At 65.2% G+C, this 112,314-nt stretch carries 106 protein-coding genes and 3 tRNA genes (1 of these 109 cut by a window edge); 50 read left to right on the top strand and 59 right to left on the bottom strand.

The features are described from left to right. From WBP06_RS00800 to WBP06_RS00810, 3 genes are all read right to left on the bottom strand, one after another. Positions 1-12, bottom strand: the 5' portion of a protein-coding gene (locus WBP06_RS00800; RefSeq protein ID WP_395330884.1) for a ParD-like family protein. 225 nt of this gene lie to the left of the window's left edge; only the first 12 of its 237 coding nucleotides appear in the window; the start codon lies at positions 10-12; its stop codon lies beyond the left edge, outside the window. Positions 13-90: 78 nt separating this feature from the next. Further along, complete coding sequence (locus tag WBP06_RS00805) at positions 91-411, bottom strand: hypothetical protein (protein WP_395330886.1); 321 nt, start codon at positions 409-411, stop codon at positions 91-93. Positions 412-421: 10 nt separating this feature from the next. Then, the gene (locus WBP06_RS00810) at positions 422-856 is read right to left on the bottom strand and encodes a hypothetical protein (protein WP_395330888.1); all 435 of its coding nucleotides are present in this window, start codon (positions 854-856) and stop codon (positions 422-424) included. Positions 857-948: 92 nt separating this feature from the next. On the opposite strand from WBP06_RS00810, the gene WBP06_RS00815 reads away from it, so the two are divergent. The 6 genes from WBP06_RS00815 to WBP06_RS00840 all read left to right on the top strand — a co-directional run bounded on the left by WBP06_RS00815 (position 949) and on the right by WBP06_RS00840 (position 5,863). Beyond that, positions 949-2,271: a replication-associated recombination protein A gene (locus WBP06_RS00815; RefSeq protein WP_395330890.1), complete on the top strand. Its 1,323-nt coding sequence runs from the start codon at positions 949-951 to the stop codon at positions 2,269-2,271. After that, positions 2,268-2,618 carry a hypothetical protein gene (locus WBP06_RS00820; protein ID WP_395330892.1) on the top strand — a complete coding sequence of 117 codons (351 nt, stop codon included), beginning with the start codon at positions 2,268-2,270 and terminating at the stop codon, positions 2,616-2,618. Before WBP06_RS00815 ends, WBP06_RS00820 begins: the two co-directional genes overlap by 4 nt. A gap of 20 nt (positions 2,619-2,638) precedes the next feature. Then, positions 2,639-3,502, top strand: a complete 864-nt coding sequence (locus WBP06_RS00825) for a hypothetical protein (RefSeq protein ID WP_395333974.1) — start codon at positions 2,639-2,641, stop codon at positions 3,500-3,502. Positions 3,503-3,571: 69 nt separating this feature from the next. Beyond that, positions 3,572-5,311, top strand: coding sequence for a DUF885 domain-containing protein (locus tag WBP06_RS00830; protein WP_395330894.1), 1,740 nt, complete (start codon positions 3,572-3,574; stop codon positions 5,309-5,311). Between the two features lie 61 nt (positions 5,312-5,372). Next, a tRNA-Thr gene (locus WBP06_RS00835) sits at positions 5,373-5,448 on the top strand. A gap of 259 nt (positions 5,449-5,707) precedes the next feature. After that, positions 5,708-5,863 (top strand): hypothetical protein, encoded by a 156-nt coding sequence (locus WBP06_RS00840; protein ID WP_395330896.1) that lies wholly within the window; start codon positions 5,708-5,710, stop codon positions 5,861-5,863. A gap of 99 nt (positions 5,864-5,962) precedes the next feature. On the opposite strand, the gene WBP06_RS00845 is transcribed toward WBP06_RS00840, so the two are convergent. From WBP06_RS00845 to WBP06_RS00855, 3 genes are read right to left on the bottom strand one after another with little or no spacing between them, the layout of a single operon-like run. After that, positions 5,963-6,964, bottom strand: a complete 1,002-nt coding sequence (locus tag WBP06_RS00845; RefSeq protein WP_395330898.1) for a DUF2891 domain-containing protein — start codon at positions 6,962-6,964, stop codon at positions 5,963-5,965. Further along, complete coding sequence (locus tag WBP06_RS00850; RefSeq protein WP_395330900.1) at positions 6,961-7,917, bottom strand: DUF979 domain-containing protein; 957 nt, start codon at positions 7,915-7,917, stop codon at positions 6,961-6,963. The genes WBP06_RS00845 and WBP06_RS00850 overlap by 4 nt, the downstream gene beginning before the upstream one ends. Then, positions 7,914-8,597: a DUF969 domain-containing protein gene (locus WBP06_RS00855; protein ID WP_395330902.1), complete on the bottom strand. Its 684-nt coding sequence runs from the start codon at positions 8,595-8,597 to the stop codon at positions 7,914-7,916. Before WBP06_RS00855 ends, WBP06_RS00850 begins: the two co-directional genes overlap by 4 nt. A gap of 335 nt (positions 8,598-8,932) precedes the next feature. Here WBP06_RS00855 and WBP06_RS00860 point away from each other — a divergent pair, with 335 nt between their 5' ends. Beyond that, on the top strand, positions 8,933-9,319 hold the full coding sequence (locus WBP06_RS00860; RefSeq protein ID WP_395330904.1) for a PilZ domain-containing protein: 387 nt from the start codon (positions 8,933-8,935) through the stop codon (positions 9,317-9,319). A gap of 133 nt (positions 9,320-9,452) precedes the next feature. Here WBP06_RS00860 and typA read toward each other — a convergent pair whose 3' ends face one another. Next, complete coding sequence (typA, locus tag WBP06_RS00865) at positions 9,453-11,282, bottom strand: translational GTPase TypA (protein WP_395330906.1); 1,830 nt, start codon at positions 11,280-11,282, stop codon at positions 9,453-9,455. Positions 11,283-11,856: 574 nt separating this feature from the next. Between typA and WBP06_RS00870 the strand changes: the two genes are divergently transcribed. Beyond that, positions 11,857-12,339: an RDD family protein gene (locus tag WBP06_RS00870; protein ID WP_395330908.1), complete on the top strand. Its 483-nt coding sequence runs from the start codon at positions 11,857-11,859 to the stop codon at positions 12,337-12,339. On the opposite strand, the gene WBP06_RS00875 is transcribed toward WBP06_RS00870, so the two are convergent. Together WBP06_RS00875 and WBP06_RS00880 are read right to left on the bottom strand one after the other, a co-directional pair. Then, positions 12,336-14,870 carry an ABC transporter permease gene (locus tag WBP06_RS00875; protein WP_395330910.1) on the bottom strand — a complete coding sequence of 845 codons (2,535 nt, stop codon included), beginning with the start codon at positions 14,868-14,870 and terminating at the stop codon, positions 12,336-12,338. The genes WBP06_RS00870 and WBP06_RS00875 overlap by 4 nt on opposite strands. Next, on the bottom strand, positions 14,863-15,600 hold the full coding sequence (locus tag WBP06_RS00880) for an ABC transporter ATP-binding protein (RefSeq protein ID WP_395330912.1): 738 nt from the start codon (positions 15,598-15,600) through the stop codon (positions 14,863-14,865). The genes WBP06_RS00875 and WBP06_RS00880 overlap by 8 nt, the downstream gene beginning before the upstream one ends. A 90-nt stretch (positions 15,601-15,690) precedes the next feature. On the opposite strand from WBP06_RS00880, the gene WBP06_RS00885 reads away from it, so the two are divergent. Beyond that, positions 15,691-16,365, top strand: coding sequence for an arylesterase (locus tag WBP06_RS00885; protein WP_395333976.1), 675 nt, complete (start codon positions 15,691-15,693; stop codon positions 16,363-16,365). Positions 16,366-16,533: 168 nt separating this feature from the next. Here WBP06_RS00885 and WBP06_RS00890 read toward each other — a convergent pair whose 3' ends face one another. The 3 genes from WBP06_RS00890 to WBP06_RS00900 all read right to left on the bottom strand — a co-directional run bounded on the left by WBP06_RS00890 (position 16,534) and on the right by WBP06_RS00900 (position 19,525). Continuing rightward, the gene (locus WBP06_RS00890; RefSeq protein ID WP_395330915.1) at positions 16,534-17,340 is read right to left on the bottom strand and encodes a hypothetical protein; all 807 of its coding nucleotides are present in this window, start codon (positions 17,338-17,340) and stop codon (positions 16,534-16,536) included. Between the two features lie 215 nt (positions 17,341-17,555). After that, entirely contained in the window at positions 17,556-18,659 is a 1,104-nt protein-coding gene (recF, locus tag WBP06_RS00895; protein ID WP_395330917.1) for a DNA replication/repair protein RecF, read from the bottom strand. Positions 18,660-18,712: 53 nt separating this feature from the next. Continuing rightward, the gene (locus WBP06_RS00900; RefSeq protein WP_395330919.1) at positions 18,713-19,525 is read right to left on the bottom strand and encodes a queuosine precursor transporter; all 813 of its coding nucleotides are present in this window, start codon (positions 19,523-19,525) and stop codon (positions 18,713-18,715) included. 120 nt (positions 19,526-19,645) lie between these two features. Between WBP06_RS00900 and WBP06_RS00905 the strand changes: the two genes are divergently transcribed. Together WBP06_RS00905 and WBP06_RS00910 are read left to right on the top strand one after the other, a co-directional pair. Then, positions 19,646-19,722, top strand: a tRNA-Arg gene (locus tag WBP06_RS00905). 413 nt (positions 19,723-20,135) lie between these two features. Further along, positions 20,136-21,179 (top strand): acyltransferase family protein, encoded by a 1,044-nt coding sequence (locus WBP06_RS00910; protein ID WP_395330921.1) that lies wholly within the window; start codon positions 20,136-20,138, stop codon positions 21,177-21,179. 11 nt (positions 21,180-21,190) lie between these two features. Here WBP06_RS00910 and adh read toward each other — a convergent pair whose 3' ends face one another. Together adh and WBP06_RS00920 are read right to left on the bottom strand one after the other, a co-directional pair. Then, a complete protein-coding gene (gene adh / locus WBP06_RS00915; RefSeq protein ID WP_395330923.1) occupies positions 21,191-22,717 on the bottom strand; it encodes an aldehyde dehydrogenase in 1,527 nt (508 codons plus the stop codon). Between the two features lie 210 nt (positions 22,718-22,927). Then, a complete protein-coding gene (locus WBP06_RS00920) occupies positions 22,928-23,908 on the bottom strand; it encodes a helix-turn-helix domain-containing protein (protein ID WP_395330925.1) in 981 nt (326 codons plus the stop codon). 897 nt (positions 23,909-24,805) lie between these two features. On the opposite strand from WBP06_RS00920, the gene WBP06_RS00925 reads away from it, so the two are divergent. From WBP06_RS00925 to WBP06_RS00935, 3 genes are all read left to right on the top strand, one after another. Further along, complete coding sequence (locus tag WBP06_RS00925; RefSeq protein WP_395330927.1) at positions 24,806-27,433, top strand: TonB-dependent receptor plug domain-containing protein; 2,628 nt, start codon at positions 24,806-24,808, stop codon at positions 27,431-27,433. An 83-nt stretch (positions 27,434-27,516) separates the two neighbouring features. Beyond that, positions 27,517-28,344 (top strand): sulfite exporter TauE/SafE family protein, encoded by an 828-nt coding sequence (locus tag WBP06_RS00930; RefSeq protein ID WP_395333978.1) that lies wholly within the window; start codon positions 27,517-27,519, stop codon positions 28,342-28,344. A 47-nt stretch (positions 28,345-28,391) separates the two neighbouring features. Further along, positions 28,392-29,576, top strand: a complete 1,185-nt coding sequence (locus tag WBP06_RS00935) for a pyridoxal phosphate-dependent aminotransferase (protein ID WP_395330929.1) — start codon at positions 28,392-28,394, stop codon at positions 29,574-29,576. Positions 29,577-29,707: 131 nt separating this feature from the next. On the opposite strand, the gene WBP06_RS00940 is transcribed toward WBP06_RS00935, so the two are convergent. The 6 genes from WBP06_RS00940 to WBP06_RS00965 all read right to left on the bottom strand — a co-directional run bounded on the left by WBP06_RS00940 (position 29,708) and on the right by WBP06_RS00965 (position 38,720). Further along, positions 29,708-30,094 carry a VOC family protein gene (locus WBP06_RS00940; RefSeq protein WP_395330931.1) on the bottom strand — a complete coding sequence of 129 codons (387 nt, stop codon included), beginning with the start codon at positions 30,092-30,094 and terminating at the stop codon, positions 29,708-29,710. Between the two features lie 172 nt (positions 30,095-30,266). Beyond that, positions 30,267-31,547, bottom strand: a complete 1,281-nt coding sequence (locus WBP06_RS00945; RefSeq protein ID WP_395330933.1) for an alpha/beta hydrolase family protein — start codon at positions 31,545-31,547, stop codon at positions 30,267-30,269. Positions 31,548-31,862: 315 nt separating this feature from the next. Beyond that, on the bottom strand, positions 31,863-32,378 hold the full coding sequence (locus tag WBP06_RS00950) for a porin family protein (protein ID WP_395330935.1): 516 nt from the start codon (positions 32,376-32,378) through the stop codon (positions 31,863-31,865). Between the two features lie 488 nt (positions 32,379-32,866). After that, positions 32,867-34,327, bottom strand: a complete 1,461-nt coding sequence (locus tag WBP06_RS00955) for an efflux transporter outer membrane subunit (RefSeq protein ID WP_395330937.1) — start codon at positions 34,325-34,327, stop codon at positions 32,867-32,869. Further along, the gene (locus tag WBP06_RS00960) at positions 34,320-37,511 is read right to left on the bottom strand and encodes a multidrug efflux RND transporter permease subunit (RefSeq protein WP_395330940.1); all 3,192 of its coding nucleotides are present in this window, start codon (positions 37,509-37,511) and stop codon (positions 34,320-34,322) included. Before WBP06_RS00960 ends, WBP06_RS00955 begins: the two co-directional genes overlap by 8 nt. Positions 37,512-37,514: 3 nt before the next feature. Further along, complete coding sequence (locus WBP06_RS00965; protein ID WP_395330942.1) at positions 37,515-38,720, bottom strand: efflux RND transporter periplasmic adaptor subunit; 1,206 nt, start codon at positions 38,718-38,720, stop codon at positions 37,515-37,517. A gap of 332 nt (positions 38,721-39,052) precedes the next feature. Between WBP06_RS00965 and WBP06_RS00970 the strand changes: the two genes are divergently transcribed. The 4 genes from WBP06_RS00970 (at position 39,053) to WBP06_RS00985 (ending at position 43,537) form a co-directional block, all read left to right on the top strand. Further along, complete coding sequence (locus WBP06_RS00970; RefSeq protein ID WP_395330944.1) at positions 39,053-40,060, top strand: bile acid:sodium symporter family protein; 1,008 nt, start codon at positions 39,053-39,055, stop codon at positions 40,058-40,060. A 279-nt stretch (positions 40,061-40,339) separates the two neighbouring features. Beyond that, positions 40,340-41,635 carry a sugar MFS transporter gene (locus WBP06_RS00975; RefSeq protein ID WP_395330946.1) on the top strand — a complete coding sequence of 432 codons (1,296 nt, stop codon included), beginning with the start codon at positions 40,340-40,342 and terminating at the stop codon, positions 41,633-41,635. A gap of 148 nt (positions 41,636-41,783) precedes the next feature. After that, complete coding sequence (locus WBP06_RS00980) at positions 41,784-42,110, top strand: PilZ domain-containing protein (protein WP_395330948.1); 327 nt, start codon at positions 41,784-41,786, stop codon at positions 42,108-42,110. Positions 42,111-42,265: 155 nt separating this feature from the next. Next, entirely contained in the window at positions 42,266-43,537 is a 1,272-nt protein-coding gene (locus WBP06_RS00985) for an MFS transporter (RefSeq protein ID WP_395330950.1), read from the top strand. Here the strand turns inward: WBP06_RS00985 and WBP06_RS00990 are convergent. The 8 genes from WBP06_RS00990 to WBP06_RS01025 form a co-directional block, all read right to left on the bottom strand. Beyond that, positions 43,534-44,328: an NUDIX domain-containing protein gene (locus WBP06_RS00990; protein WP_395330952.1), complete on the bottom strand. Its 795-nt coding sequence runs from the start codon at positions 44,326-44,328 to the stop codon at positions 43,534-43,536. The genes WBP06_RS00985 and WBP06_RS00990 overlap by 4 nt on opposite strands. Before the next feature lie 430 nt (positions 44,329-44,758). Then, positions 44,759-45,088: a Grx4 family monothiol glutaredoxin gene (grxD, locus tag WBP06_RS00995; RefSeq protein WP_395330955.1), complete on the bottom strand. Its 330-nt coding sequence runs from the start codon at positions 45,086-45,088 to the stop codon at positions 44,759-44,761. Between the two features lie 29 nt (positions 45,089-45,117). Next, positions 45,118-45,351: a BolA/IbaG family iron-sulfur metabolism protein gene (locus WBP06_RS01000; RefSeq protein WP_395330957.1), complete on the bottom strand. Its 234-nt coding sequence runs from the start codon at positions 45,349-45,351 to the stop codon at positions 45,118-45,120. A gap of 12 nt (positions 45,352-45,363) precedes the next feature. After that, the gene (locus WBP06_RS01005) at positions 45,364-45,681 is read right to left on the bottom strand and encodes a DUF1476 domain-containing protein (RefSeq protein WP_395330959.1); all 318 of its coding nucleotides are present in this window, start codon (positions 45,679-45,681) and stop codon (positions 45,364-45,366) included. Between the two features lie 248 nt (positions 45,682-45,929). After that, complete coding sequence (gene leuD, locus WBP06_RS01010) at positions 45,930-46,532, bottom strand: 3-isopropylmalate dehydratase small subunit (RefSeq protein ID WP_395330961.1); 603 nt, start codon at positions 46,530-46,532, stop codon at positions 45,930-45,932. Then, the gene (locus tag WBP06_RS01015; RefSeq protein ID WP_395330963.1) at positions 46,532-46,693 is read right to left on the bottom strand and encodes a hypothetical protein; all 162 of its coding nucleotides are present in this window, start codon (positions 46,691-46,693) and stop codon (positions 46,532-46,534) included. The genes leuD and WBP06_RS01015 overlap by 1 nt, the downstream gene beginning before the upstream one ends. Positions 46,694-46,700: 7 nt before the next feature. Next, the gene (gene leuC / locus WBP06_RS01020; protein ID WP_395330965.1) at positions 46,701-48,134 is read right to left on the bottom strand and encodes a 3-isopropylmalate dehydratase large subunit; all 1,434 of its coding nucleotides are present in this window, start codon (positions 48,132-48,134) and stop codon (positions 46,701-46,703) included. Between the two features lie 230 nt (positions 48,135-48,364). After that, positions 48,365-48,739, bottom strand: coding sequence for a hypothetical protein (locus WBP06_RS01025; protein WP_395330967.1), 375 nt, complete (start codon positions 48,737-48,739; stop codon positions 48,365-48,367). Between the two features lie 552 nt (positions 48,740-49,291). Here WBP06_RS01025 and WBP06_RS01030 point away from each other — a divergent pair. Next, positions 49,292-49,804, top strand: coding sequence for a sterol desaturase family protein (locus tag WBP06_RS01030; protein WP_395330969.1), 513 nt, complete (start codon positions 49,292-49,294; stop codon positions 49,802-49,804). Between the two features lie 9 nt (positions 49,805-49,813). On the opposite strand, the gene WBP06_RS01035 is transcribed toward WBP06_RS01030, so the two are convergent. After that, entirely contained in the window at positions 49,814-50,173 is a 360-nt protein-coding gene (locus tag WBP06_RS01035) for a YbaN family protein (RefSeq protein ID WP_395330972.1), read from the bottom strand. Then, positions 50,170-50,586, bottom strand: a complete 417-nt coding sequence (locus tag WBP06_RS01040; protein ID WP_395330974.1) for a SufE family protein — start codon at positions 50,584-50,586, stop codon at positions 50,170-50,172. Before WBP06_RS01040 ends, WBP06_RS01035 begins: the two co-directional genes overlap by 4 nt. A gap of 78 nt (positions 50,587-50,664) precedes the next feature. Here WBP06_RS01040 and WBP06_RS01045 point away from each other — a divergent pair, with 78 nt between their 5' ends. After that, complete coding sequence (locus WBP06_RS01045) at positions 50,665-52,719, top strand: NAD(+) synthase (protein ID WP_395330976.1); 2,055 nt, start codon at positions 50,665-50,667, stop codon at positions 52,717-52,719. 778 nt (positions 52,720-53,497) lie between these two features. On the opposite strand, the gene WBP06_RS01050 is transcribed toward WBP06_RS01045, so the two are convergent. The 8 genes from WBP06_RS01050 to WBP06_RS01085 form a co-directional block, all read right to left on the bottom strand. Further along, complete coding sequence (locus tag WBP06_RS01050) at positions 53,498-54,385, bottom strand: hypothetical protein (RefSeq protein WP_395330978.1); 888 nt, start codon at positions 54,383-54,385, stop codon at positions 53,498-53,500. A 358-nt stretch (positions 54,386-54,743) separates the two neighbouring features. Continuing rightward, positions 54,744-54,983, bottom strand: a complete 240-nt coding sequence (locus WBP06_RS01055; RefSeq protein WP_395330980.1) for a hypothetical protein — start codon at positions 54,981-54,983, stop codon at positions 54,744-54,746. Further along, positions 54,980-55,327 carry a hypothetical protein gene (locus WBP06_RS01060; protein ID WP_395330982.1) on the bottom strand — a complete coding sequence of 116 codons (348 nt, stop codon included), beginning with the start codon at positions 55,325-55,327 and terminating at the stop codon, positions 54,980-54,982. Before WBP06_RS01060 ends, WBP06_RS01055 begins: the two co-directional genes overlap by 4 nt. Before the next feature lie 18 nt (positions 55,328-55,345). Then, positions 55,346-55,633 (bottom strand): hypothetical protein, encoded by a 288-nt coding sequence (locus WBP06_RS01065; protein WP_395330984.1) that lies wholly within the window; start codon positions 55,631-55,633, stop codon positions 55,346-55,348. Beyond that, positions 55,630-55,929 carry a hypothetical protein gene (locus tag WBP06_RS01070; protein ID WP_395330986.1) on the bottom strand — a complete coding sequence of 100 codons (300 nt, stop codon included), beginning with the start codon at positions 55,927-55,929 and terminating at the stop codon, positions 55,630-55,632. Before WBP06_RS01070 ends, WBP06_RS01065 begins: the two co-directional genes overlap by 4 nt. Positions 55,930-55,955: 26 nt before the next feature. After that, positions 55,956-56,387: a PspC domain-containing protein gene (locus WBP06_RS01075; RefSeq protein WP_395330988.1), complete on the bottom strand. Its 432-nt coding sequence runs from the start codon at positions 56,385-56,387 to the stop codon at positions 55,956-55,958. A gap of 117 nt (positions 56,388-56,504) precedes the next feature. Continuing rightward, positions 56,505-57,395 carry a phage shock protein PspA gene (pspA, locus tag WBP06_RS01080; RefSeq protein ID WP_395330991.1) on the bottom strand — a complete coding sequence of 297 codons (891 nt, stop codon included), beginning with the start codon at positions 57,393-57,395 and terminating at the stop codon, positions 56,505-56,507. Beyond that, positions 57,392-57,592, bottom strand: coding sequence for a hypothetical protein (locus WBP06_RS01085; RefSeq protein WP_395330993.1), 201 nt, complete (start codon positions 57,590-57,592; stop codon positions 57,392-57,394). Before WBP06_RS01085 ends, pspA begins: the two co-directional genes overlap by 4 nt. 161 nt (positions 57,593-57,753) lie before the next feature. Between WBP06_RS01085 and pspF the strand changes: the two genes are divergently transcribed. From pspF to WBP06_RS01135, 10 genes are all read left to right on the top strand, one after another. Further along, positions 57,754-58,827: a phage shock protein operon transcriptional activator gene (pspF, locus tag WBP06_RS01090; RefSeq protein ID WP_395330995.1), complete on the top strand. Its 1,074-nt coding sequence runs from the start codon at positions 57,754-57,756 to the stop codon at positions 58,825-58,827. A 276-nt stretch (positions 58,828-59,103) separates the two neighbouring features. After that, the gene (locus WBP06_RS01095) at positions 59,104-59,592 is read left to right on the top strand and encodes a LuxR C-terminal-related transcriptional regulator (protein ID WP_395330997.1); all 489 of its coding nucleotides are present in this window, start codon (positions 59,104-59,106) and stop codon (positions 59,590-59,592) included. Positions 59,593-59,680: 88 nt separating this feature from the next. Next, entirely contained in the window at positions 59,681-60,010 is a 330-nt protein-coding gene (locus WBP06_RS01100) for a hypothetical protein (RefSeq protein ID WP_395330999.1), read from the top strand. Continuing rightward, the gene (locus WBP06_RS01105) at positions 60,007-60,534 is read left to right on the top strand and encodes a hypothetical protein (RefSeq protein ID WP_395331001.1); all 528 of its coding nucleotides are present in this window, start codon (positions 60,007-60,009) and stop codon (positions 60,532-60,534) included. Before WBP06_RS01100 ends, WBP06_RS01105 begins: the two co-directional genes overlap by 4 nt. Before the next feature lie 32 nt (positions 60,535-60,566). Then, positions 60,567-60,893: a JAB domain-containing protein gene (locus WBP06_RS01110; RefSeq protein ID WP_395331003.1), complete on the top strand. Its 327-nt coding sequence runs from the start codon at positions 60,567-60,569 to the stop codon at positions 60,891-60,893. A 569-nt stretch (positions 60,894-61,462) separates the two neighbouring features. Next, positions 61,463-62,023 (top strand): ribosome maturation protein RimP, encoded by a 561-nt coding sequence (gene rimP / locus WBP06_RS01115; RefSeq protein WP_395331005.1) that lies wholly within the window; start codon positions 61,463-61,465, stop codon positions 62,021-62,023. A 3-nt stretch (positions 62,024-62,026) separates the two neighbouring features. Further along, positions 62,027-63,658 carry a transcription termination factor NusA gene (nusA, locus tag WBP06_RS01120; protein ID WP_395331007.1) on the top strand — a complete coding sequence of 544 codons (1,632 nt, stop codon included), beginning with the start codon at positions 62,027-62,029 and terminating at the stop codon, positions 63,656-63,658. Continuing rightward, positions 63,639-64,367, top strand: coding sequence for a DUF448 domain-containing protein (locus WBP06_RS01125; protein ID WP_395331009.1), 729 nt, complete (start codon positions 63,639-63,641; stop codon positions 64,365-64,367). The genes nusA and WBP06_RS01125 overlap by 20 nt, the downstream gene beginning before the upstream one ends. Before the next feature lie 23 nt (positions 64,368-64,390). Next, positions 64,391-67,180, top strand: coding sequence for a translation initiation factor IF-2 (gene infB, locus WBP06_RS01130; protein ID WP_395331011.1), 2,790 nt, complete (start codon positions 64,391-64,393; stop codon positions 67,178-67,180). Between the two features lie 427 nt (positions 67,181-67,607). Continuing rightward, positions 67,608-68,141 carry a DUF1697 domain-containing protein gene (locus tag WBP06_RS01135; protein WP_395331013.1) on the top strand — a complete coding sequence of 178 codons (534 nt, stop codon included), beginning with the start codon at positions 67,608-67,610 and terminating at the stop codon, positions 68,139-68,141. 60 nt (positions 68,142-68,201) lie between these two features. Here the strand turns inward: WBP06_RS01135 and WBP06_RS01140 are convergent, their stop codons facing one another. After that, positions 68,202-68,552: an RcnB family protein gene (locus WBP06_RS01140; RefSeq protein WP_395331015.1), complete on the bottom strand. Its 351-nt coding sequence runs from the start codon at positions 68,550-68,552 to the stop codon at positions 68,202-68,204. A 111-nt stretch (positions 68,553-68,663) separates the two neighbouring features. On the opposite strand from WBP06_RS01140, the gene rbfA reads away from it, so the two are divergent. Continuing rightward, the gene (rbfA, locus tag WBP06_RS01145) at positions 68,664-69,080 is read left to right on the top strand and encodes a 30S ribosome-binding factor RbfA (RefSeq protein WP_395331017.1); all 417 of its coding nucleotides are present in this window, start codon (positions 68,664-68,666) and stop codon (positions 69,078-69,080) included. Between the two features lie 25 nt (positions 69,081-69,105). Here rbfA and WBP06_RS01150 read toward each other — a convergent pair whose 3' ends face one another. Then, positions 69,106-70,833 carry a DUF1963 domain-containing protein gene (locus WBP06_RS01150; protein ID WP_395331019.1) on the bottom strand — a complete coding sequence of 576 codons (1,728 nt, stop codon included), beginning with the start codon at positions 70,831-70,833 and terminating at the stop codon, positions 69,106-69,108. A 155-nt stretch (positions 70,834-70,988) separates the two neighbouring features. Here WBP06_RS01150 and WBP06_RS01155 point away from each other — a divergent pair, with 155 nt between their 5' ends. Beyond that, complete coding sequence (locus WBP06_RS01155; protein ID WP_395331021.1) at positions 70,989-71,582, top strand: thymidine kinase; 594 nt, start codon at positions 70,989-70,991, stop codon at positions 71,580-71,582. Between the two features lie 28 nt (positions 71,583-71,610). On the opposite strand, the gene WBP06_RS01160 is transcribed toward WBP06_RS01155, so the two are convergent. Continuing rightward, positions 71,611-71,994 (bottom strand): hypothetical protein, encoded by a 384-nt coding sequence (locus WBP06_RS01160; RefSeq protein WP_395331023.1) that lies wholly within the window; start codon positions 71,992-71,994, stop codon positions 71,611-71,613. Positions 71,995-72,209: 215 nt separating this feature from the next. Here WBP06_RS01160 and WBP06_RS01165 point away from each other — a divergent pair, with 215 nt between their 5' ends. The 5 genes from WBP06_RS01165 (at position 72,210) to pnp (ending at position 77,814) form a co-directional block, all read left to right on the top strand. Then, entirely contained in the window at positions 72,210-73,130 is a 921-nt protein-coding gene (locus WBP06_RS01165; protein WP_395331025.1) for a hypothetical protein, read from the top strand. An 88-nt stretch (positions 73,131-73,218) separates the two neighbouring features. Next, positions 73,219-73,905: a site-2 protease family protein gene (locus WBP06_RS01170; RefSeq protein WP_395331027.1), complete on the top strand. Its 687-nt coding sequence runs from the start codon at positions 73,219-73,221 to the stop codon at positions 73,903-73,905. 46 nt (positions 73,906-73,951) lie between these two features. Further along, positions 73,952-74,998, top strand: coding sequence for a tRNA pseudouridine(55) synthase TruB (gene truB, locus WBP06_RS01175; protein WP_395331029.1), 1,047 nt, complete (start codon positions 73,952-73,954; stop codon positions 74,996-74,998). Positions 74,999-75,003: 5 nt separating this feature from the next. Next, positions 75,004-75,273 carry a 30S ribosomal protein S15 gene (rpsO, locus tag WBP06_RS01180; protein ID WP_021232261.1) on the top strand — a complete coding sequence of 90 codons (270 nt, stop codon included), beginning with the start codon at positions 75,004-75,006 and terminating at the stop codon, positions 75,271-75,273. A gap of 231 nt (positions 75,274-75,504) precedes the next feature. After that, the gene (gene pnp / locus WBP06_RS01185; protein WP_395331032.1) at positions 75,505-77,814 is read left to right on the top strand and encodes a polyribonucleotide nucleotidyltransferase; all 2,310 of its coding nucleotides are present in this window, start codon (positions 75,505-75,507) and stop codon (positions 77,812-77,814) included. A gap of 458 nt (positions 77,815-78,272) precedes the next feature. Here the strand turns inward: pnp and WBP06_RS01190 are convergent, their stop codons facing one another. The 3 genes from WBP06_RS01190 to WBP06_RS01200 all read right to left on the bottom strand — a co-directional run bounded on the left by WBP06_RS01190 (position 78,273) and on the right by WBP06_RS01200 (position 81,254). Continuing rightward, positions 78,273-79,547 (bottom strand): diguanylate cyclase, encoded by a 1,275-nt coding sequence (locus WBP06_RS01190; protein ID WP_395331034.1) that lies wholly within the window; start codon positions 79,545-79,547, stop codon positions 78,273-78,275. A 275-nt stretch (positions 79,548-79,822) separates the two neighbouring features. Further along, positions 79,823-80,548, bottom strand: a complete 726-nt coding sequence (locus WBP06_RS01195; protein ID WP_395331036.1) for a peptidylprolyl isomerase — start codon at positions 80,546-80,548, stop codon at positions 79,823-79,825. A 4-nt stretch (positions 80,549-80,552) separates the two neighbouring features. Further along, a complete protein-coding gene (locus tag WBP06_RS01200) occupies positions 80,553-81,254 on the bottom strand; it encodes a GcrA family cell cycle regulator (RefSeq protein WP_395331037.1) in 702 nt (233 codons plus the stop codon). A 101-nt stretch (positions 81,255-81,355) separates the two neighbouring features. On the opposite strand from WBP06_RS01200, the gene WBP06_RS01205 reads away from it, so the two are divergent. Next, entirely contained in the window at positions 81,356-82,234 is an 879-nt protein-coding gene (locus WBP06_RS01205; RefSeq protein WP_395331039.1) for an ABC transporter permease, read from the top strand. 94 nt (positions 82,235-82,328) lie between these two features. Here WBP06_RS01205 and hspQ read toward each other — a convergent pair whose 3' ends face one another. After that, positions 82,329-82,709, bottom strand: a complete 381-nt coding sequence (gene hspQ / locus WBP06_RS01210; protein ID WP_395331041.1) for a heat shock protein HspQ — start codon at positions 82,707-82,709, stop codon at positions 82,329-82,331. 155 nt (positions 82,710-82,864) lie between these two features. Between hspQ and WBP06_RS01215 the strand changes: the two genes are divergently transcribed. Then, positions 82,865-82,954 (top strand) — tRNA-Ser (locus tag WBP06_RS01215). A 125-nt stretch (positions 82,955-83,079) separates the two neighbouring features. Here WBP06_RS01215 and WBP06_RS01220 read toward each other — a convergent pair. Both WBP06_RS01220 and WBP06_RS01225 read right to left on the bottom strand, forming a co-directional pair. Next, on the bottom strand, positions 83,080-84,027 hold the full coding sequence (locus WBP06_RS01220) for a glycosyltransferase family 2 protein (RefSeq protein ID WP_395331043.1): 948 nt from the start codon (positions 84,025-84,027) through the stop codon (positions 83,080-83,082). A gap of 66 nt (positions 84,028-84,093) precedes the next feature. Beyond that, positions 84,094-85,059 (bottom strand): hypothetical protein, encoded by a 966-nt coding sequence (locus WBP06_RS01225; RefSeq protein WP_395331045.1) that lies wholly within the window; start codon positions 85,057-85,059, stop codon positions 84,094-84,096. A 25-nt stretch (positions 85,060-85,084) separates the two neighbouring features. Here WBP06_RS01225 and WBP06_RS01230 point away from each other — a divergent pair, with 25 nt between their 5' ends. Continuing rightward, positions 85,085-86,329 (top strand): NAD-dependent epimerase/dehydratase family protein, encoded by a 1,245-nt coding sequence (locus WBP06_RS01230; RefSeq protein ID WP_395331047.1) that lies wholly within the window; start codon positions 85,085-85,087, stop codon positions 86,327-86,329. A 78-nt stretch (positions 86,330-86,407) separates the two neighbouring features. Here WBP06_RS01230 and WBP06_RS01235 read toward each other — a convergent pair whose 3' ends face one another. Continuing rightward, complete coding sequence (locus WBP06_RS01235; protein WP_395331050.1) at positions 86,408-87,415, bottom strand: class 1 fructose-bisphosphatase; 1,008 nt, start codon at positions 87,413-87,415, stop codon at positions 86,408-86,410. A 57-nt stretch (positions 87,416-87,472) separates the two neighbouring features. Then, positions 87,473-88,357 (bottom strand): shikimate 5-dehydrogenase, encoded by an 885-nt coding sequence (locus WBP06_RS01240; RefSeq protein WP_395331053.1) that lies wholly within the window; start codon positions 88,355-88,357, stop codon positions 87,473-87,475. Between the two features lie 175 nt (positions 88,358-88,532). On the opposite strand from WBP06_RS01240, the gene WBP06_RS01245 reads away from it, so the two are divergent. Continuing rightward, a complete protein-coding gene (locus tag WBP06_RS01245; protein ID WP_395331055.1) occupies positions 88,533-89,234 on the top strand; it encodes a hypothetical protein in 702 nt (233 codons plus the stop codon). A gap of 165 nt (positions 89,235-89,399) precedes the next feature. Next, entirely contained in the window at positions 89,400-90,830 is a 1,431-nt protein-coding gene (locus WBP06_RS01250) for a protoglobin domain-containing protein (protein WP_395331057.1), read from the top strand. Between the two features lie 400 nt (positions 90,831-91,230). On the opposite strand, the gene WBP06_RS01255 is transcribed toward WBP06_RS01250, so the two are convergent. Then, the gene (locus WBP06_RS01255; RefSeq protein WP_395331059.1) at positions 91,231-91,704 is read right to left on the bottom strand and encodes an Lrp/AsnC family transcriptional regulator; all 474 of its coding nucleotides are present in this window, start codon (positions 91,702-91,704) and stop codon (positions 91,231-91,233) included. 98 nt (positions 91,705-91,802) lie between these two features. Between WBP06_RS01255 and putA the strand changes: the two genes are divergently transcribed. Together putA and WBP06_RS01265 are read left to right on the top strand one after the other, a co-directional pair. Continuing rightward, positions 91,803-95,396, top strand: coding sequence for a trifunctional transcriptional regulator/proline dehydrogenase/L-glutamate gamma-semialdehyde dehydrogenase (gene putA / locus WBP06_RS01260; RefSeq protein WP_395331061.1), 3,594 nt, complete (start codon positions 91,803-91,805; stop codon positions 95,394-95,396). Between the two features lie 368 nt (positions 95,397-95,764). Beyond that, positions 95,765-96,313, top strand: a complete 549-nt coding sequence (locus WBP06_RS01265; RefSeq protein ID WP_395331063.1) for a dihydrofolate reductase family protein — start codon at positions 95,765-95,767, stop codon at positions 96,311-96,313. A 207-nt stretch (positions 96,314-96,520) separates the two neighbouring features. On the opposite strand, the gene WBP06_RS01270 is transcribed toward WBP06_RS01265, so the two are convergent. Then, entirely contained in the window at positions 96,521-97,717 is a 1,197-nt protein-coding gene (locus WBP06_RS01270) for an MFS transporter (protein ID WP_395331065.1), read from the bottom strand. Positions 97,718-97,929: 212 nt separating this feature from the next. Between WBP06_RS01270 and WBP06_RS01275 the strand changes: the two genes are divergently transcribed. Next, positions 97,930-99,045 (top strand): GNAT family N-acetyltransferase, encoded by a 1,116-nt coding sequence (locus tag WBP06_RS01275; protein ID WP_395331067.1) that lies wholly within the window; start codon positions 97,930-97,932, stop codon positions 99,043-99,045. Beyond that, positions 99,042-99,878 (top strand): proline dehydrogenase, encoded by an 837-nt coding sequence (locus tag WBP06_RS01280; protein ID WP_395331069.1) that lies wholly within the window; start codon positions 99,042-99,044, stop codon positions 99,876-99,878. The genes WBP06_RS01275 and WBP06_RS01280 overlap by 4 nt, the downstream gene beginning before the upstream one ends. A gap of 217 nt (positions 99,879-100,095) precedes the next feature. Here WBP06_RS01280 and WBP06_RS01285 read toward each other — a convergent pair whose 3' ends face one another. From WBP06_RS01285 to cobA, 5 genes are read right to left on the bottom strand one after another with little or no spacing between them, the layout of a single operon-like run. Next, positions 100,096-100,899 (bottom strand): phosphoadenylyl-sulfate reductase, encoded by an 804-nt coding sequence (locus tag WBP06_RS01285; protein WP_395331071.1) that lies wholly within the window; start codon positions 100,897-100,899, stop codon positions 100,096-100,098. A 46-nt stretch (positions 100,900-100,945) separates the two neighbouring features. After that, on the bottom strand, positions 100,946-101,377 hold the full coding sequence (locus WBP06_RS01290) for a DUF934 domain-containing protein (protein WP_395331073.1): 432 nt from the start codon (positions 101,375-101,377) through the stop codon (positions 100,946-100,948). Beyond that, complete coding sequence (locus WBP06_RS01295) at positions 101,370-103,004, bottom strand: nitrite/sulfite reductase (RefSeq protein WP_395331075.1); 1,635 nt, start codon at positions 103,002-103,004, stop codon at positions 101,370-101,372. Before WBP06_RS01295 ends, WBP06_RS01290 begins: the two co-directional genes overlap by 8 nt. Continuing rightward, positions 103,004-103,300: a DUF2849 domain-containing protein gene (locus WBP06_RS01300; protein WP_395331077.1), complete on the bottom strand. Its 297-nt coding sequence runs from the start codon at positions 103,298-103,300 to the stop codon at positions 103,004-103,006. Before WBP06_RS01300 ends, WBP06_RS01295 begins: the two co-directional genes overlap by 1 nt. After that, on the bottom strand, positions 103,297-104,070 hold the full coding sequence (cobA, locus tag WBP06_RS01305; RefSeq protein ID WP_395331080.1) for a uroporphyrinogen-III C-methyltransferase: 774 nt from the start codon (positions 104,068-104,070) through the stop codon (positions 103,297-103,299). The genes WBP06_RS01300 and cobA overlap by 4 nt, the downstream gene beginning before the upstream one ends. 626 nt (positions 104,071-104,696) lie before the next feature. Here cobA and WBP06_RS01310 point away from each other — a divergent pair. Both WBP06_RS01310 and WBP06_RS01315 read left to right on the top strand, forming a co-directional pair. Further along, a complete protein-coding gene (locus WBP06_RS01310; RefSeq protein ID WP_395331082.1) occupies positions 104,697-105,413 on the top strand; it encodes a helix-turn-helix domain-containing protein in 717 nt (238 codons plus the stop codon). A gap of 308 nt (positions 105,414-105,721) precedes the next feature. Next, complete coding sequence (locus WBP06_RS01315; protein ID WP_395331084.1) at positions 105,722-106,606, top strand: GGDEF domain-containing protein; 885 nt, start codon at positions 105,722-105,724, stop codon at positions 106,604-106,606. Positions 106,607-106,622: 16 nt separating this feature from the next. Here WBP06_RS01315 and metC read toward each other — a convergent pair whose 3' ends face one another. Beyond that, positions 106,623-107,843 (bottom strand): cystathionine beta-lyase, encoded by a 1,221-nt coding sequence (gene metC / locus WBP06_RS01320; RefSeq protein ID WP_395333980.1) that lies wholly within the window; start codon positions 107,841-107,843, stop codon positions 106,623-106,625. 189 nt (positions 107,844-108,032) lie between these two features. Then, complete coding sequence (locus tag WBP06_RS01325; protein WP_395331086.1) at positions 108,033-109,400, bottom strand: hypothetical protein; 1,368 nt, start codon at positions 109,398-109,400, stop codon at positions 108,033-108,035. A 165-nt stretch (positions 109,401-109,565) separates the two neighbouring features. Here WBP06_RS01325 and queF point away from each other — a divergent pair, with 165 nt between their 5' ends. After that, complete coding sequence (queF, locus tag WBP06_RS01330) at positions 109,566-110,027, top strand: preQ(1) synthase (protein ID WP_395331088.1); 462 nt, start codon at positions 109,566-109,568, stop codon at positions 110,025-110,027. Between the two features lie 293 nt (positions 110,028-110,320). Here the strand turns inward: queF and WBP06_RS01335 are convergent, their stop codons facing one another. Continuing rightward, the gene (locus WBP06_RS01335; protein ID WP_395331090.1) at positions 110,321-110,575 is read right to left on the bottom strand and encodes a hypothetical protein; all 255 of its coding nucleotides are present in this window, start codon (positions 110,573-110,575) and stop codon (positions 110,321-110,323) included. Positions 110,576-110,694: 119 nt separating this feature from the next. Between WBP06_RS01335 and WBP06_RS01340 the strand changes: the two genes are divergently transcribed. Next, entirely contained in the window at positions 110,695-112,260 is a 1,566-nt protein-coding gene (locus WBP06_RS01340; protein WP_395331092.1) for a GNAT family N-acetyltransferase, read from the top strand. The last annotated feature ends 54 nt before the right edge of the window (positions 112,261-112,314 follow it).

Here is a 112,314-nt window from a genome sequence, read left to right on the forward strand (position 1 = left end):
GACGATGCCCATCAGGCTTTGCTGAATATACGAATCATATATGGATCATATGGCTGGTGTAGGCATTGCGCAAGCGGGCAGTTTGTCCGCCTACGGATGCCCGATCCCGAAGAGCTGCATTACCTGATTGCCCCGGTCGGTCAGGTCGATGGCGGTCGCGGCCACGGCAACGCGATCGGCAATGCCGCCGGCGAAGGCAGCGCACAGACGCGCCTGCCATTCCTCGCGCGGTATCGAGGCGAAGGGATACTGGAGCGATGCCAGCGCGATCATCTCGCGATCGGCAAGGTAGTGCATGGTCTGGACGCAGGCGGCAGGATCCTGGCGCGACACCGTCTCCGCGAATTCAAGGAGTGGGCGGGGGCCGTCGCGGAGTTCGTCCAACGCGTGGATGACCAGGTTCCAATCCATAAGGCCCTCCTCAGCGCAGCACCCGGCGTCCCCGCATCCGGATCGCGTAGCCGAGCAGGAACAGCGCGACGATCCAGATCGCAGCGGTGAGGACGAAGTTGCCACCGCTCGCCGCGCCGGGCATCGGGACCATGAATTGGTACACTTGGCTGCCCGCCAGCCCCAGCAGCGACAGGGTAAAAGCGGCGATCGCCCAGCGCGAACGCAGCAGCAGCAGCAGCGCGCCCAGCAATCCACCGCCCACGCCCATGCCCCAGGCCATCACCGCCCAGCCCGGCGTCTCGTCCAGCCAGTCGATCGCCTGCGGGGAAAGCGGCGCCAGCCAATCGGGATTGCGGGTAACCGTCATCGAAAAGTCCAGGCAGCCGAAGGCGTTCCACAGCAGCGCGACGATGCCCACCAGCCAGAGATGCCGGGGCACCCGGCCCAGCGTGGTTCCGATCATGCCCTTGCTCCCACTCCGGTTTCTTGCGGATTGAAGGCTACTCCCGCCGCGGAACCGATGCAATTGCGCGCCTTAGTTGCTAGATAGCCCCCATGGCCGACCTTTTTGCCGACGATCTTCCGCCCTCCAATGCCCCCGATGTGCCGGGAGAGGATGCCCCGCTGGCCGACCGGTTGCGCCCGCGCACCCTGGCTGATGTGGTGGGGCAGGAGCACCTGACCGGCCCCGAAGGCGCGATCGGGCGCATGGTGGCGGCGGGGCGTCTGTCCTCGATGATCCTCTGGGGCCCGCCGGGCACGGGCAAGACCAGCACGGCGCGGCTGCTGGCCGATGCGGTGGGCATGCGCTTCGCGGCGATCTCCGCCGTGTTCTCCGGCGTCGCCGATCTGAAGAAGGCCTTTGCCGAGGCCGATCTGGCCGCGCGCGCCGGGCAGCGCACGCTGCTGTTCGTGGACGAGATCCACCGCTTCAACCGCGCGCAGCAGGACGGTTTCCTGCCCTTCGTGGAACGCGGCACGGTAACGCTGGTGGGCGCGACGACGGAGAATCCCAGCTTCGCGCTCAACGCCGCGCTACTCAGCCGCGCGCAAGTGCTGATCCTGCACCGCCTTGGCCCGGATGCGCTGGAGACGCTGCTGGACAAGGCGGAGGCGCTGGAAGGCCCGCTGCCGCTGAACGCCGATGCCCGCGCCGCGCTGGTCGCCTCCGCCGATGGCGACGGGCGTTTCCTGCTCAATCAGGCCGAGACGCTCTACGCCGCGAAGATCCCCGAGCCGCTCGACCCGGCAGGGTTGGGCGGGTTCCTCCAGCGCCGCGTGGCGGTCTACGACAAGGACCGTGACGGGCACTACAACCTGATCTCCGCCCTCCACAAATCGGTGCGCGGGTCGGACCCCCAAGCCGCGCTCTACTACCTTGCGCGTATGCTGACGGCGGGGGAGGAGCCGCTCTATCTGCTCCGCCGCCTGACGCGGATGGCCAGCGAGGATATCGGGCTGGCCGATCCACAGGCCCTTTTGCAGTGCATCGCCGCCAAGCAGACGTACGAATTCCTCGGCAGCCCGGAAGGGGAGGGCGCGATCGTGCAGGCCTGCCTCTATCTGGCCACCGCGCCTAAATCGAATGCCGCGTACATCGCGCAGAAGGCCGCGTGGCAGAGCGCGAAGGAAACCGGCTCGCTGCCGCCGCCCGCCAATATCCTGAACGCGCCGACCAAGCTGATGAAGGACATCGGCTATGGCAAGGACTACGCCTACGACCACGATGCGCCGGATGGCTTTTCGGGCGACAACTATTGGCCCGAAGGCATGCCGCCGCAGACCTTCTACGAACCGGTCGAGCGCGGGTTCGAGCGCGATATCCGCAAGCGCATCGAATGGTGGGACCGCAAGCGTGCCGAACGGAGAAGCGAGTGAGCAAGTTTGCCGACTGGGATGCGGTCGTCGCTCATGCGCTGACGCTGGAGGGCGTGGAGCTTTCCACCAGCTACCGCAAGCCGGCGGTGAAAGTCTCGGCCAACGGGCGCCCGTTCCTGGCCGCCGGGCATGAGCCGGACACGTCGTTCGTTCTGCAAATCGACCTCGACACGGTGGACATGCTCACGGCCACCGAGCCGGAGACGTATTGGCAGACGCCGCACTATCAGGGCTGGCCTGCCGTTCTGGTGCGCTTTGCCCCCGCCGATCCGGAGCGTGTCGTCGCGATGATCGCGCTGGCCCGCGATCAGGCGGCGGCGCGCAAACCGGCCCGACCGAAGAAGTGAACCCACGCTTCCGGCACTTCATGGCGATCGACTGGTCGGGGGCCCTCGGCCCACGCCAGAAGGGGATCGCCGTCGCGCTCTGCGGCCGTGAAGGCGCGCCCGAACTGCTTCGCCCCAAAGGCCACGCGCACTGGTCGCGCGGGGAGGTGCTCCACCTGCTGCGCGATGGATTGCCGCCCGATACACTGGTCGGGCTGGATCTCGGTATCTCGCTGCCCTTCGCCGATGCCGGGGCGTTCTTTCCCGGCTGGGCGGAAAGCCCCGCCGATGCCCGCGCGCTCTGGGCGCTGATCGACAAGGTCTGCGCTGAAGACGAGCACCTCTCCGCCGCCAGCTTCGTCGATCACCCCGAACTCAGCGCCTATTTCCGCCGCCACGGCGGACGCGAGGGGGCACAGTTCCACTTGCCCCAAGCGCTTCACCGCCGGGGCCGAATGCGCGTGACGGAGGAGGCGCAGGCGCGGGCCGGGTGCAAGCCCTATTCCAACTTCAACCTCGTCGGCGCGGCGCAAGTGGGCAAGTCCAGCCTTACCGGCATGCGCCTGCTGCACCGGTTGGGCGGGGCGGTGTCGGTCTGGCCGATCGACCCGCTGCCCGAAAGCGGATCGGTGGTGACGGAAATCTACACCACGCTCGCCGCCGTTGCCGCCGGCCGTTCCGCCGGGCGGGCGAAGATGACGGACTACGCCGCGCTGAACGCCGCGCTGGCGGTGCTGGGATCGCCGCCGGTCGCCGGGGAAGGGGCCATCGATGATCACAGCGCCGATGCCCTGCTCACCGCCGCCTGGCTGCGCACCGCCGCGCCGCGCGCGGACTTGTGGAAACCTGCCGAAATGACTGCCGAATTGGCCCGTACCGAGGGCTGGACCTTCGGCGCGCTCTGACGCACAACCTTGCCCATCACGGCGCGCCCGGCCGGGCGAAGCCTTACAAGGACAGGGATCGCTCGAAACATGAAGCACACGCTGCTGGCAGGCATGGCCTGCCTCGCTCTCGCCACAGGCGTGGGAGCCGCCGCTCCCGCTAAGAGCACTGCAAACCCCACCCCCGTCACCGCCGCGATGGGCACCCCGGCCACGCCGTGGAAGGCCTATGTCGGCAAGACGCTGGACGCATGGATGGCGCTGGACCCGTCCTTCGCGATCTATCAGGGCGCGCACCAGTTCGACGGCCGCCTGCCCGATTGGAGCGCCGCCGGGCTGAAGGCCCGCGCCGATTTCCTGCGCGGCGTGATCGCGGATTCGGGCAAGTTCACCGATCTTTCCGCCGCCGACCGGTTTGAGCGGGACTATCTGGTACAGGTCGCCAAGGGCCAGCTGTTCTGGCTGGTCGATGCCGACAAGCCGCACAACAATCCCGGATTCTACATCGAGAACGGCCTCGATCCGAACGTCTACGTCAGCCGCGACTATGCCGACAAGCCGACGCGGATGAAGGCGATGATCGCGTTCTTCAAGGCAGTGCCGAACGCCGCCACGCAAATTCGCGGCAACCTGAAGACCGCGATGCCCGCCAGCTTCATCAAGCTGGGTGTCGCCGGCTTCAAGGGCTTTGCCGAATACTACCGGGGCGACGCCCGCGCCGCCTTCGCGGATGTAAAGGACGCCAAGCTGCAGGCTGAGTTCAAGGCCAGCTCCGAAGCTGCCGCCACCTCGATGCAGGGGCTGGCCGACTGGCTGGCCAAGGCGACGCCGACGCAGGACTTCGCAATGGGTGCGGACCGCTTTGCGCGCATGTTGGCCGCGACGGAGGCGGTGGACGCACCGCTCGACGAACTGGAAGCCGTGGGCCGTGCCGACCTGAAGCGCAATCAGGATCTGCTGAAGGCCGCCTGCGCCGAATACGCGCCGGGCAAGGACATCGCCGGCTGCTTCGACAAGATGCGCGCCGACAAGCCCGATGGCGGCCCGGTGATCGAGGCGCGCAAGGAAATCCCCGATCTCACCGCCTTCGTGCGCCAGCATGACATCGTGACGATCCCGGGCACCGAACAGGCGAAGGTGGAGGAAAGCCCGCCCTACAACCGCCAGAACTCCGCCTATATCGATCCGGCCGGCCCGCTCGATAAGGGCATCGCCTCGGTCTACTACATCTCGCCGCCCGACCCGGCGTGGTCGCAGCAGATGCAGCAGGACTACATTCCCGGGAAGAACGACCTGCTGTTCACCTCCGTGCATGAGGTGATGCCGGGGCACTTCCTGCAGTTCCTCCACTCGAACCGTTCGCCCTCATGGGTGGGCCGCCTGTTCGTCGGCTATGCCTTTGCCGAGGGCTGGGCCCACTATGCCGAGGAAATGATGTGGGACGCGGGCCTGGGCAACGGTGACGCCGGCGTCCACGTAGGCCAGCTTTCCAACGCGCTGCTGCGCAACTGCCGCTACCTCTCGGCGATCGGCCTGCACGCGCGCGGCATGACGCAGCAGCAGTCGAAGCAGATGTTCATGACCGAATGCTACCAGGACGAAGGCACCGCCGAACAGCAGGCCGCGCGCGGCACCTACGATCCGGCCTACCTCAACTACACGCTGGGTAAGCTGATGATCCGCAAGCTGCGTGAGGACTGGACCGCCACACGCGGTGGCCGTGCGGGATGGAAGGCGTTCCACGACGAATTCCTCAGCTACGGCGGCCCGCCGATCCCGCTGGTGCGCCAGGCGATGATGCAGGAAGACGCCCCGCACGCGGTGTTCTGATTAAAGTACTGGACCGGCGCCCCTGCCACGCGGTAAGGGCGCCGGACTTGCCACGGCGAGTGCCGGCTTAGCTCAGTTGGTAGAGCACCTGATTTGTAATCAGGGGGCCACGGGTTCGAATCCTGTAGCCGGCACCATTCCCGCGCCCATCGCCGCCTTCATCGCTCCAAAGCGGGGCCGCGCGCGGTTCATCCCTATCGTGTGATCCTATCCCCAGGCCCCAGATCCCAGCCCCTGCGGATGCCGCGTTCCATCGGCGGTCGGCCGGGCGTGCGAAACACACATTCGATCGCATCCAAATTGGATAGATTAATAATTAGTTACTAGGACTTGCGGGGCAGGTCCGCTGGGCATATCCCTTTGCGGCGACAAAAAAAGTTGAACGAGGGATGCCAGATGATTCCATATAGCGAAAGCGTCGCTTCCGTCGCCGAAAAGGGCAAGGAAGCCGGCAAGCTCGACATGTCGATCGTCATGGGTAGCGTGTTCTTCTGGGGCGTCACCATTGCCGCCGTGATCGGCTGCTCCGACGTCACCGCCTGGCTGGGCTGATCGGTCGATCTCCCCACCGCGGGCGATTTTACGCTACAATTCAGTGCAGTATCCGACCGCGCCCGTTAGCAGTGTGCTAACGGGCGCGGTGTTTTTCGCTTACTGCGCCAACATGGCCAGCAGCGCAAAGCTGGCCAGCCAGTGTTCGCCCATGTAGTCCCCCTCCACATGTTCCATGGCGGCGGCGAGGTGGGCTTCGGCGGCCTCTCCCGCGATCTGTGACAGCTCCGGCGTGGCCGAGGCGATTTCGCGCCAGGCCCAGGCGCGGCTGAGGTTCAGCCCGTCCAGATGCGCGATCTTGCCGTCGCTGCGGTCGCTGACATGGGCGGGGGTGAATAGCGATGCCGGGCGGCGCTGGGCCAGATGCGGCAGGAACCGGCTGAACCAGTCCGTGAAGTTGGCGGCGTCCAGCGTGCGGCGCATCAGCAATGCCTCGCTGAGCGCGGAAGAGAGGAACTCGTCCCCACCCGGCTCCCACGCCTGACAGTCGGCATCGCCGGAGAACCAGTTCACCGCCTTGGCGCGAATCTGGTCGGCCAGTTCGTGATCGAATGCCTCCGCCCATTCCAGCGACAGTGCGAGGGCGAAGGCGCTGTTGAAATGGGTGCCGGTGCGGATCGGATAGGTCAGGATCGACAGGTAATGCCCCAGCCGTGCGGCGAAGGCGCGGGCCAGCGGCTCCAGCCGCGCGGCCCAGGGCTTGTCGACATGGCGGCTGGCTTCGAGGTGCAGATAGAGCAGCCAGCCCCAGCCATAGGGCCGTTCGAACCCGCCGGACAGCGGACGATCCAGATAGGCCAGTTCGCCGGCCAGCTTTTCCTCGGTAAAGGTCTCGTCCGCGCGGGCGATAGCCTCGGCGGCTTCGGGCAGGGCGGGGTGCAGGCGGGTGAGCGTTAGCACCGTCCACCAGCCGTGGACGCAGGAATGCCAGTCGAAGCTGCCGTGGAACGCCGGGTGCAGCACGCGCGGCGGCAGCACATCGGCATCGGACGACATCACGTGATCCAGCTTGTGCGGATACTCCCGGCCGACATGGCCAAGCGCGATGCGGATGAACTGGGCGCCAATCTCGGCAGTCGGGGTTTCGGCAGAAGGGGTCACAGCAGGAATCCCGCGATGTAGAGGATCAGGATGTTGCAGGCGAGCAGCGGCAGGGCCGTGCCGACCTGACGGCGGATCACCGCATGCTTGTCCTTCAGTTCGAGCAGGGCGGCGGGGAGCATGTTGAAATTGGCGGCCATCGGCGTCAACAGCGTGCCGCAGAAACCGCAGAGCATGCCGACGGCACCCACCACGGCGGGATTGCCGCCGTGCAGGTGGATCAGGATCGGCACGCCCACCGCGCCGGCCATGACCGGGAATGCGGCGAAGGCATTGCCCATGACCACGGTGAACAGCACCATGCCCAGCGCGAAGACAACCACGGCCATGAACACGTTGCCTTCCGGCAGCACGCCCTCTGCGATGGCGCCAACCGCCGTGCCGACGCCGGCGGCGCCGAACACCACGCCCAGCGCGGCCAGCATCTGCGGCAGCAGCACCACCCAGCCGATCGCATCCATCAGCCGGCGGCCTTCCTCCACGGGCGCGGAAAGCGGCGGCCGCAGCCAGAGCATGATCGCGACAAGGGCGATGATTACCCCCAGCGCCAGCAGCACCAGCGTGATCCACCGCGGGTCGACCAGCCCAAGCCGCTCCAGCCCGGCATAGTTGAACAGCAGGGTGCCGCAGAACGCCGTCACCGGAATGACCAGCGCCGGCAGGAACAGCCGCGAACCCAGCTTTTGGGCGAAGGCTTCCCGTTCCGCCGTATCGGTAGTGCGCGGCTGGCCATGGCCCAGCAGGCGGGTGCCGGCAATCGCGACGAGGGCCAGGACCAGCAATCCGTTGCCGAAGTCACCCAGCCGGTCGCCGGCGACAAAGCTGACCGCGATCAGCCCCCAGAACAGCGCGCTGCCCCAGCGCCTGGGGTTGGCCCGGTCGCGCGCGGTCGCCACGGCGAAGGCGGCGAAGGCCACGCCGGCCAGCAGGTAGACGGTGCCGATGCCGATCATGCCGCCGGGCCCTCCGCAGCGCGCAGGCGGCGGTCGAACCGCCAGAGGCGGAAGGCGTGGATCGCGAAGGCGCAGATCGCGGTCGGGATCGCCCAGAGCGAGAGATGGATCGGGGCGATGTCGATCCCGTCGGCCTTCAACACGCCCTGGATCAGCAGGATCGAGCCGATGGCGATGAACACGTCCTCTCCGAAGAACACGCCGACGTTGTCGGTGGCGGCGGCCATCGCCTTGACCGCTTCAATGTCATCCTCGGTGCCGTTCGGGTCCTGCTTGCGCGCGGCCGCCTCAGCCATCGGCGCGACCAGCGGGCGCACGGTCTGCGCATGTCCGGCGACCGAGGTGAGGCCCAGTGCGGCCATGATCTGGCGGAAGGCCAGATAGGCGATCAGCAGGCGGCCGACGGTGGCACCGCGCATGTTCTCGATCATCGTGCGGGCCCGCTGTTGCAGGCCGAAACGTTCCAGCAAGCCGATTACCGGCAAGACGATGTAGACGACGGTGACGAAGCGGTTGTCGTTGAACCCCTTGCCCAGCAGGGAGATCACCTGAACCACGCCCATGTGGCCCAGCAGCCCGGTCACCAGCGCGGCGGCGGCCACCACCAGCAGCGGGTTGAACCGCAGGGCAAAGCCCGCGATCACCACCAGGATGCCGGCGAGCGGCCAATATTCGATCATTTTCACCGCCTTGCATTGCGCCCGAAAGCGCAAGGTCTAAGCGACTGTTCGGAAAATGCCCAGCGGGGCATTTCGTGGCGGTACCCGGCTTACTCCCACCCGCGAATTGCGCGTTCAGCGGATTTCCAAACCGGCTCCAAGGGAACCCGCCCGCATGGAAGCGCCTCTGGCCCCACATTTTTTCGCAAGTAGCGGCAACCGACCTGCCGTCTCATCCTTTATAATGAATTGCCGACCGTTTTCGGGCGAACCGCAGGGCAGAAGTCCGCGTCGCCAAAGCGAGTGCATCGCGCCCCGCGCAAGCACGGTAGGCAGCATGGTCGCAAGGAATAGAAATGAACAGTCCTTCCGGTTCGGACAGCGCAAATGCCGGCAGACGCGGCCGCAGCCGCCTGCGCGTCCGCCTTCCCGCGCGCGTCATCACGCGGACCCAGACCGGTCAGGCGATCCTGGCCGACCTGTCGCTGACCGGCGCCAAGGTCTCCACCGATACCGAACTCAAGCTGGGCGGCGAAGTGGTGCTGGAATGGGGGCGGTTCGAGGCGTTCGGTGAAGTCGTGTGGATCCGCGGCCAATATTGCGGAATCTCGTTCTTCGACATGATCGAACCCGCCGTGCTGATCGCCACGCGCGATCTTGACGACAGCTCGCACCTTCCGCGCGATCGCGACATGCTGCGCGAAGTGGCGCAGGGCTGGGTGAAGGGTGGCACGCGCCTTTGATCGGCACGCCTTCGATATCTGTCGGAGGCGTGGGCTGGTACCGCTGACAAACGGGTAGCTGCCCGTTTTCTCCACGCCTTGGGCAAGGCCAACGAAAAACCCCGCCGCATCGCTGCGGCGGGGTTTTCTCGGATCAGGCGTCCTTCTTGCGGCTCGCCTTCTTGCGCTCGTTCGGATCGAGGATCGCCTTGCGCAGACGGATCGACTGCGGCGTCACTTCGACCATTTCGTCGTCGTCGATGTAGGCGATCGCCTGTTCCAGCGTCATCACCTTGGGCGGGGTGAGGCGGATGGCGTCGTCCTTGCCGGTCGAACGGAAGTTCGTCAGCTGCTTCGACTTCATCGGGTTCACTTCGAGATCGTCGGGCTTGGCGTTCTCGCCGATGATCATGCCCTCGTAGATCTTTTCCTGCGGCTTCACGAACAGGATGCCGCGATCTTCAAGGCTGTTCAGCGCGTAGCCGACGGCTTCGCCGGTGCCGTTCGAGATCAGCACGCCGTTCAGGCGGCCTTCGATCGGGCCCTTGTGGCTGTCGTACTTCTCGAACAGGCGGTTCATGATACCGGTGCCACGGGTGTCCGAAAGGAACTCGCCGTGGTAGCCGATCAGGCCGCGCGACGGGGCCGAGAAGGTGATGCGGGTCTTGCCGGCGCCCGAAGGACGCATGTCGGTAAGCTCTGCCTTGCGGCGCTGCATCTTCTCGACGACGGTGCCCGAGAATTCGTCGTCCACGTCGATCACGACGGTTTCGTACGGCTCGGTGCGGCCACCGTTCTCGTCAGTGCCGAACAGCACGCGGGGACGGCTGATGCCCAGCTCGAAGCCTTCGCGGCGCATCGTTTCGATCACGACGCCCAGCTGCAGTTCGCCGCGGCCGGCCACTTCGAAGCTGTCGCGGTCGGCCGATTCGGTGACGCGGATGGCCACGTTGGTTTCCGCTTCGCGCATCAGACGGTCGCGGATCATGCGGCTGGTCACCTTGTCGCCTTCACGGCCCGCCAGCGGCGAGTCGTTGACGGCAAAGCGCATGGCCAGGGTCGGCGGATCGATCGGCTGGGCCTTGATCGGCACGGTCACTTCGGGCGAAGCGATGGTGTTCGACACAGTGGCCTTTTCCAGGCCGGCCAGCGCAATGATGTCACCGGCGCGGGCTTCGTCCACGGGAACGCGGTCCAGGCCACGGAACGACAGCACCTTGGAGGCGCGGCCGACTTCGATGACCTTGCCATCGGCGTCGATGGCGCGGATCGGGTCGTTGACCTTCAGCGTGCCCGACTGGACGCGGCCGGTCAGCACGCGGCCCATGAAGTTGTCACGGTCGAGCAGGGTGGCGAGGAACGAGAACGGCGCATCAACGTCGAGGTCGGGCGCGGGAACGTGCTCGACGATCTTTTCGAACAGCGGGGTCAGCGTGCCTTCGCGCAGGTCCGGATCGTAGCTGGCGTAGCCGTTGCGGCCCGAAGCGTAGAGCACCGGGAAGTCCAGCTGCTCGTCATTGGCGTCGAGGCTGACGAAGAGATCGAACACTTCATCCAGCACTTCGGCGTGGCGGCCGTCGGGACGGTCGATCTTGTTGACGACGACGATCGGCTTCAGGCCGAGGCCCAGCGCCTTGCCGGTGACGAACTTGGTCTGCGGCATCGCGCCTTCCGAGCTGTCGACCAGCAGGACAACGCCGTCGACCATCGAGAGGATGCGCTCCACTTCGGCGCCGAAGTCGGCGTGGCCCGGAGTGTCGACGATGTTGATGCGGTGGCCGTTCCACTCGATCGAAGTCGGCTTCGCAAGGATGGTGATCCCGCGTTCCTTTTCGAGGTCGTTCGAATCCATGGCGCGTTCTTCGATGCGCTGGTTTTCGCGGAAGGTGCCGGACTGGCGGAAAAGTTGGTCGACGAGGGTGGTCTTGCCATGGTCGACGTGCGCAATAATTGCGATATTGCGCAAGGGAAGCGGGGCGGACATGCTTTGCCTATCGGTTCGAGGAGTTGGCCAGCGGCACATGCTGCACCGCAAAATTGGGGCGCCCTTAGCCGAAACCATGCTTTGCGGCAAGCACGACGACGACGAAGGCATTTGTGACATTCCCGTCACAGAAGCGGGAATGTCGCGCGATCAGCCTTTCGAGTCATTGTAACCGCTGCGCAATCGGCTAAGCTTCGAGGCAGAGTTAAGGGCGGATCGGAACAGCGAAAAAGTTCCGGGCGCCGGTTGAGAGGAAGACTGGGGTTTCCCGCTGAACGAATTGTCCGATGCGGTCGGATTCTTCGCGGCGGGTATTCTGCAGGCTTGCGAACATCAGGAGGAACCAGCCGCGTTTCAGGACGTGGCGGCACGCTACCGGCGCAAGTCCGGAACGTGAAAGCAGTCCTTACGCGGCGGGGAGGAGGCGCTTGAGGATTGCAGACTGGCAAGGGGCGCGCAGCGATGCGCGCCCCATTTTGCGCCTGGCATCCGCTGTTTCAACGCGAATACATATGGTTGCGGCCACGGCATCGGGCGGTATGGTGCCCCTCATGAATTTCTGAAGGGGGAAAAGGTGGTACCTTACGGTGGCTTCTGGTGGCGCGTGCTCGCCTACCTGATTGATTTCGTGATCCTGTACATCGCTACGATCTTTGTAATGATGATATTCGGGCTGGGCATGGGTAGCTCATTCATGGCCTTTCAGCAGAATCCGGGTGCTGTGGTCGGCTATGTGATGTTGAACAGCCTGGTCTCTCTGGTTCTCAATTGGCTCTATTTTGCGGTTCTGGAAAGCTCGCCTTGGCAGGGAACGGTCGGCAAATTGGCGGTCGGTCTGGTGGTAACCGACGTGAACGGCAACCGGATCAGCTTCCTGCGCGCTACCGGTCGGTATTTCGCGAAGATCCTGTCCGGCATCATCCTCTGCATCGGCTACATCATGGTCGGCTTTACCGAACGCAAGCAGGGGCTGCACGACATCATCGCCAGCACGCTTGTCTACAAGACGCGCGACCCGCGTGAAGCGCAGCACGTTGACGAGGGTGTTTTCGCCTAAAGCTCCCGCAGCGCCCTTGCCGGTTTCGCCCGCAGCAGCGGCAGCGACCCGGCGAGGGCGAAGGCCAGCACCAGCACGAGGCCGGCGGCCAGCACGGCGAACACGCGCGGCCAGTCGGGCAGCCAGTCGAATTCGAACAGCTTGACGATCACCGCCCAGGCCATCGCGCTGCCAAGGGTGAGGGCGACGGCCGCCAGAACCAGCGACAACACGCCGTATTCGACCAGTTGGATCGTCAGCAACTGGCCTCGGCTGGCGCCCAGCACGCGCAGGATCACATTGTCGTAAGTCCGGCTGGCCCGTGCCGCGGCGATGGCGCCCAGCAGCACGGCCAGCCCTGCCAATACCGCGACCGACGCGGCGGCCAGGATCGCCACGCTCATCTGATCGAGCAGGTCCCGCGCTTCGGACAGGACGGTTCCGGTCTCGATCACCGAACTGGACGGGAACATGTGGGCAAGGCGCGGCAGCAGCTTCGTTCCGGCATGGCCCGGGGGCGCCTGAATGGTCGCGGCCAGCTTGTGCGGGGCATCGGCCAGCGTGTTGGGGGAGAACACCAGCACGAAGTTCAGCCCCATCGTGTCCCAGTCGATCCGGCGCAGCGCCGCCACTTTCGCGGTGCGCTCCACGCCCAGCAGGCTGACGGTCATGTAGTCGCCCACCTTGATCCCCACGGCCTGCGCCAGCTTTTCATCCAGCGAGACCAGGGGCTCGCCACGCCAGATCGGCGGCCACCATTGGCCCGAGGTGACGGTGCTGCCTTCGGGGATGTAGGCCGAATAGGTCAGCCCGCGTTCGCCCTTCAAGGCCCAGGCATCGTCGGAAATGTCCTTCAGATCGCCCACGCGCGTCATGTGGTCCTTCGGTCCGAAGGCCAGGATGCGGCCGCGCAGATTGGGGACGATATGCGTGGTGGCGCCGGGAATCTCGCGCGCGACCAGATCGTGGAAGCGCTGCGCGCCGTCCTGCGGGATGTCGAGCACGAAGTAATCCGGGGCCCGGTCCGGCACGGTCTTGCGAATGTTGGCGTCCAGGCTGGTCTGCACCCCCGCGATCAGCACGAAGGCGGAAAGGCCGAAGCCCAACGCCGTCACCAGCGCGCCGGTCTGCGCGCCGGGGCGGTGGAGATTGGCCAGCCCTGCACGCAGCAGCGGATTGCGCGGACGCGGCAGGCGGGCGGCCAGGCGCCGGATGCCAGTGCCCAGCAGCGCCAGCAGGCCGAGCATGACCGCCGCGCCGCCCAGGAAACCGGCCGTCACCAGCGGCTGCGCGGCGTTGAGCATGGCCAGTGCGACGATTGCGGCAAGGCCGAGGCCGACCGGGATGGCCCATGCCCTTCGCCGTGCCGCCAGTGGTGAAACGCGGGCGCGCATCAGCGCCATCGCCGGGAAACTGCGCGCGCGCGCCAGCGGCGGCGCGGCAAAGACCAGCGCCACCAGCAGGCCGTAAGCGGCGGCCGTCAGCAGGGCGAAGGGGGAGAGCATGAAGCCCGCCTCCACCGGCAGCAACGTGCCCAGCGCATGGGCCAGCAGCGGCGTCACCGCCACGCCCACCAGCAGCCCGGCAAGGCTCCCCGCCAGCGCCGCCGCGCCTACTTGCAGCAGGTAGACCCGCGCGATGTCGCGGCTCGTCGCGCCCAGCACCTTCAGCGTGGCGATGCTGGTCCGCCGCGCTTCGAGGTAGGACGATACGCCGCCACCGATGCCGATCCCGGCGATCGCCAGCGCGGCCAGTCCGACCAGCGAGAGGAACTGGCCCATCCGGCTGACGAAGCGCTGGGTGGAGGGGGAGGCTGCCTTGCGGGTGCGCGCGTCGAAGGTGGCATCGCCGAACTGGCGCTTCATCGCATCGACCACGGCATCGGGATCGGGATCGCGTGTGGGATCGGTGAACTTCACGCGCACTGCGCCGCGATACATCGCGCCGGTGGCGGTCAGCCCGGCGCGGTCCGGCAGGGAGAGCGCGGTGATCGCGGTATCGCCGAAGGAGAAGCCTTCGGACAGCGTTTCGGGGTCTGAATCGATGATCCCGCCCACTTTCTGCGGCACTTCGGCGACCGTCACGGTGTCGCCCGGCTTCACTTCAAGCCGCGCCGCGGTGCCTTCGGCCAGCCAGATCGTCCCTTCCGGCGGAGCGCCGACCTTGCGGCCATCTTTCAGCGTCAGGCGGCCATAGAGCGGCCAGTTGGCATCCACCGATTTCAGTGCGATCGGCGCGGTCAACTCGCCCTTGCGGACGATGGCCTGCAGGCGATAGCCGCGCGAAACCGTGCCGTAGGACGCCAGCGCCTTCATCTCCGCATCGGAGAGCGTGCGCTGCCATGTCCGCAATTCAAGATCGCCGCCCAGCACTTGCCGACCACGCGCGACCAGTTCGTGCTCGATCGATCCGGTCAGGCTGCCAATCGCGGCCAGCGCGCCGACACCCAGGAACAGGCAGACCAGCAGCAGCCGCAGGCCCTTGAAACGGGCCGACAGGTCACGCCGGGCGAGCGTCCATGCGGTTCGCCATGAAATCGTGCGCTCAGGCATGGGGGTGTGCAAGATTGTCGCTGGCGATCCGGCCATCGGCCAGCGTCACCACGCGTTCGCAGCGATGGGCCAGACTTTCGTCGTGGGTGATGATCAGCAGCGTTGCCCCGCCCTCGGCCCGGCGGGCGAACAGCAGGTCGATGATCGTGTGGCCGGTCGCGGCGTCCAGATTGCCGGTCGGCTCATCCGCGAAGACCAGCGCAGGGCGCGGGGCCAGCGCGCGGGCGATGGCCACACGCTGCTGCTCGCCGCCCGAAAGCTGCGCGGGGTAATGGTGGAGGCGATGGCCAAGGCCGACGGCGGCCAGTTCCGCTTCCGCCCGTTCGTGCGCGCCGTCGATTCCGGCGAGTTCCAGCGGAGTCATGACGTTTTCCAGCGCGGTCATCGTCGGCAGCAGGTGGAAGGCCTGAAGCACCACGCCGATCCGGCCGCGCCGCGCGCGGGCCAGCGCATCCTCGTCCATCGTCGAGAAGTCCTGCCCGGCGACATGCAACGTGCCGGAAGAGGCGCGCTCCAGCCCAGACAGCACCGACATCAGCGAGGATTTGCCCGATCCGGACGGGCCCAGCAGCGCCAGCGTCTGCCCTTGGGGCACCGACAGGTCGATCCCTTTCAGGATTTCCACGGCGCTGTCGCCGCTGCCGAGGGTGAGGCGCAGGTCTTGCGCGTGGACGGAGAAGGTGGCGGGGGAAGCCGGCTGGGGCTGGGCAGGATCGGTCACGTGCCCCATATGGGAGTGCAACCCGTCGTTTCACAAGCCATTCCATCGGAGAAACCCTTGCGCGCCAAAGCGATCGTCCTTCTCGGGGCTTCCTTGACGATGCCCCTGCTGCTGGCCGCCTGCGACAAGGGTGCGCCGCCGGCCCCTGAACAGAGCACCAGCGCCATCGATGCGGCGCCGGCGATCCCGGTCATGGGGCCGGAGCGGCCGATCCTGGCCTTCGGGGATTCGCTGCTGGCAGGCTATGGGCTGGAGGATGGAGAGAGCTATCCCGCTCGGCTGGAAAACGCCCTGCGCGCGCGCGGGATCAATGCGCGGATCACCAATGCCGGCGTCTCGGGGGATACCACTTCGGCGGGGTTGGAGCGGCTGGATTTCACGCTGAAAAGCCAGACGGTGAAGCCCGAACTGGTGATCCTCAGCCTGGGCGGCAACGACATGCTGCGCTCGCTACCGCCCGAACAGACGCGGCAGAATCTCGAAGAAATCCTAAAGCGACTGAAGGGTGACGGCATCCGCGTGGTACTGCTGGGCATGATGGCCGCGCCCAATCTGGGCAAGGACTATGCCGCGCAGTTCAACCCGATCTACCCGCAACTGGCGCAGAAATACGGCGCGGTGCTGGTGCCGTTCTTCCTTCAGCCGGTGATCGACAAGCCGGACTTGCTACAGAAGGACCATGTGCATCCGACCGCCATCGGGATCGAGGAGATCGTGACGGCAACGGTGGACGATGTGGCGGATGCGCTGCCGAAGAAGGTGGAGGCGAAGTAGTTGGATGGGCAACCGGACGGGTGAATACAATAAGCGAACTCTCACACCCGTCGCCCCCGCGAAGGCGGCGGCCCCGCTGCCTTTGATACCTATCGTGTGACGCAAGAAAAGCGGGATCCCCGCCTTCGCGGGGATGACGGGTTCGGGGAAACGGTAATGTGAGTAAGCTCAAGGTTCGGTCGGAAAGGGAACGGGTGTTCCGATTTTGTCCCCGGTCACGGTCCAGATCATCTTGGAGGGTACAGTGCCGACCATTATCGGCATTCGCAGTGCCAGCGAGTTGAAGACGTGGACCTCGGTTGGCACTGGATCCAGCAAGTGCGTAACGAACATAGCCTTCGTCTTTGCGCGGGCCGGCAGGTTTGACCGTGCGGGCAGATTTAGGCAGCTCTTGCTGAAGTGGTGAATGCTGCCGGCATTGCCTTCGGCATCGACATCGACCTCATAATGCCCGCCGAAGGGTACCATCGCCGTATCGGTCTGCGGCGTGAGAAAGTAAACGCGAACAGGACCATCCGCGCTTTCCGGAGGCAGAACTACCGTATTGAAAGGCTTGGGCACACATGGGCGGGCATTGCTGTCTGCCGATATGGCCGCACGTGCCGTGCCAAGAGCCAAAACCATGCGGCGATCAAGCGGTGAGAGTGCCCGGTCCTCGTCTTCGCCGAGCACGCGTCCGCTTACGAGACGATTGTCGCTGAAAGTGGCAATGTACACGGCCGTTTGACCGGTCTTGTCGAAAAAGATCAGCCGGGGGGCGGCTACAGGCCCATCCACGATGTAGCCTCCGATCTTGTTTGCGGGGTCTTTGAGCTTGGCGAACATGTCGTCTGTGCCGTGCCAAGCCGCTTGATCATAGGCGTAGAGCAAGGCTCCCCGCTGGCCGGCACGAGCAAGCGCTTCGTTCTGCGCAGCGTCTTGCGCCGAGGCGCCGCTGGCCAATACGGCCAACAAGGCAGGAAATATTATTCGCATGAAGTGTCGCCCCGCCGTTGATTGAGGCAGGTTAAGTCCGCGCTTCGGGTGGTCAAGATCCTCGCCGGAGGTTATTCCATTACGACCAACAGATTGATTGCTTCTTGCCTTGCTTAACGAGCAGCTAGATGGAGGTGCGGGGTAGCTGCCAGCCGCTCGCGCTACGAGGGGCGGCGCAGGCTGGCTTTTTGCCGCAATCAAGCCGCCATCGATCTCTAACCCAGCCGTCGCACCGCGCCTGCGCTGACTTCCCATACTGCGGCTTCGCCCGCGATGGCTTCAAACGGCGCGAGTTCGGTGCCGGTCAGCCAGACTTGCGCCGATCCGGCGCGCAGGCGGTCGAACAGGGCTTCGCGGCGGAGGGGGTCGAGATGGGCGGCCACTTCGTCCAGCAGCAGCAGGCGCGGGCGCTGTTCCGTGCCGCTTTCCAGCAGTTGCGAGTGCGCCAGCGTGATCGCGATCAGCATCGCTTTCTGCTCGCCGGTCGAGCACTCGGCCGCGGATTGTCCCTTGCCCGGCCCCTTGCCCGCCATCGTGACGAGGACTTCGTCGCGGTGTGGGCCGGTCAGCGTGCGCTGGGCGGCGCGTTCGCGGGGGCGGCCGTCGCGCAGGGCGCGGGCGAGGGCTTCGGCCTCGATCGGTCCGCCCGCCTGATAGGCCAGCGACGGGCGCGCGAAGGGGGAGTCCGGCAGGGCGGCCAGCGTCGCTTCCAGCCGCTCCACCAGTTCGGCGCGCGCGGCGGCGACCATGGCGCCGGCTTCGGCCAGTTGCAGTTCGATGGCGTCCAGCCAGCGCGGGTCGGGGGCGTATTCGTCCGAAAGCAGGCGATTGCGTTCGCGCAGGGCATTTTCAAGGCGCGTGGCGTGGCTGGCATGATCGGGGCGGACGGCCATGACCAGCCGGTCCAGGAAGCGCCGCCGGGCGCCCGCGCCTTCGACGAAGAGGCGGTCCATCGCCGGGGTCAGCCAACCGATCGAGAGCCATTCGGCCAGCCGCACCGCCGGTGCCTCTGCGCCGTTCACCTGCACCAGTCGCCGCCCGGGCCGTTCCGGTGCGACACCTGTGCCGATCCGTACGGGCTCACCGCCGGGCACCATGAGCGAGGCGCTGATCGCGAAGCCACCGTCGAATTGCTGCCCCGGCATGTCCGCCAATGCGGCGCGCCGCAGGCCCCGGCCGGGCGAGAGCAGCGAGATCGCCTCCAGCACGTTGGTCTTGCCCGCGCCGTTTTCGCCCACCAGCAGGTTGAACTGCGCCGTGCCTTCCACCGCGGTCTCACGGTGGTTGCGGAAGCGGGACAGGAGGATGCGGTCGAGCATGATTGCGGCGGACCTACCGGGGCCAGCGGATCATGCCAAGTCGCGCGCGTGGCTTATTCGGTGGTTGCGACAGCAGCCTTGCGCGCCTTTGCGAAGGGGGAGAAGTCCACATTGCTGTCGAACACGTCCACGCCTTCGCGCTTCTTCAGCCAGCCGACCACCACGTAGGTCACCGGGGTCAGCACCACTTCCCAGCCGGTCTTGATCGCCCATTGCGTCACCGCCAGCAGCGCGATCGAATGCGGCGTGAAGCCGGCCACGCCCAGAAAGGCGAGGGGGTAGAACAGCGCGCTGTCCACGCCTTCGCCGAAGATCGTCGAACCGATCGTGCGCGTCCACAAGTGCTTGCCCTGCGTCATGATCTTCATGCGGGCAAGGACGAAGGAATTGACGAACTCGCCCGCCCAGAACGCGCAGACGGAGGCGAAGACGATCCGCGGCGTCTGGCCGAAGATCGAGTAATAGGCGGCCTGGTTGGGCGCCGTCACCTGCTTGCCCTCCACGATGTAGGTGGAGGAGGCGAGCGCCCATTCGGCATTGGCGGGAATGTTCACCACCACCACGCTCATCAGCACCATGAACAGCAGCGCGAAGAAGCCCACCCAGATGCAGCGGCGGGCGTTGGCATAGCCATATACCTCGGTCAGCACGTCGCCGATGATGTAGGAAACCGGGAAGAACAGCACGCCGGCGCCGAAGGTGATCGGCCCGAACACGGGGAAGTTCACTTCCGCCTGCTTGGCCGCGCCGATCAGGTTGGAGAGCAGCAGGATCACCACGAAGGCGACCATCACATAGTCGAAATAGCGGAAATGGCGCCGGGCGCCGGCCATGCCGTCAATGCGGGAGAGTTGTGCTTCGCTCATCGGGGGCATGCGTAACCTGCCGGGATCGTTCGGCAAAGCACAAGTTGTGCGGGGATCATTCCGATGCGCGGTTTGCGTGTGCGGAGAACCGCGCTATGGGGACCCCGCAAGACGTAGCGCGCGCCCGTAGCTCAGCTGGATAGAGCACGAGCCTTCTAAGCTTGGGGTCACAGGTTCGAACCCTGTCGGGCGCGCCATTTTCAGCGGACTTCGCCCCCAGCGTTCCATCGAAGGCGCGCGCCATTTCCTGGCGATCTCATCCGGTCTTTTTCCGGCGCCCGCTCAAGTACAAAGCCGAGCAGTGATCGGCAACGCTCCGGCGATCGCGACGATCTGGCGAAAGCCCTCGGTTCACGGCAGGAATCGGACATGTTCCGACGTCGAAGAGATCCGCTGAAGTCGCCTCCCAATGACCGAGACTTCCGAATTTTCGACCGGGCGTCCGCAGGCGACGCGGGCGTGCTCAACCAGGTCGTGATCCGGGAACAGGTGATGGATTTGGTGACCTTAGGGACCGTCGATCGCGGGGCTACCGATTTTTCAGGTCCGCGATCAACGTCCCCGGTCCCCTTCGTTGCGGACGGTACGCTCCCCCTGTCATGATGGGGGAATGGCGGCAGATCGGGTAAACTATACCATTGTCCAAGGACTGCGGGGATTTACCTCCATCGCAGTCCTTCTGTTCCACGCCATTCAGGGCGGCCACGTGCCCAGTCTGCTGGCGGCAATGCCGTTTTCGATGCTCAACGACTACTTTGCCGTATCGGTGTTCTTTACCCTGAGCGGGTTCGTGATTGCGCACGGGCTTACCGGCGTGACGATGACGCCGGGCAAGGTGGGCATGTTCATGCTGGGGCGCTCGATCCGGCTCGATCCCGCCTATTGGGCATCGATGCTGGTGACGATCGGCTTGGTGCTGCTGGCCGCGCTATACCATCATCGGCCGTTTCATCCCCCATCGGTCGGCGATGTGCTGGCGCATGTGTTCTACTTGCAGGAAATCCTGCGCATTCCGGAAATCAACATTGTCTACTGGACGCTGACCTACGAGTTCCAGTTCTACCTCGTCTTCGCGCTGATCCTGACGGTCCCGGCGCGGTGGATGGGGGTGGCGGCCTGGGCGCTGGCGATGGCTTCGGCACTGGGGCTGGTGGGCACGCAGTGGCACGGCCTGTTCGTGGAGCACTGGGCGGTGTTCTACGTGGGCGTCATGGCCCGGCGGGCGCTGGATTCGGAAGTCGCGCTGATGGGGCTGGTGCTGCTGGTGCTGGTGCTGATGACGGGCACGGGTTTCGAACGGATGCCGGCCATGGTGGCGCTGCTGCTGTTCGCCGCCGCCTGGACGGGCTGGGCGGAGACCGGGTTGAACTGGCGCTGGCTGCAGTTCCTGGGCACCATTTCCTACAGCCTCTACCTGATCCACGTGCCGCTGATGCAGGTGGCGGACTTCGCGGTGCACCATGTCGTCGGTCAGGGGCTGATGGCGGACTTCGCCTGCCTGGGGCTGATCATGGCGCTGTGCATTGGCGGTGCCTGGCTGCTTTACTGGACGGTGGAGCGGCCCTCGCACCGGCTGGCGCGTAGCGTCCGCTCCCGCGTCAGGGCGCGGCCGGTGCAGATATCGGCCACGCCCCTGGTCGACCCTCGGGCTTGAATATGCTCGGTTTAGAAGAAGCCCAGCTTCTTCGGGCTGTATGATACAAGCAGGTTCTTGGTCTGCTGATAGTGATCCAGCATCATCTTGTGCGTCTCACGCCCGATGCCGGACTGCTTGTAGCCGCCGAAGGCCGCGTGCGCGGGGTAGGCGTGGTAGCAGTTGGTCCAGACGCGCCCGGCCTGGATCGCGCGGCCGAAGCGATAGCAGGTGTTGATGTCGCGGCTCCACACGCCCGCGCCCAGGCCGAACATCGTGTCGTTGGCGATTTCCAGCGCCTCTTCCTGCGTGCGGAAGGTGGTGGTGGAAACGACCGGGCCGAAGATCTCCTCCTGGAAGATGCGCATCTTGTTGTGGCCCTTGAATACCGTGGGCTGGACGTAGAAGCCGCCGGCAAGATCGCCGCCCAGCTGCGCCGCGGCGCCGCCGATCAACACTTCGGCCCCTTCGCCGCGCCCGATGTCTAGGTAGCGCAGGATCTTTTCCTGCTGTTCCTGCGATGCCTGCGCGCCGATCATCGTCTCCATCTCCAGCGGGCTGCCCTGCCGGATCGCGGCGACGCGCTTCAGCGCCTTTTCCATGAACTTGTCGTAGATCGATTCCTGGATCAGCGCGCGGCTGGGGCAGGTGCAGACCTCCCCCTGATTGAGTGCGAACATCACGAAGCCCTCGATCGCCTTGTCGAGGAAGTCGTCATCCTCCGCACAAACGTCGGCAAAGAAGATGTTGGGGCTCTTGCCGCCCAGTTCCAGCGAGACCGGGATCAGGTTCTCGCTGGCGTACTGCATGATCAGGCGCCCGGTGGACGTCTCCCCGGTGAAGGCGATCTTGGCGATGCGCTTGGAACTGGCGAGCGGCTTGCCTGCCTCGACGCCGAAGCCGTTGACGATGTTGAGCACGCCGGGCGGCAGGATATCGGCGATCAGTTCGGCCAGCACCAGGATCGAGGCGGGGGTCTGCTCGGCCGGCTTCAGGATCACGCAGTTGCCGGCGGCCAGCGCGGGGGCCAGCTTCCACGCGGCCATCAGGATCGGGAAGTTCCACGGGATGATCTGGCCGACCACGCCCAGCGGTTCGTGGATGTGATAGGCCATGGTGTCGTCGTCGATCTCGCCGATGGAGCCTTCCTGTGCGCGGATGCACCCGGCGAAATAGCGGAAGTGATCGATGGCGAGTGGAATGTCGGCGGCGGTCGTCTCGCGGATTGGCTTGCCGTTGTCCCAGGTCTCCGCCAGCGCCAGCTTGGCAAGGTTCTGCTCCATCCGGTCGGCAATGCGCAGCAGGATCAGAGAGCGTTCGGCGGGCGGCGTGCGGCCCCAGGTTTCCCGCGCGCCATGGGCCGCGTCCAGCGCAAATTCGATGTCGTCCGCATCCGAACGGGCGACGCGGCAGACTGGCTGGCCGGTGATCGGGCTGACATTGTCGAAATAGCGGCCAGCCACAGGGGGCACCCACTTGCCGCCGATGAAGTTGTCATAGCTCTTGGCGAACGGCGCCACGAGTGCCGAGGGGCGTTCGGTGACTTGCGCGTCTGACATGGCGTGATCCTCTCTCTCATTGGTCCGGCGGGATGCCCGGCCTTGGGATCAGGATGTCAGCGCCGGAGCCGGTTCGACAGGGGGAGGGCGCAAGCTGCCTCGCGCGTTGTCTCGAAGGTGAGACATGGGAATCTTGCCGGAGAAGCAGGCGGGCGATGCTCACGGTGGCGTTGGGAAACCGACTGCGTACGGGGTGCCACGAAAATCGGCCTATTGCCCCGGCGACATTCCCACGCGCTCCATGCGCCGGTACATCGTCGCGCGGCCGATCCCCAGTTCGCGGGCGGCCTGCGTGACATTGCCGCCCGACCGGGCCAGCGCCTGCCGCAGGATCGCCCGCTCGCTGTCGTCGAAGCTGCTGGAGCCATCGCCGATCACGTCGGCCAGCGGGCGCGGCCGTTCGAAGGGGCGATTGCCGAGGCCGAAATTCAGCCGCGCGGCCCGGGTGGCGCCGACCACCAGATCGTCGCGGTCGACTGCCAGCAGCGCAACGCCGCGCCCGCGTCGCTGGCTGTCGGGCCGGTCCGGGCTGTAGACGATCCGCGCGCCGGCATAGCGCATGCAGAAGAAGTCCCGCTCGATCTGGCGGGCGGCATCCTGCACCAGCGCGGCGACCAGCGAGGCCATTGCCTCACCATGTTCGGCGCGCGCGCTGGATACGTCGAGCGCGGCCACCAGCCGCCCTTCGGGGTCGAACACCGGCGCATCCATGCAACTGACGCCGATGTTGCGGCTGGCGAAATGTTCGCCGCGCAGGATGGTGATCGGGCGCTGTTCGACAAGACAGGTGCCGATGCCGTTGGTGCCCTCTGCCGATTCGCCCCAGCGACCGCCGGGGACGAGCCCGATGGCATCGAACAGTGGGGAATCGCCGGCGGTCGATCGCGCTTCCAGCACCACGCCGTCGATATCCGACAGGATCACGCAGCATCCGGTGCGGCCGACATTGCCGAACAGCTGGTCCAGCACCGGCGCGGCGGCGGCGATCAATTCGCCATTGCTTTCGCGCAGACCTGCCAGAGTGGCGGCGCCCAGCCGTTCCTGCTTGCGCGAGGCGGCGGGATCGAGGCCGTGGTGCAGGGCCGAGCGACACCAGGATGCCGCCAGCGAGGATGTGGCGGCGGCATTGCCCTGCTGCACGGTATTCAAGACACGGTCGCTATGCGTCAGCTTGTCGCTGGCCATCGTCATCGTCCTCTCCGCCGGTACGAATCCTGCTGCCTTGAAGGCCCGTCTCGTCCGTTGCCGGTTGGCCGAAGCTGTGGCCGGCGGAATATGGACGCAATGCGGACCGAGTCCTTCACGCGGGGGCACTGTCCCATTCATGAGACGAACTATCCAGCCCAAAATAAGGATAAGGCGGATTCCCGCCGTTGCCCCCAATCTCATGCGCGAGGTGCAAAATTGACGTTTGGCGCACAGAATTTTGAGAGTGCGAAAATCGCATCTGGCGGCGTTGACAAGAGATCGAATTCAAATACGGTCGTGTAACAGAAACGAAACATAATTTTCGGGGGCGATGTCCGATAGGAACGCGTTAGACCAACTTACGAGGGGGCTGGTCGATGTTCAAAGTACATTCGCGTACCTGTTGTGATCTGAAGAACGCATTCGCTAAATCGTTTCTTGGTGCATTTTAATCCTACAGAAATTTAATTTTGGAAACGTGGTCGCATTTTAGTGTGTCTGCGGGACGGGGTTTGTCGCCCCGGCAATAGAGTTGCAGGCTTCGGCCGATGCTGCTCGGGTGCCTCCTGCACGTCAGGATCCTGCAGGTCATGCGATCGCCGCGAAGCCGCTCTTGCACAGTGTTGCGCAAGGGATCGCCAGCGGGTCGCGTCGTTTCCGACATGAACTGAAACTCGCGGCGTGGCTGCCCGGGCACATGCATTTCCGGCCACTGGGGGGTGGGCTGGGGAGTGTTCGCGCGCACGTCCTTTCCAAGGCGGCTTGATGCCGCCTGCCGGCCGCCCGCCATGACGGCGCGCCGGGCGGGGAAGCGCGTGCCTGCTTCGTGCGCAGGCAACGACGATCGCGAGAATCCGGGGAGAGGCCGCAACCGTGGATGAACCAGGCAAGGGGGCCTAGATGAAATACAGGGTATCCGTATCGGCAGGTGCGCTGGCGGCAGCGCTTTTATTGGGATCGGCTTCGGCCCGCGCGGAAGAGCCTGCCGAACCGGCTGCGGCAGAACCTGCCGCCGATGGTTCGGGCGGCGCGATCATCGTCACCGGCACCCGTACGATCGGCATGAAGGCCACCGAAAGTCCGGCGCCGATCCAGTTGATGAGTGCGGAAGTGCTGGCCCGTACCGGCCAGCCGGACCTGATACAGAGCCTGGCCCAGAACCTGCCGTCGATCCAGGCCCAGGCCTTCGGCAGCGATCTTCAGGCGCACAACCTGCAGATGAAGCTGCGCGGCCTTTCGCCCAACCACACGCTGATCCTGATCAACGGCAAGCGCCGCCACGGCACTGCCAACGTCTCGGTCGCGGGCGGCCCCTACGGCGGCAGCGCCGCGCCGGACATGAGCTTCATCCCGAACGATGCGATCGGCCATATCGAGGTGCTGCAGGACGGTGCCGCCGCGCAATACGGCACCGACGCCATCGCCGGCGTCATCAACATCATCCTCAAGGACAGCGATCACGGCGGCCTGATCAGCGGCACCGCCGGCCAATATTACGATCAGGGCGGCGATACCTACAGCGTATCGGGCAATGTCGGCTTCGCGCCGATCGAGGATTCGTACGTCAACCTGACGGTCCAGAAGAAGAAAAAGGGCTTCAGCTTCCGCGGCGACATCGATCCGCGCGTCTATGGCGACAACTCCGTGGCGAAGGGCAATCTTGCCAAGTACCCCGATGTCGTCAACGCGAAGGACTATCCCTACGTCAACCGCATCGCCGGCGATCCGCAGATCGAACAGACCACGGCGATGTTCAACGCCGGTTGGACCTCGGGCGATTTCGACATCTACAGCTTCGGCAGCTACGGCCACAAATATGCCCGCGCCTACGAGAACTACCGCACGCCGGGCATCGTCGTTTCGGCGGCGGGGGTGCCGCTGTTCCCCACCGGCTTCGCGCCGCTGGAAGCCGTGCGCGAGACGGATTACGCGATTACCGGTGGGGTGAAGGGCAAGTTCGGCGATCTCGATTTCGATCTCGCCTCCACTTACGGCAACGATCTGGTCAAGGTCTATGTCGAGAATTCGGCCAATGCCGCGCTCTACAAGGCCACCGGCTTCACCCCGACAGAATTCCACAACGGCGACTTCAAGTCCTCCCAGTGGAGCAACACGCTGGACCTGACTTACCCGGTCGACATTGGTCTGGCCGAACCGATGAACATCGCCGGCGGTCTGGAATGGCGGCGGGAAACCTATGGCATCGTCGCCGGCGATCCCGCCTCGTACTACGGCAGCGGCGCGCAGTCGTTCTTCGGCTACAGCCCGAACGATGCGGGCAACTACCACCGCACCAACTTCTCCCAATATCTCGACATCTCGTTGAAGCCGGTGTCGGCGTGGCTGGTCGATGGTGCGATCCGCCACGAACACTACAGCGATTTCGGCGACACCACCGTATTCAAGCTGACCTCGCGCTACGATATTTCGGACATGTTTGCGGTGCGCGGCACCGTGTCGACCGGCTTCCGCGCGCCGACGCTGGCGGAAGGGTTCTATTCGGGCATCAACGTCGGCCCAAGCTCGGTATCGGGTGTGCTTCCGGCCAACTCGGCGGCGGCGGCGTCGCTGGGCTTCGGCGGGCTGAAGCCTGAGAAATCGACCAACTTCAGCGCGGGGATCGTGTTCACGCCCAGTTCGCGGGTCAGCGTCACGCTCGATGCCTACTGGATCGAGATCCGCGATCGCATCATGATCTCCAGTTCGTTCTACGGCTTCAACGGCCAGTACTGCCCGGCCGGCTATGCAGGATCGAGTGCCGCCAGTTGCGTTCCATTTTCGGCCGACAACTACAACCTCTACAACCAGCAGGCGGTCTACGACGCGGTCGCCAGCGCGCTGGGCGGGGAAATTCCCAGCTATGTGCTGACCGACGTGAACGGCGCGCGCAACACCAGCGGCACCGTGGCCGTGCAGACTTTCGTCAACGGCGCCGACATGCGCACGCGCGGCGTGGACTTCATGGCCAGTTATGACATGCCGACCGGCATCGGCGAGATCAACTGGACGCTTTCGGCCAACTATAACGACAACAAGGTGAAGAAGATCGCCGATCTGCCGGATGCGCTTTACACCAGTACGGTCGATCCTTCGAAATCGGCGCTGATCAGCAAGTACAACGTCGTCACGCTGGAGCACAGCACACCGAAAGTTCGGGCCACGCTGGGCGCCTATTGGGAATCCAGCCTGTTCACCGTGAACCTGCGCGAAAGCTATTATTCGAAGGTCTATGCCCTGGAAACCGCACCGGGCGGCAGCCCGATCGCCGGGCAGGACCTGAAGGTGCCGGTCAATTCCGCCTTCATCACCGATCTGGAGCTGGGTCTGAAGGCCACCGAGAACATCAAGCTTTCGATCGGTGCGAACAACCTGTTCAACAAGTACCCGACCAAGCGTTCCTACGAATATATCCGTGCTGCTCAATTGGCATCCGGATCAAGTTCTTATGCGTCCAACGTATATCCCACCATTTCGCCCTACGGTATCAATGGTGGATACTACTACGGCCGCGTCACGGTGAAGTTCTGATTGGCATCGATTGAATAGGCACTGTTCCCGGGTTTGCCTGGGGGCAGTGCCCATTATTGATTTTTCAGGGAGTTGCGATTGTGATGCTATCTGAAATGGGCTGGCTGATCCCCGCGGTCGGGCTGCTGGTGGCCGGCCTTGTTGCCGGTTTCGCGGGCGGCGTGTTCGGGATCGGCGGCGGTTTCATCGTCGTGCCCGCGCTGCTGCTGATGCTGCCGCTGCTGGGCGGTGACCATGCGCAATACGCGCATGTCGCCATCGGCACATCGGCGGCGACGATCATCGTCACCTCGATCCGCTCGGTCATGAGCCATGCCAAGCGTGGATCGGTAGACTTCGAGATCCTTAAGTCCTGGGCGCCCTGGGTGATCCTGGGCGACGGTGTGGGCGTGGTGCTGGCCAGCCATGTGGACGGCAAAGTGCTGACCATGGTGTTCGCCTCGGGCGTGCTGCTGATGAGCCTGAACTTCCTGGTGCCGCGCGTGGGAGACAAGGTGATCACCGACCAGATGCCGACCGGCATGCTGCGCGTGGGCATCGCCGGTGGGCTGGGCACGTTCTCCTCGCTGCTGGGCATCGGCGGGGGCACGATCGCGATCATGGTGATGACGCTGTGCGGCCGATCGATCCACCGCGCCGTCGGCACCGCATCGGGCGTGGGCACGCTGATCGCCATCCCCAGCGCCATCGGTTTCGCGATCATCGGCTTGCACGACAAGGGCCTGCCCTGGGGTTCCGTAGGCTTCGTCAACATGCCGGCGACGTTGGCCATCGCCTCCATGTCGATCCTCACCGCGCCGCTGGGCGTCGCCGCCGCGCACTGGCTGGAGCCGCGCATGCTGAAGCGCATCTTCGGCGTGTACCTGATCGTGATCTCCATGGTGATGTTCCACAACGCACTGAAGATCTGAAGAAATCCCGAAAACTGCCGACCACCCGATTTGAGAAGGAGTTCGAAATGCAGCTTGAGCAAGACATGCTGGCCGAGCGTATCGGCGGCGAAGAAGTGACGCAGGACCTGCTGGCGCGCGGCTATTCGCGCCGCAATCTGGGCAAGATCGCCGCGCTCTTGGGCGGCGGCATGGCGGTGGCGCAGGCCATGCCGGCGGGCGCGCAGCAGGCCGCCAAGGCCGTGGCCGGCGCGGTGCGCATCGGGGCCAACGAATGCTGGACCGGACCGTTGCCTGCCGGCGCGCAGGCGGCCATGGCGATCGTCACGCAGGGCAACCGCTATGAGCCCAATGACGATCATGCCAAGCTGTTCGCCGCCGTCGCGCAGGTGGAAGGCATTCCGGCGGACCATGTGGTGGCCTGGCCGGGATCGAGCGATCCGCTCAGCCGCACCGCGATCACTTTCGCCTCGCCCTCGCGCGGGATCGTGACGGCGGACCCGACGTACGAGGCGATCTGGCGCACCGGCGCCTGGATCGGCGCCAAGGTCACGAAAGTGCCGCTCACTTCGGACTATCGCCACGACGTGAAGGCCATGCTGGCGGCCGATCCGAACGCCGGGCTCTACTACATCTGCTCGCCCAACAACCCCACCGGCACGCTGACCCCGATCGCGGACATCACCTGGCTGGCCGAGAACAAGCCCAAGGACGCGATCCTGCTGGTGGATGAGGCGTACATCCACTTCGCCGGCACCGAGAATGCGGCGAAGCTGGCCGCCTCGCGCGATGACGTGCTGGTGATGCGCACGTTCTCCAAGCTGTTCGGCATGGCGGGCATGCGCCTTGGCCTGACGCTCGGCTCGAAGGTGCTGCATGAGAAGATGATGCGCTATGACGGGGGGCAGGTCACTTCGATGCTGCCAATGACGGCTGTCGCCTGCGGCACTGCCTCGCTGACCCTGGCGGATGAGATCAAGGCCCGCCGCAACCAGATGATCGCCGCGCGCGAAGCGACTATCGCCCATATCGAGAAGCGCGGCCTGAAGGTGCTGCCCGGCAGCCATGCGAACATGTTCATGGTCGACTGGGGCGGCAAGGCGCCCAAGGCGATGATGGAAGCGCTGTTGGCGCAGAACGTGCAGATCGGCCGTTCGTGGAGTGCCTACCCATCGATGTCGCGTGTCACCGTGGGCTCTGCGGAAGACATGCAGAAGTTCCGCCTGGCGCTGGACAAGGTGCTGATGGCCTGATCGCGAAAACGCCTGACGCGCCGGCTTGAGGGGGCTTGGCCAGGCGCGGCGGGCGGAAAGGCGACAGGGAAGGGCCCGGCACGCTCAGAACGGGGCGGGCCGGGCCCTTTTTATGCGTGAGGGCGAATGGCTTATTCCGGCGAATGGCAAACCGCTTCCAGATTGATGCCGTCGGGATCGAGGACGAACGCCCCGTAATAGTTCGGATGGTAATGAGGACGCAGTCCGGGCGCCCCATTATCCCGGCCGCCCGCTGCAAGTGCAGCCGCGTAAAAGGCATCGACCTCTGCGCGCGTTGCGGCGGAAAAGGCGACATGCATGCCGGCCCCTCGCGGTCCATCGTTGCCCAGCCAGAAAAACGGCTTCCCGTCGGTTCCGTATCCGATGCCGTGGTATCCGCCGGTCTGCTCGGGCGTGACTTCCATAACCGGAACGATCTGCAAGGGGGCCAGTGCGGTGTCGTAAAAGGATCTGGAAACGGCGAAATCGCTTGCCGCGATACCCATGTGATCGATCATGCGCATTGCCCTCCGCCAAAGTCTTCCGGATAGTCTATGCGGCTTTTACGACGCGCGCATCTTTATCGCCACGATCGATGGCCGATCCGATTGCATCGGATAAACTGTTCTAAGATTTTGGTTTATCGCGTTTTTCCCGTCATCAGGTGATTCCACCTGATTAGAAAACGCTCTAGCGGGATAGAAGCTGGGCCCGGCCATATTGGCCGCGAACGCTGCCCTTGATCCAGTCTCCCAGCAGCCGCAGATAACCGTCGGCCATCCGCGTCATCGTCCGGCTGCCGTCGGGATTGGTGTGGTATTCCAGAATGCCGTGATCGGTCAGGGGGAACAGATAGATGTCGATCGGTTGCCCGGAGGCCTGGAGCCTGGTCAGCACGGCCTGCGTTTCCGCGATGGGCGCTTCGCGATCCTCGCCTGCCAGCACCCACAGCAGCGGCACTTTCAGCGATTGCAGCACGCGCCGGGAATCGTAGTCCCAGATCACCTCCAGATTGTCGAACCGGGCGCGGCCGATGCGGCGCAAGTCGGCATCGCTCATGCGCAGCATGTCGCCGCTGTATTCGCCGGCGATGGTCCGGCTCCACGGTGCATCGCCGATCTCGCGCCGGACACGGTCGAGATCCTCGAACCCTTCGGTGAAATGCGAGAGCATCAGCCTGGAGGTCGCTTGCGACAGCCTTTCGATCTGGGCAATGGCGGCATCGTCGAGCCTCGCCGTGCGCGCCTCGTCCAGCAATTGCGCACGATCCTCGTCGATGGGGGAAACCACCAGCCCGAAGCCGACCGCCACGAAATCGGCCGCTACGGAACCCGGCTGAGTGCGCGTGGCTGCCGCCGGTGCGATCCAGCCGCCCTGGCTGCCGCCGAAGAACCCGGCGCGGCCGAACCGGCCTGCCGCCAATCGCCGCGCTTCCTTCAGTGCCGCCGCTGCGTCGTCGGCCAGCAGTTCGAAGTTCTGCGTGTATTCGCCTTCGGATGCGCCGGTGCCGCGCTTGTCGTAGGCGAACACGGAAATGCCCTGCATCACCAGCATGTGTGCGTAGATGGCGCCCATGGCCCGCGTCCGTTCGGAGCCGTGGACCAGCACCACCAGCGGGCGCTTGGGATCGACCGGCCCGGCAGGCTCGATCAGTTCGCCGGTCAGGCGCGTGGCCGCGCTGTCGAAGTGGGTTTCCGTCTCACGCGTGGGGACGCGCGTCCACCGGCTGACGCGTCCATCGGCCCGCACATAAGTCACGGTGTCGTCGGTGCAGGTTACCGGCGAACCGGTTTCCTCCGTCCCGCCGCGCCGCCCGTCCAGGAAGGTGTAGCGCTGCCCCTTGCCCGAGGGTGGCGGCGTCGATCCGATCACCACGAAATCCTTGGCATCGGTGCCGTAGGCCCCCGGCGCGCAAGCTGCTGCCAATGCACTGCCCGATGCCAGCAAGCCGAAAGGAGCGAGGGCGTACAAGGCTGCGCGACGCGCTCGCCTCGGGTAAGCGACTGTTCCGGTTGCTCTTGGCATGTGCGCTGGTCCTCCCGCCCGGCGATCTATCCGATTGCGGGAAAAGGGCGAACCGATATCGACTATCGACCGTTTCGGCACCACGAAGGCATTTTCGCTGACGGCAATCGCGTGTCGAATTGGCCGGGTGGCGGCCCGCGGCTGTTCCTGCCGCCATGTTTCTGTAGTGACCCGGTGGCAAAACGAAAGCGGGAAGGCCTGTCCCGGAGGACAGACCTTCCCGCCTTGTTGCCTTCCCGTCTCGGTGGCGGGTTGGAAGCCTTAGAAGCGGTAGCCGATACCGACCACGCCGGCGTCGCGGCCGCCGAAGTTCGCTTCATATTCGGTGCGCTGGTATTCGGCCGAGATGTAGGTCTTCGGCGTCACCGAATACTCGAGGCCGCCGCCATAGCGCACGCCTTCCAGCGAGTAGTTGCCGCCGGCGACCGGCTCGAAGCGGGTGTTGGTGTAGCCTACCTTGGCGAAGGCCAGCACCTTCGGCGTCACCACGTAACCGGCGCGGAGCGAGGCGGTGAGGTCGCGGCTGACGTCGGTGGTGGTGCTATCGGCGGTGGAATCGCCCAGGGTCACTTCCGGGCCGATGGTGATGCGGGGGGCCACGCCGATGTCGTAACCGGCGTTCACGCCATAGGAGAAGCCTTCATCGCCTTGGATCTTGTCGAAACCCATGGTGATTCCGGCGCGGGGGCCCGTGAAGGGCTCACCGTCCTGCGCGAAGGCAGGAACCGAAGCGGAAGCAGCAAGAGTGGCAGCAGCCGAAAGAACGATGTACTTCATAATAGTCCTCATATGCGTTCGTATGTTATAAATATAAATCAACCCGAACATGATGGATCGTTCTGTAAATCGATATTGCTTCGACTTACCGGGTATTGTTTCAATCATGTCTGCCATGTTGCTCGGGCATTTCGGGGGAGTGATATGTTTGTTGAGCAACAACTTGGGTCGAATTTGCTATGGCTGCTCAAGACTGTACGCAAAATTAATGCGTCGTAAGTCGGCGTTCACAAATGTGACAGGTTCGTCATGGAGTGGGCGATTTCGCGGCCATTTTGTGGCGGAGCGGACGAAAAAGGTTTTGCTGCAAGGGCCTTGCGGGCTTGGCCCTTGGGCAGAAATCGCGCGGATATCCTGGCCTTTGTCGCGGAAATCGGCCCCGCGGGGATTGAGGCGGCGCGAGCGGGGCAGGGTGATGATTTTGCAGTGTAAGGTTACACTTTTGCATGAAGCCGGTTCGAGCGGCTTCGGATGCGGCCTTCGATCGGTTACGGATTTTCGCTGCGGTTCTGCACCATTTCCTCCTGCCCGCCGCCCAGCGCGGCGTAGAGGCTGACGGCGTTCTGCAGCTCGGTGGCGCGCAACTGGATCAGCGTCTGGTTGGCGGAGAACAGGCTGCGTTCGGCATCCAGCACTTCGAGGTAGATCGATATGCCGTTGTCGTACCGCAGCCGCGCCGTGTGGGCGAGGCGTTGCTGCGCCTCCACCGTGCGTTGCTGCGTCTCGATCTGTTCGGCGTAGCGCTGGCGGGCGACAAGGCCGTCCGCCACTTCGCGGAAGGCGGTCTGCACCGTCTTCTGGTAGGCGGCGGTCAGTTCTTCGGCCTGCGCCTTGCTCAGCTTCAGCTGGGCCTCGCGCTTGCCCCAGTTGAAGATCGGCAGGTCGATCGATCCGCCGTAGCTCCAGCTTTGGTTCGCCCCGGTGAACAGCGCCGAAAGCGCGGTGGAGCCGAAACCGAACGCCGCCGTCAGCGAGATCGTGGGGAAGAACGCCGCGCGCGCCGCGCCAATATTGGCGTTGGCCCCGCGCAAGTTATGCTCGGCCTGAAGCACATCCGGCCGGTTCAGCAACAGGTCGGACGGCAGGCCCGGCGCGATCGGCAGCAACTGGTCCGACAGGGCAAGCCCGGTTGGCAACGCCGTGGAGACCGGGCCGCCGATCAGCACGTCGAGCAGGTTCTGCGCTTGTTCGGTGGTGCGTTGGATATCCGCCAGTTCGCTTTCCGCCTGCGTCTGCAACAGTACCGCCTGATCGTAATCGACCGTGGAGGTGACCCCTGCATCCAACCGCAGCTTGGCGATGCGCGCGCCTTCGCGGCGAACTTCGATGCTGCGGCGGGCAAGGTCGATCCGATCCTCTCCACTGCGGATGTCGAAATAGGTCGCGGCCACTTGCGCGATCAGCGAAATGCGGAACGCGCGCGCGCCTTCCACCGATGCGAGCCAGGACTGGCGCTGCGCTTCGGTCAGATTGCGCACGCGGCCCCACAGGTCGAGTTCGAACGAGGTGACGCCGACGTTGGCGCTGTATTCCGAATAGTCGATCCCGTCGGGCAGGTCGGCACCGGTGGCCTGTCCGGTTGCCCCCAGCACCGACATCGGCGTGCGCCGCCGCGTCGCGGATCCGGTGGCGTCGATTGCGGGAAGGCGGTCGGCGGCCTGGATGCGGTACTGCGCGCGGGCCTGTTCGATGCGGGCATAGGACTGCGCCAGATCGCGGTTGCGTTCCAGCGATGTCGCGATCAGCGCCTGCAGGCGGGGATCGCGAAAGAATTCCCGCCAGCCCAGTTCGGTGGCGAGCGGGGTCAATTCCTCGCGCGAGGGGGCATTGGGAAAAGCGTCCGACACCGGCGCGACCGGCTGGTGGTACTGCGGCGCGAAATTGCAGCCCGAAAGCACGGCCGTGGACGTCAGGATTGCGGCGGTTAGGAGGGGGGAATGCTTACGCATGATCGCCTCCCTCCCGCTCGCGCTGTTCCAGCCAGATGGCGTCTTCTCCGGCCGGATCACGCCGCTTGCTCAGGTGCTTGCGGGCGAAGTTGTAGAATATGGGGGTGAAGAACACGCCCAGCATGGTAGCGGCGATCATGCCGCCCATCACGCCGGTGCCCACCGCCTGGCGGCTGGCCGCCCCGGCACCGCTGGCGATCACCAGCGGCACCATGCCCAGAATGAAGGCCAGGCTGGTCATCAGGATCGGACGCAGGCGCTGGCGGGCCGCTTCCACGGTGGCCTGATCGGGCGAACTGCCTGCATCCTCGTCCTCGATCGCGAATTCGACGATCAGGATCGCGTTCTTCGCGGCCAGACCGATGATCGTGATCAGGCCGATGTTGAAGTAGACGTCGGCCGAGAGCCCGCGCAGCAGCGTGAATCCCACCGCGCCCAGGATGCCGAAGGGCACCACCATCAGCACCGACACCGGGATACCCCAGGAGTTGTAGAGCGCCGCCAGCAGCAGGAACACGACGATCACCGAGAGCCCCAGCAACGCGCCGACCTGCCCGCCGGCCTGCTTTTCCTCATAGGCGGTGCCGGTCCACTCGAAGCTGAAATTCCCGGAAAGATGCCGACCCGCGATTTGCTCCATCACCTGCAGCGCCTTGCCCGAAGACTGGCCGGGGGCGGCGGTGCCGGAGATCGTCAGAGAGGGATAGCCATTGTAGCGCTCCACCTGGATCGGCCCCGATTCCCACGCGGCGCGGGCAAAGGCGCTGAACGGCACCATCTGCCCGTCGCTGCCGCGCACCTGCAGGGCCATGATGTCGTCCGGCGTCATGCGGGCGTTGGCGTCGGCCTGCAGGTAGACGCGCAGGGTATTGCCATCGCGCGTGAAATCGTTGGCGTAGTAGGAGCCGAAGCTGATCGCCAGGGTCTGGTTCACGTCGTTGATCGAAAGGCCCATGGCGCGGGCCTTGACCCGGTCGATATCGACGTAAAGTTCAGGCGCGTCACCCTGTCCGTCCGGACGGACTTGCGCCAGCACCTTGTTCTGCGCCGCCTCGGCAATGATCGCGTCGCGCGCGGCGACCAGCCCGGCGCGGTCCGTGCCCGAACGATCCTCGATCTTCATGGAAAAGCCGGTGGCATTGCCCAGCGCCTGAATCGCCGGCGGGTTCAGCGCGAAGACGGTCGCCCCGGTCAGGCCGGAGACGAACTGCTGGGTCTTGCCGATCAGCGAGGTCACCTTGTCGGCACTGTCCTTGCGATCCTCCCATGGCTTCAGGTCGACGAAGGACAGCGCCGCACCCTGGCTCTGGCCGTAGAAATTGAAGCCGATCAGCGAGACCACGCCGCGCACTTGCGGCTGCTTCTTCAGGAATGCCTCAGTCTCTTCCACCACCGCCTGCGTGCGCTGCATGGTAGCGCCGACGGGGGCGTCGAAGTTGATCATGAAGTAGCCCTGATCCTCGTCAGGCAGGAAGCCGCCGGGCAGGCGGGTGAACAGCAGCACCGTCATCACCGCCATCACCGCAAACACCGCCAGCCAGCGCACCGGCGCGCGCATCATGCCGTCCACCCGGTGCGTATAGCTGTCGGTCGCGCGGCCGAAGTGATCGTTGAACCAGCGGAAGAAGCGGGGCAGGGCGCCGCGCCAGCCGGCCGGCGGCGGGGCGCGGTGCTCCTCTTCCGTCCGGTGCTTCAGCAGCGTGGCGCAGAGCGCGGGGGTGAAAGTCAGCGCCAGCAACGCCGAACAGAAGATGGAGACCGCCAGCGTTACCGAGAACTGGCGGTAGATGCCGCCGGTCGACCCTGGAAAGAAGGCCATCGGGATGAACACCGCGATCAGCACCAGCGTGATGCCGATGATCGCGCCGCGGATCTGCCCCATCGCCTTGATCGTGGCGAGGCGGGGGGGAAGATGCTCCTCCGTCATGATGCGTTCGACGTTCTCGACCACGACGATGGCGTCGTCGACCAGAATGCCGATGGCCACCACCATGGCGAACAGCGACAGCGTGTTGATCGAAAACCCGAAGAGCAGCAGGCCAAGGCAGGCGCCCAGCAGCGCGATCGGCACCACCATGGCGGGAATGATCGTCGCCCGCCATGATTGTAGGAACAGGTACATGACCAGGAACACCAGCACCATGGCTTCCACCAGGGTGTGGATCACCGAATCGATCGAGGCGTTGATGAACGGCGTCGAATCGAAGGCGACATGCCATTGCATGCCCGGCGGGAAGTTCGCCTGAAGCTGCTTCATGCGCTCCCGCACGGCGGTGGCGGTGGCGACGGCATTGGCGCCGGACCCCAGTTGCACACCCATGCCGGCGATTTCCTCGCCATTGAGGCGCGCCTTGAAGGTGTAGTTTTCCGCGCCCAGTTCCACGCGGGCAACGTCGCCCAGGCGCACGGTGGACCCGTCCTGGTTGGACTTGACGATGATCTCCTCGAACTGGCTGGGGGTGGAGAAGCGGCCGCGGGTGACGATCTTGGCGGTGAACTCGGTATCCTGCGTGATCGGCTGTTCGCCGATGCCGCCGCCGGCCACCTGGCTGTTCTGTTCCTGCACCGCGTTCAGCACTTCGCCCGGCGTCAGCGAATAGGACGTCAGCTTGGCGGGATCGAGCCAGATGCGCATGGCATATTGCGACCCGAACAGTTGCACGTCCCCCACGCCCGGTACGCGGCGGATTTCGTTGACGATGTTGTTGTTGGTGTAGTTGCCGATCTCCAGCGGGCTGAGCGATCCGTCGTCGGAGGACACGCCCAGCACCATCAGGAAGCCGGCGGTATTGTCGGTAACCTGGATGCCCAGCGCGCGCACTTCGGCGGGCAGGCGGGATTCGGCGCGGTTCAGGCGATCCTGCACTTCCACGCGCGCGGCATTGAGGTCGGTGCCCGACTTGAAGGTGAGCGTGATCTGCCCGGTGCCGTTCGAACGGCTGGCCGAATTCATGTAGAGGAAGCCGTCGATGCCGTTCATCTCGCGCTCGATCACCGAAGTGACGTTCTTGTCGAGCGTTTCGGAATCGGCGCCGGTATAGGTATAGGACAGGTTCAATGCGGGCGGCGCGACCGACGGGTATTGCTCGATCGGCAGGTTGAGCAGGGCGATCAGGCCGCCCAGGGCGATGAAGGCGGCGATGACCCAGCCGAAGACCGGCCGGTAGACGAAGAACCGGTCCATGCCTCAGCGCCCCTGCTGTGTTTGGGGCTGGGTTTGTGGCTGGGTTTGGGGCTTTTGGCCGGCCTGCTTCTTCATCTCCGCGGCATCCGCCGCCTTCTGGCCGGGGCGCAGCTTTGCCCAGCCATCGACGATGATGCGCTCGCCCGGCTTCAGGCCGGACGTGACGATCCAGTTCTTGCCGAGCAGGCTGCCCAGCCGCACCGTGCGCGTGGTCACTGTGCCATCCTTGGCCAAGATCGAGACTTGCGCATCGTCGCCCTTGAACTGGATGGCACGGGCGGGAACGACGATGCCGCCTTCCAGCGTGCCCAGTTCCAGCCGTCCGCGCACGAATTGGCCGGGGAACAGCAGTCCCTGCGAATTGTTCACGAAAGTCGCGCGCACCGTCTGGCTGCCGGTTTCGGGCGCGACCACCGGGCTGGCGAAGTCCAGATGGCCGACCGGCCCGTATTCCTGCCCGTTTTCAAGGACCAGCCTGACTTCGACCTTTTCCAGCGCCGGCAGGTTGAGTTCGCCGCTGCGCCGCTTGGCCAAGAGGTCGAGGATAGAGGCGTTGGACGCGGAGAACACCGCATAGACCGGGCTGATCTGGTCCACCCGCGTCATCAGCGTGCCGGAAGACCCGCTGACCAGTGCGCCCTCGGTCACTTCGGCGGCGGAGACGCGGCCGGCGATCGGCGCATCGACGGTGGTGTAGCTCAGTTGCAGCTTGGCGCGGTCCAACGCGGCGCGGGCTTCGGCCACTTGCGCGCTGGCCTGCCGGTAGTCTGACTGGGCGGAATCGTATTCCTGCGCGGAAACCGCGCGTTCCTGGATCAGGGGGCCATAGCGGGTGACGATGGAGCGGGCGTTCTGCTCCGCCGCGATCGCGCGCTGGAGCGAGGCGGAGGCGGACTTGACCTGCGCCTGATAGTCGCGCGGATCGATCTGGAACAGCGGCGCGCCGGCGTTCACGAAAGCGCCTTCGTCATAGAGGCGGCGCAGCACGATCCCATCCGTCCGCGCGCGCACTTCGGCGGAGCGCACGGCTTCGATGCGCCCGGGCAGTTCGACGATGTTGGGCACCGGCTGGGCACGGATCACCAGCGATTCCACAGGAACGGGCGGCATTTCGCCCTGCTGCTTTTCACCGCCGCAAGCCGCAAGCGCACATGCGCCCAGCAGCGCAAGCGTGCGCGGTCCGATTGTGATGCCCGAACGTGTCGGCATGGCATGACCCTCCGGGGGAAAGGGTGAAGACGATGGAGTAACGGTCCGAAACCTTCCGGGCCGGACGGTTCCCGTCCACGCCAGAAGGCACGCGGGCAGGGATCCAGGGCGGCGCACGCCTAGCCGCTCTCGCCGTCTCCCGACCTCAGGAAAGTTGGTTGATCCAGTCGAGCCTTGGGCCGCATGTCGTTCTCCCGGTCTTGGATCCGTGAAGACACCGCCATCTTGGGGGGTGGCGGGGGGAGCGGCAGGATACATGGCATTGGGGGTGATGGCAAAGGCCCGAAAGCAGGGGCTTTTGCCGCGAGGCGGATGCGCCTAGAGGGGCTGCCATGAACCGCCTTCTCGCCCGCCTGAACATCGACCCTTACCTGCTGCTGCTGATCTCGACCGTGGGCCTTGCCTCGATCCTGCCGGCGCGCGGCGTCTGGGCGGGGATTGCCGGCGGGGTGGCGGACGCGGGCATTGCGCTGTTGTTCTTCCTCCACGGTGCCAAACTTTCGCGTGAGGCGATCATCGATGGCGCGAAGGCGTGGAAGCTGCACCTGACGGTTGCCTGCCTGACCTTCGTGCTGTTTCCGATCGTGGGGCTTGGCGTCAGCGCGATTCCGGGGCTGGAGCCCTCGCTGGCGATGGGCGTGCTTTACCTGACCTTGTTGCCCTCTACCGTGCAGTCCTCCATCGCCTTCACCGCGATTGCCGGGGGCAATGTGGCGGCGGCGGTGTGCAGTGCCTCGTTCTCCAATCTGGCGGGCATCTTCATCACTCCGGTGCTGACCGCGCTGTTCATTACCGGCAAGACGCAGGGCTTCTCGACCAACCCGATCATCGCGATTGCCGTGCAATTGCTGCTGCCGTTCATCGCCGGGCACTTGCTGCGCCCGTGGATCGGCGGCTTCGTCAGCCGCCACAAGAAACTGCTGGGCTATACCGACCGGGGATCGATCCTGCTGGTGGTCTACACCGCCTTCGGCGCGGCCGTGCTCGATGGGCTGTGGCACAAGGTGACGATTGCCGAACTGGGCCTGATCGCAGCGCTCTCGCTGGGTATCCTGGCGGTGATCATGGTCTTGGGCAATGTGCTGGGCCGGATGCTGGGCTTTTCCCACGAGGACCGCATCGTCATCCTGTTTTGCGGTTCGAAGAAGAGCCTTGCGACAGGCGTGCCGCTGGCGGGGGTGCTGTTCCCGCCGGCGCAAGTGGGGGCGATCATCCTGCCGCTGATGTTCTTTCACCAGATCCAGTTGATGGTCTGCGCGGTGCTGGCCCGCCGGCTGGCGGCGCAGGCGGAGGCGCAGCACTCCCCGTCGGATCAGGCAGAACTTGTCGAAGCTCGCTGAGGGCCGGACCTCCCACCAACCCCGCTAGATGCATCAGCCCCACTAGCACCACCAAAACCCGTCATCCCCGCGAAGGCGGGGATCCCGCTTTTCTTGCGACATACGAGAAAGTGCAGAAGTAAGCGGGGCCCCGCCTGTGCGGGGGCGACGAAAAGTATGGGGTAAGGATGGCGTAAGAGCGCGGACAGCCCCGACTTGCCCGCCGGTCCGGAAATGATCACACAGGTGTCCTGAGACGAATCTTCCAGTTCGAGGCAGGCGCTTATGGATGCGAAGGACATGGTTCCGACCAGCACCGATCCGGAGCCCGGTCCCGATCCGGCTGTCGCCACCTCCGGCCACATCGATGCACCGGGGCTTCAGGTCTTCGTCTTCGCGCTGTTCTTCATCTTCGGCGGCGTCACGGCGCTGAACGGCGTGCTGATGCCCAAGCTGAAGGCGATCTTCGCGCTCGACTATGCGGAAGCGATGCTGGTCAACACCGCCTTCTTCGCGGCCTATGCGGTGCTGAGCGTGCCCGGCGCGGCCTTGGTCAAGCGCATCGGCTACATGCGCGGGGCGGCGCTGGGGCTGTTCGGGATGCTGGCGGGGTGCCTGCTGTTCGTGCCGGCGGCGACTGGCGCGACCTTCGCGATGTTCCTGCTGGCGCTGTTCGTGCTGGCCAGCGGGGTCACGCTGATCCAGGTCGTCGCCAATCCGCTGATCTCGCTGCTGGGGCCGGCGCGCACGGCGTCCTCGCGCCTGACTTTCGCGCAAGGGTTCAATGCGCTGGGGGCCACGCTCTTTCCGCATTTCGGCGCGATGCTGATGCTGGGCGGGCTTGCCGATGTGAATGAGGGCGCGCTTTCCGGCGCGGCGCTGGAAAGTTATCGCTCGGCATCGACGCAGGCGATCGCCCATGGCTATCTGATGGTGGCCGCCGCGCTGGCGGTGATCGTGGCCGTGGTCTGGTTCAACCGCAATCGCATCGCCGGTGAAAAGCGCGAAGGCGGGCCGATCTTCCGCAGTTTCAATCTGCTGCTGCGGCCGCGCTTCGCCTTCGGCGCACTATGCATCTTTCTCTATGTGGGCGTGGAAAACGCCATGGCGTCGCTGGTGGTAAGCTGGATGGTGCAACCGCGCGTACTGGGGCTGGACGAGATGACCGCCGGCAAGTTGCTGCCCTGGTACTGGGGCGGGGCGCTGGTGGGCCGTTTCGTGGGATCCTGGGTGCTGCGCACCGTGAGCCCCGGCAAGGCACTGGCCAGCGTGGCCGTCTGCGCCATCCTGTTGCTGGCGGTGACGGTCTGGAGCACCGGCACGGTGGCCGGCGTGGCTTTCCTGGCGGTGGGGCTGGCGAACGCGATCATGTATCCCACCATCTTCAGCCTTGCCTGTGAGGGGCTGGGCGACCGCGCGCCTGATGGATCGGGCGTGCTCTGCACGATGGTGGTGGGCGGTGCCGTGATTCCGCCGTTGGCGGGCCTGTTGGCCGACTCGTCGGGCAGTCTTTCGCTGGCGCTTGCCTTGCCGGCGATCTGCTACGCGGTGATCGGCCTGTTCGGTTGGTATGCGCGACGGCCGCTTGGGCAATAGCGGCGCGATAGTTCACTTGTGTACGAAACTTGAAATTTATCTTTTCATTCAAATTGTTGTTGCGGCGGAAAGTAACGGTGCCGATCAATACTGACCTGGTTCCACGTATTAACGCTTGTTAAACTGCTGTGGCGCTAGGATTGGGGCCATGTCCCGCTCAGACATTCCCCCGCAGGCGTATCGGCGCTCCGTGTCGTTGACGGCGCAATGCCGCACGCAGAACGGTTTGCGCGATCAGGGCGAAATCTCGGACATTTCGGCGCAGGGATGCTGTCTGCGCGTGCGCGGCCTGCTCTTTCGCGTCGGCACCCGGGTGGTGGTGCGTCCGCAGGGACTGGAAGGGCTAACCGGCGTGGTGCGCTGGGTTGATGGTGATTTTGCCGGCGTGGAGTTCGACCGGGCGATTTATCAACCCGTGGTCGATCATCTGATCCGTTTGCATGGCCTCGCCACCGTCGAATGGGTGCTCGACTAGGTCTTCCAAGACCGAACTGGTCAACACTGTTGCTTCGCTATGGCGGTATTTGACGCCGGGCGGCCGAACATGCTCGCCAGACCCCGATCTGCGCCTAGGCTCTCCGCTTCCAAGGCAAGAAGTCCGGCAAAAGGCCGGCGAGTCGGGAGAGAGAGATGGCATTGGCTGCCGACAGCGCCGGGGTTTCCCCCGCCGAGGTGACTCCAAACAACCCCCTGGCGAAGCGCATGGGCGTGATTGCCGGGCTTTCGCACAACTTCGTGATCGGTACGGTCATGGGGGCCTTCAGCATCATGTTGGCGCCCGCCGAACAGCGGCTGGGCGTCAGCGCGGAGGCTGCTGCCGCCGGCATCCCGCTAGTGCTGGTGGGATCGTCGATCCTGGCGCCTTTCGTGGGCGTATTGATCGCAAAGGTATCGCTGCGGCTGCTGATGCTGATCGGCGCGCTGCTGGCGGCAGGTGGCTTCGCCATGCTGGGGCTGACGCAGAGCTACGCGCTTTATCTCGTCGCCTATGGCCTGCTGCTGGGGCCGGCGCTGAGCCTGGCGGGCTCGATCGGTCCGGCCACGCTGGTCACCCGCTGGTTCGCCCGCAATCGCGGGTTGGCTCTCGGCCTCGTTCACTTGCCGGTGGTGATCGCGATCACGCCTTGGTTGGCCGAGCGCGGACTGCGCGTGTTCACGCCGGCGACGATCTATCTCATCATCGGTGCGCTGATCGCGCTGGTGCTGGTGCCGGCCAGCCTCATGGCCGTCGATCACCCTCCGGGTGGCGAAAGCAAGGCGCCGGTCGGTGCGGAAAAACGCACGGCGGATGGCTCGCTCAGCGTCGCCCAGCTGTTGGCCCGTCCGCGTTTCTGGGCGCTGTGTCTTGCTGCCATCGCCAGCATGGCCAGTTCGGTCATGCTGGGTTCGCTGCTGGTGCCGATGGGGCAATCCTGGGGCTTCACGCGCGCGGAATCGGCACTGCTGCAGTCGATGATGTCGCTGGTGGGCATTGCCGGTTCGGTGCTGTTCGGCTGGGTGGCGGACAAGCTGGGCGGCGGACGCTCGCTGGCGCTGATCGGCTTCGACTGCGCGGTGCTCTGGGCCTTGCTGCTGCTGCATCCGCCCTTTGCGGTGACCGCGGTGGTGATCGGCCTGATCGGCCTGCACGGTGCCGGCGCGATCCCGACGCTGGGGCGCGGCCTTTCCGACGCGTTCGGGCAGGCCAGCTATAGCCGTGGTTTCGGCCTCAACACGCTGATCGGCCTGCCGTTTATCGCTCTTTCCGTGATCGGATCGGCCAAGGTCTTCACCGTGACGCAGAGCTATGACGGCGCCATCACCGCGATGGCGGCGTTCTTCGTGGTGGCCATGCTGCTGGGGCTCTACGCAGCGGGAGGGCGCATGGCGCGCCCTAGCGCGGCGGAGGCGGCCCCCGCCTAACCCCTCTGCGCGGTCGCTCTCGGTTGCCCGTCCACCGGGTAGCCGAGGTCGGCCGGGATCGTCAGCCACTCGGCCCCGTCGCGGATCTCGATCTGCGGATGGATGCGACGGACCGGATGGCGGGCGATATCCGCCAGCGCCTCTGCATGACTGCCAAAGCGAGCCAGGCGTTCAAGGTTGCGCCGCGTCGGGAAGATCACCGAAATCTCGCCACGATCCGCCATGGCCAGAGCGTCAGCCGCGCTTGCCCAGAACAGGCGGGTATTCTCGGTGGCATCCACTTCGATATCGACCGCGCCGGTGCCCAGGTCGATCACGAAGAAGCGGGTGTCGAACGCGCCCTCCCACGGCGGGCACCAGTGCGCATAGAGCGCCAGCCGCTCAGGCACGAGATGCCAGCCGAAGTGCCGAAGTACCGGCGCCAGCTCCACGCGTTCCAGCAGCATCTGCCGCGCCTCGGCCGCCTGTGCGGCGGAGACGGGTTCCGTCGTGGCGACCATCAGGCCGGTTTCTTCCAGCGTTTCGCGAATGGCGGCCACGCGGGCGGCGGCGATTTCCTCCGCCTCGTCGGGCAGGATCGCGCGCGCCAGTTCGCGATCGGCTTCGTCCACGCGACCGCCGGGGAAGACCGCCGCGCCGCCGGCAAAGCGCATTTCCTTGGCGCGCTGGACCATCAGCAGTTCGGGTGGCCCGCCTGAGGTGGCCGTGCGGAAGATGACGAGAGTGGCGGCCGGGATGACCTTGGGGCCGTCGGCCGGCATCGGCTGATCGCTGGGCGGTGTCGTGTTCATCGCCCGATCTTGCGCGGGCAGGGCGGGGTGGCAAGCCGAATTGTCTCCCCCCGATGGCAAACCGGCAATTCGTCGCCGGGGCGGCAACCATGTCCGGCAACCATTGTCGGCTGGCTTTACACTCGCGCGAACTCGACCGTACCACGATCTGATGAAAATGGCGCATTTCCGCATTATTTCAAGTTTGGCACGCCTTGTGCTTATATGTTTGCGTACCCCGAGTAGTCTCGACCGAGGCGGGGCCGAAATGTCTCCCGGCCCCGCCTCCCCGAGCCTCTCCCTCCCAAAAATCCGCGAAACGCCGTCGGCACTGCAAGCGAAGCTCCATCGCGTGCAAGCCGCGCGCATACGAAAACGCCCGAAGGTTTCCCTCCGGGCGTTTCCAGATTTCCTGCGCTGATCGCTTGCGGGCTTGTTCAGCCCCGCATGCTCAACCCTGGGTGGCGAGGCCCGCGTCGATGAAGAGCTGCGAAAGCTCGCCGGCCTCGTACATCTCCATCATGATGTCGCTGCCGCCCACGAATTCGCCCTTCACGTAGAGCTGCGGGATCGTCGGCCAATCCGAGAAGCCCTTGATGCCCTGGCGGATTTCCATGTCCTGCAGCACGTCGACGCTCTCGTAAGGGGCGCCAAGGCGCTCCAGAATGGCGACCGCGCGGCTGGAGAAGCCGCACTGCGGGAACAGCGGGGTGCCCTTCATGAAAAGGACGATGTCGTTATTGTTTACAATCTCGCCGATGCGGGCGTTGACGTCGGACATTTTTAGAAACCTTCAGAAACGTACCGACCTCAGTTGGGAACGGCGGTGGTGAGTTGCAAGGCATGGAGCACGCCGCCCATGCGGCCGCCCAGTGCTTCGTAGACCATCTTGTGCTGCGCGACACGCGGTTTGCCGGCAAAGGCAGCGCTGGTCACGCGCGCGGCGTAGTGATCGCCGTCGCCGGCAAGGTCGGTAATCTCGACCACGGCGTCGGGCAGGGCTTCACGGATGAGAGCCTCGATCTCGGGGGCGGACATGGCCATCGTCTTCGATCCTCAGCCCAGGAAAGCGCGGCGCGCTTCGACCTGCTTGGCCTCAAGCGCGGCGCGCACTTCGGCTTCGCTGGTGTCCACACCGGCGGCGGTAAGATCGCCGATCAGCTTGCGGATCACGTCTTCGTCGCCGGCTTCCTCGAAATCGGCCTGGACGACGGCCTTGGCATAGGCCTCGGTTTCGGCGTGGGAAAGCGCCATGCGCTCGGCCGCCCATTCGCCCAGCAGGCGGTTGCGGCGCGCCTGGATGCGGAACTGGATATCGGCGTCATGCACGAATTTGGCCTCCTCAGCCCGCTCGCGATCCTGGAAAGTCGTCATCAAGCACCCTCTGTCAATACACTGTGCGACCGCACGGGGCCAATACACTGTGCAGCACGGATTAGCACGTGCCGATAGGGCGCGGATTGAACCCGATCAATCCCGTTTCGCAGAATGAGTCGCAAAAGCACCGTGCTGTTGTTGCCGGCTTTCCGGCGCCGCACGCAATAACGGCCCGCCTTCCTGTCGAAAGGCGGGCCGTTATGGTTGAAAACACGCCGATTTCGGCGCGCTCCGGAAACGGGCGTTCAGGCTGCCGAGGCCGGTGTCTTCGCCAGGAACGGCAGATCCGCTTTCGCTTTCGCTTCGTAACCCGCGATCGCGGTGTCCTGCGCCATCGTCAGGCCGACTTCGTCCAGCCCTTCAAGCAGGCAATGCTTGCGGAAGGGATCGATCTCGAAAGTCCAGCGGTCCTGGAACGGCGTCGTCACCGACTGGGTTTCAAGGTCCACGTCGATCGGCTGTTCGCGCGCCACTTCCATCAGGCGGTCGATCGCTTCCTGCGGCAGCGCCACGGTGAGGATCCCGTTCTTGAACGCATTGCCCGAGAAGATGTCGGAGAAGCTGGGCGCGATCACGCAGTTGACGCCCATGTCGAGCAGCGCCCAGGCCGCGTGTTCACGGCTCGACCCGCAGCCGAAGTTGTCGCCCGCGATCAGGATCGGCGCGCCGGCATATTCGGGATCGGTAAAGACGTTGCCCGGTTCTTTCTTCACCGCTTCGAACGCGCCCTTGCCAAGGCCTTCGCGGGTGATCGTCTTCAGCCAGTGGGCCGGGATGACGACGTCAGTGTCGACGTTCTTGCGGCCGAACGGAATGGCCCGCCCGGCGACGTGGGAAATCGCTTCCATCAGTCGGTCTCGGCAGCCTTTTCGGGGTGCAGCGGCTTGTCGCCGTTGCGGGCCTTGCGGCGCTTCACGAACAGCAGGGCAGCGGCAATGGCGGCCGAACCGATGGCGGCACCGGCAGCGATGGCAGCCTTGCCGGCCAGATCCTTGGTTTCGTCAGTCATGTCGTGCTTATCCCATCAGTTCGCGTACGTCGGTGAGCTTGCCGGTCACCGCGGCAGCGGCGGCCATGGCAGGGCTCATCAGGTGAGTACGGCTACCCGGCCCCTGGCGGCCGGTAAAGTTACGATTGCTGGTAGAGGCGCAGCGTTCGCCCGCCGGCACCTTGTCCGGGTTCATGGCGAGGCAGGCCGAACAGCCCGGTTCGCGCCATTCCAGGCCGGCATCGATGATGATCTTGTCCAGCCCCTCGGCCTCGGCCTGGGCCTTCACCAGGCCCGATCCGGGGACGACGATCGCCCATTTCACGTTGTCCGCCTTGTGGCGGCCTTTCAGCACTTCGGCGGCGGCGCGAATGTCCTCGATCCGGCTGTTGGTGCACGAACCGATGAAGACGTTCTGCACTTCCACGTCGGTCAACCGGGTGCCGGGCGTCAGGCCCATGTAGTCCAGGCTGACCTTCACCGCTTCGCGCTTGGAGGCATCGGCGAAGTCGTCCGGCGCGGGAACCACACCGCCGATGGCCGAGGTATCCTCGGGGCTGGTGCCCCAGGTGACGGTGGGCTGGATGTCTTCTGCGCGAATCTTGACGGACTTGTCGAACGTGGCGCCCTCGTCGGTCGCCAGGCTCTTCCACCAAGTCAGGGCCTTGTCCCAGTCGTCGCCGGTGGGCGCATAGGGACGGCCCTGCACGTAAGCAAACGTCGTTTCGTCCGGCGCGATCAGGCCGGCGCGGGCGCCGCCCTCGATGGCCATGTTGCAGACGGTCAGGCGGCCCTCGATGGTCATTTCCTCGAAGACGTTGCCGCAGAATTCGATCACGTGGCCGGTGCCGCCGGCAGTGCCGATCACGCCGATCACGTGGAGCACCACGTCCTTGGGCGTGACGCCGGAGCCGAGCGTTCCCTCGACGCGCACTTCCATGGTCTTCGAACGCTTCAGCAGCAGCGTCTGCGTGGCGAGCACGTGCTCCACTTCGCTGGTGCCGATACCGAAGGCGAGGGCGCCCAGGCCTCCATGGCAGGCGGTGTGGCTGTCACCGCAGACGATCGTCGCGCCGGGCAGCGAGAAGCCCTGCTCTGGACCGACGACGTGGACGATGCCCTGTTCTGCATCGGTCGAATCGATGTAGCGGATGCCGAATTCCGGCGCATTCTTCTTCAGCGCGGCCAGCTGCTGGGCGCTTTCGGGGTCGGCAATCGGCAGGATATGGCCTGCGGCGTCCTTGCGGGCGGTGGTGGGCAGATTGTGGTCCGGCACCGCAAGCGTAAGGTCGGGGCGGCGCACCGGGCGGCCGGCAACGCGAAGGCTTTCAAAGGCCTGCGGGCTGGTAACCTCGTGAACGAGGTGCCGGTCGATGTAAATGAGGCTGGTGCCGTCATCGCGAGTGTCGACGACGTGGGCATCCCAGATCTTCTGGTAGAGGGTGCGCGGCTGTTTGGTCATGATGAAAGCGCGATTAGGCGCGCCCGCCCCGCAATTCAAGGGGGATGGGCGCGCCTTTTCGCGCAACTTTAATTCTTGAGGGTTGTTTGGAAAATGCCCGGGAGGGCATTTTCGATCGGCACCGGCCCACTCCCCCACCCGACCGCCCACGAGTGTACCCTGATGGGTGGTCGGGTGGGGGAGTGGGCCGGTACCGCAAAATTCGCCTTCAGCGAATTTTCAAACGAGCTTTAACCGCGATGACCGTTACGGTCGTTACGCTCGGCCCGCAGGGCGAAGTGGACCCTGTCGATGCGGGTTTGGAGCGTCTGCATCTCTCGGGTGTTCAGGCCGCCACGGGCATAGGCGGTGTGCATGCGCTGGATATCGGCAGCATCGCGACGCAGACCGTCGGCTTCGCGCGGGCTGATCGTGCGGCGGGCGGCGGCGCGATCGATCTGGCCGCGCAGACCGGCGATGTCGGCACGGATCGACGCTTCGCGGTTGGGGGTGATGCGGGCGGCTTCGCGGTGGGGCGCGGCAGCTTCGGCAATGCCGGGGGCGATGGCCGAAATGCCCAGCGTGGCGACCAGGGCGGGGGCGATGAAGCGGGCGATCTTGCGCATGGGAACTTCCTTCTTTTCGTCTTGTCTTTCCGGGGCTTGTCCCGTGCATTCAGATTTATAAGGGTGAACCTGAACGCCAGACGACTGAAAGGTCACAGTGCTGTCGGCATTTGTAACTAAGTGTCGCAGGGGCTTTTGAGTAGGATTGCCATGCGACCCGAGGGAGAGGGTGCCTGAAGGTAGAAGAATGCAGGCGTAGCCGCGTTTCCGGCATGGGGACGTGGCTGCTTTCCTTATTTCGATTGGCCGCTGCGGGCTGTTCATCCTTGAGATTCGTTGCCTGTTTCAACGGCGAAGGGTGGAAAAGGTGCAGTTGCAGGAAGCGCGGGGTAGTTGGTTGTAGTTTTTGCAACACCCCATTCGTTCTGCTCATTTGTGTTGCGGCGCAACATGACGCAAAAGGAACGGGCCTTTCAGGCATCCTCTCCCAAACTTTTCAAAGGCCGGTCCTCGCGACCGGCCATTTTTTTGCCTGTCGTCGGCAGAACCTTCGCAGATGCAAAAAGAACGGTAGCCGCTGACAAGTGCCGTTCCGGCGGCTAGAGTCGCGCCATGTCCGCATTGCCCGCCATTCTGATCGTGCTCGCCACCGTCGCGGCGATGGAAGGTGTGGCCTGGGCGAGCCACAAGTACATCATGCATGGTTTTGCCTGGTCCTGGCACCGCGACCATCACGAACCGCACGACAAGCTGCTGGAAAAGAACGATCGCTTCGCCTTGTTCGGGGCGGCTCTGAGCATCGCGTTGTTCGCGGTCGGCTCGTCGATGATCATGGGGCAGGCTGCATGGGCACCGGGCACGTGGATGGGTCTTGGCGTGCTGGTCTACGGCATGATCTACACGCTGATCCATGACGGGCTGGTCCACCAGCGCTACTTCACCTGGGTGCCGCGGCGGGGCTATGCGAAGCGGCTGGTGCAGGCGCATCGGCTGCATCATGCGACGCTGGGGCGCGAGGGCGGCGTCAGCTTCGGCTTTCTGGTCGCGCGCGATCCGGCGGTGCTGCGGCGCGAACTGCGCCAGCAGCGCGAGAGCGGTGTCGTCAGCTTGCGCGAATCGATCTGATCGCGGCGGCTATTCCGCGCGCGTCCAGATCCACGGCCCCACCACCAGCAGCACGCCTGCCGGGATCAGCACCCAGGGCCAGCCCACCGTGAACCAGGTGAACGGCACCGATGCGCTCATCGCCAGAATCGCGGAGACTTTGCCCTTGCGGCTGATCGCGCGCCGATCGCGCCAATCGCGCAAATGCCGGCCGTGGGTGGGGTGGTTATAGAGTCGTTCCGCCCATTCCGGATGGCTCTTGCCGAAGCACCATGCGGCCGCGAGGTAGAACACAACCGTCGGCATCACCGGCAGGAAGATGCCGATCGTGCCCAGCGCCACGAAGAACAGCCCCGCCGCCATCCATGCGTGGCGGCTGAGGTGCTTCACGGCTGCTGCGTGGCGTAGCGGGCGGCCGTCTCGCGGATAAGTGCGATCATGTTCGGCACGCCTTGCGTCCGGTTGGATGAGAGCTGGTTCTTCAGGTCGAACGGCTCCAGCGCGGCGGCGATGTCCGTCTCCGCCACTTCGGCGGCGGCCTTGTCCTGCACGGCGGAGATCACCAGCGAGACGATGCCCTTGGTGATCGCCGCGTTGCTGTCCGCCAGGAAGTGCAGCGTGCCGTCATCGCGCGCCATGGGATAGACCCAGACGCTGGCCGAGCAGCCGCGCACCTTGGTGGCGTCCGTCTTCAGCGCGTCGGGCATCGGATCGAGTTCGGCGCCCAGGCCGATCAGCAGGCGATAGCGTTCATCGCCTTCGGAAAACTCGTATTCTTCGCGGATGTCGTCGAGGCTGCGCATGACCTGCCATTTAAGCGCGACGCGGGGGAGGGCAAGGGGAAGTTGCCTCTCGCTTCCGTTCCTGTCAGGGATTTGCCCATGAGTGCACATCCCTTTTATTCCATGCACGAACACGGCTTCGTGCGCGTCGCCACCTCCACGCCCAAGGTTCGCACCGCCGATGTCGCCTTCAACCGCGATGCCGTGCTGGCAGAGGCGCAGCGCGCGCATGAGGCGCATGTGGACCTGCTGGTCTTCCCCGAACTGTGCATCTCTTCCTACGCGATCGACGATCTGCACCTGCAAGGCGCGATGATCGAGGCGGTGGAGGCTGCCGTGGCGGAGATCGTGCGGGCCAGCGCGGACCTCTCTCCGGTGCTGCTGGTCGGCGCGGCGCTGTCCCGCAAGGGGCGGCTTTACAACTGCGCGCTCGCCATCGCGCATGGGCGGCTGCTGGGCGTCGTGCCCAAGTCCTACCTGCCCAACTACCGCGAGTTCTACGAAAAGCGCTGGTTCGCCAGCGGCAAGACGATCAAGGGTCAGTCCATCCGCGTGAACGGGCAGGACGTGCCGTTCGGCGTCGATCTCGTCTTCGCGTCGGAAGTGCTGCCGAACTTCCGTTTCGCCATCGAGATCTGCGAGGATATCTGGGCCGCCACTCCGCCAAGTTCGCTGGGCGCGCTGGCCGGGGCGACGATCCTGTGCAACCTCTCCGCCTCCAACATCGTGATCGGCAAGTCGGACGAGCGGCACTTGCTCTGCCGCTCGCAGTCCGCCCGCGCGACGGCGGCTTACATCTATTCGGCGGCCGGCCACGGCGAGAGCACGACCGACCTGGCGTGGGACGGGCAGGGCATCGTCTACGAACTGGGCGACCTGCTGGCGGAGAGCGAACGCTTCTCGCTGGAAGCCGAACTGTGCATTGCCGACGTCGATGTCGACCGCATCATGATGGACCGCATGCGCGTGCCCACGTTCAACGATGCGGCGGAAGTGGCGGGTCGGCCCGACGAGACTTTCCGCACCGTGCCGTTCCGCCATGCGCCAGCGGGCGGCGACATCGGCCTGATCCGCCCGGTCTCGCGCTTCCCCTTCGTCCCCTCGCGCGCCGACAAGCTGGATGCCGACTGTTACGAGGCGTTCAACATCCAGGTCGATGGCCTGATGCGCCGGATCGAGGCGACGGGTGCCAAGTCGATGGTGATCGGCATCTCGGGCGGGCTCGATTCGACCCACGCCCTGATCGTCGCCGCGCGCGCCTGCGACCGGCTGGGCCTGCCGCGCACTTTCATTCGCGGCTACACGATGCCCGGTTTCGCCACCAGCGACGGCACCAAGTCCAACGCCTGGACGCTGATGAAGGCGGTGGGCATCACCGCCGAAGAGATCGACATTCGCCCCACCGCGACGACGATGCTCAACGACATCGGCCACGCCTTCTCGAATGGTGAGCCGGTCTACGACGTGACCTTCGAAAACGTGCAGGCGGGCCTGCGCACCGATTACCTGTTCCGCCTTGCCAACCAGCACGACGGCTTCGTGATCGGCACCGGCGACCTTTCCGAACTGGCGCTCGGCTGGTGCACTTATGGCGTTGGCGACCAGATGAGCCACTACACGGTCAATGCCGGCGTTCCCAAGACGCTGATTCAGTACCTGATCCGCTGGTGCGCCACGACCGACCAGTTCGGCGCCGAAACCGAAGAGGTGCTGCTGGCCATCCTCGGCACCGAGATCTCGCCCGAACTCGTGCCCGCCGGAGCGGACGGCGCGATCCAGAGCACCGAGGCGAAGATCGGGCCTTACGAGTTGAACGACTTCTTCCTCCATCACGTCATGCGCTTCGGGCAGAAGCCCTCGAAAGTCGCCTTCCTTGCACTCCATGCCTGGCGCGATGCGGCGGCGGGCAACTGGCCGGCGGGCTTTCCCGAAGACCGCAAGAACGAATACGATCTGGCCACGATCCGTTCGTGGTTGGAGAAGTTCCTGCGCCGCTTCTTCGCCTTCAGCCAGTTCAAGCGATCCGCCGTGCCGAACGGGCCGAAGGTCTCCTCCGGCGGCGCGCTCAGCCCGCGCGGCGACTGGCGCGCGCCGTCCGACGCCAGCGCGGCGGTGTGGCTGGCAGAACTGGAAACCCGCGTACCGGCCCGCTGAAGCGGCGCTTGACACAGTTGACACGGTACAGGCGAAAAACCTGTCACCTTGTGCATGCAAGGTGACGGTTTCGAGCGTGAAAGTGTCACCTTGCAGCGCGCAGTGTCACCTTGTGTCATTGCAAGGTGACACCTGTCTCGGGTGGGGCGGAAAGGCTGGGCATCCGTCATGCAGGCCAATTTACGCGCGTGGACTGCAGTAGGAAAACGGGAAGCCGCTGGTCTGGAGGGAACCGCATTTTAGTGGTTAGATCGGATGGTGCCGTCGCTCGAAAGCGGCCACCAGCAATCCTCAGTTAACCGCCAAACTCATGTTCCAACGCGCGCAATGTTGGGTCGAAGGCGTCCATAGCCTGCCGATGACGCTCATCTCGCTCCGATACTGATCCCAAAAACTTTCGGCAGTCGCTCAAGATAACGAAGTCTGGGTCAGGACCTGTCCGGGCGAAATGCACCGCCTTTAGGTGCTGTATTCGCTTCCCATAACGCTGCTGGAAATCTGCTGCATAACGCTTTCCCCGTTGGGAAGGACAGTCGTGGTGCGCGTCAGCATCTCGGGTCGCGTATTCAAGCCTATATGTCAGATTGGACAAAGTGGGATCGGTTGGAACTTGTCCCGTCGCCGAGCTTGCTAAGAAAATAGTTAAGATGACCCATTTTTTCATTTATTCAGGATGCTCGGCACGCAGTCCTGCGTCAACGTCTTCCCTTGTCATGTCGGCGCTGGAAGTAGCCTATTCGCTTCCCCGCAAATTCGCCATTCTCGCCAAGGTGATGGTCTACGCCTCTTGAATGCCGCGTGCGTGTCGCAGTGCCTGCTCGCGGGAGACTTCGATGATGTGGGCCGAATAGATCCGCCCTTTGCCCATGCCCAGCCGGAACCGCTCGACGCCCGGTGGCACCAATCCTTCGCGAACGTGGCAGAGGGGGTAGTATCGCGGGCGGCCCATGAAATCGAACACGCGCTCGATCGTTTCGAACTTCAGGAATTCGCCGCCGAGATTGAGGTCGCTCAGGTCCTTGATCACGTAGAGCACGGTGAAGATCGTGAAGACCAGCATCCCGCTGAGGAACGAGGACAGCGCGGTGTCCGATTTCAGCGCGAAGATGCTGGTGATCAGGATCGTCGCCAGCAGCAGCAGTGGCAGCCATTGCAGCAGGCTGACGGTGATCGTTCCAGTGACGATGGTTTCGCGCCGCAGGGCGATCGTTTCGCGCAGCGTCGCCACGAAGTTGCGATGCATCGACGTCAGGTTCTGCGAAGTCAGCGGCGGTAGCGTGTCCAGATTGTCGAACAGGCCGAACAGGGAATCGCGGCCGCGCATGGTGAAGCTGAAGTAGTTGGCCCCGTCGAAGCGATCGATCAGGTAGGTGTCGATCAGTTCGGTGGTTCGGGCTGCGAACTCCGGGCCGAACGGTTGCGATAGCCGGTAGAGTTCCATCAGCATCGAACTCTCGCGCGAAAGCAGAGAGCGGATCGCGGTGAAGCGGTTGAGCAGGAAGGCGACGAAGAAGCCCGCCAGAATGCCGAACAGCAGGCTGCTGACATTGCGCAGCGTGGCGATATCCTCGCCATGAGGAGCCCCAAGTGCGGCGGCGCCGGGGAAGGTGAAGGCGGCGATAAGGCTCAGCGCCAGCGCGCCGCCCAGGACGACCAACTTACGCATTGGCCCGACTTCTACCCGTGCCCGTATGCCCATGGCCCGCCTTTGCCCAGCCGAACGTGCGCGGTTCGATGCCGGCACGTTCTTCCTCTCCAGGCACGGAAGGTAATGCAAAATCGCGGCGACGGCGAGTAGGGCGGAGCAGCTGGGGAGCTTGCCGGATCACGGCACCGGTCCAAGTGGGCGACGGCGCGCCACCCCCTTCGTCATCCCCGCGCGGGCGGGGATCCCGCTTTCTTCCTGCTGCATCGCAAAGAACAGCGGGGCCCCCGCCTGCGCGGGGGCGACGGGGTGTTTGGCGATGGGCGGATAGCGAAAAAAAGGGGGGCGGTGCGGAGGAAGGGGCCGTGCGGGCGCCGGATCAGTCGCGCAGCGCCTCGATCTGGCGGGCGAGTTCGGTGCCGCGCTTGTCGTCGGTGGCGATGCGTTCCAGCACGGCGATGCGCTGGCGCAGTTTCTCCACTTCCGCCTCAAGCTCGTGCTCGCGGCTGCCGAAGCCTTCGCCGTCGAAGCCCAGCTTCTCGCCGCGCAGCTTCTGCGCGCGCAGCCAGACGCCGCAGGCGATCGCGAACATGACGACGATGGCAGTCCAGAAGCTCATTGCGTTACCTCGTGCCGGGCCTCATGTCGGGCTTCCCGCAGGCCTTCGATCTGGCGGGCTACATCATAACCCTGGTCGGTGACAATCCGTTCGACGCTGGCAAGCCGGTCCTTGATCGCGCCCACTTCTGCGCGGAGCTGGGCGTTTTCCTGCGTCAGCAGCTGGACGCGGGCCTGCGCCTCGCCATTGTCCTTGGGATAGATGGCCTTGCCCCAGGAATTCTCCAGCGGATAGCCGTTGCGCATGCGCAGCCAGTTGTTGACCACGTAGCCGACCGTGACGACGGCCGTGGCGGAAACGATGATGGGGGCGAGTGCTTCGATCATGACGAAGTCGAGGGCCATGTGCAGACGTCCTTCGGATCAGTTCGCGCGGGGGTCATCGCGCAGCGTTTCGATCTGGCGCGCGGTATCCCATGCACCGTCGGTGACGATGGTTTCCAGCGCGCGCAGGCGGTTTTCCATCTCGGCATTGTGCGTCGCGTACTGCGCGGCCTTTTCGGCGGCGGTTTTCGCGGCGATGCCGGCGGTCAGTTCCAGCTTGCGCTCCAGATAGGCGAGGCGGCGCTTGTAGACGCCGGCCAGGATCGCGACGATGGCGATCATCGCGCCCATCACGGCGGCAAGGCCCATGACATCTCCGAAGCTCACTGGCGGGTTTCCTTCTCCGTCGCGGGTTCTTCCACCGCGCGCTGATCACCCATGCGGACATCGCGCAGGGCCTCGATCTGGAGCGCGGTGTCATATCCGCCATCGGTGATGATGCGTTCCAGCACGCGGACGCGTTCTTCCAGCTCACGCGCGTTGGTCGCGTATTGCGCGGCCTTCTCGGCGGTGGCCTTGATCTGCAGTTCGGCCATCTTGTGCTGGTGGCGCGTCCAGATCGCGATGCCGCCGACGATGAACGGGGCCAGCGGGATGAGGAGGGCGATAGAGCCGTTGTCCATGATGTCTTGTCCCGGTTCTTCGGCGATCAGCGCAGGCTGTCGATTTCGGCGGCGAGGCGCGAGGTGCTGCTGCTCCTGTAGTGTTCTTCCATCTCGGCGACGCGGCGGTCGATGTCCGAAATGTCGGAACGCAGGCGGCTTGAGCGGCGATCGGTGCCGAAGCCGCCCAGGTTCAGGCCCCGGTCCAGCCCACGGCTGTGACGCACCCGGCGCTGTTCCATGCGGCGCAGCAGGCGATCCTCTTCCTCTTCGGAATAGAGGTACATCGGCTTGTCATCCACCAGCCAGGCGATCAGGATGTAAGCGACGATGGTGAAGCCGGCGAGGCCGAAGAACGTCAGCAGGACCGCGGCAAGGCGGACCCACAGCGCGTCGATCCCGGTATAGTCGGCAATCCCCGCGCAGACGCCTTTGATCTTGGCGTTCGACTTGTCGAGATAGAAATGTCCGCGTGACACTGTCGTTTCCTTCCCCTGAAACTGTTGGAGGCGAATGCCTCCGCTCCCGGTCACACGCCCCTTGTCAGGGGCCGGGCGGCGCGCGCATGCCGGGAGGCCAGGCGCGCGCCGACTGGATCAGAACTGGTCGCCTTCCGGGGTCTTGGTTGCCGGGGCCGCTGCGGGGGCGGTGGAGCCCATCGCGCGCTTCATCTCGGCAAGTTCGGCCTCGATCGTGTCGCCATCGGCCAGAGCGGCGATCTCTTCGGCGAGCGTCGGCTGGCGCTTGTCGGCCAGGCTCATCGCCTCGGCACGGCCTTCCGCATAGTCGACGCGGCGTTCGAGCTGTTCGAAGCGCACCAGCGCCTCGTCCACCCGCTCGTTCGACAGCAAGGTGCGCAGTTTGACGCGATTTTCGGCGCTCTGCAAGCGGGCGGCGATGGAGGACTGGCGGCTGCGGGCTTCGCGCAGGCGGCTCTGCAGCTTTTCGATGTCCTCTTCATACGCGCGCAGCGCATCGTCCAGCACGAAGATCTCGGCGTTCAGCTGCTCGCCCATGTCGGCGGCCTTCTTCTTTTCCAGAAGCGCGGCGCGGGCCAGATCCTCGCGGTTCTTGCTGAGCGCCAGCTGGGCCTTGTCGCCCCAGTCGGCCTGCAGCTTGTCCAGCTTGCCGACGTGGCGGCGCAGTTCCTTCTGGTCCGCAATGGTCCGCGCGCTGCTGGTGCGCACTTCCACCAGCGTCTCTTCCATCTCCAGGATGATCAGGCGGATCATCTTGGCCGGGTCTTCGGCCTTGTCGAGCATGTCGTTGAAGTTGGCGGCGATGATGTCGCGGGTGCGGGAGAAGATACCCATCGTGGAAAATCCTTTGGTGCTGGCCGTACCGAAGCTGGAGAACTGGCGGGGGCGCGCCGCGCCTTCGAAGCCCAGGGTGGACGGATCGAAGGGGCGGGCGCGGCCTGCGAAGCCCTGGCCGGTGCCGTTAGCCGAAGTCTGGAGAATTTCGATCTCCGCGTCGAGCCTGCTCATTGCAGATGCGCTCCCGTGCAGACGGGGGCGGCGGCATAGGCCTTGGTCGCGAACTGGTCGCTCATCGCCACCAGGTTCAGCGAGCCCATTGCCAGGATGCTGATGAGGATCGCCCAGTCGAGCTTGCTGCGAACCGGGGCGCCGCCGGCGGAGAGGCCGGAGGCGCTGTTGGCTGCGGGAGCTTCATGGAACGGCATGGCATCGGTCCTTCGGTTGGTCATCGGTGTGATTGACCAATGCTTCGCAAGGGGTGTGCCAAATTGCACAAACGGCGGAATTGCGCGATTTCAGCGGTTTGGGGAAAACACCGTCGAAATATGAATTGCCAATGAATGGGAAATTCTGCTAATATTTGGGAATGGAGCGCGAAGTCCAGTTCATCGGGCAATCGAGTCCCTTTCTTGACGCGGTGGAGCGGGCAAGCCGTGCTGCCGCCGTGCGCCGCCCGGTGCTGGTCATCGGGGAGCGCGGCACCGGCAAGGAACTGATCGCGCAGCGCCTGCACCATCTCTCGCCGCGTTGGGGGGAGCCGCTGATCACGCTCAATTGCGCGGCACTGCCCGAGACGCTGATCGAGGCCGAACTGTTCGGGCACGAGGCGGGGGCGTTCACCGGGGCGGTGCGGGCACGGGCGGGGCGGTTCGAGGAGGCCGATCGCGGCACGCTGTTCCTTGACGAACTCGGCACCCTGTCGATGGCCGCGCAGGAGCGGCTGCTGCGCGTGATCGAATATGGCGAAGTGGCGCGGATCGGTGCCTCGCGCCCGGTGCAGGTGGACGTGCGCATCGTCGGCGCCACCAATGCCGACCTGCCGTGCATGGTGGAGGAAGGCGCCTTCCGTGCCGACCTGCTGGATCGGCTCAGCTTCGAGGTGATCAACCTGCCGCCCCTGCGCGCGCGGGAAGGGGACGTGTTCGAACTGGCCGACTATTATGGCCGGCGCATGGCGACCGAGCTGGAATGGGATCGCTGGCCGGGTTTTTCGGCGGAGGCGATGGCCGCGCTGGAGGCGCACGACTGGCCGGGCAATGTGCGCGAATTGCGCAATGTGGTGGAGCGCGCGGTCTATCGCTGGGGATTCGCCGAGGAGCCGATCGGGCGAATCGTGTTCGATCCGTTCGACTATCCCTGGCGTAAGGCCCCTGCGGTCAAGGCGGCGCCCATGCCTGTACCCGTGCCTGCGGAGCCGGTGGCGGTTGCTCCCGCGCCGGTGCGAGAGGCTGCAGGCTTCGGTGATGCGCTGGCGGGTGGCAGCTTGCGCGCGGCGGTGGATGGGTTCGAGCGCCGGCTGATGATGGAGGCGCTGGAATGCCATCGCTGGAACCAGCGCCGTGCTGCCGCCGCCTTGGGCTTGAGTTATGACCAGCTGCGCCATGCGATGAAGCGGCATCGGCTGTCTGCGGATCAGGTTCCGGAAGAGTCGGCGCGGTGATTCGCGCCGGGGTGATGATGCGAAATGGATCGCTTTTCGGGCTACGCAATCGTTTGCTCAGAAATCTTGGGGCGATCGATTCGAAATATCGTCCTGAAAATGCCGGACCCCAAATGCCGTGAATGTCGACAGTTCGTTGCTCTCGGCTTCAATTTGCCAAGAAATTTTGCTTAAGGGGCTGCTCGCACAGCGGGCTGGTTTGCTATAGTCGTGACCCGCATGTTGTTTTAGAGGGCCGGCGTGTATCACGTGACCGACATTGCACAGGCCAGGGCCATGCTGGACAGCCTGACCGACAAGCAAGTCGAGGTTCTCGACCGTCTTGTGCTGCATCGCACGACCAAGGAGATCGCGCGAGAGCTGGCGATCGCCCCGAATACCGTGGATCAGCGCATCACCGCGGTGCGCGACAAGTGGGGCACGATCAACCGCAAGGACACCGCGCGCCTCTACGGGCGGCTGGTGGAGCTATGTGGCAAACCCCCATATGAGTTTTCCCGTGTCGACGATCGGGCCGAGCCGACGGAAGAAGTCGATCAGGACCTGCCGGTCGATCCGGTCTTCGTTCTCTCGGATGCACGCCCCCTGGTCGGGCATTCGGAATGGGCGGAGATGCGACCGTCGGCAATGGCAGGCCTGGAGGCTTTCGATGCGAAGTTCGGCCGTGCCGGGCGCTTGGTCGCAGTGATCGCCCTGGCATTGATGATGGCGCTGACACTGGCTGCAGCATTGTCCATCGCCGATGCCCTGGGGCGTTTGATCTAGCGGCGCGCCGGTCCGGTTCATCGCTGCGAAGCCTTCGGTCCGCACTCAGCGCATCCCGCAGATCGGGGCGCAACAGGGAATCGAAGCGATGACACCAGAAATTGCCGGCCTGCGCATCACCCGTAGCATCCGTTCGGTGGAAGACGACATGGACGAACTGCTGGCCAAGGCAGGCGAACTGCTGGCGGAAATCGCCCGCGCCCGCGTCGCCACCGAAGAAGCCGCCCGCCTGGTGCACCAGCCGATGGCCCGCGTCGCCAACGTGCAGCGCACGCTGATGGACGCCCGCCTCGAACTGGTGAAGGCGCACCGCGACCTGACCAAGGTTGCCGAGACTATGGACATTCCGATCCGTTGCCCCGATCAGGCTCGCGTGGCCGATGAACCGGCGACGGCGGAGGCGGCCATCGCCGCATGAACCCGATGGAGGGAGCAGGCGTGATCAATACCGAACAGGTGGTGTTCTTCCTGCTCCTGGTCGTCTCGGTCGGGCTGGCGTTGTGGAAGGGCGGTGCCCCCGAAAGGTGGGGCGCCGTCGTGATCCTGGCCATGCTCGGCATCGAAGCCCTGGCCGAAGTCGTCCTTCCCAGTGGTTTCAGACGGGTCGATCCCTTCTCGTTGCTGACCGATTTCGTGGGCACCGTCGGCTTCGGCTGGCTTGCTCTCCAGGCTTTGAGGATCTGGCCGCTATGGGCAACCTCCCTGCAACTGCTGAGCCTGAGCGCACACTTTGCGCGATGGGCGGACCTGGGCATTCCGCCGCTGGTCTACGCAGTGATGCGTGGGACGCCCACGGCCTTTGCGCTGCTGGCGTTGATCTTCGGGACGATACTCCACCTCCGCCGGCAGCGTCGCCATGGCAGCGATCGCTCCTGGCAGGATTGGTCCCGGGATACTGCCGGGTCAGACCCCTTTCGCGCCAGCTTCTCGAGACACTGGTAATCCAGCTGGGCCGTCTTGGCCGCGAGATCCTGGTGGAACTGCCCTTCGACCGCGACGGTCGACTTGCCGGAGAGGCGGTGTGCATCGCCGGCGGCGTCGATTCGATCAGCGGTAGTTACCGGATGCTCGTGCAGCGCGCGCTGGAGCGTGACGCGGTGGGCATCGTGCTTGCGCATAACCATCCTTCCGGCAGCCACCGGCCCAGCAGGGCCGATGTGCTCGCGACCAGGCAACTGGCGGCGGTGTGCCGGGCGGTAGACCTCGAATTGTTCGACCATCTGGTGATCGGCGGGCGCAGCGTTGCAAGCATGCGCCATGCCGGACTGATCGCGGGGACGGCACAAGCCCAGCCTGCCTGATCGGTCCGTTCGCATCACCGACGACGAGGTTCGGCGGCACTCCCTCCGCTGTCGAACGCAGGCCGGGTGGGCCCCACCCCCCCCACACTATCCCGCCCGGCCTGCACTGTTTTTTGTCGGGCTCACGCCCGGTGCGGTGCGGGCTTACGCCCGCACCTGCGGCACCAGCCCGAGTCTTTGTCGGGTGCGCCTTCGACATCCGTCGAAGGCTTGCGGCACCAGCCCACTCCCCCACCCGACCGCCCACGAGTGTATCCTGATGGGTGGTCGGGTGGGGGAGTGGGCTGGTGCCGCTTCCGGACGTCAGTCCGGATAAAAGGACTCTCCTGCGAGCGTTCGGTAGAGCAACAGACCAAATATTCGTCGTCATGCATATTCGTGCGGCAGGCGGTTCGAGCACCATCGAACTCTCGCGCGGGACCCCTTGCCTTTTTCCGGCAATGCGCTTATCTGCGCCTCATCCCGACATTGGTGAAACAAGGTTCGGGCTGGCGCCGGAAGGGGCCGGCGCGAAACTGCGTTGCCCTGGTGGCCGGTTGCACAGAACGAATCGATACGGAGAACACGGCTTGGCCGACATCGCACGCCTTACTGAAGTCATCGAACCGGAGGTCAACGCCCTCGGCTTCGATCTCGTGCGCGTGCGGGTTTTCGGCAAGAGCGAAGTGGGCGACGATGAGATCGCCTTGCAGATCATGGCCGAGAATCCGGCAACGGGTCAGCTCGTGATCGAAGAGTGCGTGAAGCTGTCGCACCGCATTTCCGACCGTATGGATGCGCTGGAAGAAGCCGGTGAAACGCTGATCGAGGAGGCCTATCGCCTCGAAGTCAGCTCGCCCGGCATCGATCGTCCGCTTACCCGCCCGAAGGACTATGCCAACTGGGCCGGGCACGAGGTCAAGGTGAACCTGACCGCGCCGGTTGACGGCAATCGCAAGGGTCTGACCGGCGAACTCGTCGGTATCGATGGCGACCAGGTCACCGTCGATGACAAGAAGTCCGGCCGGGTGACTTTCCCGCTCGGCGACATTCATTCCGCAAGGCTGGTCCTCACGGACAAGCTGATCGCCGCAACCCGCCCGCTGGATGTCAGCGGGGCCGACGAGATCGTCGAGGAACAGGAAGACTAAGCCATGGCCAGTGCGATTTCCGCCAACCGCGCCGAGCTGCTTGCAATCGCGAATTCCGTCGCTTCGGAGAAGATGATCGACAAGTCGATCGTCATCGAGGCGATGGAGGAAGCCATCCAGAAGTCGGCCCGTAACCGTTACGGCGCCGAGAACGACATTCGCGCGAAGCTCGATCCGCGGACCGGCGACCTGCGCCTGTGGCGCGTCGTCGAGGTGGTCGAGCATGTCGAGGACTACTTCAAGCAGGTTGATCTCAAGCAGGCCGAAAAGCTGCAGAAGGGCGCCGCGATCGGCGACTTCATCGTCGACCCGCTGCCCCCGGTGGACCTCGGCCGCATCGATGCGCAGTCGGCCAAGCAGGTGATCTTCCAGAAGGTCCGCGATGCCGAGCGTGACCGCCAGTACGAAGAATTCAAGGACCGCGTGGGTGAGATCATCACCGGCGTGATCAAGTCGGTCGAATTCGGCCACGTGATCGTCAACCTCGGCCGCGCCGAGGGCGTGATCCGCCGTGACCAGCAGATCCCCCGCGAAGCCGCCCGCGTCGGCGAGCGCGTGCGTGCGCTGGTCCTGCGTGTCGAGCGCCAGAACCGCGGCCCGCAGATCTTCCTTTCCCGCGCCCATCCGGACTTCATGAAGAAGCTGTTCGCGCAGGAAGTGCCCGAAATCTACGACGGCGTGATCGAGATCAAGGCCGCTGCCCGCGATCCGGGTTCGCGTGCGAAGATCGGCGTGATCAGCCACGATCACTCGATCGACCCGGTCGGCGCCTGCGTCGGCATGAAGGGCAGCCGCGTTCAGGCCGTCGTGCAGGAAATGCAGGGCGAGAAGATCGACATCATCCCCTGGAGCGACGACACCGCGACCTTCGTGGTCAACGCGCTGCAGCCCGCGACCGTCAGCCGCGTCGTCATCGACGAGGAAGAGAGCCGCATCGAAGTCGTGGTGCCCGATGACCAGCTGTCGCTGGCGATCGGCCGCCGCGGCCAGAACGTGCGCCTTGCCTCGCAGCTGACCGGCTCGCAGATCGACATCATGACCGAGGCCGAGGCTTCGGAGAAGCGCCAGAAGGAATTCACCGAGCGCTCGAAGATGTTCGAGGAAGAGCTGGACGTCGACGAGACGCTTTCGCAGCTGCTGGTGGCCGAAGGCTTCAGCGAGCTGGAGGAAGTGGCCTACATCGATCTGGCCGAACTGGCCGCGATCGAAGGCTTCGACGAGGAACTGGGTGAAGAACTCCAGAGCCGCGCCCAGGAAGCGCTTGAGCGCCGCGAGGAGGCGAGCCGCGAGGAACGCCGCGGACTGGGCGTCGAGGACGCGCTGGCCGACCTGCCGCACCTGACCGAAGCCATGCTGGTCGTGCTCGGCAAGGCGGGCATCAAGACGCTCGACGATCTGGCGGACCTTGCCACCGACGAGCTGATCGCCAAGAAGCGCACCGAACAGCGCCGCCGCGACGGTTCGGTCAACAAGCGCGCCCGCGACGAGGACAAGGGCGGCGTGCTTGGCGAATACGGCCTGAACGAAGAACAGGGCAACGAGATCATCATGGCCGCCCGTGCCCACTGGTTCGAAGACGAACCGGAAGCAGGCCATCAAGCTGAGGAGGCCGCCGATGCGGAATCCTCGCAATGAGCGCGTAAGCTCCGACATCGACGGCTCCGGCCCGGAGAGGACCTGCATCCTCTCCGGCAAGGTCGGTGCGCGTGAAGACTTCATCCGTCTGGCGATCTCGCCGGACGGATTGGTCCTTCCCGACGTCCACGCGCGTGCCCCCGGGCGCGGCGCGTGGATCGGCGTTTCACGCGAGACCCTTGAAAATGCCCTGGTGAAGGGCAAATTAAAGGGAGCGATGGCGCGCGCCTATAAGGGCGCACAACTTACCATTCCCGAAGACCTGGCAGACAGGATCGAACAGGCGCTGATTCGCGCGCTGACCGACCGGCTGGGCCTCGAACTGAAATCGGGCAGGTTGCTCATGGGCTCGGACCGCATAGCGCAGAACGCGCGTGAGGGCCGGGTCACGTGGCTTGCCCATTCCGCCGATGCGAGCGAAGACGGCTCGCGCAAGCTCGACCAGGCCTGGAGAGTCGGGAGCGAGGCGGAAGGAAGCGGTCTCAAGGGCACACGCTTGCCACTGGACCGGGAGACGCTGTCTGTGGCATTGGGCCGCGACAACGTCGTTCACCTGGCGCTCAACGATCGCGGCTCGGCCAACCGAGTCGCGGCGCAGTTGCAGCGCCTCCTGCATTTCCAGGGGCAACCCCACGCCGATCAGGCCGGGGGTGGTATGGATGATCGCGACGGGCCGGCACCTGCTGCCGCGCCCGCGACGACGAATTGAGACCGAAGGGCAAAACGAGAGATATGAGCGAGACCGACAACAAACCGACCCTGGGCCGCAAGCCGCTTGGGCTGAAGCGCTCGGTGGAGACGGGTGAGGTCAAGCAGACCTTCAGCCACGGCCGCACCAACAAGGTGGTGGTCGAGGTGAAGCGTAAGAAGCTGATCGGCAAGCCCGGGTCCGAAGGCGCCGAAGGCGCGCACGAGCAGGCCGCTCCGGCGCCGCAGGCTGCCGCGCCTGCACCGCAGGCCGCCGCGCCCGCGCCGCAGAGGGCTGCGCCGCCGCCGCCCAAGCCGACGATCATCCCCGGCGAAACCCCGCAGGAGCGCGTTGCCCGCCTTCAGCGCGAGGCTGAGGCTGCCCGCTTCGCCGCGCTTGAGGAAGCCAACCGTCGCGAGCAGGAAGAGAAGCTGCGCGCGATCGAGGACGAAAAGCGCCGCGCCGAAGACAATCGTGCCCAGGAAAGCAAGCGGGCCGAAGAGGAAGCTGCCAAGGCCCGCGCGGCCGAGGAAGCTGCCAGCGTGCAGGTCGAGGCCGAACCCGCTCCGGCACAGGCCCCCGCTTCGGCACAGGCGCCTGCTTCGGCGCCTGCCGCCGAACCCGAAGCTGCTCCGGCTGCCGCGCCCGTCGCGGCCGAGCCTGCTGCTGCGGAACCGGCTGCCGCACCGGTCGCCAAGGCTCCCGCCGCTGCTGCTCCGGCTGTTGCCGCGCCGGCCCCTGCGCCGCGCCGCTTCACCCCGGTTCAGCGCCCCGAGCCGGTGCGCCGTCCGGAAGCCGCCGCCGGCAACACCACCACCGGTGCTGCCACCGCTTCGTCCAGCGCCCCCAAGGCTCCGGCCGGTTTGAAGAAGAGCGCGGCGCCGCCGCCGGCGCGTCCCAATGCCGATCGCGACCGCAAGGGCGGCGATCGTCGCCAGTCGGGCAAGCTCACGGTCAACCGTGCGCTGAACGACGACGAGGGCGCACGCGCCCGTTCGCTCGCCGCGCTGAAGCGCGCTCGCGAGAAGGAACGTCGTGCCCACTTCGGCGGCCAGTCGCAGCAGCGTGAGAAGCAGGTCCGCGACGTGGTCGTCCCCGAGGCGATCACCGTGCAGGAACTGGCGAACCGCATGGCCGAAAAGGGCGCCGACCTGGTGAAGGCGATGTTCAAGATGGGCATGATGGTCACCGTCAACCAGACGATCGACCAGGATACCGCGGAACTGCTCGTCACCGAATTCGGCCACAACATCCAGCGCGTGTCGGAAAGCGATGTCGACATCGATACCTCGACCGACGTCGATGCACCCGAAACGCTGAAGCCGCGTCCCCCGGTCGTCGCCATCATGGGCCACGTCGACCACGGCAAGACCTCGCTGCTCGATGCCCTGCGCGGCACCGACGTGGTGAAGGGCGAAGCCGGCGGTATCACGCAGCACATGGGCGCGTACCAGATCAAGACGAAGGGCGGCGATCTCGTCACCTTCCTCGATACGCCGGGCCACGCCGCCTTCACGCAGATGCGTATGCGCGGTGCCAACGTGACCGACATCGTGATCCTGGTGGTCGCCGCCGACGACGGCATCATGCCGCAGACGATCGAGGCCATCAATCACACCAAGGCCGCCGGCGTGCCGATGATCGTGGCGATCAACAAGATCGACAAGCACGAAGCCAACGCCCAGCGCGTTCGCGAGCGTCTGCTTGAGCACGAGATCGTCGTCGAGGCGATGTCGGGCGACGTGCAGGACGTGGAAGTTTCGGCCAAGACCGGTGCCGGTCTGGACGAGCTGATCGAGAAGATCCTGCTCCAGGCCGAACTGATGGAACTGCGCGCCAACCCCGACCGCGAGGCCGAGGCGACCGTGATCGAAGCCAAGCTCGACAAGGGCAAGGGCCCGCTGGCGACCGTCCTGGTCAACCGCGGCACCCTGAAGGTGGGCGACATCCTGGTCGTCGGCACCGAAAGCGGCCGCGTGCGCGCCATGCTGGACGACAAGGGCCGCCAGGTGAAGGCGGCGCCGCCGTCGATGCCGGTGGAAGTGCTGGGTATCGGCGGCGTGCCGATGGCCGGTGACAAGCTGACCGTCGTCGAAAGCGAGCAGCGTGCCCGCGAGGTTTCGTCCTATCGTCAGGAACAGGCGACCGCCAAGCGCACCGCGACGGCGCCCGCCAGCATCGACACGATGTTCTCGGCCCTGGCCGCCAAGCAGACCGTCATCGAGTATCCGATCGTGGTCAAGGCGGACGTGCAGGGTTCGGTGGAAGCGATCAACACCGCGCTCCACGCCCTGTCGAACGACGAGATCAAGGTTCGCATCCTGCAGTCGGGCGTCGGTGCCATCACCGAGACCGACGTGGCCCTGGCTTCCGCCTCGGGCGCGCCGATCGTCGGCTTCAACGTCCGCCCGAACGCCAAGGCGCGCGAGCAGATCGCGAAGACCAAGACGCCGATGATGTACTATGACGTCATCTACGAGCTGACCGCCGAGGTCGCGAAGCAGATGGCCGGCATCTGGGGCCCCGAGCGGATCGAAACCGTCGTCGGCCGCGCCGAGGTCAAGCAGGTCTTCCCGGCCGGCAAGCGCGACAAGGCCGCCGGTCTGCTGGTGGTCGAAGGCTTCATCCGCAAGGGCCTCAGCGCTCGTCTTACCCGCAACGACGTCATCGTTTCGGCCACGACGATCTCCTCGCTGCGTCGCTTCAAGGATGACGTGGACGAAGTGCGCGCCGGTCTGGAATGCGGCGTGGTGCTGGCCGACACGAACGACATCAAGGCGGGCGACCACCTGGAAGTCTTCGAAGTCAGCCACCGCGAGCGTACGCTGGGCTAAGACGCGGTTTTTGCCGGGTCATGCCTGTTTCACGCGGGCGTCGATCCGGGAAGCCGGGATGGAAAGACGGACGGCCATCGTCGGGCGGAATGCCCGGCGGTGGCCGTCGGCCTGCCGGGCGGTCGAAATGGTGGAGTGCGGGCTTGAATGCCTTCACCGACCAGGCGACCGAACGCGCGGGATGCGGTTGTCTTTCGGCGATGGCGTCTCTTTGCCTTGCCGGATTTTGCGTCTTTAGCGCTTGGCGTTAGCGACACGGCCAGATGGGGGGAATGGTGGGGGCGGAACCTGGTGAGGACGCAAAGCGGCAGTCGGGGGACGCCGCACTGACGAAGGGTTGCCTTGGTGACCTGATTTTCGATGCGATCGGCTGCTTCTGGATTCTTGGCGGCCTGATGCTGCTGCCCGTGGGGATAATGGTGATCCGATGACCCGATACTGCGCCTTTTTCGAATCGCTGACCGTTCGCGGCGATCGCCTGTCGATGGCGGACTTGCGCTATGCTTTCGAGCGTGAGGAGCTGGAGAATGCCGAAACGGTGATCTCCAGCGGCAACGTCCTGTTCGATTACGAGGAACGGCCGAGCGAGGGGCTGGAGGATCTGCTGGCCTACCTGATGCGCGATCGCTTCGACCTGAAGGCCTTCGTGGCCGTGCGCACGCGTGAGGAAATTCGCGCGGCGGTGGAGGAAAACCCCTTCGCGGGCGAGAGTGGAGACAGCTTCGTCCACACCATGCTGCTGGAAAAGCAGCCGACACAGGCCCAGTTCGACCGGCTCGTGGCCGATCACGGCACGCTGGGGGAAGAACGTCTGGCGCTGGGCGCACGGTGCCTGTTCGTCGACTATGCCCGACCGCCCGCGGAAAGCCTGCTGACGGGGGAGTTCATCGCCAAACGGCTGGGCTGCCGGGGTACGGTGCGCAATGTGCGTTCGCTGGCGCGCATCCTGACCAAGATGTGAAAAAGGGCGGCGTTCCGCCAAGCACGCCGCCCTTTTTCGAATTTCAGGTCCGCTGAGCGATCAGTGGAACATGTTCATGGTCACGGCGGCAACGATGCCGCTGGTGATGCCGACCAGCAGCAGGTCACTGCCCGAACGCACGTAGTGATAGCCGCGCGGCGGCGCCTTCACGTTGCGATACTTGCGATAGTCGACCGTCTGGTAGTTCGTCGCGCGGCTGCGGTCGAACTTCTCACCCTTCTGAAAGCGATGCGGTGCAGGGGCCGGCTTCCTGGAAGGGCCGTGATTCTGCGTGGAGTGTCCCTGCTGCGGATAGCCGCTTTGCGAATGGCCCGGTTGGGCCATTGCCGGCGCGGCAAGGCCAGGCACCAGAAGTGCGGCGGTGAGCAGGGTGGCGGTGAACTTGCGCATTCTTTCAGCTCCTTGAAGCATGGGGGGAACCCCGCCTTAACCAGCGCGCCGATGAACGGTGCCATAATCAATTGTTGCAAATTGTCGCGCGTGGCCCACATGGGGATCATCATGTCCCGCCAGCAGACCACTCCCGAGCAGCATTCCGTCCGCCTTCTCAAGGTGGGTGAGCAGGTGCGCCACGTCATTTCCGAAATTCTCACGCGCCAGCAGGTGCACGATGCCACGCTGTCCGGCCATTCGGTGTCGGTCACCGAAGTGCGCATGTCGCCCGACCTGCGCCAGGCCACGGTCTATGTGAAGCCGCTGCTGGGTGAGGATGAGGAGGCAGTGCTGAAGGCGCTGCGCACCAACACCGCGTTCTTCCAGCGCGAGGTGGCCCAGCGGCTGAAGCTTCGGTTCGCGGCCAAGATCCGCTTCCGTTCGGACGAAACGTTCGACGAGGCAAGCCGGATCGACGCGTTGCTGAACGACCCGCGCGTGAAGCGCGATATCGATGGGCTGGACGAGGAGCCAGCGGGCGACTGAGCCCGCCAGCCCACTTCCGAGCGCGTCAGCTTGCTTCGAACGCCAGGGTAACCCGATCCCACCGCGCGGCGGCAAGGTCTTCCGGTGCGATCCGGAACTGGAAGACGCCGCCTTCGCCCCAGTTCCATTCCACCAGATCGTCGCAGCCCAGCTGCAGCAGCAGGATATCGTCCGGCTGGTCCGCATGGCTTGCGCCGGCGCCGAACAGCTGATGCTGATGGCCGATCGCCAGCAGGTTTGCCGAATTGATCCGGTCCAGCTCTGCCGGGGGCACTTGCCCGAAGGCGCCCAGGTCGCCGGTCACCATGGCGCGCAGCGATACGGTGGCCAGCGGCTCCAGCGATTGCGGCACGCAGAACCGCACCAGCCGCGCGCAATCGTGATGGACCTGGGCCAGCACCTCGCCCACCACTTCCACTTCGTCCTCGCTCAGCGCCGCCCAGGGATCGCGGCCGGAAACGAAGCCTTCCATCGCCTCTATCATCCGGCCCAGTTCCGCCTGTTCGCCCTCCAGCGCGGGAATTTCCGCCTCGCTGGCGGCCAGCGCCGCGTGCGCCTCGTCAAGGTCGGCGGACGTGGTGTGGGGGTTTTCGGCCAGGGTTTCCAGGCGCGCGCGGGCATGGCGCAGGCGGTCCTGCTCGTTCGCCACCTGATGGTCGGCGCCGTCCAGCGCGATATGCAGGCAATCGGCCAGATGCATGGCGCCGTGCCACCACAGCCGCGTGACCGGCTCCTTCGCGGCATAGCCTTCGCGGCGCCGGGCGACGCGCGCGTCCAGCCACGCATTCTCGTCCCCCCCGGCCGTTTCGCTGGCGTCCGACGCCACTGGGCTGACCGGCCAGAACGGGAAATAGGGGCGCGACAGGCGTGAGGCATGGGCGGGCAGCGGTTCGCCGCCCTCGTCGAACGCCGGCGGCAGGTCGGCAGGCGGAGCGGTGAAAGGGTTGTTCGCCTCCGGCACTTCGATCACCGCGCCGCTGCCCAGGAAGAAGGCCAGCGTGCCGGACAGCGGCAGCGGGCTTTCGGGAAAGGCGGCGGCCAATTCTGCCAGATCGATCTGCGCGGCGAAGGGCAGGGCGCCATATTCGTCATGCGGCCAGGCGCGTTCGCCCAGCCGGGGAAGGCCGCCCAGCCAGCTGGCGCTGTCGAACCAGGTCTGCTCATCGGTGCCGCGTTCACGCGGGTGGCGGACCAGCACCACCGATGGCAGCGGCGGATAGCGGAGGGGCGACATGTCTTCGGGTGCGACGTCATCGTCGCTGCTCACATCGACGGAGACCGGGGCAGCTTCATTGACCGCGTCGGGCTGCCATTCGGCGTTGCCTCGCAGTTCGGCGTCTCGCGGCAGACCGGGCACATGGTCCATGTCCGGCTCGACCGGATCGGGTTCGGGGCGCCAGACGAGTTCGGGATCGGGGTGCACCAGCTTGCGTCGGCGCCCTTGTCGCGATGCGCCGGGGTGCGAGGTGCCGCGCGGGGCGGGGATGCCGCCGGCCGGGGCCGGTTCGGACTGTCCGCCGCCACGGCCGATCACCGCCACCAGCAGGGCCAGCACCGCGCCCGTCGCCAGCGGCACGATCACCGCCATGCTGCGCCCGCCCAGCGCCACGGCGTGCGCAGCGGTCTGATCCAGCCGTTCGAGGGCGGGGCGCAGCGCTGCCGAACTTTCCGATGCGAATGGAAACAATGCGACGTAGCCAGCAACGATCGCGGCCAGTGCGAAGACCGCGAAGACGGCGATCCATCTCCTCATCACCACCTCCAGCATGGGGCAACCCAGCCTCGGCCACCGTCAGCTTCGAGTTGTCTCCATACAGTCTTAGAGAACCTTGGCCGCTTCCATTCAAGCGGGGACAAATGCAACTCATGCCCGTGCGGAGGGCAAGTGGGCATGTTATCCCCAGTTTGATGGCTAAACTCTATTTTTACTATGCCAGCATGAACGCCGGAAAGTCGGCAACCTTGCTTCAGGCGAACTTCAACTATCACGAACGCGGCATGCGCACGATGCTGTGGACCGCCGCGCTGGATGACCGCAGCAGTGGCGAGGGCGGGGACGATCATGCGATCGAAAGCCGCATCGGCCTTCATGCCGCCGCGCACCGGTTCGCGCCGGAGACTGACCTTGTCGCGCGGGTGAACGCCGTCCATGCGGTGGAGCCACTCGCCTGCGTGCTGATCGACGAGGCGCAGTTCCTTACCCCCGAACAGGTCTGGCAATGCGCGCGGATCGCCGACCGGCATGACATTCCGGTGGTCTGCTATGGCCTGCGCACCGATTTCCGGGGCGAGCTGTTTCCGGGCTCCGCCGTGCTGCTGGGGATTGCCGATGCGCTGATCGAGCTGAAGGCGGTGTGCCACTGCGGCCGCAAGGCGACGATGAACTTGCGCGTCGATGCCTCCGGTGCCGGCGTGCGCGAAGGGCAGCAGACCGAGATTGGCGGCAACGACCGCTACGTCGCGCTGTGCCGCCGGCATTTCTCGGAATCGCTGGGGTTTTAGGACTTCGCTTGAGGTGCGTAAGACGGTTTCACTTGGATGATTTCAGGGCCCGCAGAGTGATCAGGCCCAGCAATATCGTAATGACCAGCGCGAGAGACAGGGTGCCGGCCGGACCCAGTTCGTGGGCTAGCCAAGCCCATCTGTCTTCGACGAGCAGGCTGTCGTTTCCCTTGCCGCCGAACACCATGACCCCGCCTTTGCTCTGTCCGACCACCGTGACCTTATCGTCGCCGTCTCCGCCCTCGAAGACAATCGGGAACGGGGCGTTACTGGGCAAGGTCCATGAACCGCCGCCAACGGTTTTGATGTAGGCGGCGTCCTTTGGGCAATCAGGCGGTCGCGTGGCGGGCTTGGGCGGCCCGCCGGGTTTCGACATCAAGGAACAATGTTCCGACAAGGGTTCGCTGGCCATGTCGTTCTTGTTGATGCCGCCCGGTTAAGATTCTGCCCTCCGTCCGGTGTTGTGGGTACCACAGGGGCAGAAATTCGAGAATCATCCAACCAACCCGTCCGCCGGGCGCTTCCTCGCTGCAGCCTGTCATTTGACCGCAAACCGCGCGAAATTCGCAGGCAACCTTTCCATCGTCCCCTCGTTGGCAGTGCGACAACGGGTGCAGACGGGTCGAAATGCAGAATGCGATAGTTCATCTGGGATACCACAAGACGGCCACGACCTGGCTGCAGCAACAACTGTTCCCGAACGCCACCAGCCACGATTACCTGCCCCGGCAGACGGTGCAGGACGCGTTCCTCAAGCCCGCCGGCATGCATTTCTGCCCCCGGCAGGCGAGCGAAGTGCTGTCGCTGCGCGGGCGCAACCGTCCGGTGCTGCTGAGCGAAGAGAATCTTTCCGGCTATCTCCACAACGGCGGGCTGCACGGGTTCCTTGCCCCCGAAGTCGCGCGGCGCATCAAGGCGGTGCTGCCCGATGCGCATATCGTCATCTTCATCCGCAACCAGTTCGAGATCTGTCGCGCCACTTACGCGCAGTACGTTTCGGGCGGGGGCACCTGGGGCCAGCACCGCTATTTCGAGACCGCGCGGATGGTGCGCGGGGCGCTGACGCGGCCGTGGAAGGCGCCGGTGTTCGAATTCGAGCATTTCGAATACGACCGCCTCGTCGCCCATTACGACGATCTGTTCGGGCGCGGCCATGTCCACGTCTATCCATACGAGTGGCTGCACGATCGCGATGCCCTGATCGATCGTATGCAGCAGGATCTCGGGCTGTCGATCGACGACCTGCCGCCCGAAGGATCGCGTGCGAACACCTCGCTGGGCACGGCCGGGCTGGCGATGATGCGCGGGGTCAACCTGTTCACGCGCCAGTCGGTGGCGAACAAGGATCACATCGTCGATCTGCCCGGTGGGCAGGCGCTGCGGCATGGCGCCAAGTGGCTGGCCGGGCGCATGCCGGTGATCAACGAACGCCCCGCCCGCCTGTCGCCGCGCCTGCGCGAGCGGATTGCCGAGCATTATCCGGAAAGCAATCGCCGGCTGATGGACCTGCGCGATCTGCCGCTGGCGGACTTGGGGTATCCGGTCTGAGAAGCCTGATCCGCACCGCAGATGCCGGTTCTCATGGATTTGGATGGGCCTCATTGCGGTAAGCCGTTCCGCACCCTAGATCGGCGGAATGAACCAGACCCTGCTGGATGCCGCAGCGCTCATCATTCCTCTGATCCTGGCCATCGTCTTTCACGAAGTGGCGCATGGCTGGACGGCCCTTGCACTGGGCGACCCCACGGCGCAGGAGCAGCGGCGGCTTTCGCTCAATCCGCTGCGCCATGTCGATCCGGTCGGGACGCTGATCCTGCCGGGATCGCTGGCGCTGGCCGGCGCGCCGATCTTCGGTTGGGCCAAGCCGGTGCCGGTCAACCGCTGGCGCCTGCGCGATCCGCGCAGCGGGATGATGGTGGTGGCGGCAGCTGGCCCCGGCAGCAATCTGGTCCTGGCGGCCATCGGTGCGGTGCTGCTGGGTCTGCTGGTGCGCTTCAGCGGATCCGCGGAGAGCCAGACGCTGCTGTTCGTGGCGAACAACCTCAACAATTTCATCATGATCAACGTGTTTCTGGCGCTGTTCAACCTGCTGCCCATCCCGCCCTTCGATGGTTCCCACATTGTCGAAGGGCTGCTGCCGCGCGGATTGGCTGCGGGCTACGCCCGGATGCGTCCTTACGGATTGCTGCTGCTGATCTTCCTGCTGGGCGTGGTGCCCTATTTCTTCCCGCAATGGGGGCTGGTGGGCAGGCTGGTGCAGCCGCCGGTCATGTGGATGGCGGAACACTACTTTGCGCTGGCCAAGGCCGTCGCCAGCGTTTGAAGCCCCCGAAGTTGACAAATCGGCCCGGCGCGACTTGGGGGAGGGCATGACCTCCGCTCCCGCAACCCGCCCGGCGCCCCATGGCTGGATCATTCTCGACAAGCCCCTTGGCCTCGGCTCCACGCAGGCGGTTGCCGCCGTGAAGCGCAACTTGCGTGAGGCGGGTTATGGCAAGAAGGTCAAGGTCGGCCACGGTGGCACGCTCGATCCGCTGGCCACCGGCATCCTTCCGGTGGCGCTGGGGGAGGCGACCAAGCTGACCGGGCGGATGCTCGATGCCAGCAAGAGCTACCTCTTCACCGTGCGCTTCGGCGAGGAGACCGACACGCTCGACCTTGAGGGCAAGGTGATCGCCACCAGCGACGTGCGGCCGACGCTGGAGCAGGTGCAGGCGGTGTTGCCGCGCTTCACCGGGCCGATCGCGCAAGTGCCGCCGATCTACTCGGCACTGAAGGTCGATGGCGAGCGGGCCTACAACCTTGCCCGCGCCGGGCACGACGTGGAGCTGAAGTCGCGCAACGTGACGATCTTCGAACTGCAGGTCCTCCCCGGGACGGGGAGGGGGACCACCGGAGGTGGTGGAGGGGACGCGCGGCCAGAGGCGACATTGGAGGAGGACGCGACTCCCCTCCACCACCCTGCGGGCGGTTCCCCTCCCCGTGCCGGGGAGGACCTGGCGGAAGTGACCCTCCAAGCCCATGTCTCCAAGGGCACCTACATCCGTTCCCTCGCACGGGACATCGCGCAAGCCCTTGGAACCTGCGGAACAGTGACCATGCTGCGCCGTATCCAGGCCGGTCCGTTCGGCCTGTCTCACGCGATTTCGCTGGACAAATTGAACGAAATCGGCAAGGGCGCGAGCCTTGAACAGATACTCTTGCCACTGGAGGTGGGGCTGGACGACATCCCGGCCATCGACCTCGGTTCGGAGCAGGCAAGAGCGGTCCGCCAGGGCCGCGTTCTGACCGAACTGCCCCATGAAGACGGGCTCTACTGGGCGCGGGAGGGAACCATTCCCGTCGCGCTTATCGAGCTTTCGGGCGGAGAAGCCCGCGTCGTCAGGGGGTTCAACCTATCGGATGTCGCGGAGTAAAGTACATGTCGGTTACCGCTGAAAAGAAGCAGGACATCATTTCGGACAACGCACGCGTCGCTGGCGACACGGGCAGCCCGGAAGTTCAGGTCGCGATCCTCACCGAGCGCATCCGCAACCTGACCGAGCACTTCAAGGCTCACCACAAGGACAACCACTCGCGTCGCGGTCTGCTGGCCATGGTCAACAAGCGCCGCTCGCTGCTCGACTACCTTAAGAAGAAGGACGTCGCGCGGTACAACGCACTGATCCAGAAGCTGGGTCTGCGTAAGTAAGAACTAACGGGAGGCGGCCCCTAGCGGGCCGCTTCTTGCATGAGGAGCGTTTTCCAATCGGGTGGATCACCTGATGACTCGGAAAACGCGGCAAAACAAAAAGTAAGGGTTCGTCCGCAATCCGGCGGAGGGCCCGGGGGCCACAAAAGCGGCTCCACACCGGACCGGGACGGCATACCCGGCAGTAAACCCCGCCGCGCAATAGGGCCGGTGGGCTGAGGAAAACCTCTTATGTTCGACGTCAAAACCGTAAGCATGGAGTGGGGCGGCAAGACGCTCACTCTCGAAACCGGCCGCGTGGCCCGTCAGGCTGACGGCGCGGTCCTCGCCACCTACGGCGAAACGGTCGTGCTCTGCGCGGTTACCGCCGCCAAGTCGGTGAAGGAAGGCCAGGACTTCTTCCCGCTGACCGTGCACTACCAGGAAAAGTTTTCGGCCGCCGGCCGCATTCCGGGTGGCTTCTTCAAGCGTGAACGCGGCGCCACCGAAAAGGAAACGCTGACCAGCCGCCTGATCGACCGTCCGGTCCGTCCGCTGTTCCCCGAAGGTTTCTACAACGAAATCAACGTCATCGCCCAGGTTCTGAGCTTTGACGGCGAGACCGAGGCCGACATCGTTGCGATGATCGCCGCTTCGGCCGCGCTCACCATCTCGGGCGTGCCGTTCATGGGCCCGATCGGCGCTTGCCGCGTCGGCTTCGTCGATGGCGAATACACGCTGAACCCGAAGCAGACCGCTGCGCTGGCCGATGGCCGCCTCGACCTCGTCGTCGCCGCCACCGGCGATGCCGTGATGATGGTGGAATCGGAAGCCAAGGAGCTGACCGAGGAAGAGATGCTGGGCGCCGTCATGTTCGCGCATGACGAATGCCGCAAGGTCGTGAACCTCGTGATCGACCTGGCCGAGCAGGCTGCCAAGGAACCTTGGGAAATCGACCTGTCGGACAACACGGCCGACATCAAGGCGAAGCTCAAGAAGGCCGTCGGCAAGGACGTTACCGCTGCCTACAAGCTGACCGACAAGTCGGCCCGCTCGAACGCGCTGAACGCTGCCCGCGCCAAGGCCAAGGAAGCTTTCGCCGGCGAGACCCCGCAGCTGCAGATGGTCGCCATCAAGACCATGAAGAAGCTGGAAGCGGAAATCGTGCGCGGCGCCATCCTGAAGGACGGCAAGCGCATCGACGGCCGCAAGCTCGATCAGGTTCGTCCGATCGAATCGATGGTCGGCTTCCTGCCGCGCACCCACGGTTCGGCACTGTTCACCCGCGGTGAAACGCAGGCGATCTGCACCACCACGCTGGGCACCAAGGACGCCGAGCAGATGATCGACGGCCTGGAAGGCCTGTCGTACTCGTCGTTCATGCTGCACTACAACTTCCCGCCCTACTCGGTCGGCGAAGTGGGCCGCTTCGGCGCTCCGGGCCGTCGCGAGATCGGCCACGGCAAGCTGGCATGGCGCGCGTTGCACCCGGTGCTGCCCGCCAAGGAAGACTTCCCCTACACCATCCGCATCCTGTCGGACATCACCGAGTCCAACGGCTCGTCCTCGATGGCGACGATCTGCGGCGGCTGCCTTTCGATGATGGACGCCGGCGTGCCGCTGGCCCGTCCGGTTTCGGGCATCGCCATGGGCCTGATCCTGGAAGGCGACGAGTTCGCCGTCCTCTCGGACATCCTGGGCGACGAGGATCACCTCGGCGACATGGACTTCAAGGTGGCTGGCACCGAACTCGGCATCACCACGATGCAGATGGACATCAAGATCGCCGGCATCACCAAGGAAATCATGGGCAAGGCGCTGGAGCAGGCGAAGGCCGGCCGCGCGCACATCCTGGGTGAGATGAACAAGGCCCTGGGTTCGGCTCGCACCGAACTTTCGGCCCACGCACCGCGCATCGAGACGATCCAGATCGACAAGTCGAAGATCCGTGACGTCATCGGCACCGGCGGCAAGGTGATCCGTGAGATCGTCGCCGAAACCGGCGCCAAGGTCGACATCGACGATGAAGGCGTGATCAAGATCTCGTCGTCCGACGTGGCCCAGATCGAAGCCGCCAAGAAGTGGATCCTCGGCATCGTCGAGGAAGCGGAAGTCGGCAAGATCTACAACGGCAAGGTCGTCAACATCGTCGACTTCGGTGCCTTCGTGAACTTCATGGGTGGCAAGGACGGCCTCGTCCACGTCTCCGAAATGAAGAACGAGCGCGTCGAAAAGCCGACCGATGTCGTCAAGGAAGGCCAGGAAGTTAAGGTCAAGGTCCTCGAGATCGATCCGCGCGGCAAGGTTCGCCTGTCGATGCGCGTCGTCGACCAGGAAACCGGCGCCGAGCTGGAAGACACCCGTCCCGCCCGCGAACCGCGTGAACCGCGCGGTGACCGTGGTGGCGACCGCGGCGGTGACCGTCGTGGTCCGCGTCGTGACGGCGGCCGTGGCGGCAACGACCGAGGTCCCCGTGGCGATCGCGGCCCCCGTGGTCCGCGCGACGGCGGCAACGGCGGCGGCGACCCCGACCACATGCCGGCGTTCCTGAAGGAAGACTGATCGCATGGCGATCAGTGGCCTGAAGGAAGACTGATCCTTCAGCGCCCGCATGAGCAGAAATGAGAAGGGGCCGCAGCGATGCGGCCCCTTTTTATTTGGGCGGGAGGGGCAAGGCGATCGTCACTCACCAGGAATGACCCGCAAAAGTCGGTCGTGGTTTCGTGTGTGTGGGCCAGCGAAGGCTCAGTTTCCCACTCTATCGTCCCACCATCAAACCTCGTCGTCCCCGCGAAGGCGGGGACCCCGCTTTTCTTGAGATGCAGCGCGAAGGAAGCGGGGCCCCCGCCTTCGCGGGGGCGACGGGGTTGTTTGTTGTTGGGTGGGTGATGTTCATTCCGAGATGAATGGGCGTTCGGAACGCCATCTTGCGCCTCTCTTCGCCATTGCGGCGTAGGGAGGGGGTAAGGGCAGTGCGGAAGGATGAGGCTTGGCCAAGCACGGCCGCGCCCTTGCAAAACTCAGCCCGTAACCGCCAGCCTCGGCGCCTGCTTGTCATCGCGCTTGGACCGGCGTTCGCTCAGGATCACGCGATTCTTGCCGCTCTGCTTGGCGGCATAGAGGGCGCTGTCCGCGCCGGGGACGACGTCGGCGGCATTGGTTGCGGTTTCGGGCACGGTGGCCACGCCGAACGAGGCGCTGATCGGGGCGCCGTGGGCTTCGGACAGGCTCTCGATCCGCTTGCGCAGGATTTCCGCCTTGGCGGCGGCGTTGTCGAGCCCGCACTTGGGCATGATGACCACCAGTTCCTCACCGCCGTAGCGGGCGACGACGTCGGAGGGGCGCAGAGTGCCGACCAGTTGCGCGGCCACATCGCGCAGCACGGCGTCGCCTTTGGCATGGCCGAATTCGTCGTTGATGCGCTTGAAGTTGTCGAGATCCACCATCAGCACCGATGTCGCGGTGCCGGTACGTTCGGCCAGGCTGATGTAGCGCTCCAGCGCATCTTCCATGTAGCGACGGTTGTAGAGCCCGGTCAGCGGATCGCGCAGCGACTGGGTACGCAGCTTCTCGCGCAGGGCGATGTTGGAAAGCGCCAGTGACATCGAATCGGCCAGCGCCTGTGCGGTGCGGCGAATGTCGGTCAGTTGTACCGGGGCCGCGTCGACATCGCTTGCCAGCAGCAACAGGCCGAACACCTGTCCGCGCGCCATCATTGGCACTTCGATCGTGGAGCCTTCGCCGATCTGGTGCATGCAGCACAGGCCGCCACTCTCCGGATCGTTGGTGTGCGGCTTGCCGCGCTTCAGGGCCCAGCAATTGCCCGGCAGCAGCGTGCCCGCCGGTTCGAACGCGGGCGAGCGGCTCCAGGACTTGGCAAGGTCCAGCCGATCGCGCGAATTGTTGAAGACGTAGAGCGCGCCGCCGAAGTCCGGCAGCAGGCGCTGGGCAGTGGCCATGAGCACGGCGCCGGCATCGTCGTGATCCTCGGCCGCCTGCAGCATGTCGGTCATCGCGAAGAGTTCTTCGACCTGGCTGCGGGCATCGCGCGCTTCGTCGATCAGGCGGATATGGTCGCCCAGTTCGGCAACCGCACGACGGCCGAACAGCACGCCGACGAACAGCGTGAACAGCGCGCAGGCGGCGGCCACGGTTGCCAGCGAGCGGGCCGTGGTACCTTCCGCGAACATCGCGGCCAGCGCGCAGACCGTGCAGATCGCCTGGATCACATGCACGGCAATGCGACGGGCGAAAGTGACCGTTCCGTTTGGCGACAGGATACTTTCGTGCTGCACCGTTGTTCACCCAGGTTCGATTTAGAAAGAACCTAGGTAGGATTCGCTAAGAAACGGTAACTGTCGTAACTGGCGCAAACCGATTACAAAATCATAATTGTGAAGCCGATATCGGCCGATTTGCGAATACTGATGTTAACCATCGCGCATATTGGCGTTGGCTGGGTTAGCTGCCCTGATGGGTGTGAATCCCGGTTGCGGGCCTGTATCGCACGCGCATTTTCAGGCGGCGCAAATCGGACTGCGCCGTACCGTTTCCGTTGTGATGGCGGGTATTATTGCGCGGTGTCAGGGGCGGGCGCAGTGGTGCGCCGCGCGGTGAGAATCTTCACCGGCGGTTCCAGCATCTGCCCGCGCATCACGCCTTCGCCCTTGGTGGCGGATCGCGGCGCGTCCCAGATCTTGCGCACCACGTCCATGCCCGAAACGACATGGCCGAAGGCGGCAAAGCCGGCCTTGAACTCCGGATTGTCGGAGGCGGGATTGGCATCGAGCGACTTCACATCGCCGATCATGATCGTGAAGTCCGCCGTGGCGGTGCCCGGCGCATAGCGCGCCATGGAGATCGTGCCGGAGGTGTGATGCAGGCCGGTCTGGCTGGTGGGCTCATGCGCGACGGGCGGCAGCACCTTGATGCCCTGCAGGCCGCCTTGCAGCAGGCCGCTGGGCTCATCGCCCCAGTCCAGATGCATGGCGCGGTAGAACGTGGTGCCGTCGAACTTCTTCGCGTCCACGTACTTCAGGAAATTGGCGGTGGTCAGCGGCGCGTGCGTCTTGTCGAGCGCGAAGACGATCGTGCCTTCTGAGGTCGTCATCGCCACATAGACATATTCGACCGGGGTCGCCGCCGGGGCCGGAGCGGCCGGTGTGGCAGCGGGGGGCGTGGCAGGAACCTGCTGCGCCGAGGCCGGAAGCGCCGCGAGGGCGAGAGCCGCCCCGGAAAGCAACGGCACGGCAAAGCGCCAGTTACGCTGAACGCCTTGTCGTGCCGCGATCGTCATCGGATCAGCGAACCCGCGGTCCGCCGAAGGGCAGCGGCGGAGGGGGACGGCGCGCGCCGCGCGGCAGCTGGGCCTGATAGGCGCGGCCGCAGTGTTCGACGCAGTACGGGAAACCGGGGTTCACCTTGTCGCCGCAGAAGTGGAAGTCCGGCTCACCCGGGTGGCCCATCGGCCAGCGGCAAACGCGATCGTTCAGGTCTAGCAGGCTGGTCTTGTCGGCGATCTCGGCGCTCGGCTTGGCCGGCACCAGACGGCGCGGCGGGGCAGGCGGGATCGGCTGCTGCTGATCGCCGGGACCCTGACGCAGGAAGCCGCCGGGGCCGACCGAGACCACGCGCGGGCCCTTGGGCACCACGGGCGCTTCGTCATCGGCCGCGAAGGGCTGCGCGGCGGGCTCAGGCGCGCGCGGTGCGGGGGCAACGGGCGGCGTCGGCGCAGCGGCGCGCGGGGCCGGAGCCTCTGCGCGCGGTGCGGGTGCCGGTGCCGGCTCCTCCGCCGGCTTGGCCTTCTTCGGCGCAGGCGCGGGGCGTGCCGGCTTCTCGTTCGCCTTCACGGGGGAGGGGCGGGCCTTCAGGCCGAGGCGATGGGCCTTGCCGATCACCGCGTTGCGGCTGACGCCGCCAAGCTCGTCCGCGATCTGGCTGGCGGTGGCTCCGCCCTCCCACATCTTGGTCAGCTTCTCGATCCGCTCGTCCGTCCAGCTCATTCCAGTTCCATCTTCTTGCAGGGAGCGATTCGATAGAGAATCGCCCCGAAATTCCGTTGCACGGCTTGCCTTGGAAAGCCGCAGCCGATACTCGCGGGGGCATGGCCGATCAAACGAATTCGACCGCTCTGCAGTCCCCCGAGGGGATCGTGCAGCCCCGCCACTTCCCGGCAAAGGGAGAACCCCTGATCCACCAGGTGAACTGGCTGGGGCTCAAGACCCTTTATATGAAGGAGGTGAAGCGCTTCTTCAAGGTCCAGACCCAGACGATCTGGGCCCCGGCGATCACCACGATGCTGTTTCTGGTGATCTTTACCGTGGCGCTGGGCCGCGGCGGGCGCGAAGTGCTGGGCGTGAACTTCGCCACCTTCGTGGCGCCGGGCCTCATCGTCATGGGGATGATGCAGAACGCCTTCGCCAATTCCAGCTTCTCGTTCCTGGCCGGCAAGATCCAGGGCACCATCATCGACTATCTGATGCCGCCGCTGAGCGAGGGCGAACTGATGCTGGCGATGACCGGCGCTGCCGTCACCCGCGCGCTGCTGGTGGGCCTGGCCCTTTCCGCCGCGATGCTGCTGTGGCCTGGCGTGGACCTGACCGTGCGCCATCCCTGGGCAGTGGTGTGGTTCGGCCTGAACGGATCGGTGTTTCTCTCGCTGCTGGGCCTGCTTTCGTCGATCTGGGCGGAGAAGTTCGACCACAACGCCGCCGTCACCAACTTCGTGATTGCGCCCCTCTCGCTGCTGTCGGGCACGTTCTACGTGATCGACAATCTGGCGCCCGCTTTCCAGACGGTCAGCCGGTTCAACCCGTTCTTCTACGTGATCTCCGGCTTCCGCTTCGGCTTCCTGGGCCAGAGCGACATCGGCAATTCCAACCTGGCCGTGCTGCACAGCGCGATTGGGCTGGGCGTGCTGAACGCGGCTTTCGCGCTGGTGGTCTATCTGGTGCTGCGCTCGGGCTGGAAGCTGAAGGGCTGATTTCCCGAACGGCTGATTTCCCTGACGGACGACATAAGAAAGCCGGCGTGGGTCAAACCCCGCCGGCTTTTTTGTTGTCCCCAGGAAGGGGCGCTTAATGCGCGAGGCCGCGCCGCAGTTGGTAGTGCCCGTCGTGAAACGCTTCGAACAGCTGGGGCACGGAGGGGTGTTCCACCGGGCCGCCGTCTGCGTCTTCCATCAGGTTCTGCTGGCTGACGTAAGCGACGTAGCTGGAATCCTCATTCTCGGCGAGGAGGTGGTAATAAGGCTGATCCCGTTTGGGGCGGACGTCGACGGGAATCGATTCGTACCATTCCTCGCTATTGGCGAAGACGGGATCGATATCGAAGACGACGCCGCGAAAGTCATGATTACGGTGCCGGACCACATCGCCGATAGCGAAACGAGCCCGGGTCTGGCGGGGTGCATCGATGACGCGACCGGCCTGGGGTGAGAAGAACGACGCCCTGTTCATGTGGTCAATATAGGATTGGGGCCGGGGGCTCACAAGCTGGCCTGTGGATTGTTCCCCACATTTTGCAAAAAGAGGGCTTGGCAAGTGCGATTGCGCCAGCTAGAGGCGCGCTTCCCGACCCGATGGAGACCTTCCATCGCTATCGCATCTCTAGCGGAGAGGTGGCAGAGTGGTCGAATGCGCTGCACTCGAAATGCAGTGTACGGGAAACCGTACCGTGGGTTCGAATCCCACCCTCTCCGCCAAGGGACCATCCCACCACATCACGATTCAGTCTCATAAATCCAAGCGTGTCGCGGGTTTATGCCATGGACGACCTTGCCGTTGAGCAGGTTACTCATCGCCGGGCGAATCGCGGCTAGTGTCGTGGCTATTTATATTCGATCAGCACTTTCTTGCGCGCGGAGAGAATGCTCCACCAAAAGTCGAGCTGCCCGGCGCAATGGGGCACTTTGCCCAATACGATATGCGTCGCATAGATAGCGTCTGAGCGACGATAGACCCGCCACCAAAGCACCGGCCAAAGGAGCCAGAACGGCGGCAATCCCCATGCAAGGTTGCTCAGTACGTGCTTGATGAGCTTCGGGTCTTCCCTGCCGCGGCGGTACCACGCCTCTGCGCCCGCGTGGCCGCTCCTTCGGTTTCTCTGCCACCATTGCCACCATGAGGTCATGGCCACGTCATGCAGGGTCATCTCGTCGGCCAGGCGGATGATCTGCCATTGCCGACGTCGGATCCGGTGGCACAGATCGTCGTCCTCGGCGGCGATCAGGCCTGGGTCATAACCGCCGATCGCCCGCATGGCGTCGACCCGTATCAGCGCATCTCCGCCGCATTTTTCGGCGGGCCCCGCGACACCGTCCCACTCGATATCGCAGACGTAGTTGAAGTGGGTCTTGTCAGGATAGCGTTCGCGCCGCCTGCCGAAGACGATGGCCGTACCAGGGGCGTCTTTGATTTCCGCCAATGCGGCCGCTATCCATCCGGAGGAGATTTCGCAGTCGCCATCGATGAACTGTACGAACTGCGTATCCGGCCAAAGCGCCATTATGCGCTCAAACCCTGCATTGCGGCCCCGTGCGGCGGTGAAGGGCAAAGTGGAATCGAGTTCAATCACTTCGATGCCGAAACTGCGTGCCAGATCGGCGCTGCCGTCCTTCGAGCCGGAATCGACGTAGACGACGCGATCGCTGTCTCGTGTTGCCGACTGCAGGGAAGGGCGCAATCTCTCGCCTTCATTGCGCCCGATCACCACGATGCCGACAGCCGCATCCGGCGAGAGATCGCGATTGATGGCCACGCTTTGAATGTTCGACATCTGGCAATCATCCAGTTCTTTAGGGCCTGCAGCTGCGCTTCCATGCCCATAAAGGAGGCGGGCGCTTCAAACCGGGGCCGGCGGAATCAGCCGCAGCAAGGCCGGCAATCGCTGGTACCAAAGTGCGCTTGCCCGCTGACGCGGCGACAGGCCTTGGGCCAGATCGGCAATCTCGCGCCGCTTCAGACCTGATCGTTCGCAGAAATAGGGATGCCGCGTATGGTCGGCGAAATAGCCGTAAAACAACGCTGCGCGGTCCTTGTCGTAAGCCGGTGCGCCGCGATGAAAAAACCGGGCGGTATCGGCGAATACCACTGTTCCGGCGGGGCCGGTGCAGCTTACGATGTCACGCGAATATTCGGTGCCAAGACGTTTTTGCAGCACGTCATCGGTACCGAATTCGAAGCAATAGAGATCGTCTACCCCCTGCGATTTATCCACGCGGCTGATCAGTTCGAACGGCCCCCCTCGATCGGTCACGTCATTGCAGTAGACGGCGATCTTGATCATCTTGCGATCCTCGCGGTCGCGATGCCACTTGCGCGTGCCGAGTTCGTTGCCGTCCGCCACCGTGTAGATCAGCGTCATGCCGTCATATGCAGCCGGCAGGCCGATATAGGCCTCGGCAATGTCGAGCAGGCGTTCGTTAAGGCCCCAGTGGAATATCTCCGGATTGTCCACCGTTGCCGAAGCCGGCGCGCAGATGAATTCACGCCCCGCGCTCGCATCGCGCCGGGCGCTTTCGGTGCATTCCTGCGCGACCTTTTGGGCCGCACGAAGCATCCGCACAGAGCCTGGCAGCCCCAACGCCTCCAGCGAGGTGACATAGACCCCGTCGCGTTCGAGGCCGGCCACGATTTCGCGGTCCAAGCCGTCCAGCAGAGGCAGCGATGGCCGATGCCGGTCAAGAGCCTGGATATAGCGTTGCCCCAGTCGACGGCGGATCAACGGTGTATTCGATAAGTTAAATGCAAGTTGTGCCGGTTTGTCACCCAATCGGTTCAAGATTTTCTCAGACAGAGTCTTCGACATGCCGAATCCTTCTACAAGGCGATCCTTGACATGCACCCAATGGCGATCTGATCCGATCCGGCGCTGCAATCAACTCTCAGATTTCTGTCCAGAATTCTTCCAGTTACGGAGGAAGATCAAAGCACTATCCTGTTTTTTCCTGTTCTTGCGCTTGGCGGCCTTGCATTTCAGGAGGGGGGTAATCTCCATGCATTCGTCATTGACGCGAAATGATGGCGAAACTCAGGATTGCCATGGCCAGGACGCGCGGGTTCGCACGCCTGATGTACCGCGTGTGCTGGTGCTCGGCGGTACCGGCTTTATCGGCAGGCACGTTGTCGCCCGCCTTGCGAAATGCGGACATGCGACCCGCGTGCTGACCAGGAACCTGCAAAACGCGCAAACTGTGTCGGATGATCAACGCGTTGAATACGTGGAAGCAGATTATCGCGATCCCGAAGTTCTCGATGCTGCACTGAACGGCGTGGACGCCGTCTATCACCTTGCCCAGGGCGGGGGGCGAAACTGGCAGGACTATCTCGACAATGACGTAGAGGCGACGCGCCGGCTGGCGGAAGCCGCGTTGCGACAAGGGGCCCGCCGGTTCATCTACGTCGGTTCGATCGATAGTTATGCGTCGGCCAACGCGGCCGACCGCATCGATGGATCGACTTCACTCGACCCGGGCATCGATCGTCGCAATCATTACGCGCGTTCAAAGGCTGCGTGCGAGCGCCTGCTTCTGGACATGGCGCGGGAGCGGCACCTGCCGCTGGTCATCCTGCGCCTTGGTATCGTGATCGGGGAGGGCCGTTCTCCGGCCCATCATGGTGTGGGTCGTTTTTCGGCATGGAACCGCCTGACCTACTGGGGGGACGGCGAGAACAAACTTCCCTTCGTGCTTGTCGAGGATGCGGCCGACGCGCTTGTCCGGGCCTTTGATGCTCCGGCGATCGAGGGGCGGAGTTTTCTTATAGCAGACGCCCCGCTTCTGTCCGCGCGGGACTATGCCTCGGCAATGCAGGCGCGAGCAGGGGGCAGGGAAAGGGTGCAAGCCAAGCCACGGGCCATCTGGCGATATTGGCTGATGGACCTGGCGCGTGGATGGGTGAAAGTGGCGATCCGCCATCCCAATCGCCATCTTTCCAGCCTGCATGATTGGAAATGCCGGGCCCACCGCGCGACTTATGACGCAAGGCAAAGCATCGCCGCTCTCGGCTGGCGGCCCTCCGGCACCCGCCGCGCGCTTGTCGAGCGCGGCATCTACCCGGCGGTCGATGCGATGCTGTAGTGCGCGATCCGGTCCTGTGCGAAGCGCTGCGCCGGCGGGGCTGACCGACCTGTCGGACAGCCCCGCCGGCAGTGTGCTTCAGGCCGTTGCGGTTTCCTGCAGCGCCGCCACTTCTTCGGGGTCGCCCAGGATCAGGCCGATGCGCTGGTGCAGGCCGACCGGCTGCACATCCATCACGCGGCCGTGGCCGTCGATCGAGACGCCGCCGGCCTGTTCGATCAGGAAGCTCATCGGGTTGGCTTCGTAGAGCAGGCGCAGGCGTGCCTTGCCTGTGGTGCGGCTGTCCGCCGGATAGAGGAACACGCCGCCGCGCTTCAGGATGCGGTGCACGTCCGCCACCATCGATGCGGTCCAGCGCATGTTGTAGGGTCGGCCGCAGGGGCCTTCGCCGGCGGTCAGGCGTTCGTCGATATAGCGGGTAACGGCGGGCGACCACTGCGGGCGGCGCGCCATGTTGATCGCGATCTCGCACGTGCCCGTGGGGATCTGCATCGGCCCGTCGGTCATGATCCAGGCGCCCAGTTCGCGGTCCAGCGTGAATTCGTAGACGCCCGAGCCGATCGTCAGCACCAGCAGCGTCTGCGGGCCGTAGATCGCGTAGCCGGCGGCGGCCTGCGCGGTGCCGGGCTGCAGGAAATCCTCCTCGCACACCTCACGCCCCGCGCTGTTGGCAGGCGCGCGCAGCACGGAGAAGATCGTGCCCACCGAAAGGTTCACGTCCACGTTGCTGGACCCATCGATCGGATCGTAGACCAGCAGGTATTCGCCCTTGGGATAGCGGTTGGGGATCGGATGGATCGTGTCCATCTCCTCGGACGCCATGCCGGCCAGATGGCCGCCCCATTCGTTGGCATCGACCAGCAGTTCGTTGGCCAGAACGTCCAGCTTCTTCTGGACTTCGCCCTGCACGTTTTCGGTGTCCAGGCTGCCCAGCACGTCGCCCAGGGCGCCCTTGCCGATGGCGTGGTTGATCGCCTTGCAGGCGCGCGCCACCGTTTCGATCAGCAGGCGCAGTTCGGCAGGGCAGGTGGAATTCGGTTCGCGTTGCTTTTCAAGGAGGAAGCGCGTGAGCGTGGTTCTTGTCATGACTGGGTCCTTACCGAAGAGCGGGCGACTATGGTCGTGCCGAATGGAGGTTCTGCGTCAGCCGTTGCAAACGGCATCGCGCAAGCGCGTAGCGACGTTGGGGCCGTGGGCAAAGGTGGCTGCGTCGATGATGGCATCGGCGTCCGGGCGGATGCCGGTATAGAGCACGAATTGCTCCACGGCCTGAAGCACGATCACTTCCGCACCGGAGATGACGGTCTTTCCTGCCGCCAGCGCTGCCTGGATGAAGGGCGTTTCGGCGGGCTGGGCCACCACGTCGAAGGCGATCTGGCAGGCGGCGATCTGTTCGACGGGGAACGCCAGTTCGTCTGCCTGCGGGCCTTCCATGCCCAGCGGCGTCACATTGATCAGCATCGGCGCACCCTGTTCGGGCAGTTCGGGCAGCCAGCGGAAGCCGTACTGTTCGGCAAGGGCCGGCCCGGCCTTGGCATTGCGGGCGACCACGGTGCCGTCGCGGAAGCCAAGGTCGCGCAGCGCGGCCACCACGGCCTTGGCCATGCCGCCGCTGCCGCGCAGCACGAACGGCGTGGCCGGATCGATGCCGCGCCGGGCGACGAGATCGCGCACGGCGGTGTAATCGGTGTTGTATCCGGTCAGCACTCCATCGTCGTTGACGATGGTGTTCACGCTGTCGATTGCGCGGGCCGAGCCTTCCAGACCGTCGAGCAGCGGGATCACCGCTTCCTTGAACGGCATGGAGATCGCGCAGCCGCGAATGCCCAGCGCGCGGATGCCGCCGATCGCGGCGGGCAGGTCGGTGGTGGTGAAGGACTTGTAGACATAGTCCAGCCCCAGCCGCCCATAGAGCGTGTTGTGCAGGCGCGATCCGGCATTGCCGGGCCGGCCGGAGAGCGACATGCAAAGCTGCGTGTCCCGACCGATGGATGGTTTGCCGGTGAAGGCGGAAACGGGGGCGGTCATGGAGGCTCCAGATGAGTATGGCCGGTGGGTTCGCGAATGCGGCTTGGTGGCGCTGTGGCGGACGAAGCGTGCATCGGCAAGTCGTGTCTCGGCAACCCGTGCACCGTCCTCGATACCGGAACCCGCCCTTTCGCTTCCGCTTGACCCTGGCCGGCGAAAATGATGGAACGGGCGCGTGAGCGACGATACTCCCCGCCCGGAATCACCTTCTCAACCCAAAGCCGGGGCCAAAGCCGGGGCCAAAGCCGAGGCCAAGGCCGAAGCGCGCGCGGCGGAGGCGGCGGCGATCCGGCGCCGATGGATCACGCTGGGCGAAGTGCTGGCGGTGGTCGCAGTGGTGATTTCCGCGCTGACCTTGTGGAACAACTGGTCCGAACGCAGCGACAGCGACGCGGTGAAGCAGGCGGATGCCCGGCGCGCGTCTACCCGTGCGGCAACGCTGGTTCTGGTGGCGAGCGGTTCGGGGGACCGGACGCTGATCCTGAAGCCGGCCTCGCCCGAACAGTCCGTGCAAAGCCAGACGATCGTGTTCCCCACCGCGCTGGGCGTGGCGCCCGCCGAAACCACCGGCGAGCCGAGGATCGAGGCAAAGTGGTTCGAGCGGGAACTGGAAAAGGCCCGCAGCGCGGCGAAACTGCCCGACGACAGCCGGGGGGACGAGCGGTTGCCGGTGGTGATCAGGACCCGTTTCCTGGTCGATGGGGAAGTGCATGAGGATGCCGCCCTCTACGACATCGGCTACAGCATTTCGGGTCATTGGCTGAGCGGGCACAGCGTCACTCTGCGCGGCGTTTCGCTGGTTTCGCGCGGCAGGGGCGCGGTGGCGCAGGCCGGGCTCGATGCGCGTTGGGCAAAGGTGCTGCCCAAGGGCGGGTAAGCGCCCGCGCCGCCTTTCCGAAGGCCCGCTGCAATCGTTTAACCTGCCGCACTTCCGCCAAAAATTCCCGGCCGTGGCCGCCGGGAAGGCGCGTTTTCGTCCTAAGATAGCCTTCGTGGGGAATTTGAAATCCGGTCAGAGCGGCCGCCCGCGAAGGAGATGAAGTTGACCATCAAGACCATCGAGGAACGGCTCACGTTCCTTGAGTTCAATGCTGCGCAGCGTCGCGTGCTCGCATCTGCCCAGCCGCTCCTGCGCAAGTGCATCGGCCCCGCTCTCGACCGTTTCTACACCCGTGTCCGCGCGACGCCCGAAATGGCGCGCATGTTCCGGGGCGACAGCCATATCGATTCCGCCAAGTCTGCGCAGGTGGGCCACTGGCTGCGCATTGCCACCGGCAAGTTCGATCAGGATTACTACGACGCCGTCTCGCGCATCGGCAAAGTCCATGCGACGATCGGGCTGGAGCCGCGCTGGTACATCGGCGGCTATGCGATGATCCTGGAAGAGATCATGGCCGCCGTGGAGCGCACCGCCAGCCCCTGGCGCCGCCTGTTCCGCCCCGGCAGCGATGCCGGCAAGATCAGCCGCGCGCTGGTGAAGGCGGCTATGCTGGACATGGACCTGTCCATCTCGATCTATTTCCGCGAGGCGGAGGCGGAGCGTACGCAGGCCATCACCGCGCTGGACCGGGCGATGTCGCGCCTGGCCGATGGCGATCTGGTGCATGAGATCGACGATCTGCCCAACACCTACCTTTCGCTCACCCAGTCCTACAACAAGAGCCTGGCCAACTTGCGCGGCACGATCGGTTCGGTGGTGCAGACCTCCAGCGCGATCCAGGGCGGCGCGGGCGAGATCGCGCGTGCTTCGGAAGACCTTGCCCGCCGTACCGAAAGCAATGCCGCCAGCCTGGAGCAGGCGGCGGCGACGCTGCAGCAGGTGGAAGACCGCGTGAAGGTGACCGCCGGCGGCGCCCAGGAAACGCTGGAGATTGCCGGCGGCGCGCTGGAAGCGGTGACGGACGGGCGCGGCGTGGCGGTGGATGCCGTGCAGGCCATGCGCACCGTGCTGGAAAGCGCGCGCGGGATCGACGGTGTGATCGAGGGATTGGACAAGATCGCCTTCCAGACCCGCGTTCTGGCGATGAACGCGGCGGTGGAAGCCGGCCGCGCGGGGGAGGCAGGGCGCGGTTTCGCGGTCGTGGCCGATCTCGTCAGTTCGCTGGCCATGCGATCGGAAGAAGAGGCACGCCGCGCGCGCGACGGGCTTTCGGCCACCCGCAACGAGATCGAGGAAGCGGCCTCGGCCGTCACCCGCGTCGATCAGGAGCTGGAGCGGATCGCCGGAGAGGTGGACCGGGTGCACAAGCTGGTCGCCTCCATGGCGCGTGACAACGATGCGCAGGCCATCGCCATCAGCGAGATCAACCAGACCGTCGGCATGATGGACCGCTCCACCCAGCAGAACGCGGCGATGGTGGAAGAGACTTCGGCAGCCACCCGCTCGCTCTCGTCCGACGCCACCGCGCTGGCGGCGAAGGCCGGTCTGTTCCAGATCGAGGAAGGGCGCAGGCCGGGCCTTCGCGCGGCCTGAGCGGCGGTTCCAAAACCCGCTGAAGGCGATTTCGCAGCATCTCTCCTCCGCCTCTGACAGCCGATGCCCATCAGCATATTTGCAGGGGGCGGGGGGAGAGGGCTGGCGTTGCGCTTGAAATGCCCCTAGGGGCGCGTTTCCAACGGGCGCCGACGCCGCGCCTCAAGCGTCTAGTTTCTGTGAATCATCTCGTCGCCCTCACGCAGGTGGGGGGCCTGCTTCCTTCCGCCACCGAGAGTAGGAACGGGCTTCTCGCCTTGGCGGGAACGGCGGGGTGTCGTGGCCCTGAATAGGGGGCTGGGGCAGCTCCGATCCGAGTGCGTCGGATCCACGGCGCCAGGATTTTGGTTTGCCGCGTTTTTCCGAATCATCACGTGATTCCAGCTGGTTGGAAAGCGCTCTAGACGTTCCCGGTATCCTTCACCGTTTCCATCGCCACATAGGTCGACGTGCTGGCGACATGCGGCAGGTTGGACAGCTTCTCCCCCAGCACCTCGCGATAGCGGCGGATGTCGCGCGTGCGGACTTTCAGCAGGTAGTCGAAGTGGCTGGCCAGCATGTGGCATTCTTCCACTTCGGCAATGCGCCGCACCGCCGCGTTGAACTCCTTCAGCGCCTGCTCGCGCGTGTCGGACAGCTTCACTTCGGTGAAGGCCACGTGATCCAGTCCCAGAGCCGCCGGATCGACCGCCGCGTGAAAGCCCCGGATCACCCCCGAATCGATCAGCCGGCGCAGCCGTACCTGGCAAGGCGTCTTGGACAGACCGACCACGCGGGCCAGTTCGGTGACACTCATTCGCCCGTCGTTTCTGAGCGTTGCGATGATCTTGCGGTCGTGTTCGTCCAGATCGACTGATTTGATCGGCTTGGCCATGCGGATAGACTAGGTATGGCCTGAATATAAGTCCATATGGCCTGTTTTGGTCGCGTGAAAAGTCGGACCGCCACGCGGGCCCGCGATATTGTGCGCGCATGACCCAGACCCCGCCATTCGCCGCTTTCGCCCCCGCCATCAGCGCGCCGACCCCGCTGCGCAGCGCCATCACCGATGCCTTCCGCCGCGACGAGGCCGAATGCATGGCCCCGCTGCTGGAAGCCGCGACGCTGCCCGACGCCACCCGCGCCGCCGTCCGTGCGACCGCCAGCAATCTCGTCACCACGCTGCGCGCCAACCACAAGGGCACCGGTGTCGAGGGGCTGGTGCAGGAATACTCGCTGTCGAGCGAGGAGGGCGTTGCGCTGATGTGTCTGGCCGAGGCGCTGCTGCGCATTCCCGACGATGCCACCCGCGATGCGCTGATCCGCGACAAGATCGCCGGCGGCGACTGGGGCGCGCACCTGGGCAATGGTAAGTCGCTGTTCGTCAATGCCGCCACCTGGGGCCTTGTCGTTACCGGCAAGCTGGTCGGCTCCGTCGATGACAAGGGCCTTGGCGCTGCGCTGACGCGTCTGGTCGCGCGTGCCGGTGAGCCGGTGATCCGTCGCGGCGTGGACATGGCGATGCGTCTGATGGGCGAGCAGTTCGTCACTGGCGAGACCATCGACGAGGCGGTGAAGCGCGCCCGCGAACTGGAAGTGAAGGGCTTCCGCTACAGCTATGACATGCTGGGCGAAGCGGCGACGACGGCGGCCGACGCGGACCGCTACAACACCGATTACGTCAACGCGATCCATGCCATCGGCAAGGCCAGTGCCGGGCGCGGCGTCTATGGCGGCCCCGGCATCTCGATCAAGCTTTCCGCGCTTCACCCGCGCTATAGCCGCGCGCAGGCGAGCCGCGTGATGGGCGAACTGTTGCCCCGCGTGAAGGCGCTGGCGGTGATCGCCAAGGGCTATGACATCGGCATCAACATTGATGCCGAGGAAGCCGATCGCCTCGAACTCTCGCTCGATCTGCTGGAGAGTCTGGCGCTCGATCCGGATCTGGCGGGCTGGGACGGTCTGGGCTTCGTGGTGCAGGCCTATGGCAAGCGCTGCCCCTATGTGCTGGACTGGATCATCGATCTGGCCCGCCGCGCCGGCCGCCGCATGATGGTGCGTCTGGTCAAGGGCGCCTACTGGGATGCCGAGATCAAGCGCGCGCAGGTGGATGGCCTGGCCGACTTCCCGGTCTTCACCCGCAAGGTCCACACCGACGTGTCCTACGTCGCCTGTGCGCAGAAGCTGCTGGCCGCGCCGGACGCGGTGTTTCCGCAGTTCGCCACCCACAACGCGCAGACGCTGGCGACGATCTACCACCTGGCCGGGCCGGACTTCGCCATCGGCAAGTACGAGTTCCAGTGCCTGCACGGCATGGGCGAACCGCTCTATTCGCAGGTCGTCGGTGCCGACAAGCTGGACCGTCCCTGCCGCATCTACGCGCCGGTGGGCACGCATGAGACGCTGCTGGCCTACCTCGTGCGCCGCCTGCTGGAGAATGGCGCCAACTCCTCGTTCGTGAACCGTATCGCCGATCCTGCCGTGCCGGTGGACGAGATGGTGGCCGATCCGGTCGAAGTCGTGCGCGCCATGCCGCACCCCGGCGCCCGCCACAGCGAGATCGCCGTTTCGGGCGACCTCTACGCCGGCCGCCGCAACTCGGCCGGTATCGATCTTGCCGATGAAAACGCGCTGGCCGGACTGGCCGATGCGCTGCAGGCCTCGGTCGCCCGCGAATGGTTCGCCATGCCCGCCAATGCGCAGGGCAAGGTGCGCGAAGTGCTGAACCCCGCCGATCATCGCGACGTGGTGGGCAAAGTGATGGAAGTGGCCCCCGAAGCGGCCGCCGTCATGGTCGCGCGCGCTGCGATCAGCCGCTGGGGCGGTACGCCGGTGACCGAGCGCGCCGCGATGCTCGATGCCGCTGCGGATGCGATGCAGGCGCGCATCGGCGAACTGATGGGCCTTGTCATCCGCGAAGCCGGCAAGTCCGCCGCGAACGCCATTGCCGAAGTGCGCGAGGCGATCGACTTCCTGCGCTATTACGCGCAGCAGGCCCGCGCGACGTTCGGTGCGGAACAACAGGCGCTCGGCCCGGTGGTCTGCATCAGCCCGTGGAACTTCCCGCTGGCGATCTTCGCCGGGCAGGTTGCCGCCGCGCTGGTTGCGGGCAATACCGTGCTGGCCAAGCCGGCTGAGGAAACCCCGCTGATCGCCGCCGAAGCCGTGCGTATCCTGCACGAAGCCGGCGTTCCGGCCGACGCGCTGCAGCTCGTTCCGGGCGACGGCAAGGTTGGCGCCGCACTGGTCGCCGCGCCGCAAGTGGCGGCCGTGATGTTCACCGGCTCCACCGAAGTCGCCCGCCTGATCCAGAAGCAGCTTGCGGGCCGCACTTCGGCGGATGGCCGCGCCATTCCGCTGATTGCCGAGACCGGCGGCCAGAACGCGATGATCGTCGATTCCTCCGCGCTGGCGGAGCAGGTGGTGGCGGACGTCATCGCATCGGCCTTCGACTCCGCCGGCCAGCGCTGCTCGGCGCTGCGCGTGCTGTGCCTTCAGGAAGACGTGGCCGACCGCACCTTGAAGATGCTGAAGGGCGCGCTGGCCGAACTCACCGTGGGCGATACCCAGACGCTGGCGACCGACATCGGCCCGGTCATCACCGCAGAGGCGCAGGGCAACATCGCCGCGCATGTCGAGACGATGAAGGCGCGCGGCTGCAAGGTGGAGCAGGTGGCGATCCCCGCCGACTGCGCGCGGGGCACCTTCATCGCCCCCACCATCGTCGAGATCGACAGCATCGCCCAGCTGGGGCGTGAGGTCTTCGGCCCCGTGCTCCACGTCGTGCGCTTCCGCCGGGACGATCTGCCGGGCCTGATCGATGCGATCAACGGCACCGGCTATGGCCTGACCTTCGGCCTGCACACCCGTCTGGACGCCACGGTCGAGCGGGTGACGGCGGCCGTGAAGGCGGGCAACCTCTACGTCAACCGCAACACCATCGGCGCCGTCGTGGGCGTGCAGCCGTTCGGCGGGCGCGGGCTTTCGGGCACCGGCCCCAAGGCGGGCGGTCCGCTCTACCTTGGCCGTCTGGCCACCAAGGCGCCCGAAGTGCTGGGCCCGGCCAAGCATGGCGCGGCGCTGGTCGAACCCTTCGCTGCCTGGCTGGAGAGCGTGGGCGAGGCGAGCGCGGCGGCCGAGGCGCGCAAGATCGGCGCGGCTTCCGCGCTGGGCATGGAGACCGAGCTGACCGGCCCGGTGGGTGAGCGCAACCTCTACGCGCTGCATCCGCGCGGCCGCGTGCTGCTGCGCCCGGCGACGCGCGCGGGCCTGTTCGCGCAGATGGCGGCGGTGCTGGCCACCGGCAACACCGCGACGGTCGAGGGGCTGGATGTACCCGGCGGCCTGCCCGCCGAGATCGAGGCACGCTTCCACCCGCACGCCGGTGAAGCCTTCGCTGCCTGCCTGGCGGAGGGGGATGCCGCTGCCGTGCGCGCGGCCTGCGAAGCGGTGGCGGGCATGTCCGGCCCGATCGTGCCCGTGCATGTCAGCGCCGGACCCAACGGCGCGTGGTTGCTGGAGGAGGTTTCCACCTCGATCAACACCACTGCGGCGGGCGGCAATGCCAGCCTGATGATGATCGGCTGAGTTCGCCTTCATCGCTGCGACTCGGGCGGGCCGTTCCCTTTGCGGGGGGCGGCCCGCTGTCGTTTGCGCAAGGTGACGGTCCGGTTGACACAGTTGACACGCTCTAGGGAAAACCACCTAGGGGACGCCTTGCAGTGGCCGCCAGAGGGCAAGCCGCTGATCCTGATCGCAATTCGAGTCGCCCTGTCCTGCATCGCGCAAGAGTTTCAAATTGCACGCGAGTAGGAAAACGAAACACGCCGGAAACAGTCGCCGCATCCCGCCTGAGGCCCGACTCGTCCGCTTTCCGGCAACTCGCGCGCCGCAGCGTTCTTCACATCTTTGCGACCGACCGTCACAGGTGTAGGATATCAGGTGGAGAAACACCCATGGGCAGGATGATCGTAGAGGCTGCCACGAGCATCGACGGATATTGGACCGATGCCGATGGCGTGACCATTTTCCCGGTCGACGATGCGCGCCGCGCCCAGATGGTCGCGCGGCTGGCCGATACCTGCGGTGCCGTTGTTATGAGCGCGAAGGCCTTCGCGGCAGGCGGCGATCCGGACTGGTATGCCGACAATTACGAGCTGCAGGTGCCGATCTTCGTCGTCACCGACCATGCCCCGGTTCCCGCCCCGCGGGAGAATGCGCGGCTGCATTTCCATTTTCACGGCGATTTCGCCTCTGCCTTTTCCGCCGCGCAGAAGGTGGCGGGCGACAAGGCGGTGCTGGTGATCGGCGGGGCGCGAACGGTCAGTGCCGCGCTCAGCACCGGCAAGGCGGACGAGATCTGGCTGCGCGTGATGTCCCGCGCATTAGGCAGGGGCGCGCCGCTGTTCGACGACGACATGCCCTTCGAGGACTATTTCGTTTCGGAGATGGAGAACACGCCCAGCGCCGTGCATATGCGGCTGGAGCGGCGGCATCAGGATTGAGCGGAGCTTAGCGGCAAACAGAACTGACCCGCTAGAATCCGCTCGAATATACCCCAGCAGCACTCACTTCGTCACCCCCGCGAAGGCGGGGGCCCCGCTTCCTTCGCGCCACGCCCGCAAGAACAAGCGGGATCCCTGCCTTCGCGGGGATGACGAGTGTGTTGGGGGGAGTGAGTGTTGCGCGAAAACGTAAGCTAAACCCGCGCTTTACGCGCAGGCGGGAACCGCCTGCAGCGCAACCCCGCGCTTGTGGTGCACCAGCGTCAGCAGAAACACCGCCAGGCCGCCCAGCGAGAGGCCGGCGCCGATCCAGCCGGTGGAGGTCAGCCCCCAGCCGGCCGAGATGGCCAGCCCGCCCAGCCACGGGCCCAGCGCATTGGCGAAATTGAAGGCGCTGTGGTGCGCGGCGGCGGCCAGGGCCTGCGCCTCGCCCGCAACGTCCATCAGGCGCGTCTGCAGGATGGTTCCCAGGCCGCCGGAAAAGCCCACCATCAGGATCACCGGAACCAGCGTCCAGATATTGCCTGCCGCGAAGGGGAACAGGGCCAGGCTGAATGCGCTGAACAGCAGCGCGCCGATCGCCGCGCGGCTCTGTGCGCGGTCCGCCGCCCAGGCCCAGAACAGGTTGCCCACGGTCATGCCCACGCCGAACACCGCCAGCACCACCGGCACCAGCCCTTCGGAAACCTTGGTCACCTCGATCATGGTGGAGGCGACATAGGTATAGACCGCGAAGAGGCCGCCGAAGCCGATGGCGCCGGTCAGCAGGGTCAGCAGCACTTGCGGGCGGCGCAGCGCGCCCAGTTCGCGCGCGGCGCTGGCCCCTTCCGAGGGCGGCTGATGCGGTGCGAACAGCGCGACGGAGACCATGGTCATCAATGCCAGCACCGAAACCACGGCAAAGCCCGCGCGCCAGCCCAGCGCCTGCCCCAGCCAGTTGGCGGCCGGAACGCCGATCACCGTGGCGACGGTCAGCCCGGACATCACCATGGCCACTGCCTGCGCGCGCCGGTTTTCCGGCACCATCGAGGCCGCCACCAGCGCCGCGACGCCGAAATAGGCGCCGTGCGGCAGGCCGGACAGGAAGCGGAACAGGATCAGCAGCGGATAGCTGGGCGCCATTGCCGAAAGCCCGTTGCCCAGCGCAAACATCGCCATCAGCCCGATCAGCAGCGCGCGTCGGCCCACTTTCGCCGCCAACACCGCGATCACCGGCGCACCCACGAAGACGCCCAGCGCATAGGCGCTGATGGCGTGGCCCGCCTGCGGCTCGGTCAGGTGAAGATCGCGGGCGAAATAGGGCACAAGGCTCATCGCCGCGAATTCGGTGGTGCCGATCGCGAAGGCGCCCATCGCCAGCGCGAGCGTGACGAGGGCAGGGTGGGTGTGTTTCTGGTTGGTCATGTTGCACTGCAATATTGGGGGCATCTGGCACTTAGTACGCCACGGCGCAAAGCCAAGGCCCCTAAAGGTGTGTTTTTTGCACGCGACAATTCGCCTTGCGCAACTTGCAGACATCGATGTCGGCCGAACGGACTGAGTTTTAACTTCGGATAAGCCAATTCCGGCTATTCACTCGCGCGGGGGCGACAGTCGCGTCGTGAAGGGAATCGGCCTTGCGCCATGAAGCACCGATGGTGGAGCGCGCCGCCGGGCCTGCGGGGTCTGCGTCGCACCGGCGCGCGCGCAGCCTGCAGATATCCGGAGAGATAGCCGAAAGCGACTGGCGCGATCTGGAATCGCAGGCGCGCTTGCCGTCGCAGATGCGGGCATTTCACGCTGCGCTGGCCGAAACGATGCTGGCGGGTCGGGTAAGGCATATCGCGACCGTGCGGGAGAGGGGACGCGTCATCGCGCTGCTGCCGCTTTGCCGTCGCAAGGGCTGGCTGGGCCGCTGGCACGCCGCCGGGGAGCGGCAGGTCTACGAGCCGGTCGATGCTCTCTGCCGCGACGATGCGGCCGCCGTCGCGCTCGCGCGTGATCTGGCGCGGCTGCAGCGGCCCTTGCGGCTGGAGCGGATCCCGGCGGATTCGCCGCTGGTGCGCGGGTTGCGCACGGCGATGCGGCGGCGGGGATTGCTGGTGGTACGGCCGGCCACGGGTTGCCCCACGATCGGTATCGATCCTGAAAATCCCGATCCCGAGGCGCGCTTCAATTCCGGCCGCCGGTCGGACTTCCGCCGCGCCCGTCGCCGGGCCGAGGCCGAAGGCGTGGTAACCTTCGAAATGCACGCCCCGCGCCGCGAGGAATTTGACACCCTGTTCGACGAAGCGGTGGAGATCGAGCGGTGCGGCTGGAAGGGGGAGAGCGGCTCCGCACTCGGCTGCGATCCGGCAAAGGCGGCCTTCTTCCGGGACTTCCTTGGCCGCGCGAGTGGCGAAGGGGCCTGCCGCATCGCCTTCATGCGGATCGGCGGCAAGGCGGTGGCGATGCAGCTCGCCGTGGAGTTCCAGCGCCGCTACTGGCTGTTCAAGATCGGGTTCGACACCGCTTTCTCGCGCGTGTCTCCGGGCAATCTGCTGATGCTTCATGCGCTGACCGACGCCACCGCGCGGGGGTTGCTGGGCATCGAACTGCTGGGCGAAGTGGAACCGTGGATCATGGATGTGTGGACGCGCGAGGCGATGGCCTGCGTGCGGCTGCAGACCTATCCGTACAACCTCCACGGCCTGGCCGCGCTGGCGGTGGAGGCGACCAACTGGCTGTGGCAGCGGCGGCCGGGACGCAAATGAGCGCGGGCATCGGCACTACGGTACGCGTGGCCCTCTCGCGCACGGTGGAGGCGGTGGCGCCGGCGCCCGATGCGGTGGCGGCGGCGCGGGCGGCGCTCTCGCTGCGGGAACGCGGCATGGCGGCAACGCTCAGTTATTTTCCCGCGTGGAATGGCGTGCCCGATGGGATCGTGACCGCCTGCGGAGCCCTGTCCCACGCATTGAACGGTGCGGTTCCGGGCACGTGTCTGGCGATCAAGGCCTCGCCGCTGCACTTCGACAAGGCCCTGCTGCGCGCCGTGGCCACCCCGGCGAGCGCATCGGGGATGACCGTGGTGTTCGATGCACTGACCCACGCGCAGGCGGGGCAGACGCTCGATCTGGTCGAGTGGCTGGCGGGCGAATACGGCGCAAGCGGCACCGCGCTCCCCGCCCGCTGGCGGCGGAGCCTTGCCGATGCCGAACGCCTGCGCGACGCGCCCGTGCGCATCCGTCTGGTCAAGGGCGAGTGGGCCGATCCGGAAGGCGATGCGGGGGATCGGACGGCGGCGTTCCTGGAACTGGTGCAACTGCTCGCCGGGCGTTCCGCGCCGGTGGGCGTGGCCACGCACGACCCGGCACTGGCCCGCGCGGCGTTGGCGATCCTGATAGCTTCGGGTACCCCTTGCGAACTGGAGCAGTTGCGTGGCCTCCCCATGAAGCGCAGCAGCCGGGTGGCGAACGAACTCGGCGTTCCGGTGCGCCTCTACTGGCCCTTCGGCCCGGGCTGGTGGCCCTATGCGGCGGAGAAGCTGATCGAGCGGCCTTATCTGCCGAAGTGGTGGGTGGTGGATCGTTTGGGGGGCAGGCGATGAAGGCGCGTTATGGCGATTGCCGGGCGAGGACATCATCCCGATCGGGCGAAGATGCCCGTTCTATGGGCGGCGATTGATCGTCATGAAATGAGGCTGAGCGTTCTTGAACAACGGCTCAGCCTTTGAGGCCCGACACGTTCGGCACCCGCCTGGGCGGGCCAACAGGCAAGGGGGAGCGTCAGAAAACCCGCCCGAAAGCGGACTTCCAACCCTCAGCTCACAGATCCAGGCCGAACTCCGGCGCGTTCTGGTCGGTGTGGTCCGTGGTGGGGTGGGCGACGTGGATGCCGCATTCGGTCTTGTCCCACCCGCGCCAGCGGCCGGAGCGGGGGTCTTCGCCCGCCGCCACCTTGCTGGTGCAGGGCATGCAGCCGATCGACGGATAGCCCTGCGCCACCAGCGGGTGCGGGGGCAGGTCATGCTCGGCGATATAGGCGGCGATGCGGTCGGGGTTCCAGTCTATCAGCGGGTTGACCTTCAGGCGCCCCTGCGCGTCCGTCGTGTCGATCTCGAAACGTGGCAGCGTGGCGCGGGTGGCGTTCTGGAACGCCTTGCGTCCGGTGAAAGAGGCGTCGTAGTTCAACAGCGCCTTTTCCAGCGGCTTCACCTTGCGGATCTCGCAGCAGCCGTCCGGGTCATAGGACCAGCGCAGCCCGCTTTCGTCCTTCTTCGCCAGTTCTTCCGCATCGGGCAGCAGGTTGATCAGGTTGGTCAGGCCCAGCCGATCGACCAACTGGTCGCGATAGGCCAGCGTTTCGGGGAAGTGCTTGCCCGTTTCCAGGAACAGCACCGGGACCGAGGGATCGACAGAGGCGACGAGGTGCAGCAGAACCGCCGATTCCGCACCGAAGCTGGACACGATCGCGATATCGCCGGCCATGCCTTCCTTCAGCACCGTTTCGAGCATTTCGTTCGTGTCGGTGCCGCGGAACAGGCGGTTGAGGCGCACGGCATCGGCCTCGTCGAAACGAGGGCCGGTGTCGATCAGGTCGCGAATGCGGGTCACTTCGGTACGGGTCATCAGGTGGTCCCTTATGACGGCAGTTTTCCGTTCGATTAGGCGGAGATCAGCCGTGGCGCTTGGCCCAGATCGCCTGGCGGCCATCGACAGCGGTCGCCTGGTAGACGTTTTCCCAACGGTCGAACGCGGTCTGCGCGTCCTGTTCGTTGAGGGCATGGTCCGGCGCGAAAGCGTCGAAACCACAGCGGCGCAGGTGCGAGAGCATGTCGATCACCAGATCGCCCACCGCGCGCATCTCGCCCTGGTAGCCGGCTTCGCGAAGCAGGCGGGCGGACGAGTAGCCGCGCCCGTCGGTCCACGCCGGGAAGCTGACTTCCACCAGCGACAGGCGATCGAGATGCGGCAGCAGTTCGCGCGCGTCGTCACCCGGTTCGATGCGGACGGCGGTGGCATTGGTCTGATCACCGAACGAATCGACGGTCACCGCCGGGTCGTTCACCGCTTCGTCCTCACGAAAGCGGAACTGCACTTCAACCATAGATCGCTTCCTTGAACGGGGCCATGCCGATACGGCGATAGGTGTCGAGGAAGCGTTCCTCGCCCTGCTTGTTGGCGAGATAGACTTCGGTGGCCTTTTCGATGGCATCGACCACGCCGTCCTCGGTGAAGCCGGGGCCGGTGATCTGGCCGAGCGAGGTGTCCGCACCCTCGCTGCCGCCGAGCAGGAGCTGGTAGTTTTCCAGGCCCTTCTTGTCGACGCCGAGGATGCCGATGTGGCCCGCGTGGTGGTGGCCGCAGGCGTTGATGCAGCCGGAGATCTTCAGCTTCAACTCGCCGATCTCCGCCTGACGTTCGGCGCTGCCGAAGCGTTCGGAGATCTTCTGCGCCACCGGGATCGAGCGGGCATTGGCCAGCGCGCAATAGTCCAGACCCGGGCAGGCGATGATGTCGCCCACGGTGTCGAGATTCGCAGTAGCAAGGCCCGCTTCGTCCAGCGCCTGCCACACGGTGTAGAGGTCGGCCTTCTTCACGTGCGGGAAGACGATGTTCTGGGCGTGGGTGACGCGCAGTTCGTCGAAGCTGTAGTCCTTGGCCAGTTGCGCCATCAGGCGGATCTGGTCGGCGGTGGCATCACCGGGAATGCCGCCCACGGGCTTCAGCGAAACCGTGGCGATCACGTAGCCCGCCTGCTTGTGGGCATGCGTGTTGCGCTCCACCCAGAGGCGGAAGTCGGGATCGGTCAGGTCCAGATCGTCCGAAACGCCGGCTTCGAAGCCGGGATCGACGAAGTGGGCCTTGATCCGCTCCAGCTCGGCCAGCGGCGGCTCGATCGGCTGGGTCAGCAGGTGCGCGAATTCTTCCTCCACCTGGCGGACGTATTCGTCGCGGCCCAGTTCGTGGACGAGGATCTTGATGCGCGCCTTGTACTTGTTGTCGCGGCGGCCATAGCGGTTGTAGACGCGCAGGCACGCTTCCGAATAGGTGATCAGCTGGTCCAGCGGCACGAAGTCGCGGATCAGCGGGGCGATCATCGGGGTGCGGCCCATGCCGCCACCGGCGTAGAACTGGGCGCCGATCTCGCCGGCGTCATTCTTCACCATCTTGATGCCGATGTCGTGCAGGCGCATCGCCGCGCGGTCCGTCTCGGACGCGATGACGGCGATCTTGAACTTGCGCGGCAGCACCAGGAATTCCGGGTGGAAGCTGGACCACTGGCGCAGCAGTTCCGCATAGGGGCGCGGATCGACGATCTCTTCCGCAGCCGCACCGGCGAACTGGTCGGAAGAGATATTGCGGATGCAGTTGCCGCTGGTCTGGATGGCATGCATCTCCACCTTGGCCAGTTCGGCCAGGATGTCGGGCGTGTCTTCCAGCTTGATCCAGTTGTACTGGATGTTCTGGCGGGTGGTGAAGTGGCCGTAGCCGCGGTCGTACTTGTCCGCGATATCACCCAGCAGCGTCATCTGCGCGGAATTCAGCGTGCCATAGGGCACCGCGACGCGCAGCATGTAGGCGTGAAGCTGGAGGTAGAGGCCGTTCTGCAGGCGCAGCGGCTTGAACTGGTCCTCGGTCAGGTCGCCGGCAAGGCGGCGGCGGACCTGGTCACGGAATTCCGCGACGCGCGTGTCGACCATCTGCTGGTCGTATTCGTCGTACTTGTACATCAGATCACCCAGTCTGCGGCTGCGGGGTCGGACGGCTTCAGCGTCAGGTCGAGGCGGACCGTCGGGCCAAGGGCGCGAATACGCTCCTTGATGTGGGCCGGGCGGACGCCTTCTTCGGTCTTCGCGCCATCGACGACATAGGCGCCGACGACGTTGCGAGCCCCCTCCTCACGCGCGGCAAGGGCGGCGCCATGCTCGCCCACGTCGGCGGAATCGTTGACATCCAGCGACCAGCTTACGCCGGTCCACCAGATGACCGCCCCGGTCTTGAGGTCGTTCCCCGTCAGGATCTTCACTGTTGTACTGCCTCCAGCGCTGTTGCGCTTACGATGGTATCGGGCTGCGCGGTGACAGCGCCGATGACGATGAGCGCGGGGCTGGCCACCCGTTCCCGCTCAACAAGGTCTGCAAGGCCGGCAAGCGACGCGCGCAATACGCGCATGTCGCTGCGCGTGGCCTTTTCGATAACCGCGACGGGAACGTCGGGCGTCAGGCCGTCCGCAATCAGCTTTTCGGTGATCTGGGCGGCGGTCGCAAGGCCCATGAAGATCACCAGGGTGCGGCCCTTGCCGGCAAGGCCGGACCAGTCCTGATCGGTCAGGCCCTTGCACTGGCCGGCCACGAAGCTGACGATCGAGGCATGGTCGCGGTGCGTCAGCGGGATCTGCGCGGCGGCGGCGGCCCCCAATGCGGACGAGATGCCGGGCACCACTTCCACCGGAACACCGGCGGCATGGCAGGCCTTTGCCTCTTCGCCGCCGCGGCCGAACACGAAGGGGTCGCCGCCTTTCAGGCGCACGACGTCGTTACCGGACAACGCCTCACGCACGAGGAGGGCGTTGATCTCTTCCTGCTTCATGGTGTGGCGCGAACGGGCCTTGGCCACCGAGATCAGCCGCGCGGAAGGGCGCGCCATCGACAGGATCGCCGGATCGACCAGCCCGTCGTGCACGATCAGCGCGGCGTTCATCACCAGCCGCGCGGCGCGCAGGGTGAGCAGGTCCGGATCGCCGGGGCCGGCGCCGACCAGAAAGACTCGGCCGATAGAGGCGGGATTCGGTTGCATGGTGGCGCACATGGTACCGCACGACCGGGGATACCAGCCAGAATGGCTTTGCAGGGGGCAAGAGCGACTTTAGGGGCCCGTCTGAAAATCGTCTTCGGGGCGGTGGCGGGCTGGCGTCGTCCCGAAAATGCCACGGAGCATTTTTCCACACGGCCGCTCAGGTCGTCGCAAATTTGGCAGGAAATGCGCGCGGGCTTGCCGAATTTCCCATAAAGGAAAAAAGGGTGTTTTAGCTGACTAGATGGCGCTCTCGGCCGATATTGGGCCGAAAGTTCGGTCTATCGGTTTGAAATCAGCGGATATTTTGAGCCATCTTCGGGTTAAGTCATTGATGGAAATGTGCAATTTCGGGTTATGGTGGATATGTATTAATAATAAAGCAGAATGAGTGTCGCGAAGTAATTGTCAATTGATGTCAATTAATCTGGCGCAAGTGTCGTGCAAGTGGTCGCAAGGCGCTGTTCCTGCTTATCTGTTCTGTCTACAAGTGAATTGTGGGTGCTAAAGCTGCGATCGCAGGTAGATGGGTGGGGTAAGTGGTTGCCGCGTTTGGATGACGACTAACGAATGCGCTAACCAAATCTTAACCCAAGGAGGGGACTTTTACGCCTCCTGGAGATCGCGCAATGCCCATTGAGGCACATTTCGAAGTTAACCCCGAAGCTGTCACCTATGGCAGCGACCGTGTACGCGCACCGCGCCGCAAACTGATGTTCGAGACGCAGGGATCGAACGCAGGCGGTACGGAAATGCCCGTATTGGTTCACAATTTTTCCGAATCCGGGCTGCTGCTTGAAAGCGTGGCGCTGCTGACGATCGATGAAACGATCGAACTGGACTTGCCGGAGGCGGGCCTGACGCCCGCGCGGGTGGTCTGGTCCAGCGGCAATCTTTACGGCTGCGCGTTCGACCGGATGCTGCCCAAGGCAGCGCTGAGCGCGGCGCAACTGCGCGGCGTGGCCCAGCCGGGTATCGATCTTCCGAAAGCCGGGCAGAGTGCTGCGGAAACGCATGCGGGTGGCAACGCCCCGGCGGCGATCGGCGGCGAAAGCCTGGGTGAACGCCTGCACCGGCTGCGCAAGGAGCGCGGACTGACGCAGGGCGAACTGGCATCCCGTCTGGGCGTCAGCAAGCCGACCGTCTGGGCCTGGGAGCAGGGCCGCGCCCGTCCGATCGAGGACCGGCTGGAAGCGATCGCCCGCGAACTGGGCGTGGCGACCACCGAACTTCGTCCGGGCCGCACGGTTGCCGGTCTGCCCGAACTGATCGCGCGCTGCCGCGAACAGATCGCGTCGGCGGTCGAAACCACGCCGGACAAGATCAAGATCATGATCGAACTGTAACCCTATTCGGGTTGCTGATGTGGAGTGCGGAGGCAGCGGCGGCGGTTTTTCCAGAATCGCCTTTGCGACTCGGTTATCCAATGGTAAATACAGGAATAACAATTACTTAAGACAAAGTAGGTTAGGTAACAGGGCTAACTTTCTTTGCGCTTGAATTATTGTTTGGGTCGCTTTGGGTGTGTTTCGTTGCAGGTGTCGCTTACTCATTAACCTGGGTGCGCGTCTGCTAACGGACAGGCTTCGAGTGGCCGCTTGTTCCTAGGGATCGTCTTGCGATCCATCGGCACCGGGGCATACTGAGCATGGGAATGGAATTCACATTCCGCGAATCTTGCACGCTTTACGGTCTTCTTGCGGAGACGACGTCGGACATCATCCTCAAGACCAATCTTGAGGGTGTGATCGTTCATGCCTCGCCGGCGATAGAGCGGCTGGGCGTGCGGATCGCGGCGGCGCCGCGCCTGCTCGACCTTGTAGCCGAAAGCGCCCGCGCCGCCGTTGCTGGCGAGTTGCAGGCCGCGCTTGCGGGCCAGGAGAAGGGGCGCTGGGTCGAATTCCCCGCGGTCTCGACCGATGAGCGTGATACCTGGTTCGAACTGCAGGCGCGTGCGCTGCGCGATGAACAGGGGGCGGTTTACGGCGCGCTGGCGGTGATGCGCAGCATCGACGAAAAGCGCGTGCTGAAGGACCAGCTTTTCGCCGCGACCTACACCGATCCGTTGACCCGGCTGACCAATCGCGCCGCCTTCATCTCGATGCTGGAGCACATGGTCGAGGCGGAGATGGACGGTTGCCTGGCGATGTTCTCGATCGATTTCTTCCGTACCATCAACATGAAGTACGGCCAGCATACCGGTGACGACGTGCTGCGCGTTTTCGCGGATCTGCTGCGGGAGATGCTGCGGAGCGACGATCTGATCTCGCGCATCGGGTCGGAGCGGTTTGCCGTGCTGCTGCCGCGCACCAGCCCCTCGCAGGCGCAGGCGATCTGCAGCCGCGTGGTGGCGACGCTGGCGGACCTTCGCCAGACCGTGGGCGAAAGCCGCATGGCGATCACCGCCAGCGGCAGTGTCGCCCAGATCGCGGAAAGTCTGGACAGCACGATTGAGCGTGCGGAACTCGCGCTGTTCTCGGCCAAGGCCAAGGGCCGCAACCGCCTGGAAATGGAAAAGCCACGCCGCGTGGCGGCGTGACCTCTTCCAACCGACTTCAAGCTGCCTTCATCGCCTCCAGCGCCTGTTCGATATCCGCGATCAGGTCGCCGGCGTCTTCCAGGCCGATCGAGAAGCGCACGCCGTGGCGATCTTCCGGGTTCGGCGCTTCGGGCGGCCAGGGCATGATCGAGCGATAGCCGGCCGGCGCGATCGGGATGCAGAGGCTTTCAAAGCCGCCCCACGAATAGCCGATTCCGAACAGCTTCAGCGTATCGACGAAGCGATTGCGCTGGGCCATCGACACGTCCTTGAACACCACGCTCATCAACCCGCTGCCGCCGGTGAAATCGCGCAGCCACAGGTCATGCCCCGGCGCGCCGGGCAGCATCGGGCAGAGCACCTGGGCGACTTCCGGCCGGTCCTGCAAATAGGTGGCGATCTTCAGCGCCGTCTCGGTCCCCTGCTTCAGGCGAACACCCAGCGTGCGCATCCCGCGCAGCGCCAGCGCGGCATCGTCGGGCGAGACGATGTTGCCCAGTTGCTGCGCGCGATTGCGCAGCTTTTCGTAGAGTTCCGCCCCGGCGCTGGCAGAGCCCATCATCAGGTCCGAATGGCCGCCGACATGCTTGGTCAGCGCCATCACCACCACGTCCGCGCCCTTGGTCAGACCCTGGAAACCCAGCGGGCTGGCCCAGGTATTGTCCAGCACCGAGATCGCGCCCTTTTCGCGGGCGATCCGGGTCAGCGCCGGCACGTCGCAGACTTCCATCGACAGGCTGCCCGGCACTTCCAGCATCACCGCGCGGGTCTTTTCGGTGAACAGCGCTTCATAGGCCGGAAGGTTGAGCGGATCGAAGAACCTGGTGGTCACGCCGAAGTCGGTCAGCAGGCCAAGGCCCATCGATCGCGTCGGGTCATAAGCGTTGTCGGTGATCAGCAGCTCGTCGCCGGGGCGCAGCAGTGTCAGCATGACGCCGACGATGGCGGCCACGCCGGACGGATAGATCACCGTGCCCGCCGCGCCGGGTTCCAGCTGGGTGAGGGCATCGCAGAGCGCCCACTGCGTCGGCGCGCCGCGGCGGCCGTAGAAGAAGCGGCCATCCTCGTTATGGCGCGGCCCTTCGGCCAGCGCGGCAGTGTTTTCGTAAAGATGCGTGCTTGCGCGCCAGACCGGCGGGTTGACGACCGCGCCGGTCCAGTCCTTGCGCCGCCCCCCGGCGACCAGCTTGGTGGCGGGGGACAGGTCGTCGATATTTTCGAAATCGCTCAAGGGAATCTCCGGATTTGGGAATCCGTTTGAAAAATGCACCGGCCCACTCCCCCACCCGACCTCCCACGAGTGTATCCTGATGGGAGGTCGGGTGGGGGAGTGGGCCGGTGCCGCAAATCCGCCTGGGGCGGATTTTCAAACCGACTCTGCGTAGCGGACCCTAGTCGTGCGGCGATTGCCGGTCGAGTGCCTGCGTTACTCCGCCGCCTGGGGAACGTGTGGGCCGCTGTAGGAACGGGCGCCGTCGATCTCGCGCGCCTGGATCGGTGCGTGGTCGCGCGGGCCGGTGTCGATGCGGACCGGGGCAAGCCCGGCACCGTCGCCCGGCAGGCCCAGCGAGAACACGCGGCGCTCGATCGAACCGTCGGGCAGCGCCAGAAACAGGCGCAGCAGGGGCACGAACAGCATGGCGTTGCCCTGCCGCACCGGACGGATCGCGTTGAGCGGAAGCTGAATCTCTCCCTTCACCTCGCGCGTCTCGCCGGGGGCGAGCGGTTCGAAGCGGTGGCGCGGCGGCACCGATGTGGGATCGGGCGCCAGCTGTTCGGCCTGCGAGAGCGAGGCGTGAGCGGAGATCATGTCCGCGGCGATCACCGCCCCTTCGGCCAGGCCCTCTGCCGGTGCGGTCAGCGTCATGCGATAGACCAGCGTGGCATAGACCAGCGACTGGCGCATCAGCACCGGTTCGAAGACCACTTCCGCACGCTCCACCGCGACCGGCGCAGGACGCGGACTGACGATCGACGAGACAAGCGGCTTCGGCGGGAGCGGAGTGACCGGGGCCCGTAGGGGTGTTGCGGGCGCAGCGGGAGTCATCGGCACGGTCGCAACGGCGGGAGCGGCAACGGTGGGGGCTGCAGGCGGAGCCACCGGCTGCACGGTTTCGGGAGTTTCTTCTTCCTCGGCTTCCGGCTCCAGACCGGCCTCTTCCCATGCCGTTGCCGGCGCGGCGCGACGGCGGAGCAGGGCGAACACGCCCAGCGCCGCCAGCAGCAGCGCGACCGGGATCGCCAGCCACCATTCGGGCCAATGGCTGGCCGTGGCGGCGGGCGTCGTCGGCGTGCTGGCGGCAGGGGCCGTACCGGGTTCCACCGCAGGCGAAGGGGCCTGCGAAGTGGTGGGCTGCGGGACGGCAGGCGGAGCCGGCTGCGGCGCGGCAGCGGATGGCGTTGCCGCCGGCGTTTCCACGGCGCGCGGGGCGGCCTGGACCGGCGCTGCCGAAGGACGCGCGGCGGGCGCGGTTGCGGCCGGTGCCTGCGCCTGTGGGGGCGCTTTCGGTGCCGGTGCTTTCGCCGGAGCCGGCGCGCTTGGGGCCTTCACCGTAGGCGGCGGCGCGGCAGGCAGGGTGACTTGCGGGCTGGGCGCATCGTCCGGCGCGCTGCTGGGCCGCGCGACGACGGGGTTCTGCGCGTCCACCGGCCCGGGTGCGCGCGGTGCCTGCGTGGCATCCGCGCCCGGTTGCAGGCTCCAGGTTTCCTGCGCCAGCGCCGGCACCGCCATGCCCGCGCCAATTGCCGCGCTTGCCAGCGCCGTGGTTGCAAAAAGAATTCGTATTCTGGTCATATCGCCCCGCATCATCCCTCAGCGCGGAAAGCGGGCACGCGCTGAACCTTGTCTTAATATAGGTCGTCGGCACGACGAATTGAAACCGACCATAGCCGAAACCCCTTCGCCCTTGAAGCCGTGGAAAGCTTGAAGGACGGGGATAGGGGACTTATCAAGGCGGGTATGACCGATACTTCCCATTCCCCGCTCCATCTCGGCCAGAACGTGCCGCTGCCGACTTCGCCCGAAGCGGCCGTGCTGGATTACGTTCCCAATCCGCGCCAGGGCAGCCTTTATCTGGTGCGCTTTGCCGCGCCCGAATTCACCTCGCTCTGTCCGGTCACCGGCCAGCCCGATTTCGCGCATCTGGTGATCGACTATGCGCCGGAAGCGACCATCGTCGAATCGAAGAGCCTGAAGCTGTTCCTTGGCTCGTTCCGCAACCACAACGGCTTTCACGAGGACGTCACCGTCGGCATCGGCCAGCGCCTGTTCGACCAGATGAAGCCCCGCTGGCTGCGCATCGGCGGCTACTGGTATCCGCGCGGCGGCATTCCCATCGACGTGTTCTGGCAGTCCGGTGCGGCGCCGGAAGGCCTGTGGGTGCCCGATCAGGGCGTGCCCGGCTATCGCGGCCGGGGTTGAGGCCAAAGAAATCCTCCCCTGCAAGGGGAGGTGGCAGCGCGCAGCGCTGACGGAGGGGTATCTCGCTGTCGGCGAGGCGCTCGATGGAGAGGCTGACACCCCTCCACCACCCTTCGGGCGGTCCCCCTCCCCTTGCAGGGGAGGACACCCTTGCTCCAAATGAAACAGGAGCGCCGGGCCAGACCCGGCGCTCCCGTATCCCCGAACTTTCCCTCCAGACGACCTTGTCGGCCGTTTCCCCGGAAGTCCGCGTCGGGCGACGTTTGCCTTGGATCCTCTCTCCCAAGTTCCAGTCAGCGTATTGCCGCGATTTTCGTGAGATTGACCGGGCGATTGCCCATCGCCGCCAGCTGGCGCGTGGTCAGGCACTGGGCCTGGACCGTGGGCGCATCGGCATTCAGCGCGACTTCCGAACCCAGCGCATCCTCAAGCCGCGCGGCGCAAGCCTCGCGCGTCTGGTAGGTCTGCACGGGGGTGGAAAGGCGCTGGCATGCAGTGCCGTCGTCGCTGCAGCCGAACAGGGCAAGGGCGATGAGGGTGACGCTCAAGTCTCTTTCCTTTCACCCCATACAACGGGCGAACTGCCGGAAATATCCCGCCAAGTGGCGAAAAAAGAGTCGTTTTCGGGGCTGGAACCGCTGGCCGTCCCAAGCGTAAAGCAACGCTTATGGACCAGATCAAAGCCAAGCTCATCATCCGCCCCGCAACCGTGGCCGATGCGCCCGCGATCGCGCGGCTTTCCACCAAGGTCTACGGCAAGGCGGACGGCTTTACCCGTGCCGAGATCCGGGGGCAGGTGATCAATTTCCCCGAGGGCCAGTTCGTTGCCGAATACGAAGGCAAGGTGGTGGGCCACTGCGCGACGATGATCGTCACGGCCGATCAGGCATTCCGTCCGCATACCTGGGAAGAGATCAGCAACGGCGGCTATGGCCGCCCGCCGGCCGACGATGGCGATGTGCTCTATGGCTTCGAGGTCTGCGTCGATCCCGATTACCGCCGCCTGCGCATCGGCCAGCGCCTCTATCGCAAGCGCAAGGAAGTCTGCCAGTATTTCGAACTGAAGGGCATCGCCTTCGCCGGCCGCATGCCCGGCTATTCGCGCCGCAAACGCCAGTACCCGAACCCGGCGGACTATCTGGAGGCAGTGAAGAACAAGAAGATTCGCGACACCGTGATCCAGTTCCAGATGAACGAGGGCTACGAACCGCGCGGAATCCTGCCGGACTATATTCCGAACGACAAGGAAAGCGGCGGCAACGCCGTGATCATGTACTGGACCAACCCGCTGGCCCCGCGTGACACCGGCAAGGCAATTCCCGGTTTCAAGGAGCGCGTGCCCTCCAGTGTGCGCGTCGCCACCGTGCAGTTCATGATGCGCAAGATCGAGACGATCGACCAGTTCGAGGAACAGGTGGAATACTGGATCGACGTCGCCTCCGATTACGAGAGCGACTTCGTGGTGTTCCCCGAACTGTTCACGCTGGAACTGCTCTCGATCGAGGAGACGAAGCTGGAACCGGCGCAGGCGATCGAGAAGATCGCGGACTATACCGAGCGCTTCGTGGAATTCATGCAGCGCATGGCGGTCAGCTACAACATCAACGTGATCGGCGGTTCGCACCCCACGCGCGTGAAGCTTCGCGGCGGCAAGAGCGAGATCCGCAATATCGCCTACACCTTCCTGCGCGACGGTGCCGTGCATGAGACGCAGAAGCTGCACCCCACGCCGTCCGAACGGAAGTGGTGGAACATCAAGGGCGGCTACGGCGCCAACGTGATCCCCACCGACTGCGGGCCGATCGGCGTGATGATCTGCTACGACAGCGAGTTCCCGGAACTTTCGCGCCACCTCGTCAACCAGGGCGCGCTGATGCTGTTCGTGCCGTTCTGCACCGATGAACGGCGCGGCTTCCTGCGCGTGCGCTATTGCTGCCAGGCCCGCGCGGTGGAGAACCAGTGCTACGTCGTCACTTCCGGCGTGGTGGGCAACCTGCCGAACGTGGAGAACATGGACGTGCACTATGCCGAAAGCGCGATCCTGACGCCTTCGGACTTCCCCTTCGCGCGCGACGGGGTAGCGGCGGACACCGCGCCGAATACGGAGACGATCGCGATCGCCGACCTCAGCCTGGATGCGCTGCTGACCGCGCGCCAGTCCGGCGCGGTGCAGAACCTGAAGGACCGCCGCTTCGACCTCTATCGCGTGGAGTGGACCCAGCAGGCGGGGTGAAGGTAGCAGGGGGGCGCCACCGGTTCCCATCCTCGTCATCCCCGCGAAGGCGGG

The sequence above is a fragment of the Novosphingobium mississippiense genome (genome assembly GCF_044029535.1).
Taxonomy (GTDB): domain Bacteria; phylum Pseudomonadota; class Alphaproteobacteria; order Sphingomonadales; family Sphingomonadaceae; genus Novosphingobium.

What these genes read in the sequence shown, in the direction of transcription:
- WBP06_RS01340 (WP_395331092.1), top strand. Translation starts at nt 110,695, where the DNA reads ATGGACCAGATCAAAGCCAAGCTCATCATCCGCCCCGCAACCGTGGCC.
- adh (WP_395330923.1), bottom strand. Translation starts at nt 22,717, where the DNA reads ATGTCAGACGCGCAAGTCACCGAACGCCCCTCGGCACTCGTGGCGCCG.
- WBP06_RS00855 (WP_395330902.1), bottom strand. Translation starts at nt 8,597, where the DNA reads ATGATCGAATATTGGCCGCTCGCCGGCATCCTGGTGGTGATCGCGGGC.
- queF (WP_395331088.1), top strand. Translation starts at nt 109,566, where the DNA reads ATGACCGATACTTCCCATTCCCCGCTCCATCTCGGCCAGAACGTGCCG.
- WBP06_RS00975 (WP_395330946.1), top strand. Translation starts at nt 40,340, where the DNA reads ATGGTTCCGACCAGCACCGATCCGGAGCCCGGTCCCGATCCGGCTGTC.
- WBP06_RS00910 (WP_395330921.1), top strand. Translation starts at nt 20,136, where the DNA reads ATGGCGGCAGATCGGGTAAACTATACCATTGTCCAAGGACTGCGGGGA.
- WBP06_RS00965 (WP_395330942.1), bottom strand. Translation starts at nt 38,720, where the DNA reads ATGCCGACACGTTCGGGCATCACAATCGGACCGCGCACGCTTGCGCTG.
- pspF (WP_395330995.1), top strand. Translation starts at nt 57,754, where the DNA reads ATGGAGCGCGAAGTCCAGTTCATCGGGCAATCGAGTCCCTTTCTTGAC.
- WBP06_RS01025 (WP_395330967.1), bottom strand. Translation starts at nt 48,739, where the DNA reads ATGCGCAAGATCGCCCGCTTCATCGCCCCCGCCCTGGTCGCCACGCTG.
- rbfA (WP_395331017.1), top strand. Translation starts at nt 68,664, where the DNA reads ATGTCCCGCCAGCAGACCACTCCCGAGCAGCATTCCGTCCGCCTTCTC.
- WBP06_RS00960 (WP_395330940.1), bottom strand. Translation starts at nt 37,511, where the DNA reads ATGGACCGGTTCTTCGTCTACCGGCCGGTCTTCGGCTGGGTCATCGCC.
- WBP06_RS00930 (WP_395333978.1), top strand. Translation starts at nt 27,517, where the DNA reads ATGCTATCTGAAATGGGCTGGCTGATCCCCGCGGTCGGGCTGCTGGTG.
- WBP06_RS00840 (WP_395330896.1), top strand. Translation starts at nt 5,708, where the DNA reads ATGATTCCATATAGCGAAAGCGTCGCTTCCGTCGCCGAAAAGGGCAAG.
- WBP06_RS01125 (WP_395331009.1), top strand. Translation starts at nt 63,639, where the DNA reads ATGCGGAATCCTCGCAATGAGCGCGTAAGCTCCGACATCGACGGCTCC.
- WBP06_RS00980 (WP_395330948.1), top strand. Translation starts at nt 41,784, where the DNA reads ATGTCCCGCTCAGACATTCCCCCGCAGGCGTATCGGCGCTCCGTGTCG.
- WBP06_RS01200 (WP_395331037.1), bottom strand. Translation starts at nt 81,254, where the DNA reads ATGAGCTGGACGGACGAGCGGATCGAGAAGCTGACCAAGATGTGGGAG.
- pspA (WP_395330991.1), bottom strand. Translation starts at nt 57,395, where the DNA reads ATGAGCAGGCTCGACGCGGAGATCGAAATTCTCCAGACTTCGGCTAAC.
- WBP06_RS00935 (WP_395330929.1), top strand. Translation starts at nt 28,392, where the DNA reads ATGCAGCTTGAGCAAGACATGCTGGCCGAGCGTATCGGCGGCGAAGAA.
- typA (WP_395330906.1), bottom strand. Translation starts at nt 11,282, where the DNA reads ATGTCCGCCCCGCTTCCCTTGCGCAATATCGCAATTATTGCGCACGTC.
- WBP06_RS01165 (WP_395331025.1), top strand. Translation starts at nt 72,210, where the DNA reads ATGCAGAATGCGATAGTTCATCTGGGATACCACAAGACGGCCACGACC.
- WBP06_RS00970 (WP_395330944.1), top strand. Translation starts at nt 39,053, where the DNA reads ATGAACCGCCTTCTCGCCCGCCTGAACATCGACCCTTACCTGCTGCTG.
- WBP06_RS01310 (WP_395331082.1), top strand. Translation starts at nt 104,697, where the DNA reads ATGCCCATTGAGGCACATTTCGAAGTTAACCCCGAAGCTGTCACCTAT.
- WBP06_RS00885 (WP_395333976.1), top strand. Translation starts at nt 15,691, where the DNA reads ATGCCCCTGCTGCTGGCCGCCTGCGACAAGGGTGCGCCGCCGGCCCCT.
- truB (WP_395331029.1), top strand. Translation starts at nt 73,952, where the DNA reads ATGACCTCCGCTCCCGCAACCCGCCCGGCGCCCCATGGCTGGATCATT.
- WBP06_RS01295 (WP_395331075.1), bottom strand. Translation starts at nt 103,004, where the DNA reads ATGTACAAGTACGACGAATACGACCAGCAGATGGTCGACACGCGCGTC.
- putA (WP_395331061.1), top strand. Translation starts at nt 91,803, where the DNA reads ATGACCCAGACCCCGCCATTCGCCGCTTTCGCCCCCGCCATCAGCGCG.
- WBP06_RS01315 (WP_395331084.1), top strand. Translation starts at nt 105,722, where the DNA reads ATGGAATTCACATTCCGCGAATCTTGCACGCTTTACGGTCTTCTTGCG.
- WBP06_RS01225 (WP_395331045.1), bottom strand. Translation starts at nt 85,059, where the DNA reads ATGTCGAAGACTCTGTCTGAGAAAATCTTGAACCGATTGGGTGACAAA.
- WBP06_RS00825 (WP_395333974.1), top strand. Translation starts at nt 2,639, where the DNA reads ATGGCGATCGACTGGTCGGGGGCCCTCGGCCCACGCCAGAAGGGGATC.
- WBP06_RS01105 (WP_395331001.1), top strand. Translation starts at nt 60,007, where the DNA reads ATGAACCCGATGGAGGGAGCAGGCGTGATCAATACCGAACAGGTGGTG.
- WBP06_RS00850 (WP_395330900.1), bottom strand. Translation starts at nt 7,917, where the DNA reads ATGATCGGCATCGGCACCGTCTACCTGCTGGCCGGCGTGGCCTTCGCC.
- cobA (WP_395331080.1), bottom strand. Translation starts at nt 104,070, where the DNA reads ATGCAACCGAATCCCGCCTCTATCGGCCGAGTCTTTCTGGTCGGCGCC.
- WBP06_RS00920 (WP_395330925.1), bottom strand. Translation starts at nt 23,908, where the DNA reads ATGACGATGGCCAGCGACAAGCTGACGCATAGCGACCGTGTCTTGAAT.
- WBP06_RS00810 (WP_395330888.1), bottom strand. Translation starts at nt 856, where the DNA reads ATGATCGGAACCACGCTGGGCCGGGTGCCCCGGCATCTCTGGCTGGTG.
- WBP06_RS01290 (WP_395331073.1), bottom strand. Translation starts at nt 101,377, where the DNA reads ATGGTTGAAGTGCAGTTCCGCTTTCGTGAGGACGAAGCGGTGAACGAC.
- WBP06_RS01280 (WP_395331069.1), top strand. Translation starts at nt 99,042, where the DNA reads ATGAGCGCGGGCATCGGCACTACGGTACGCGTGGCCCTCTCGCGCACG.
- WBP06_RS00815 (WP_395330890.1), top strand. Translation starts at nt 949, where the DNA reads ATGGCCGACCTTTTTGCCGACGATCTTCCGCCCTCCAATGCCCCCGAT.
- WBP06_RS01045 (WP_395330976.1), top strand. Translation starts at nt 50,665, where the DNA reads ATGAGTGCACATCCCTTTTATTCCATGCACGAACACGGCTTCGTGCGC.
- WBP06_RS00955 (WP_395330937.1), bottom strand. Translation starts at nt 34,327, where the DNA reads ATGCGTAAGCATTCCCCCCTCCTAACCGCCGCAATCCTGACGTCCACG.
- WBP06_RS00925 (WP_395330927.1), top strand. Translation starts at nt 24,806, where the DNA reads ATGAAATACAGGGTATCCGTATCGGCAGGTGCGCTGGCGGCAGCGCTT.
- recF (WP_395330917.1), bottom strand. Translation starts at nt 18,659, where the DNA reads ATGCTCGACCGCATCCTCCTGTCCCGCTTCCGCAACCACCGTGAGACC.
- WBP06_RS01050 (WP_395330978.1), bottom strand. Translation starts at nt 54,385, where the DNA reads ATGCGTAAGTTGGTCGTCCTGGGCGGCGCGCTGGCGCTGAGCCTTATC.
- WBP06_RS01070 (WP_395330986.1), bottom strand. Translation starts at nt 55,929, where the DNA reads ATGGACAACGGCTCTATCGCCCTCCTCATCCCGCTGGCCCCGTTCATC.
- WBP06_RS00875 (WP_395330910.1), bottom strand. Translation starts at nt 14,870, where the DNA reads ATGCCTGAGCGCACGATTTCATGGCGAACCGCATGGACGCTCGCCCGG.
- nusA (WP_395331007.1), top strand. Translation starts at nt 62,027, where the DNA reads ATGGCCAGTGCGATTTCCGCCAACCGCGCCGAGCTGCTTGCAATCGCG.
- leuD (WP_395330961.1), bottom strand. Translation starts at nt 46,532, where the DNA reads ATGGAAGCGATTTCCCACGTCGCCGGGCGGGCCATTCCGTTCGGCCGC.
- WBP06_RS01195 (WP_395331036.1), bottom strand. Translation starts at nt 80,548, where the DNA reads ATGACGATCGCGGCACGACAAGGCGTTCAGCGTAACTGGCGCTTTGCC.
- WBP06_RS00900 (WP_395330919.1), bottom strand. Translation starts at nt 19,525, where the DNA reads ATGAGCGAAGCACAACTCTCCCGCATTGACGGCATGGCCGGCGCCCGG.
- WBP06_RS00990 (WP_395330952.1), bottom strand. Translation starts at nt 44,328, where the DNA reads ATGAACACGACACCGCCCAGCGATCAGCCGATGCCGGCCGACGGCCCC.
- WBP06_RS01005 (WP_395330959.1), bottom strand. Translation starts at nt 45,681, where the DNA reads ATGACGACTTTCCAGGATCGCGAGCGGGCTGAGGAGGCCAAATTCGTG.
- WBP06_RS01085 (WP_395330993.1), bottom strand. Translation starts at nt 57,592, where the DNA reads ATGCCGTTCCATGAAGCTCCCGCAGCCAACAGCGCCTCCGGCCTCTCC.
- WBP06_RS01170 (WP_395331027.1), top strand. Translation starts at nt 73,219, where the DNA reads ATGAACCAGACCCTGCTGGATGCCGCAGCGCTCATCATTCCTCTGATC.
- WBP06_RS00940 (WP_395330931.1), bottom strand. Translation starts at nt 30,094, where the DNA reads ATGATCGATCACATGGGTATCGCGGCAAGCGATTTCGCCGTTTCCAGA.
- WBP06_RS01220 (WP_395331043.1), bottom strand. Translation starts at nt 84,027, where the DNA reads ATGTCGAACATTCAAAGCGTGGCCATCAATCGCGATCTCTCGCCGGAT.
- WBP06_RS01060 (WP_395330982.1), bottom strand. Translation starts at nt 55,327, where the DNA reads ATGGCCCTCGACTTCGTCATGATCGAAGCACTCGCCCCCATCATCGTT.
- WBP06_RS01135 (WP_395331013.1), top strand. Translation starts at nt 67,608, where the DNA reads ATGACCCGATACTGCGCCTTTTTCGAATCGCTGACCGTTCGCGGCGAT.
- infB (WP_395331011.1), top strand. Translation starts at nt 64,391, where the DNA reads ATGAGCGAGACCGACAACAAACCGACCCTGGGCCGCAAGCCGCTTGGG.
- WBP06_RS00805 (WP_395330886.1), bottom strand. Translation starts at nt 411, where the DNA reads ATGGATTGGAACCTGGTCATCCACGCGTTGGACGAACTCCGCGACGGC.
- WBP06_RS00860 (WP_395330904.1), top strand. Translation starts at nt 8,933, where the DNA reads ATGAACAGTCCTTCCGGTTCGGACAGCGCAAATGCCGGCAGACGCGGC.
- WBP06_RS01030 (WP_395330969.1), top strand. Translation starts at nt 49,292, where the DNA reads ATGTCCGCATTGCCCGCCATTCTGATCGTGCTCGCCACCGTCGCGGCG.
- WBP06_RS01000 (WP_395330957.1), bottom strand. Translation starts at nt 45,351, where the DNA reads ATGGCCATGTCCGCCCCCGAGATCGAGGCTCTCATCCGTGAAGCCCTG.
- WBP06_RS01160 (WP_395331023.1), bottom strand. Translation starts at nt 71,994, where the DNA reads ATGGCCAGCGAACCCTTGTCGGAACATTGTTCCTTGATGTCGAAACCC.
- WBP06_RS01240 (WP_395331053.1), bottom strand. Translation starts at nt 88,357, where the DNA reads ATGACCGCCCCCGTTTCCGCCTTCACCGGCAAACCATCCATCGGTCGG.
- WBP06_RS01155 (WP_395331021.1), top strand. Translation starts at nt 70,989, where the DNA reads ATGGCTAAACTCTATTTTTACTATGCCAGCATGAACGCCGGAAAGTCG.
- WBP06_RS00985 (WP_395330950.1), top strand. Translation starts at nt 42,266, where the DNA reads ATGGCATTGGCTGCCGACAGCGCCGGGGTTTCCCCCGCCGAGGTGACT.
- WBP06_RS01040 (WP_395330974.1), bottom strand. Translation starts at nt 50,586, where the DNA reads ATGCGCAGCCTCGACGACATCCGCGAAGAATACGAGTTTTCCGAAGGC.
- WBP06_RS01140 (WP_395331015.1), bottom strand. Translation starts at nt 68,552, where the DNA reads ATGCGCAAGTTCACCGCCACCCTGCTCACCGCCGCACTTCTGGTGCCT.
- WBP06_RS01100 (WP_395330999.1), top strand. Translation starts at nt 59,681, where the DNA reads ATGACACCAGAAATTGCCGGCCTGCGCATCACCCGTAGCATCCGTTCG.
- WBP06_RS01285 (WP_395331071.1), bottom strand. Translation starts at nt 100,899, where the DNA reads ATGACCCGTACCGAAGTGACCCGCATTCGCGACCTGATCGACACCGGC.
- WBP06_RS00890 (WP_395330915.1), bottom strand. Translation starts at nt 17,340, where the DNA reads ATGCGAATAATATTTCCTGCCTTGTTGGCCGTATTGGCCAGCGGCGCC.
- WBP06_RS01325 (WP_395331086.1), bottom strand. Translation starts at nt 109,400, where the DNA reads ATGACCAGAATACGAATTCTTTTTGCAACCACGGCGCTGGCAAGCGCG.
- WBP06_RS01055 (WP_395330980.1), bottom strand. Translation starts at nt 54,983, where the DNA reads ATGAGCTTCTGGACTGCCATCGTCGTCATGTTCGCGATCGCCTGCGGC.
- WBP06_RS00950 (WP_395330935.1), bottom strand. Translation starts at nt 32,378, where the DNA reads ATGAAGTACATCGTTCTTTCGGCTGCTGCCACTCTTGCTGCTTCCGCT.
- WBP06_RS01235 (WP_395331050.1), bottom strand. Translation starts at nt 87,415, where the DNA reads ATGACAAGAACCACGCTCACGCGCTTCCTCCTTGAAAAGCAACGCGAA.
- WBP06_RS01205 (WP_395331039.1), top strand. Translation starts at nt 81,356, where the DNA reads ATGGCCGATCAAACGAATTCGACCGCTCTGCAGTCCCCCGAGGGGATC.
- rpsO (WP_021232261.1), top strand. Translation starts at nt 75,004, where the DNA reads ATGTCGGTTACCGCTGAAAAGAAGCAGGACATCATTTCGGACAACGCA.
- WBP06_RS00880 (WP_395330912.1), bottom strand. Translation starts at nt 15,600, where the DNA reads ATGGGGCACGTGACCGATCCTGCCCAGCCCCAGCCGGCTTCCCCCGCC.
- pnp (WP_395331032.1), top strand. Translation starts at nt 75,505, where the DNA reads ATGTTCGACGTCAAAACCGTAAGCATGGAGTGGGGCGGCAAGACGCTC.
- WBP06_RS01270 (WP_395331065.1), bottom strand. Translation starts at nt 97,717, where the DNA reads ATGACCAACCAGAAACACACCCACCCTGCCCTCGTCACGCTCGCGCTG.
- hspQ (WP_395331041.1), bottom strand. Translation starts at nt 82,709, where the DNA reads ATGAACAGGGCGTCGTTCTTCTCACCCCAGGCCGGTCGCGTCATCGAT.
- WBP06_RS01255 (WP_395331059.1), bottom strand. Translation starts at nt 91,704, where the DNA reads ATGGCCAAGCCGATCAAATCAGTCGATCTGGACGAACACGACCGCAAG.
- WBP06_RS01015 (WP_395330963.1), bottom strand. Translation starts at nt 46,693, where the DNA reads ATGACTGACGAAACCAAGGATCTGGCCGGCAAGGCTGCCATCGCTGCC.
- WBP06_RS01095 (WP_395330997.1), top strand. Translation starts at nt 59,104, where the DNA reads ATGCTGGACAGCCTGACCGACAAGCAAGTCGAGGTTCTCGACCGTCTT.
- WBP06_RS00830 (WP_395330894.1), top strand. Translation starts at nt 3,572, where the DNA reads ATGAAGCACACGCTGCTGGCAGGCATGGCCTGCCTCGCTCTCGCCACA.
- WBP06_RS01150 (WP_395331019.1), bottom strand. Translation starts at nt 70,833, where the DNA reads ATGAGGAGATGGATCGCCGTCTTCGCGGTCTTCGCACTGGCCGCGATC.
- WBP06_RS01265 (WP_395331063.1), top strand. Translation starts at nt 95,765, where the DNA reads ATGGGCAGGATGATCGTAGAGGCTGCCACGAGCATCGACGGATATTGG.
- leuC (WP_395330965.1), bottom strand. Translation starts at nt 48,134, where the DNA reads ATGACCAAACAGCCGCGCACCCTCTACCAGAAGATCTGGGATGCCCAC.
- grxD (WP_395330955.1), bottom strand. Translation starts at nt 45,088, where the DNA reads ATGTCCGACGTCAACGCCCGCATCGGCGAGATTGTAAACAATAACGAC.